This window comes from Prauserella cavernicola, assembly GCF_016595675.1.
Classification (GTDB): Bacteria; Actinomycetota; Actinomycetes; order Mycobacteriales; family Pseudonocardiaceae; genus Prauserella_A; species Prauserella_A cavernicola.
Window position 1 is genome coordinate 674,815 of the sequence record NZ_JAENJH010000001.1, and the last position, 108,852, is coordinate 783,666.

At 71.8% G+C, this 108,852-nt stretch carries 123 protein-coding genes and 1 riboswitch (1 of these 124 only partly in view); of the genes, 55 read left to right on the forward strand and 68 right to left on the reverse strand.

Annotated elements, in window-relative coordinates; genetic code table 11:
• Positions 1–105: 105 nt before the first annotated feature.
• Positions 106–585: a DinB family protein gene (locus JHE00_RS03240; RefSeq protein ID WP_200314553.1), complete on the reverse strand. Its 480-nt coding sequence runs from the start codon at positions 583–585 to the stop codon at positions 106–108.
• A gap of 62 nt (positions 586–647) precedes the next feature.
• Between JHE00_RS03240 and JHE00_RS03245 the strand changes: the two genes are divergently transcribed.
• Positions 648–869, forward strand: coding sequence for a hypothetical protein (locus JHE00_RS03245; RefSeq protein ID WP_200314554.1), 222 nt, complete (start codon positions 648–650; stop codon positions 867–869).
• Positions 870–916: 47 nt separating this feature from the next.
• A complete protein-coding gene (locus JHE00_RS03250) occupies positions 917–1,870 on the forward strand; it encodes a GlxA family transcriptional regulator (protein WP_200314555.1) in 954 nt (317 codons plus the stop codon).
• Positions 1,871–1,890: 20 nt separating this feature from the next.
• Here the strand turns inward: JHE00_RS03250 and JHE00_RS03255 are convergent, their stop codons facing one another.
• Both JHE00_RS03255 and JHE00_RS03260 read right to left on the reverse strand, forming a co-directional pair.
• Positions 1,891–2,664 carry an ABC transporter permease gene (locus JHE00_RS03255; protein WP_200314557.1) on the reverse strand — a complete coding sequence of 258 codons (774 nt, stop codon included), beginning with the start codon at positions 2,662–2,664 and terminating at the stop codon, positions 1,891–1,893.
• Positions 2,657–3,577, reverse strand: a complete 921-nt coding sequence (locus tag JHE00_RS03260) for an ABC transporter ATP-binding protein (RefSeq protein ID WP_200314559.1) — start codon at positions 3,575–3,577, stop codon at positions 2,657–2,659. Before JHE00_RS03260 ends, JHE00_RS03255 begins: the two co-directional genes overlap by 8 nt.
• Positions 3,578–3,716: 139 nt before the next feature.
• Between JHE00_RS03260 and JHE00_RS03265 the strand changes: the two genes are divergently transcribed.
• Both JHE00_RS03265 and JHE00_RS03270 read left to right on the forward strand, forming a co-directional pair.
• Positions 3,717–4,838: a sensor histidine kinase gene (locus JHE00_RS03265; RefSeq protein ID WP_200314561.1), complete on the forward strand. Its 1,122-nt coding sequence runs from the start codon at positions 3,717–3,719 to the stop codon at positions 4,836–4,838.
• Positions 4,835–5,500, forward strand: coding sequence for a response regulator (locus JHE00_RS03270; protein WP_200314563.1), 666 nt, complete (start codon positions 4,835–4,837; stop codon positions 5,498–5,500). Before JHE00_RS03265 ends, JHE00_RS03270 begins: the two co-directional genes overlap by 4 nt.
• On the opposite strand, the gene JHE00_RS03275 is transcribed toward JHE00_RS03270, so the two are convergent.
• Genes JHE00_RS03275 through JHE00_RS03285 form a run of 3 tightly spaced genes read right to left on the reverse strand, consistent with a single transcriptional unit; the run spans position 5,478 to position 8,560 of the window.
• A complete protein-coding gene (locus JHE00_RS03275; RefSeq protein WP_200314565.1) occupies positions 5,478–6,998 on the reverse strand; it encodes a tripartite tricarboxylate transporter permease in 1,521 nt (506 codons plus the stop codon). The genes JHE00_RS03270 and JHE00_RS03275 overlap by 23 nt on opposite strands.
• Entirely contained in the window at positions 6,999–7,511 is a 513-nt protein-coding gene (locus JHE00_RS03280) for a tripartite tricarboxylate transporter TctB family protein (protein ID WP_200314567.1), read from the reverse strand.
• A gap of 5 nt (positions 7,512–7,516) precedes the next feature.
• Positions 7,517–8,560, reverse strand: coding sequence for a Bug family tripartite tricarboxylate transporter substrate binding protein (locus JHE00_RS03285; protein WP_200314569.1), 1,044 nt, complete (start codon positions 8,558–8,560; stop codon positions 7,517–7,519).
• Between the two features lie 115 nt (positions 8,561–8,675).
• Here JHE00_RS03285 and tcuA point away from each other — a divergent pair, with 115 nt between their 5' ends.
• The gene (gene tcuA / locus JHE00_RS03290; protein ID WP_200314571.1) at positions 8,676–10,178 is read left to right on the forward strand and encodes an FAD-dependent tricarballylate dehydrogenase TcuA; all 1,503 of its coding nucleotides are present in this window, start codon (positions 8,676–8,678) and stop codon (positions 10,176–10,178) included.
• Between the two features lie 28 nt (positions 10,179–10,206).
• Entirely contained in the window at positions 10,207–10,872 is a 666-nt protein-coding gene (locus JHE00_RS03295) for a GntR family transcriptional regulator (protein ID WP_200314573.1), read from the forward strand.
• A 28-nt stretch (positions 10,873–10,900) separates the two neighbouring features.
• Here the strand turns inward: JHE00_RS03295 and JHE00_RS03300 are convergent, their stop codons facing one another.
• Both JHE00_RS03300 and JHE00_RS03305 read right to left on the reverse strand, forming a co-directional pair.
• Positions 10,901–12,055 carry a C45 family peptidase gene (locus JHE00_RS03300; RefSeq protein WP_200314575.1) on the reverse strand — a complete coding sequence of 385 codons (1,155 nt, stop codon included), beginning with the start codon at positions 12,053–12,055 and terminating at the stop codon, positions 10,901–10,903.
• A complete protein-coding gene (locus tag JHE00_RS03305) occupies positions 12,052–12,633 on the reverse strand; it encodes a GNAT family N-acetyltransferase (protein ID WP_200314577.1) in 582 nt (193 codons plus the stop codon). Before JHE00_RS03305 ends, JHE00_RS03300 begins: the two co-directional genes overlap by 4 nt.
• Before the next feature lie 92 nt (positions 12,634–12,725).
• On the opposite strand from JHE00_RS03305, the gene JHE00_RS03310 reads away from it, so the two are divergent.
• The 5 genes from JHE00_RS03310 (at position 12,726) to JHE00_RS03330 (ending at position 20,208) form a co-directional block, all read left to right on the forward strand.
• Complete coding sequence (locus JHE00_RS03310; protein ID WP_200314579.1) at positions 12,726–13,640, forward strand: TetR/AcrR family transcriptional regulator C-terminal domain-containing protein; 915 nt, start codon at positions 12,726–12,728, stop codon at positions 13,638–13,640.
• Between the two features lie 421 nt (positions 13,641–14,061).
• Positions 14,062–16,368 carry an ATP-binding protein gene (locus tag JHE00_RS03315; protein ID WP_200314581.1) on the forward strand — a complete coding sequence of 769 codons (2,307 nt, stop codon included), beginning with the start codon at positions 14,062–14,064 and terminating at the stop codon, positions 16,366–16,368.
• Between the two features lie 463 nt (positions 16,369–16,831).
• Positions 16,832–17,659: an ESX secretion-associated protein EspG gene (locus JHE00_RS03320; RefSeq protein ID WP_200314583.1), complete on the forward strand. Its 828-nt coding sequence runs from the start codon at positions 16,832–16,834 to the stop codon at positions 17,657–17,659.
• A gap of 12 nt (positions 17,660–17,671) precedes the next feature.
• Positions 17,672–18,133 (forward strand): hypothetical protein, encoded by a 462-nt coding sequence (locus tag JHE00_RS03325; RefSeq protein WP_307831795.1) that lies wholly within the window; start codon positions 17,672–17,674, stop codon positions 18,131–18,133.
• 50 nt (positions 18,134–18,183) lie between these two features.
• On the forward strand, positions 18,184–20,208 hold the full coding sequence (locus JHE00_RS03330) for a hypothetical protein (RefSeq protein WP_200314585.1): 2,025 nt from the start codon (positions 18,184–18,186) through the stop codon (positions 20,206–20,208).
• Positions 20,209–20,248: 40 nt separating this feature from the next.
• Here the strand turns inward: JHE00_RS03330 and JHE00_RS03335 are convergent, their stop codons facing one another.
• Positions 20,249–20,593, reverse strand: coding sequence for an MmcQ/YjbR family DNA-binding protein (locus tag JHE00_RS03335; RefSeq protein ID WP_200314587.1), 345 nt, complete (start codon positions 20,591–20,593; stop codon positions 20,249–20,251).
• A 198-nt stretch (positions 20,594–20,791) separates the two neighbouring features.
• Between JHE00_RS03335 and JHE00_RS03340 the strand changes: the two genes are divergently transcribed.
• The 6 genes from JHE00_RS03340 to JHE00_RS03365 all read left to right on the forward strand — a co-directional run bounded on the left by JHE00_RS03340 (position 20,792) and on the right by JHE00_RS03365 (position 26,793).
• Positions 20,792–21,319: a glyoxalase superfamily protein gene (locus tag JHE00_RS03340; protein WP_200314589.1), complete on the forward strand. Its 528-nt coding sequence runs from the start codon at positions 20,792–20,794 to the stop codon at positions 21,317–21,319.
• Positions 21,320–21,525: 206 nt separating this feature from the next.
• Positions 21,526–22,710 carry an ROK family transcriptional regulator gene (locus JHE00_RS03345; RefSeq protein WP_200314591.1) on the forward strand — a complete coding sequence of 395 codons (1,185 nt, stop codon included), beginning with the start codon at positions 21,526–21,528 and terminating at the stop codon, positions 22,708–22,710.
• A complete protein-coding gene (locus tag JHE00_RS03350; RefSeq protein WP_200314593.1) occupies positions 22,707–23,519 on the forward strand; it encodes an ABC transporter permease in 813 nt (270 codons plus the stop codon). Before JHE00_RS03345 ends, JHE00_RS03350 begins: the two co-directional genes overlap by 4 nt.
• Positions 23,516–24,292, forward strand: coding sequence for an ABC transporter ATP-binding protein (locus JHE00_RS03355; RefSeq protein ID WP_200314595.1), 777 nt, complete (start codon positions 23,516–23,518; stop codon positions 24,290–24,292). Before JHE00_RS03350 ends, JHE00_RS03355 begins: the two co-directional genes overlap by 4 nt.
• Positions 24,293–24,334: 42 nt before the next feature.
• Positions 24,335–25,312: an aliphatic sulfonate ABC transporter substrate-binding protein gene (locus JHE00_RS03360; RefSeq protein ID WP_200314611.1), complete on the forward strand. Its 978-nt coding sequence runs from the start codon at positions 24,335–24,337 to the stop codon at positions 25,310–25,312.
• Positions 25,309–26,793: a sulfatase family protein gene (locus JHE00_RS03365; RefSeq protein WP_307831796.1), complete on the forward strand. Its 1,485-nt coding sequence runs from the start codon at positions 25,309–25,311 to the stop codon at positions 26,791–26,793. The genes JHE00_RS03360 and JHE00_RS03365 overlap by 4 nt, the downstream gene beginning before the upstream one ends.
• A 175-nt stretch (positions 26,794–26,968) precedes the next feature.
• Here JHE00_RS03365 and JHE00_RS03370 read toward each other — a convergent pair whose 3' ends face one another.
• Positions 26,969–27,556 (reverse strand): YdeI/OmpD-associated family protein, encoded by a 588-nt coding sequence (locus JHE00_RS03370; protein ID WP_200314612.1) that lies wholly within the window; start codon positions 27,554–27,556, stop codon positions 26,969–26,971.
• 1 nt (position 27,557) lies between these two features.
• Positions 27,558–27,971, reverse strand: a complete 414-nt coding sequence (locus JHE00_RS03375) for a VOC family protein (protein WP_200314613.1) — start codon at positions 27,969–27,971, stop codon at positions 27,558–27,560.
• Positions 27,972–28,066: 95 nt separating this feature from the next.
• Between JHE00_RS03375 and JHE00_RS03380 the strand changes: the two genes are divergently transcribed.
• On the forward strand, positions 28,067–29,017 hold the full coding sequence (locus JHE00_RS03380) for a helix-turn-helix transcriptional regulator (RefSeq protein ID WP_200314614.1): 951 nt from the start codon (positions 28,067–28,069) through the stop codon (positions 29,015–29,017).
• A 64-nt stretch (positions 29,018–29,081) separates the two neighbouring features.
• A complete protein-coding gene (locus tag JHE00_RS03385; RefSeq protein WP_307831797.1) occupies positions 29,082–29,813 on the forward strand; it encodes a class I SAM-dependent methyltransferase in 732 nt (243 codons plus the stop codon).
• Here JHE00_RS03385 and JHE00_RS03390 read toward each other — a convergent pair.
• Both JHE00_RS03390 and JHE00_RS03395 read right to left on the reverse strand, forming a co-directional pair.
• Positions 29,800–30,354, reverse strand: coding sequence for a GNAT family N-acetyltransferase (locus JHE00_RS03390; RefSeq protein WP_200314615.1), 555 nt, complete (start codon positions 30,352–30,354; stop codon positions 29,800–29,802). The genes JHE00_RS03385 and JHE00_RS03390 overlap by 14 nt on opposite strands.
• Before the next feature lie 29 nt (positions 30,355–30,383).
• Positions 30,384–31,529 carry a serine hydrolase domain-containing protein gene (locus tag JHE00_RS03395; protein ID WP_200314617.1) on the reverse strand — a complete coding sequence of 382 codons (1,146 nt, stop codon included), beginning with the start codon at positions 31,527–31,529 and terminating at the stop codon, positions 30,384–30,386.
• Positions 31,530–31,695: 166 nt separating this feature from the next.
• Here JHE00_RS03395 and JHE00_RS03400 point away from each other — a divergent pair, with 166 nt between their 5' ends.
• Positions 31,696–32,361 (forward strand): GNAT family N-acetyltransferase, encoded by a 666-nt coding sequence (locus tag JHE00_RS03400; RefSeq protein WP_200314619.1) that lies wholly within the window; start codon positions 31,696–31,698, stop codon positions 32,359–32,361.
• Positions 32,362–32,368: 7 nt separating this feature from the next.
• On the opposite strand, the gene JHE00_RS03405 is transcribed toward JHE00_RS03400, so the two are convergent.
• Positions 32,369–33,145: an IclR family transcriptional regulator gene (locus tag JHE00_RS03405; RefSeq protein WP_307831798.1), complete on the reverse strand. Its 777-nt coding sequence runs from the start codon at positions 33,143–33,145 to the stop codon at positions 32,369–32,371.
• Positions 33,146–33,300: 155 nt separating this feature from the next.
• Between JHE00_RS03405 and JHE00_RS03410 the strand changes: the two genes are divergently transcribed.
• Complete coding sequence (locus tag JHE00_RS03410; RefSeq protein WP_200314621.1) at positions 33,301–34,011, forward strand: CoA transferase subunit A; 711 nt, start codon at positions 33,301–33,303, stop codon at positions 34,009–34,011.
• A gap of 8 nt (positions 34,012–34,019) precedes the next feature.
• A complete protein-coding gene (locus tag JHE00_RS03415) occupies positions 34,020–34,667 on the forward strand; it encodes a 3-oxoacid CoA-transferase subunit B (protein WP_200314623.1) in 648 nt (215 codons plus the stop codon).
• Between the two features lie 42 nt (positions 34,668–34,709).
• Here the strand turns inward: JHE00_RS03415 and JHE00_RS03420 are convergent, their stop codons facing one another.
• Positions 34,710–35,099: a DUF4383 domain-containing protein gene (locus JHE00_RS03420; RefSeq protein WP_200314625.1), complete on the reverse strand. Its 390-nt coding sequence runs from the start codon at positions 35,097–35,099 to the stop codon at positions 34,710–34,712.
• A gap of 196 nt (positions 35,100–35,295) precedes the next feature.
• Positions 35,296–35,967, reverse strand: a complete 672-nt coding sequence (locus tag JHE00_RS03425) for a GntR family transcriptional regulator (protein ID WP_200314627.1) — start codon at positions 35,965–35,967, stop codon at positions 35,296–35,298.
• Positions 35,968–36,053: 86 nt separating this feature from the next.
• On the opposite strand from JHE00_RS03425, the gene JHE00_RS03430 reads away from it, so the two are divergent.
• Together JHE00_RS03430 and JHE00_RS03435 are read left to right on the forward strand one after the other, a co-directional pair.
• Positions 36,054–37,241 carry a CaiB/BaiF CoA transferase family protein gene (locus JHE00_RS03430; protein ID WP_200314629.1) on the forward strand — a complete coding sequence of 396 codons (1,188 nt, stop codon included), beginning with the start codon at positions 36,054–36,056 and terminating at the stop codon, positions 37,239–37,241.
• Positions 37,238–38,074 carry an HpcH/HpaI aldolase/citrate lyase family protein gene (locus JHE00_RS03435; RefSeq protein ID WP_307831799.1) on the forward strand — a complete coding sequence of 279 codons (837 nt, stop codon included), beginning with the start codon at positions 37,238–37,240 and terminating at the stop codon, positions 38,072–38,074. The genes JHE00_RS03430 and JHE00_RS03435 overlap by 4 nt, the downstream gene beginning before the upstream one ends.
• Before the next feature lie 13 nt (positions 38,075–38,087).
• Here JHE00_RS03435 and JHE00_RS03440 read toward each other — a convergent pair whose 3' ends face one another.
• The gene (locus tag JHE00_RS03440; RefSeq protein ID WP_200314631.1) at positions 38,088–38,564 is read right to left on the reverse strand and encodes a BCCT family transporter; all 477 of its coding nucleotides are present in this window, start codon (positions 38,562–38,564) and stop codon (positions 38,088–38,090) included.
• Between JHE00_RS03440 and JHE00_RS03445 the strand changes: the two genes are divergently transcribed.
• The 3 genes from JHE00_RS03445 (at position 38,446) to JHE00_RS03455 (ending at position 41,303) form a co-directional block, all read left to right on the forward strand.
• The gene (locus JHE00_RS03445) at positions 38,446–39,135 is read left to right on the forward strand and encodes an aldehyde dehydrogenase family protein (RefSeq protein WP_200314633.1); all 690 of its coding nucleotides are present in this window, start codon (positions 38,446–38,448) and stop codon (positions 39,133–39,135) included. The genes JHE00_RS03440 and JHE00_RS03445 overlap by 119 nt on opposite strands.
• A gap of 73 nt (positions 39,136–39,208) precedes the next feature.
• Positions 39,209–40,120, forward strand: coding sequence for a LysR family transcriptional regulator (locus JHE00_RS03450; protein WP_200314635.1), 912 nt, complete (start codon positions 39,209–39,211; stop codon positions 40,118–40,120).
• Positions 40,121–40,223: 103 nt separating this feature from the next.
• On the forward strand, positions 40,224–41,303 hold the full coding sequence (locus JHE00_RS03455) for a tartrate dehydrogenase (RefSeq protein ID WP_200314637.1): 1,080 nt from the start codon (positions 40,224–40,226) through the stop codon (positions 41,301–41,303).
• A 7-nt stretch (positions 41,304–41,310) separates the two neighbouring features.
• Here JHE00_RS03455 and JHE00_RS03460 read toward each other — a convergent pair whose 3' ends face one another.
• Both JHE00_RS03460 and JHE00_RS03465 read right to left on the reverse strand, forming a co-directional pair.
• The gene (locus JHE00_RS03460) at positions 41,311–41,520 is read right to left on the reverse strand and encodes a helix-hairpin-helix domain-containing protein (RefSeq protein ID WP_200314639.1); all 210 of its coding nucleotides are present in this window, start codon (positions 41,518–41,520) and stop codon (positions 41,311–41,313) included.
• Between the two features lie 14 nt (positions 41,521–41,534).
• Positions 41,535–42,287: a nucleotidyltransferase domain-containing protein gene (locus tag JHE00_RS03465; RefSeq protein ID WP_200315808.1), complete on the reverse strand. Its 753-nt coding sequence runs from the start codon at positions 42,285–42,287 to the stop codon at positions 41,535–41,537.
• A gap of 38 nt (positions 42,288–42,325) precedes the next feature.
• Between JHE00_RS03465 and JHE00_RS03470 the strand changes: the two genes are divergently transcribed.
• Positions 42,326–42,994 (forward strand): formylglycine-generating enzyme family protein, encoded by a 669-nt coding sequence (locus JHE00_RS03470; RefSeq protein ID WP_200314641.1) that lies wholly within the window; start codon positions 42,326–42,328, stop codon positions 42,992–42,994.
• Positions 42,995–43,012: 18 nt separating this feature from the next.
• Here JHE00_RS03470 and JHE00_RS03475 read toward each other — a convergent pair whose 3' ends face one another.
• The 12 genes from JHE00_RS03475 to JHE00_RS03530 form a co-directional block, all read right to left on the reverse strand.
• Entirely contained in the window at positions 43,013–43,519 is a 507-nt protein-coding gene (locus JHE00_RS03475; RefSeq protein ID WP_200314643.1) for a pyridoxamine 5'-phosphate oxidase family protein, read from the reverse strand.
• A 193-nt stretch (positions 43,520–43,712) separates the two neighbouring features.
• Entirely contained in the window at positions 43,713–44,315 is a 603-nt protein-coding gene (locus JHE00_RS03480; RefSeq protein ID WP_200314645.1) for an Asp23/Gls24 family envelope stress response protein, read from the reverse strand.
• Positions 44,312–44,848 (reverse strand): DUF6286 domain-containing protein, encoded by a 537-nt coding sequence (locus tag JHE00_RS03485; RefSeq protein ID WP_200314647.1) that lies wholly within the window; start codon positions 44,846–44,848, stop codon positions 44,312–44,314. The genes JHE00_RS03480 and JHE00_RS03485 overlap by 4 nt, the downstream gene beginning before the upstream one ends.
• Before the next feature lie 14 nt (positions 44,849–44,862).
• Positions 44,863–45,216 carry an Asp23/Gls24 family envelope stress response protein gene (locus tag JHE00_RS03490; protein ID WP_200314649.1) on the reverse strand — a complete coding sequence of 118 codons (354 nt, stop codon included), beginning with the start codon at positions 45,214–45,216 and terminating at the stop codon, positions 44,863–44,865.
• The gene (locus JHE00_RS03495; protein WP_200314651.1) at positions 45,213–45,389 is read right to left on the reverse strand and encodes a hypothetical protein; all 177 of its coding nucleotides are present in this window, start codon (positions 45,387–45,389) and stop codon (positions 45,213–45,215) included. Before JHE00_RS03495 ends, JHE00_RS03490 begins: the two co-directional genes overlap by 4 nt.
• Before the next feature lie 286 nt (positions 45,390–45,675).
• Positions 45,676–46,002, reverse strand: coding sequence for a hypothetical protein (locus JHE00_RS03500; protein ID WP_200314653.1), 327 nt, complete (start codon positions 46,000–46,002; stop codon positions 45,676–45,678).
• Positions 46,003–46,006: 4 nt separating this feature from the next.
• Complete coding sequence (locus JHE00_RS03505; protein WP_200314655.1) at positions 46,007–46,471, reverse strand: Asp23/Gls24 family envelope stress response protein; 465 nt, start codon at positions 46,469–46,471, stop codon at positions 46,007–46,009.
• A 46-nt stretch (positions 46,472–46,517) separates the two neighbouring features.
• Positions 46,518–46,979, reverse strand: coding sequence for an Asp23/Gls24 family envelope stress response protein (locus tag JHE00_RS03510; protein WP_200314657.1), 462 nt, complete (start codon positions 46,977–46,979; stop codon positions 46,518–46,520).
• Between the two features lie 105 nt (positions 46,980–47,084).
• The gene (locus JHE00_RS03515; protein ID WP_200314659.1) at positions 47,085–47,738 is read right to left on the reverse strand and encodes an Asp23/Gls24 family envelope stress response protein; all 654 of its coding nucleotides are present in this window, start codon (positions 47,736–47,738) and stop codon (positions 47,085–47,087) included.
• A complete protein-coding gene (locus JHE00_RS03520; protein ID WP_200314661.1) occupies positions 47,729–48,292 on the reverse strand; it encodes an RNA polymerase sigma factor in 564 nt (187 codons plus the stop codon). The genes JHE00_RS03515 and JHE00_RS03520 overlap by 10 nt, the downstream gene beginning before the upstream one ends.
• 111 nt (positions 48,293–48,403) lie before the next feature.
• Complete coding sequence (locus tag JHE00_RS03525; RefSeq protein WP_200314663.1) at positions 48,404–49,378, reverse strand: phosphotransferase enzyme family protein; 975 nt, start codon at positions 49,376–49,378, stop codon at positions 48,404–48,406.
• Complete coding sequence (locus JHE00_RS03530) at positions 49,368–49,922, reverse strand: helix-turn-helix domain-containing protein (RefSeq protein ID WP_200314665.1); 555 nt, start codon at positions 49,920–49,922, stop codon at positions 49,368–49,370. Before JHE00_RS03530 ends, JHE00_RS03525 begins: the two co-directional genes overlap by 11 nt.
• 132 nt (positions 49,923–50,054) lie before the next feature.
• Here JHE00_RS03530 and JHE00_RS03535 point away from each other — a divergent pair, with 132 nt between their 5' ends.
• Together JHE00_RS03535 and JHE00_RS03540 are read left to right on the forward strand one after the other, a co-directional pair.
• Positions 50,055–50,771: an ABC transporter ATP-binding protein gene (locus JHE00_RS03535; RefSeq protein ID WP_307831800.1), complete on the forward strand. Its 717-nt coding sequence runs from the start codon at positions 50,055–50,057 to the stop codon at positions 50,769–50,771.
• On the forward strand, positions 50,768–51,562 hold the full coding sequence (locus tag JHE00_RS03540; RefSeq protein ID WP_200314669.1) for an ABC-2 transporter permease: 795 nt from the start codon (positions 50,768–50,770) through the stop codon (positions 51,560–51,562). Before JHE00_RS03535 ends, JHE00_RS03540 begins: the two co-directional genes overlap by 4 nt.
• A gap of 25 nt (positions 51,563–51,587) precedes the next feature.
• Here JHE00_RS03540 and JHE00_RS03545 read toward each other — a convergent pair whose 3' ends face one another.
• Complete coding sequence (locus tag JHE00_RS03545) at positions 51,588–52,208, reverse strand: phosphatase PAP2 family protein (RefSeq protein ID WP_372440346.1); 621 nt, start codon at positions 52,206–52,208, stop codon at positions 51,588–51,590.
• A gap of 116 nt (positions 52,209–52,324) precedes the next feature.
• On the opposite strand from JHE00_RS03545, the gene JHE00_RS03550 reads away from it, so the two are divergent.
• A complete protein-coding gene (locus JHE00_RS03550; RefSeq protein WP_200314671.1) occupies positions 52,325–53,167 on the forward strand; it encodes a siderophore-interacting protein in 843 nt (280 codons plus the stop codon).
• Between the two features lie 4 nt (positions 53,168–53,171).
• On the opposite strand, the gene JHE00_RS03555 is transcribed toward JHE00_RS03550, so the two are convergent.
• The 3 genes from JHE00_RS03555 to JHE00_RS03565 all read right to left on the reverse strand — a co-directional run bounded on the left by JHE00_RS03555 (position 53,172) and on the right by JHE00_RS03565 (position 55,862).
• Complete coding sequence (locus JHE00_RS03555; RefSeq protein ID WP_200314673.1) at positions 53,172–53,330, reverse strand: hypothetical protein; 159 nt, start codon at positions 53,328–53,330, stop codon at positions 53,172–53,174.
• 57 nt (positions 53,331–53,387) lie between these two features.
• Complete coding sequence (locus JHE00_RS03560) at positions 53,388–54,770, reverse strand: L-serine ammonia-lyase (protein WP_200314675.1); 1,383 nt, start codon at positions 54,768–54,770, stop codon at positions 53,388–53,390.
• Positions 54,771–54,914: 144 nt separating this feature from the next.
• Positions 54,915–55,004, reverse strand: a riboswitch (glycine riboswitch).
• A 36-nt stretch (positions 55,005–55,040) separates the two neighbouring features.
• The gene (locus tag JHE00_RS03565; protein ID WP_200314677.1) at positions 55,041–55,862 is read right to left on the reverse strand and encodes a three-helix bundle dimerization domain-containing protein; all 822 of its coding nucleotides are present in this window, start codon (positions 55,860–55,862) and stop codon (positions 55,041–55,043) included.
• A 165-nt stretch (positions 55,863–56,027) separates the two neighbouring features.
• Between JHE00_RS03565 and JHE00_RS03570 the strand changes: the two genes are divergently transcribed.
• Positions 56,028–56,912, forward strand: a complete 885-nt coding sequence (locus tag JHE00_RS03570; RefSeq protein WP_200314679.1) for a LysR family transcriptional regulator — start codon at positions 56,028–56,030, stop codon at positions 56,910–56,912.
• Here JHE00_RS03570 and JHE00_RS03575 read toward each other — a convergent pair.
• From JHE00_RS03575 to JHE00_RS03595, 5 genes are read right to left on the reverse strand one after another with little or no spacing between them, the layout of a single operon-like run.
• Positions 56,898–57,731 (reverse strand): carbohydrate ABC transporter permease, encoded by an 834-nt coding sequence (locus tag JHE00_RS03575; RefSeq protein WP_200314681.1) that lies wholly within the window; start codon positions 57,729–57,731, stop codon positions 56,898–56,900. The genes JHE00_RS03570 and JHE00_RS03575 overlap by 15 nt on opposite strands.
• A complete protein-coding gene (locus JHE00_RS03580) occupies positions 57,721–58,680 on the reverse strand; it encodes a carbohydrate ABC transporter permease (RefSeq protein WP_200314683.1) in 960 nt (319 codons plus the stop codon). The genes JHE00_RS03575 and JHE00_RS03580 overlap by 11 nt, the downstream gene beginning before the upstream one ends.
• A complete protein-coding gene (locus JHE00_RS03585; RefSeq protein WP_200314685.1) occupies positions 58,674–59,522 on the reverse strand; it encodes a metallophosphoesterase in 849 nt (282 codons plus the stop codon). Before JHE00_RS03585 ends, JHE00_RS03580 begins: the two co-directional genes overlap by 7 nt.
• The gene (locus JHE00_RS03590; protein WP_200314687.1) at positions 59,519–60,892 is read right to left on the reverse strand and encodes an ABC transporter substrate-binding protein; all 1,374 of its coding nucleotides are present in this window, start codon (positions 60,890–60,892) and stop codon (positions 59,519–59,521) included. Before JHE00_RS03590 ends, JHE00_RS03585 begins: the two co-directional genes overlap by 4 nt.
• Positions 60,893–60,924: 32 nt before the next feature.
• Positions 60,925–62,025 (reverse strand): ABC transporter ATP-binding protein, encoded by a 1,101-nt coding sequence (locus JHE00_RS03595; RefSeq protein ID WP_307831801.1) that lies wholly within the window; start codon positions 62,023–62,025, stop codon positions 60,925–60,927.
• Positions 62,026–62,309: 284 nt separating this feature from the next.
• Between JHE00_RS03595 and JHE00_RS03600 the strand changes: the two genes are divergently transcribed.
• The 6 genes from JHE00_RS03600 to JHE00_RS03625 all read left to right on the forward strand — a co-directional run bounded on the left by JHE00_RS03600 (position 62,310) and on the right by JHE00_RS03625 (position 67,619).
• A complete protein-coding gene (locus JHE00_RS03600) occupies positions 62,310–62,822 on the forward strand; it encodes an Arc family DNA-binding protein (RefSeq protein ID WP_200314691.1) in 513 nt (170 codons plus the stop codon).
• Positions 62,823–62,906: 84 nt separating this feature from the next.
• Complete coding sequence (locus JHE00_RS03605) at positions 62,907–63,755, forward strand: DUF4097 family beta strand repeat-containing protein (RefSeq protein ID WP_200314693.1); 849 nt, start codon at positions 62,907–62,909, stop codon at positions 63,753–63,755.
• Positions 63,756–63,776: 21 nt separating this feature from the next.
• Positions 63,777–64,742, forward strand: a complete 966-nt coding sequence (locus JHE00_RS03610) for an ATP-binding cassette domain-containing protein (protein WP_200314695.1) — start codon at positions 63,777–63,779, stop codon at positions 64,740–64,742.
• Positions 64,739–65,530, forward strand: a complete 792-nt coding sequence (locus JHE00_RS03615; protein WP_200314696.1) for an ABC transporter permease — start codon at positions 64,739–64,741, stop codon at positions 65,528–65,530. Before JHE00_RS03610 ends, JHE00_RS03615 begins: the two co-directional genes overlap by 4 nt.
• Before the next feature lie 16 nt (positions 65,531–65,546).
• Positions 65,547–66,035, forward strand: coding sequence for an ATP-binding protein (locus JHE00_RS03620; RefSeq protein WP_200314697.1), 489 nt, complete (start codon positions 65,547–65,549; stop codon positions 66,033–66,035).
• An 81-nt stretch (positions 66,036–66,116) separates the two neighbouring features.
• Entirely contained in the window at positions 66,117–67,619 is a 1,503-nt protein-coding gene (locus tag JHE00_RS03625; RefSeq protein WP_200314698.1) for a carboxylesterase/lipase family protein, read from the forward strand.
• A gap of 6 nt (positions 67,620–67,625) precedes the next feature.
• On the opposite strand, the gene JHE00_RS03630 is transcribed toward JHE00_RS03625, so the two are convergent.
• Positions 67,626–68,726, reverse strand: a complete 1,101-nt coding sequence (locus JHE00_RS03630) for a zinc-binding dehydrogenase (RefSeq protein WP_200314699.1) — start codon at positions 68,724–68,726, stop codon at positions 67,626–67,628.
• 78 nt (positions 68,727–68,804) lie between these two features.
• Positions 68,805–69,296: a hypothetical protein gene (locus JHE00_RS03635; RefSeq protein ID WP_200314700.1), complete on the reverse strand. Its 492-nt coding sequence runs from the start codon at positions 69,294–69,296 to the stop codon at positions 68,805–68,807.
• Positions 69,297–69,392: 96 nt separating this feature from the next.
• Between JHE00_RS03635 and JHE00_RS03640 the strand changes: the two genes are divergently transcribed.
• The 7 genes from JHE00_RS03640 to JHE00_RS03670 all read left to right on the forward strand — a co-directional run bounded on the left by JHE00_RS03640 (position 69,393) and on the right by JHE00_RS03670 (position 75,948).
• The gene (locus tag JHE00_RS03640) at positions 69,393–70,145 is read left to right on the forward strand and encodes a TetR family transcriptional regulator (protein WP_200314701.1); all 753 of its coding nucleotides are present in this window, start codon (positions 69,393–69,395) and stop codon (positions 70,143–70,145) included.
• An 89-nt stretch (positions 70,146–70,234) separates the two neighbouring features.
• Positions 70,235–70,897 carry a TetR/AcrR family transcriptional regulator gene (locus JHE00_RS03645; RefSeq protein WP_200314703.1) on the forward strand — a complete coding sequence of 221 codons (663 nt, stop codon included), beginning with the start codon at positions 70,235–70,237 and terminating at the stop codon, positions 70,895–70,897.
• Positions 70,898–71,006: 109 nt separating this feature from the next.
• Positions 71,007–72,542: a flavin-containing monooxygenase gene (locus tag JHE00_RS03650; RefSeq protein WP_200314705.1), complete on the forward strand. Its 1,536-nt coding sequence runs from the start codon at positions 71,007–71,009 to the stop codon at positions 72,540–72,542.
• The gene (locus JHE00_RS03655) at positions 72,542–73,459 is read left to right on the forward strand and encodes a metal-dependent hydrolase (RefSeq protein ID WP_200315810.1); all 918 of its coding nucleotides are present in this window, start codon (positions 72,542–72,544) and stop codon (positions 73,457–73,459) included. Before JHE00_RS03650 ends, JHE00_RS03655 begins: the two co-directional genes overlap by 1 nt.
• A 2-nt stretch (positions 73,460–73,461) precedes the next feature.
• The gene (locus JHE00_RS03660; protein ID WP_200314707.1) at positions 73,462–74,520 is read left to right on the forward strand and encodes a PDR/VanB family oxidoreductase; all 1,059 of its coding nucleotides are present in this window, start codon (positions 73,462–73,464) and stop codon (positions 74,518–74,520) included.
• Positions 74,521–74,545: 25 nt separating this feature from the next.
• Positions 74,546–75,055: an SRPBCC family protein gene (locus tag JHE00_RS03665; RefSeq protein WP_200314709.1), complete on the forward strand. Its 510-nt coding sequence runs from the start codon at positions 74,546–74,548 to the stop codon at positions 75,053–75,055.
• Entirely contained in the window at positions 75,052–75,948 is an 897-nt protein-coding gene (locus JHE00_RS03670; protein ID WP_307831802.1) for a short-chain dehydrogenase/reductase, read from the forward strand. Before JHE00_RS03665 ends, JHE00_RS03670 begins: the two co-directional genes overlap by 4 nt.
• A gap of 45 nt (positions 75,949–75,993) precedes the next feature.
• On the opposite strand, the gene JHE00_RS03675 is transcribed toward JHE00_RS03670, so the two are convergent.
• Together JHE00_RS03675 and JHE00_RS03680 are read right to left on the reverse strand one after the other, a co-directional pair.
• Positions 75,994–76,926: an AraC family transcriptional regulator gene (locus JHE00_RS03675; RefSeq protein WP_200314711.1), complete on the reverse strand. Its 933-nt coding sequence runs from the start codon at positions 76,924–76,926 to the stop codon at positions 75,994–75,996.
• Between the two features lie 95 nt (positions 76,927–77,021).
• Positions 77,022–77,240, reverse strand: a complete 219-nt coding sequence (locus JHE00_RS03680) for a hypothetical protein (protein ID WP_200314713.1) — start codon at positions 77,238–77,240, stop codon at positions 77,022–77,024.
• A 350-nt stretch (positions 77,241–77,590) separates the two neighbouring features.
• On the opposite strand from JHE00_RS03680, the gene JHE00_RS03685 reads away from it, so the two are divergent.
• The 3 genes from JHE00_RS03685 (at position 77,591) to JHE00_RS03695 (ending at position 79,616) form a co-directional block, all read left to right on the forward strand.
• Positions 77,591–78,340 carry a hypothetical protein gene (locus JHE00_RS03685; RefSeq protein WP_200314715.1) on the forward strand — a complete coding sequence of 250 codons (750 nt, stop codon included), beginning with the start codon at positions 77,591–77,593 and terminating at the stop codon, positions 78,338–78,340.
• A complete protein-coding gene (locus JHE00_RS03690; RefSeq protein WP_307831803.1) occupies positions 78,337–78,939 on the forward strand; it encodes a hypothetical protein in 603 nt (200 codons plus the stop codon). Before JHE00_RS03685 ends, JHE00_RS03690 begins: the two co-directional genes overlap by 4 nt.
• Positions 78,940–79,076: 137 nt before the next feature.
• Positions 79,077–79,616 carry a DinB family protein gene (locus tag JHE00_RS03695; protein ID WP_200314716.1) on the forward strand — a complete coding sequence of 180 codons (540 nt, stop codon included), beginning with the start codon at positions 79,077–79,079 and terminating at the stop codon, positions 79,614–79,616.
• A 4-nt stretch (positions 79,617–79,620) separates the two neighbouring features.
• Here the strand turns inward: JHE00_RS03695 and JHE00_RS03700 are convergent, their stop codons facing one another.
• Together JHE00_RS03700 and JHE00_RS03705 are read right to left on the reverse strand one after the other, a co-directional pair.
• A complete protein-coding gene (locus JHE00_RS03700) occupies positions 79,621–80,610 on the reverse strand; it encodes an LLM class flavin-dependent oxidoreductase (protein ID WP_200314717.1) in 990 nt (329 codons plus the stop codon).
• A 17-nt stretch (positions 80,611–80,627) separates the two neighbouring features.
• Positions 80,628–80,921 carry an ArsR/SmtB family transcription factor gene (locus JHE00_RS03705; protein WP_200314718.1) on the reverse strand — a complete coding sequence of 98 codons (294 nt, stop codon included), beginning with the start codon at positions 80,919–80,921 and terminating at the stop codon, positions 80,628–80,630.
• A gap of 135 nt (positions 80,922–81,056) precedes the next feature.
• Here JHE00_RS03705 and JHE00_RS03710 point away from each other — a divergent pair, with 135 nt between their 5' ends.
• Positions 81,057–81,326 (forward strand): hypothetical protein, encoded by a 270-nt coding sequence (locus JHE00_RS03710; RefSeq protein ID WP_230422789.1) that lies wholly within the window; start codon positions 81,057–81,059, stop codon positions 81,324–81,326.
• A 1-nt stretch (position 81,327) separates the two neighbouring features.
• Here JHE00_RS03710 and JHE00_RS03715 read toward each other — a convergent pair whose 3' ends face one another.
• On the reverse strand, positions 81,328–82,767 hold the full coding sequence (locus JHE00_RS03715; protein WP_200314719.1) for a hypothetical protein: 1,440 nt from the start codon (positions 82,765–82,767) through the stop codon (positions 81,328–81,330).
• A gap of 236 nt (positions 82,768–83,003) precedes the next feature.
• Between JHE00_RS03715 and JHE00_RS03720 the strand changes: the two genes are divergently transcribed.
• Positions 83,004–84,350, forward strand: coding sequence for an FAD-dependent oxidoreductase (locus JHE00_RS03720; RefSeq protein WP_200314720.1), 1,347 nt, complete (start codon positions 83,004–83,006; stop codon positions 84,348–84,350).
• Positions 84,351–84,424: 74 nt separating this feature from the next.
• Here JHE00_RS03720 and JHE00_RS34870 read toward each other — a convergent pair whose 3' ends face one another.
• The 4 genes from JHE00_RS34870 to JHE00_RS03740 all read right to left on the reverse strand — a co-directional run bounded on the left by JHE00_RS34870 (position 84,425) and on the right by JHE00_RS03740 (position 87,451).
• Positions 84,425–84,808, reverse strand: a complete 384-nt coding sequence (locus tag JHE00_RS34870) for a hypothetical protein (protein WP_307831804.1) — start codon at positions 84,806–84,808, stop codon at positions 84,425–84,427.
• A gap of 124 nt (positions 84,809–84,932) precedes the next feature.
• Positions 84,933–85,700 carry a glycoside hydrolase family protein gene (locus JHE00_RS03730; protein ID WP_200314721.1) on the reverse strand — a complete coding sequence of 256 codons (768 nt, stop codon included), beginning with the start codon at positions 85,698–85,700 and terminating at the stop codon, positions 84,933–84,935.
• A 96-nt stretch (positions 85,701–85,796) separates the two neighbouring features.
• Positions 85,797–86,207: an aconitase X swivel domain-containing protein gene (locus tag JHE00_RS03735; RefSeq protein ID WP_200314723.1), complete on the reverse strand. Its 411-nt coding sequence runs from the start codon at positions 86,205–86,207 to the stop codon at positions 85,797–85,799.
• Positions 86,204–87,451: an aconitase X gene (locus tag JHE00_RS03740; protein ID WP_200314725.1), complete on the reverse strand. Its 1,248-nt coding sequence runs from the start codon at positions 87,449–87,451 to the stop codon at positions 86,204–86,206. The genes JHE00_RS03735 and JHE00_RS03740 overlap by 4 nt, the downstream gene beginning before the upstream one ends.
• 110 nt (positions 87,452–87,561) lie before the next feature.
• Here JHE00_RS03740 and JHE00_RS03745 point away from each other — a divergent pair, with 110 nt between their 5' ends.
• The 3 genes from JHE00_RS03745 (at position 87,562) to JHE00_RS03755 (ending at position 90,592) form a co-directional block, all read left to right on the forward strand.
• Positions 87,562–88,314 carry a GntR family transcriptional regulator gene (locus tag JHE00_RS03745; protein ID WP_200314727.1) on the forward strand — a complete coding sequence of 251 codons (753 nt, stop codon included), beginning with the start codon at positions 87,562–87,564 and terminating at the stop codon, positions 88,312–88,314.
• A gap of 86 nt (positions 88,315–88,400) precedes the next feature.
• Complete coding sequence (locus JHE00_RS03750; RefSeq protein WP_200314729.1) at positions 88,401–89,330, forward strand: LysR family transcriptional regulator; 930 nt, start codon at positions 88,401–88,403, stop codon at positions 89,328–89,330.
• A gap of 101 nt (positions 89,331–89,431) precedes the next feature.
• Entirely contained in the window at positions 89,432–90,592 is a 1,161-nt protein-coding gene (locus JHE00_RS03755; RefSeq protein WP_200314731.1) for an NAD-dependent formate dehydrogenase, read from the forward strand.
• A gap of 16 nt (positions 90,593–90,608) precedes the next feature.
• Here the strand turns inward: JHE00_RS03755 and tsaA are convergent, their stop codons facing one another.
• From tsaA to JHE00_RS03830, 15 genes are all read right to left on the reverse strand, one after another.
• Positions 90,609–91,100, reverse strand: a complete 492-nt coding sequence (gene tsaA / locus JHE00_RS03760) for a tRNA (N6-threonylcarbamoyladenosine(37)-N6)-methyltransferase TrmO (RefSeq protein ID WP_200314733.1) — start codon at positions 91,098–91,100, stop codon at positions 90,609–90,611.
• Between the two features lie 19 nt (positions 91,101–91,119).
• Positions 91,120–92,313, reverse strand: a complete 1,194-nt coding sequence (locus JHE00_RS03765; RefSeq protein ID WP_200314735.1) for an MFS transporter — start codon at positions 92,311–92,313, stop codon at positions 91,120–91,122.
• Positions 92,306–92,980, reverse strand: coding sequence for a GntR family transcriptional regulator (locus JHE00_RS03770; RefSeq protein WP_200314737.1), 675 nt, complete (start codon positions 92,978–92,980; stop codon positions 92,306–92,308). Before JHE00_RS03770 ends, JHE00_RS03765 begins: the two co-directional genes overlap by 8 nt.
• Before the next feature lie 196 nt (positions 92,981–93,176).
• Positions 93,177–93,383, reverse strand: coding sequence for an antitoxin (locus JHE00_RS03775; RefSeq protein ID WP_200314739.1), 207 nt, complete (start codon positions 93,381–93,383; stop codon positions 93,177–93,179).
• A 135-nt stretch (positions 93,384–93,518) separates the two neighbouring features.
• Positions 93,519–94,271: an NPP1 family protein gene (locus tag JHE00_RS03780; protein ID WP_200315816.1), complete on the reverse strand. Its 753-nt coding sequence runs from the start codon at positions 94,269–94,271 to the stop codon at positions 93,519–93,521.
• 155 nt (positions 94,272–94,426) lie between these two features.
• Positions 94,427–94,591 (reverse strand): hypothetical protein, encoded by a 165-nt coding sequence (locus JHE00_RS03785; RefSeq protein ID WP_200314741.1) that lies wholly within the window; start codon positions 94,589–94,591, stop codon positions 94,427–94,429.
• 194 nt (positions 94,592–94,785) lie between these two features.
• Positions 94,786–95,403, reverse strand: coding sequence for an ATP-dependent Clp protease proteolytic subunit (locus tag JHE00_RS03790; RefSeq protein WP_200314743.1), 618 nt, complete (start codon positions 95,401–95,403; stop codon positions 94,786–94,788).
• A gap of 188 nt (positions 95,404–95,591) precedes the next feature.
• Entirely contained in the window at positions 95,592–96,644 is a 1,053-nt protein-coding gene (locus JHE00_RS03795; protein ID WP_200314745.1) for a protein kinase family protein, read from the reverse strand.
• Positions 96,645–96,678: 34 nt separating this feature from the next.
• A complete protein-coding gene (locus tag JHE00_RS03800) occupies positions 96,679–98,106 on the reverse strand; it encodes a xylulokinase (RefSeq protein ID WP_200314747.1) in 1,428 nt (475 codons plus the stop codon).
• Positions 98,103–98,819, reverse strand: coding sequence for a GntR family transcriptional regulator (locus JHE00_RS03805; protein WP_200314749.1), 717 nt, complete (start codon positions 98,817–98,819; stop codon positions 98,103–98,105). Before JHE00_RS03805 ends, JHE00_RS03800 begins: the two co-directional genes overlap by 4 nt.
• 2 nt (positions 98,820–98,821) lie before the next feature.
• On the reverse strand, positions 98,822–100,018 hold the full coding sequence (locus JHE00_RS03810; RefSeq protein ID WP_200314751.1) for a CaiB/BaiF CoA transferase family protein: 1,197 nt from the start codon (positions 100,016–100,018) through the stop codon (positions 98,822–98,824).
• 5 nt (positions 100,019–100,023) lie between these two features.
• A complete protein-coding gene (locus JHE00_RS03815) occupies positions 100,024–101,718 on the reverse strand; it encodes a thiamine pyrophosphate-binding protein (RefSeq protein ID WP_200314753.1) in 1,695 nt (564 codons plus the stop codon).
• Between the two features lie 38 nt (positions 101,719–101,756).
• Positions 101,757–102,758: a MaoC family dehydratase gene (locus JHE00_RS03820; protein ID WP_200314755.1), complete on the reverse strand. Its 1,002-nt coding sequence runs from the start codon at positions 102,756–102,758 to the stop codon at positions 101,757–101,759.
• Complete coding sequence (locus JHE00_RS03825; RefSeq protein WP_200314757.1) at positions 102,755–104,125, reverse strand: MFS transporter; 1,371 nt, start codon at positions 104,123–104,125, stop codon at positions 102,755–102,757. Before JHE00_RS03825 ends, JHE00_RS03820 begins: the two co-directional genes overlap by 4 nt.
• Positions 104,126–104,189: 64 nt before the next feature.
• A complete protein-coding gene (locus tag JHE00_RS03830) occupies positions 104,190–105,146 on the reverse strand; it encodes a MaoC/PaaZ C-terminal domain-containing protein (protein ID WP_200314759.1) in 957 nt (318 codons plus the stop codon).
• Between the two features lie 210 nt (positions 105,147–105,356).
• On the opposite strand from JHE00_RS03830, the gene JHE00_RS03835 reads away from it, so the two are divergent.
• Positions 105,357–106,232 (forward strand): glycoside hydrolase family 16 protein, encoded by an 876-nt coding sequence (locus JHE00_RS03835; protein ID WP_200314761.1) that lies wholly within the window; start codon positions 105,357–105,359, stop codon positions 106,230–106,232.
• Between the two features lie 15 nt (positions 106,233–106,247).
• The gene (locus JHE00_RS03840; protein WP_200314763.1) at positions 106,248–107,222 is read left to right on the forward strand and encodes a chitinase; all 975 of its coding nucleotides are present in this window, start codon (positions 106,248–106,250) and stop codon (positions 107,220–107,222) included.
• Positions 107,223–107,280: 58 nt separating this feature from the next.
• On the opposite strand, the gene aztD is transcribed toward JHE00_RS03840, so the two are convergent.
• Both aztD and aztC read right to left on the reverse strand, forming a co-directional pair.
• Positions 107,281–108,483, reverse strand: coding sequence for a zinc metallochaperone AztD (gene aztD, locus JHE00_RS03845; RefSeq protein ID WP_200314765.1), 1,203 nt, complete (start codon positions 108,481–108,483; stop codon positions 107,281–107,283).
• Positions 108,484–108,515: 32 nt separating this feature from the next.
• Positions 108,516–108,852 carry the end of a zinc ABC transporter substrate-binding protein AztC gene (gene aztC, locus JHE00_RS03850; RefSeq protein WP_200314767.1) on the reverse strand. It continues 572 nt past the right edge of the window, so the window shows 337 of its 909 coding nt (coding positions 573–909); its start codon lies off the right edge, out of view; it ends in the stop codon at positions 108,516–108,518.

A 108,852-nucleotide genomic window follows, 5' to 3' on the forward strand; every position in this document is an offset into this window, starting at 1 on the left:
AGGGTGGCACGGTGTTCCTCGTGCCGCTGGCGCTAGCGGCGCTGGCCGCCGTGCTGTGTGCCAGGGAGACCCCGCTGGGCACGAACTGAGACGCCGGCCCGGGACTCAGTCGGCGAGGACCTGTTCGCGCAGGATGTCGGCGTGTCCGCAGTGGTGGGCCAGCTCCCGCAGCACCTGCAGGTACACCCAGTGAAGCGTGCGCGGTCCGGTCCGGTGGCCGGTCACCACGGCATCCAGCGGAAGATCCGCGACCACCGCCCGGGCCGTCGCACAGGCCTCCCGGTGGGCCGCCGTGACCGAGGCGACGGTGTCGTCGCCAGAAAGCCGGAAGGATTCGTCAGGGTCGCCCACCAGGCCGAGTTCCGCGCGGGGCGTGCCCCCGACGCACTCTTCGAACCACACGCGCTGCATCCACGTCACGTGCTTGACGAGCCCGAGCAACGTCGTCGCCGACGGGACGAGCCCGCGGCGGGCCTGGTCCTCGGTGAGGCCGTCGAGAGTCGCCTCGATGGCACCGCGGTAGTCCTCGACGAACGCGTCGAGCTGAGTTCGTACGTCCTCCAGCGGCACGGCGAACGCACTCATCCGGTCTCCTATCCCACTGAGCGACACGGCAACCGCCCCAGTCAATCAGTTCACCGCCAGCGGTGAGCGCCGGGTACGGGCCACCGGACCCGCTCGACCGGCAACTCGATCGACGAGGCCAGCGCTGGACCGCGGTGCGCCGTGTACAGCGGTTCAGGGTTCTGCTCGAGGAGCTGCTGGCCCGCACCACGGACTTCTCCGTGAGCGGCGAGATCCTCATGGCGCGCTGGGCGGAGTGGGGCACCCGGGCGGTGCCGCTGTCGTTTCTCGCCCGGTCCGGCTGACGCCGCCCGGCCGTGGCGAGAAGCGGTCACGTACCTAGGATCCGGCCATGCACACGGTGGCCGTTCTCGCGCTCGACTCGGTGATCCCGTTCGACCTGTCGACCCCCGTCGAGGTGTTCGGCCGCGCCCGGCTGCCCGGCGGGGCACCCGCCTACCGCGTCGTGATCTGCGGGGCGCGGACCGAGGTCGACGCGGGCGTGTTCACGCTGCGCCCGCCGTGGGGACTCGACGCGCTCGCCGAGGCCGACACGATCGTGCTGCCCGGCTGCGCGGACCCCACCGCGCCGGTGCCCGGGGACGTGCTCGGCGCACTGCGGCGGGCCGCCGCGTCGGGCACCCGCATCGCCTCGATCTGCTCGGGCGCGTTCGTCCTCGCCGCGACGGGACTGCTCGACGGGCTCCGCGCGACCACCCACTGGGCGGCGGCCGCCACGCTCGCCGAGCGCCACCCCGAGGTCGAGGTCGACCCCGGCGTGCTCTACGTCGACAATGGACAGTTCCTGACATCGGCGGGAGCCGCGGCCGGGCTGGACCTGTGCCTGCACCTGGTGCGCCTCGACCACGGCTCCGCGGTGGCCGCCGACGCCGCCCGCCTGTCGGTGATGCCGCTGGAGCGCGAGGGCGGGCAGGCGCAGTTCATCGCGCACGACCCGCCACCCGCGCCCCGGGGCGCGACGTTCGAGTCCCTGCTGTCGTGGCTGCACGACAACACCGACCGCGTCCTCACGCTCGACGACATCGCCGCCGAGGCCGGGATGAGCACCCGCACGCTCAACCGCCGGTTCCGTGAGCAGACCGGCACCACGCCGCTGCAGTGGCTGCTGCGGGCGCGCATCCGCAGGGCGCAGCACCTGCTGGAGGCCACCACCGCGCCGGTCGACACCATCGCCGGCCAGGTCGGCTTCGGCTCCCCCACCGCGTTCCGGGAACGTTTCAAGCGGGTGGTGGGCACCAGCCCGCACTCCTACCGATCCACCTTCCAGCGGGCGAGCGGCGCCTAGGTATCCACTGTGGACTGAGATCAGGTCCAGCGGAAGAGCCGCGCCGACCCCGCTCCCGCCACGACCACGGTCGCCGCCAGCGCCAGCAGCTGCCCCGGCTCCGGTCCGACCCCCATCCACGAGAACCCGAGCGAGTCGAACGAGGCACCGAAGGGCAGGTACGCACCCACGTCGGCGAGCCAGCCCGGCAGGTTGTCCCTGCCGCCGAACCCGCCGCCCAGCGCGAAGAACGCGAAGAACACCACGAGCCCGATCGCGACGGCCGAGTTGACCGTCGGCGACACCGCGGCGATGAGCATCCCCACCGCGTACATCGCCGCGGCAGCCAGCAGGAACACCCCGACCGCCACGAGCGGCGACCGCGGCGCCTCGACGCCGAAGGCCAGCCGCGCCACCCCGAGGGCCAGCGCCACCCCGAGCAACGACTGCGCGAGGCTCACCAGCACCTGCGCCACGAGCACCATCGCCGGGCTGGCCGGCGTCACCGCGAGCCTGCGCAGCACCCCGAAGGTGCGGTAGGCCGACAGGAACGACGGCATGTTCACGATGCCGATCATCGACACCACCATCGCCAGCGTCATCGGCACCACCACCGCGTCGAGCGCGGGCAGGCCCTCGAGCTCGGGGACGCCGGTGCGGTCGGAGCCGATCCCGTTCATCACCATCAGCAGCATCGGCAATCCGAGCGGCACCACGATCCCGGCGGTGTCGCGCAGGACGAGCTTCGCCTCGGTCACGGTGAGGCGCACCCACGAGGCGAGCCCGGGCCGGGCGGCCGTGATCTGGTCAGTCATCGGAGTTCTCCTGCGTCGTGCGGCCCGTGAGGGCGAGAAAGGCGTCGTCGAGGGTGGCCTGTTCCAGGCGCAGTTCCGTCACGGTGACGCCCTGACGGACGAGCTCGGTGTTCACGGCGTGCATCAGGTTGCCGGTGCCCGCCACGACCGTCTCGCCGTCCTCGCCCGTGACGGCCGTGACCTCCGGCAGCGCGGCCAGCGCGTCGCGGTCGAGCGCTCCGGCCACCCGCAGCCGCACCCGCTGCCCGCCGCCCTCGGCGGCGACGAGCCCGTCCGGGGTATCGAGCGCGATGATCCTGCCCCGGTCGAGCACGGCGACCCGGTCGCACAACCGGTGCACCTCGTCGAGGAAGTGGCTCACCAGCAGGACCGTGACGCCGGTGTCGCGGATGCGCTCGACGAGCTCCCAGATCTGCCTGCGCCCCTGCGGGTCGAGCCCGGTGCTCAGCTCGTCGAGCACGGCGACCTTCGGCCTGCCCACGAGCGCGAGCGCGATCGACAGCCGCTGGGCCTGGCCACCGGAGAGATGCTCGAACGGGGCGTCCACCTTGTCGGCGAGCCCGAGATCGGCCAGCAGCCTGCCGGTGTCGGCGCCGTCGCGGTAGAAAGAACGGTAGAGCGCCACCGCCTCGCCGACGCGCAGCTTGTCCGGCAGCATTCCGTCCTGCAGCTGCACGCCGAGCACCTGGCGCAGCCTGGCCCGCTCCCGCGCCGGGTCGATCCCGTGCACGCGGATCCGTCCCTCGTCGGGTCTGCGCAGTCCCGCCACGCATTCCACGAGCGTGGTCTTGCCGGCGCCGTTGGGACCCAGCAGCCCGAAGATCTCTCCTTTCTCGACGGTGAGGCTCACGTCGTCGGCGGCCACCGTCGCGCCGTAGCGCTTGCTGACGCCCGCTATCTCGATCACGGTCATGCTCCGCATCTCCTCCGCTGTGCCGTAGGACCGCGACGCTAGGGAGCGAGAGGGCCGGACCGCAGGTGCCGGAGGTCATGATCGGCACCCATGACTTCCGGCACGGGTGCGGCGGCGCACGCGTGCGTAACCTGGGCCGATGAGCGAGTCACGCCTGGAGATCTGGACGGCGGCGACCCTGTTCGCGGTGTGCCTGCTGGTCGCCGTTCCTGCGGTGTCGGCCCAGCTCGGCGACGGAGCGGCGGCCGAGGGCCCGGCGTGGCTGTGGTGGGCGTGCTACCTCGGTTTCCTGGCCGTGGTCGTGCTGATCTTCGTCGACTGGAAGCCCGGTCTGCGCCGGCCCGAGTGGCTGCTCACCACGCTCGCACTCTGCGCGGCCGGTGCCGTACTGCTGGCTCCGCGCACCGGTTTCACGCCGGTGCTGCTCGTGTTCGTCACGGCGTTCGCCGCCACGCTCGCTGCCCGCTGGTTCACCGTCGCCATGCTGGTGGTCAACAGCGCGATCGTCGCGCTCGCCGCGATGCTGGTGAACGCGCCGGTCTCCGAGGTGACGCTCAGCGCGTTGATCTACGCGTCGTTGCAGGCCTGCGCGGTGTGGGCGGTGTGGACCCAGCGCCGCGCGGCCGAGACGGGCGAACGGCTCGCCGTGGCCAACACCGAACTGCGCGCGGCCACCGCGCTGCTCGCCGAGTCCAGCAGGGAGACCGAGCGGCTGCGCATCTCGCGTGAACTGCACGACGTCATCGGCCACCAGCTCACCGCTCTGGTGCTGGAGCTGGAGGTGGCCTCCCACCACGAGGGCGACGGGGCGAAAGAGCACGTGCTGCGGGCCCGCGGCCTCGCCAAGGAACTGCTCGGCGACGTGCGCACCGCCGTCGGCGAGCTGCGGTCGCGGCCTGCCCGGCTGTGCGAGACGATCACGGAGATGGTCACCGATCTACCTCGGCCACGGGTGCACGTCACCGTCGCCGAGGATCTCGAGCCCAGTGGCGAGTACACGATCGCGCTCATCCGCTGCGCGCAGGAGGCCGTGACCAACGCGATCCGGCACTCCGGGGCCGAGAACCTGTGGCTGCGGATCGAGCGCACTCCGGCCGGGGAGATCACGCTCAGCGCGGAGGACGACGGCCGCGGCGCGGAACTGCTGCGCGCGGGCAACGGGCTCACCGGCGTGCGGGAACGCATCGAACAGCTCGGCGGCAGGGTCAGCTTCGAGAGCAGGCCGGGATTCCGCATCGACGCGACGGTGCCCGCGCCGTGATCAGGGTGTGCGTCGTCGACGACCAGACCATCGTCCGCCACGGCATCCGCGGCCTGCTGGAGCTCTCCCCCGAGGTGACGGTGGTGGGCGAGGCCGCCGACGGCGACGAGGCGCTCGCCGTCATCGAGCGGACCCCGATCGACGTGCTGTTGCTGGATCTCCGGATGCCGGGCAGGGACGGCATCGCCACACTCACCGAGCTGCGCGCCAGGGGCAGCGCCCTGCCCACACTGGTGCTCACCACCTTCGACGACGACGAGCTCGTCCTGCGGGCGCTGCGCGCGGGCGCGCACGGGTACCTGCTCAAGGACGTCACCCTCGAGCAGCTCATCGGCGCCATCCGCACGCTCGCCGACGGCGGCACCCTGATCCAGCCCGCGCTCACCGAGCGTCTGCTGCGCGCCACGGCGATCCTGCCCGCGCAGGACGACATCGACGACCTGCCGCCGCCGCAGCCGCTGACCCCGCGTGAGCTGGACATCCTGCGGCTGCTGGCGGGCGGCTACGCCAACCGCGAGATCGCGGCCGCGCTGCACCTCGCGGAGGGCACGGTGAAGAACCACGTGTCGAGCCTGCTGATGAAGCTCGGCGTGCGCGATCGCACCCGTGCCGTCCTGCGAGCGTTGCAGCACGGCCTGCTCACCGGCCGGAACCCGGTGTGACGGTGGCCTTCGCACGGCGGCTCCGGCGCCACCACGCCCGGCCGAGCGGGGTCAGCACCGCCAGCACGACCACGGCCCACAGCACGATCGTGATCGACCCGGAGAGCAGGATCGACGGATCGCCCTCGGACAGCGTCAGCGCGCGCCGCAACTGTTCCTCGGCGATCGGGCCGAGGATGAGCCCCACGATCGCTGGCGCCACGGGGATGCCCGCCTCGCGCATGAGCAGACCGAGCAGCCCCAGCGCACACAGGATCAGCAGGTCCACCGTGGTCCCGCCCGCGGCGTAGGCACCGAGGGTCGCGAACACCAGCACGCCCGCATAGATGGCGTAGGACGGGATCGTCAGCAGCTTCGCCCACAGCCGCACCAGCGGCAGGTTGAGCACCAGCAGCATCACGTTGCCGATGTAGAGGCTCGCGATCAGCGTCCACACGAGCGGGCCGGACTCGCTGAACAGCTGCGGGCCCGGCTGCAGACCGTAGGACTGGAACGCCGTGAGGATCACGGCCGCGGTCGCCGACGTCGGCAGCCCGATCGTGAGCAGTGGCACCAGCACGCCCGCGGCGGCCGCGTTGTTGGCCGCTTCCGGGCCCGCGACACCTTCGATGGCGCCCTTGCCGAACTCCTCGGGATGTTTGGTGAGGCGCTTCTCGAGGCTGTAGCTCAGGAACGTCGGCACCTCGGCACCGCCGGCGGGAAGGCTGCCGATCGGGAAGCCCAGCGCCGTGCCCCGCAGCCACGACGGCCAGGAGCGCTTGAAGTCCTTTTTGGACAGGATCGCGCGTTCGCGCAGCGGCTCGATGGTGCTGTGCCCGGTTCCGGTGAGCAGGTGACCGAACGCCTCACTCAGCGCGAAGAGCGCGACCACGACGATCACCACGTCGATGCCGTCGAGCAGTGAGTCGATGCCGAACACCAGCCTCGGCTGGCCGGTCTGCGAGTCGATGCCGATGAGCCCGATGGTCAGGCCCACGAGCAGGCTCGCCCCGCCCTTGAGCAGGCTCGGTCCCAGCAGTGCGCTCACGGTCACGAACGCGACCGCCATGAGCGCGACGTACTCGGGAGGGCCGAAGCTCGTCGCGAAGTCCGACAGCACCGGGGCCACGAACGTCAGCGCGACGGTGCCGATGGTGCCCGCGACGAAGCTGCCGAGCGCGGCCGTCGCCAGTGCCGCGGCCGCCCGGCCCGCGCGGGCCATCTTGTTGCCCTCGAGCGCGGAGATCATCGAGGCGCTCTCGCCGGGAGTGTTCAGCAGGATCGACGTCGTCGAGCCGCCGTACATGCCGCCGTAGTAGATGCCGGCGAACAGGATCAGCGCGCTCGCGGGATCGAGCCGGAACGTGATCGGCAGCAGCAGGGCGACGGTGAGCGCGGGGCCGATGCCCGGCAGCACGCCGACGGCCGTGCCGATGGTGACGCCGACGAGCGCCCACAACAGGTGACCGGGCGTCAGCGCGCCCGCGAAGCCGTCGAGCAGGAGTCCGAACTGGTCCACTCAGAACCCCCAGGGTCCGGTCGGCAGCGTGAGGCCGATCAGCCGGTCGAAAGTCAGGAACACCAGCGCCGAGAGCGCCCAGCCGTAGGCGATCATCTGCGCGGGGCGCGGCGCGCCGAGCAGGATCGCGGTGACGGCGAACAGCGCCGCCGACGACACCACATAGCCGAGCACGGGCAGCAGCACCGCGAAGGCCACGAGCGTGGCGACCATCGCGGCCACCCGCAGCCCGCCATGAGCGGGCCGGGTCTCGCCGGGAGCCGCGTCGCGCAGCTGCAGCCGTGCCCGCACGACGAGTGTGGCGCCGACGGCACCCAGCAGCACGCCGATCGGCAGTGGCACGGCCGCGGGGCCGACGACGCCCGAGGTCTCGGGCAGGCGGACCGCGTCCACCACCACGCACACGGCGGCCACGAGCATGAGCCCGCCGAACGCCGCGGAGGCGAGCACCGTTCTGCGCTCGGGCCTCTCCGGCTCCGCTCCGGTCTGCTCCACCGGTTCCGTCGCGGTCATGTCGCTCACCCCAGTCCGATCTCGTCGAGCACCTGCGACACGCGTTCTTGTTCGGAGCGGACGAACTCCTCGAACTCGGGGCCGGCGAGGGTCGCGTCGCCCCAGCCCCTGCGCTCCAGCGCCTCGCGCCACTCCGGTGTCCTGGTCATGTCCACGAGCAGGCCCTCCAGCGCCTGTTCCTCCTCGTCGGTGATGCCCTTCGGCGCCGCGACCCCGCGCCAGTTCTCCAGCTCGACGTCGAGCCCGCCCTCGATGAGCGTGGGCACGTCGGGCACGGTGGGCAGCCGGTCGGGGCTGGACACCGCCAGCGCGCGCACGGTGCCCGCCTCGATCTGCGGCTGGATCTCGGAGACGCCGGAGATGCCGATGGCGGACCTGCCGGAGAGCAGTGTCGTGAGCGCCTCGCCGCCGCCGGAGTGCGCGACGTAGCTGACCTTCGCCGGGTCGGCGCCGACCGCCTTCGCGAGCAGTCCCGCGAGGATCTGCTCGACGCCACCTGCCGATCCGCCTGCGATGGACACGGCGGGCAGGTCGGCGCGCATCGCCTCGATCAGGTCGGCCGTGGACCGCAGCGGCGAGTCGGCGGGCACGACGATCGCCTGGTAGTCGGTGGTGAGCCGTACCAGCGGGGTGGTGTCGGCCAGCGACTGCTCCGAACCATTGGCCTTGACGGCGCCGACCATGATCAGGCCGGTGGTCATCAACTGGGTGGGATCGTCGCCGAAACGCACGAACTGGCTCAGCCCGATGGTGCCGCCCGCCCCGGCCACGTTGTAGACCTCGGAACGGCCGACCAGTTCCCGCAGCGCGCCCTGCATCTCGCGCGAGGTCTGGTCCCAGCCGCCGCCGGGAGCCGCGGGCGCCATGATGCGCAGCTGCTCGCCGCCGAGCACGTCCTGCGCCGTCGAGCCCGCTCCGGAGTTCGCGGCGGGCGCGGTCGCCACCACAGCGCCGGTGGTCAGCAGCGCCACCGCCCACGGCACCCAGCGCGTCCAGCGGCGTGAGCGCGCCGCTCCGGGTGCGGTGGCTGGCGAGCCTCGTTGCTCCATCGAACGTCCTCCGGTCGCGGATCCGGCCGGACCGGCGTCACACTCTCCGGCCTCGACTCCTCTGGACACGAATGTATACAGTGGTGTGCAGTTGTTGACAAGCCTTGGAGGTTCGATGACGCAGGCCGTACCCCCATCCGGAACCGACGCGCGCGCCGAGACCGTCGACGTCGTCGTGGTCGGCGGCGGCAACGCCGGCTTCAGCGCGGCACACGCGGCGGCCGAACGCGGACGCCGCGTCCTGTTGCTGGAGAAGGGTGCGCGAGGCCAGGAGGGAGGCAACAGCTACTACACGGCCGGCGCGGTCCGGATCGCGCACGACGGCCTCGCCTCCGTGGCCGACCTGCTCGACCCCGACGACCGGCACGCCGTCAGCGACCTGCCCCCGTACCCGGCCGAGCAGTTCCACGCCGACATGGCGAAGGTGACCGGCGGCCGCAACGACGCCGCGCTCACCGAGGTGCTGGTCTCCGAGAGCCAGGACACGCTGCGCTGGCTGCACTCCAAGGGACTGCGCTACCGGCTCATGTACGAGCGCCAGGCCTATCCCGACGCCCAGGGCAGGCAGGTGTTCTGGGGCGGGCTCGCGGTCGGCAACACCGGCGGCGGCAAGGGCCTGATCGCCGACCACACGGCGGCCGCCAAGCGGGCGGGCGTCGAGATCCGCTACGGCGTGCGCGTCCGCGACCTGGTCCGCGTGAACGGGCGCATCACCGGCGTCACGTGGACCGACGACGACGGCGGCAGCGGCACCGTGCGCGCCGAGTCCGTGGTGCTCGCGGCCGGCGGCTTCGAGGCGAACCCCGGCCTGCGGCGCGAACACCTCGGCGAGGGCTGGCAGCGCGCGAAGGTCCGCGGCACCCCGCTCAACACCGGCGACATGCTCACGGCCGCGATCGATGCGGGCGCCGGCACCTTCGGCGACTGGAGCACATGCCATAGCGTCGCGTGGGACGCGTGGTCCCCCGACAACGAGAGCAACCGCGAGCTCACCAACCAGCTCACCCGCGGCGGCTACCCGCTCGGCATCGTCGTGAACAAGCAGGGCCGGCGCTTCGTCGACGAGGGCGCGGACTTCCGCAACTACACCTACGCCGTGTACGGCGCCCGGATCCTCGCCCAGCCCGACGGGCTCGCGTTCCAAGTCTTCGACGCCACCACCCGGCCGACGCTGCGCACCGAGGAGTACGACATGCCCGGCGTCTCGGTGGTCACCGCCGACACGCTGGACGAGCTCGCGGCGGGCATGGGCGTGGACGCCGAGGCGCTCACGCGCACCGTGTCCGAGTTCAACAAGTCGGTCGAACGCGACGTGCCACTGGACATCGCGGTGAAGGACGGCAGGGCCGCCCACGTCGACCCGCCCAAGTCGAACTGGGCCATCCCGCTGGAGGCCGCGCCGTACTACGCCTTCCCGGTCACGTGCGGCATCACGTTCACCTTCGGCGGCCTGCGCGCCGACACCCACGGCCGTGTGCTCGACACCGGCGGCGAGCCCGTGCCGGGACTGTTCGTGTGCGGCGAGATGCTCGGAGGACTGTTCAGCGGCAACTACCCCGGCGGCACCGGCCTGACCTCGGGCGCCGTGTTCGGCCGCCGGGCTGGGACACTGGCCTGAGCACGACCAGAGAGGAACGGACCCGGCGATGACAGTGAGCGGCACCGGTGGGCGGACCGACGCGCAGACCGTGTACGCGCAGTTGCGCGCGGAGATCCTCTCCGGCGCCGTCTCGCCGGGCGACCCGTTGCGCGAGACGGCGCTCGCGAGCCGGTTCGGCGTCTCCCGCACCCCGGTGCGGGAGGCGCTGCGGCGCCTGGAACAGGACCGGCTGCTCGTCGCCGGGTCGCGGGGCATGGAGGTCCGCAGCATCGACCCCGAGGAGGTCGTGCAGATCTACGACATGCGCGTGCTGCTGGAGGCCGAGGCTGCGGGCCAGGCCGCCACGGCCCGCCGCACCACGGATCTGCTCACGCTGGAGGGCCTGCTGGCCCGCGACCGCGAGCTGGCCGAGCCCGACGACGCGACGCGCATGCGCACCAACCTCGAGTTCCACGCCGCGCTGTGGCGGGCCACGCACAACCCGGTGCTGATCGACCTGCTGGAGCGGCTCACCGGCCACCTCGTGCACGCGCCCCGCTCCACCCTCTCCGTCGGAGACCGGTGGGGCGAGGCGCTCGACGAGCACGAGGCGCTGGTCGACGCGGTGCGCGACCGGGACGAGCCCAAGGCCAGGACCATCGCCGCCGATCACATGAACACCGCGCGCGCCATCCGGCTGAGCCTGCTGCGGGAGGCGGCGGGCCGGTCGTGACCGTGCACGCCCCGCCCGCCGCGTGTCCTCACCGGGCGGCGAACACCCGCTCGTCGCTGTAGCGCGCCGACCCGTCCGCGTTGTCGCCCAGGTAGAAGTGCGTCGCCATGGTGCGGTCGCCGACGTCGAGCACCGAGCGCCACAGCGTCCGGATCGGGTAGGCACCGGCGCTACGCGCGTCGAACCCGATCTCCTCGAGCGCGGCGCGAATCGCCGGGCCGGACAGGTCCCCGTCGGCGGCGCGCTTGGCCAGCGAGCGGTACCGGGCGTAGGTCTCCATCGTCTCGTCGTTGTCTTCCGGCAGCGCCGTGCCATCGCGGTGGCGGTGCAGGAAGTGGTTGGTGACGCACAGTGCCGCCGAGTCCGCGTCGATGATGTGCTCGTCGCCGCCGGACCCGCGTTCCCAGACGAACGCGTCGCCCGAGCTGTCGGCGATCAGGTAGTGCAGCGGCACGCCCAGGTCGTAGTGCTTCGCACCGAGCAACGCCCGCCGCGCCTGCTCCGCGGTGGCGCACGTGTCGAGCACGAACCGCGGCAGCTGAGCGGCGCCAAGCCCGACCTGCGGACTCGCGGCCACCGGGGGGTTGGTGTTCTCGGCGTCGGCGATCAACAGAGCCACCGCCACGCCGTGCTCGTTGACGCCCTCCATGCAGGCGTCCAGCTCGTTCATCGTGAGCACGGTGGTGGCGGGACCGTCGTCGGGGACGCTGGTGAGCACGAAGGGCCGCGAGGCCATCGGCACGCCGTTGTCCTCGCCCGGCATCTGACCGCCGAGCATCGCGAACAACGCCTCGGGACTACTGAGGAAGAAGTCGTAGTTGCGGCCGACGAGCCCCCTGCGCTCGTCGGTCATCCACGGCGGCGCGAACGTCACCGAGCAGGCCGAGCCCTCGGGCACGCCGGTGAAGTGGTCCAGGTACACGGCGGCGTCCGGGTCGAGTCCCGCGGCCGAGGCCGCGCCGAGCAGCCGGCCGTGGTGCTGTGGCCAGTGCTCGGCGAACCAGTCGAGCCGGGCACGGGCCCGCCGCGGCTCGGCCGGCACCGGCCGCCAGCCGTAGGTGTCCCGCGCGGCCTCGGCCAGTCCCCTGCCGATGTCGGCCTGGGTGCCGGTGAGCCGCAGCCCGCGGACGGTCATGAAGTCGGACTCGCCGCCGCCTGCGACGATTTCGGTGGTCGTGGTCATCTCTGCTCTCCTTGGTCTGTAACGGGTTCACGCCACATCGGCCAGATTCGAGGGCCGTCGGGCAGGGTCACGGGCTCTCCGGTGCCGCGGAAGCCGTGTCGTTCGTACAGCGGACGACTGCGGGCCGAGCTGGCCTCGAGGTAGACGGGCAGGCCCTGCTCGTCGGCCAGCGCCAGGCGGTCGGCGAGCAATGCCGCGCCGAGCCCCCGGCCCTGCTCGCCCGGCGCGACGCCGAGGAACGGCAGGTACAGGTGCGCCCGCCCGTGCGGGTGCAGCGGGCCCACCAGCTCGGCGAAGTGCCGCAGCCGCGCCAGGTACGGCAGGAACTCGGGTGGCGGCTCGTCCCCGGTGTCCATTCCGGACTCCCCCGCCGCGTGCGGCAACCACACCGCCACCGCGGCGCCACCGCCGGCCACCGCCAGCTCCCCCACCTCTGCCGACCGCGCGACGAACGGCTCGAACAGCCGCGCCGTGGCGGCGGGCCTCGTCGCGTCGTCGGGGAACAGCCAGCGCGACAGCGGGTCGTCCTGGAACGCCGACACGAGCACCGCGACGGCGTCCTTTCGCTCGATCACCATGCGTACAACGTACCCACGGTCTCGCGAGAACAGCCAGCAAAACGGGTGAACATGGGGGTATCCCCTACTGGTGCACTAGTACACTAGCGCCCATGGACACCATGCCGCCGTACCTGCGCATCGCCGCCGCCATCTCGGACCGCATCGCCGACGGCGAGCTGGCGGCGGGCCAGCGCGTGCCCTCGGCCCGCCAGATCATGCGCGACTGGGGCGTCGCGATGGCCACGGCCACGAAGGTGCTGGCGGCCCTGCGACAGGAGGGGCTGGTCGAGGCCAGGACCGGCGTCGGCACCGTCGTGCGCGCCTCGGGCGCCCGGCCGCCGACCGCGCGCCGAAGCGCCGAGGGGACTCTGACCAGGGACCGGCTCGTCGCCACCGGCATCGCCATCGCCGACACCGACGGGCTCGACGCGCTGTCCATGCGGCGGCTCGCGACCGAGCTCGGCGCGGGCGTGATGTCGCTGTACCGGCACGTCTCGGGCAAGGACGAGCTCGTGACGCTGATGCTCAGGTCCGTGTTCGCGGCCAGCGAACTGCCCGCGCGGGGCCCCGAGGGCTGGCGCGCGAAGCTCGAGCTGGTGTGCCAAGCGCAGTGGACGCTCTACCAGCACCACCCGTGGACGGCCGCGGCCGTGTCCATGACCAGGCCGTTGCTGCTGCCAGAAGCCATGGCGCACACCGAGTGGACCCTCGCCGCGCTCGACGGCGTCGGTCTCGGCGACGAGGAACGGCTGCGCGAGGCCGTCTCCCTGCCCGCGTTCGTCCGGGGACTCGCGCTGTCGGTGGCGGCGGAGCGCGAGGCCGAGCGCAGGACCGGGCTCACCAACGACCAGTGGTGGGTGTCGTCGGTCCGGGAGGTGGAGTCCGTGCTGGCCACCGGCCGGTTCCCCCTGCTGGCGGCGACGAGCGCCGGCGTGGCCACGGACCTCGACGCGGTGTTCCGGCAGGGACTCGCGCGCCATCTCGACGGGCTGGCCGCGAGAGTCGCGGGGCGCGAATCTCCGTAGTCGCGTACGTAGCCTCCCCGATGCGATCCGGCCGGATCTGGCGCACTCTGAATCTCGACCGATTCCCGGTACGGAGAAGCTCATGCCCATCGACTCGCATCCGCAGCCCTGCCCCCAGTGCCAGCGCCCGACGGTGCTGATGTCCCATCGCTGGGGCCGCCAATGGGTCCACGTCGGCACGTGGCGCCCCCGGTGCGGCGCCCCGACGTGGGCAGGCCGCAGGCACAGCCGAGCCGGTAGCCGCGCGACCCCGAGCGCGGCCTGAGGGCGGCGGCCTCTCCAGCTTGGCCGCGCGTGCGGAAGTCCCCCGCCCGCACGACGCGGCCCGAGCGCGACGGGGCGCCGGCGAGTTTCCCCGCCTCCCGGTGCCCCGTCGCGCTCCGCCACCTCCCGGCCCCCGGATCGGACTACACTGCCGGGCGTGGCTGCGCCGATGTTGCTGCGCGGTTCCTCGGGCAACCTGCCCGCGGATCTCACGTCCTTCGTCGGCAGGCGACGGGACCGCGCCGACGTCAAACGACTGCTCTCCGGAAGCAGGCTCGTCACGCTCACCGGTCCCGGCGGTGTGGGCAAGACCCGGCTGAGCCTGCGCGCCGGCGCCGACGTGCGCCGCGCCTTCCCCGATGGCGTGTGGTTCGTCGAGCTGGCCTCGGTGACCAGTCCCGCGCTGCTCGCCCACACGGTCGCCACCACGCTCGGCCTGCGCACCCAGTCGCACTCGGCGATCGTCGCGACACTCGTCGAGCACCTCGCGGACCGCAGCGCCCTGCTCGTCTTCGACAACTGCGAACACGTGGTGAGCGCGTGCGCGACCCTGCTCGACGAGCTGCTGCGCGCGTGTCCGCACCTGCACGTGCTCGTGACCAGCAGGGAGCCGCTCGGCCTTTTCGGCGAGACGATCCGGCAGGTCGGGCCCCTGCCCGTACCCCCGGCCGCCGGGCCGGACCGCGCCAACCTCATCGGCTACGAGTCCGTCGCGCTGTTCGTCGACCGCGCCCGGTCCGTCGTTCCCGGGTTCCGGCTCACGAGCGGCAACCGCGACGCGGTGGCCGAGATCGTCCGCGGGCTCGACGGCATCCCGCTCGCACTCGAACTGGCCGCCGTGCGCCTGCGGGCACTCTCGCCCGCTCAGCTGCTCGACCGGCTCACCGACCGGTTCGCGCTGCTCAACTCCGGCAATCGCACGGCGCCCGACCGCCAGCGCACGTTGCGCGGTTGCGTCGAGTGGAGCTACGACCTGTGCACGCCGGGTGAGCAGGCGCTGTGGGCGGGCGCGTCGGTGTTCTCCGGGGGTTTCGAGCTCGACGCGATCGAGGCGGTGTGCCCAGGGACCGGCAGGCCGGGGCTGCTGCTGGACACGCTGCTCTCGCTCGTGGACAAGTCCATCCTCGTGTCCGAGGACATCGGCGGCGTGATGCGGTACCGGATGCTCGAGGCGATCGCGCAGTACGGCCTCGAGCGGCTGCGCGCCACGGGCGAGCTCCCCGCGGCCCGGGTGCGGCACCGCGACTTCTACGCGCGGCTCGCGGGCATGTCGGAGTCGGAGTGGACGGGCACGGCGCAGCGCGAGTGGATGGAGCGTCTGCGTCGCGACCACGCCAACTTCGAGGCCGCGCTCGAGTTCTGCGCCACCGAGCCCGGCGAGCAGGAGCCGGGCGTGCTCATCGCCGGCGGGCTGCGGGAGCACTGGATGCGCTCCGGCGCGCTCGACGAGGGCAGGCTCTGGCTCGACACGCTGCTGAGCCGCGGCGGGTACTCCGCCGAGACCACGGCACGGGGGCTCTACGCCGCGGCGTGGCTGGGGATCGTGCAGGCCGACCTCGCCTACGCGCGGCCACTCATCGACCGGGGCCGCGAGGTGTCGGTCGAGCTGGGCGACGTGGCGCGCGCGCAGTTCGACAACCTCACCGGGATGAGCCAGCTGCTCACGGGCGACGTTCGCTCGGCGATCAAGAACACCGCGCACGCCCTCGCGGTGTTCGAGGGTGCCCACGCCGTCAACCAGGAGATCAGCGCGTTGATCTCGCTGCAGATGGCCTACGGCGCGGCTGGCGACACCACCAGCGCGCTGCGCAGGCACGCCGACTGCGTGCGCCGCTGCGAGCAGATCGGCGATCACTGGTTCCGCTCCTACAGCCTCTGGCACGCGGGCGTGATGCACTGGCAGCGCGGCGACTCACAGCGCGCGATCACCACGCTGCGCGACGCGCTGCGGCTCAAACGGGAGCTCGCCGACCGGCTCGGAGCCGCCCTGTGCATCGAGGGGATCGCGTGGGCGACCACGAGCCGCGACCCCCGGCGCGGGGCGGTGCTGCTGGGTATCGCCGGGGTCCGGTTCGACGCACTGGGCACTGAGGCGAACACCTTGCCGTGGGTGACGCGGCCCCATGCCGAGTGCGAACAGGAGCTGCGCGGCACACTCGGTGAGCACCAGGTCCGGCGCGCCAAGGCCAGGGGCGCGCGGTTCGGCCTCGCCGACGGCGTCGAGTACGCGCTCGAGGAGCAATCCGGCACCGCGCGGCGCGACGGCGCGGTACCGAGCGGGCTGACCAGACGAGAGCGCGAGGTGGCCGGACTGGTCGCGCAGGGGCTGTCGAACAAGGCGATCGCGAGCACGCTCGTTATCTCGCAGCGCACGGCCGAGACCCATGTGGAGAACATCCTGACGAAGCTGGGTTTCACCTCGCGCACCCAGATCGCCGCGTGGCTCGCGCGTGAGCCCGGCTGAGCCGCACCGTCCACTGTGGCTGATTCGGGGCCCGCCGGACGCCTCCGGCCCGCCCGCCGACACGCCGGTGCTCGATCGTCCCTCAGATGCCGTCCGAACGGACACCGCCACCGCCGGCCAGGTCGCCGGCACCGTGGTGCGCCTCCCACCGAGCAGGCACTCCCCTCCGGCCGAGGTCCGGTGAGGCCGAGCCGGCGGCGAACGAATCCCCAGGTGAGAGACGTGTGTGAACAGCGGATCACGGCCGTGAAGACCGCTGGTGAACAGCCTCGCGACGTTGTCCACAGAGGATCTGAGGCCACCCCGGACCGGTCCAGACAACAGCCCCGCCGGGCCGGGGCTCGCTCAGATGAGCGCAATCCGTGGCTAGGTCGCTCGAATGTGCCCGGGTAGTTGATCGTTTGCTAAAGTCCGCCACAGAGAGGTTCGAGGCGACATCATCGGAAAGGCGGCCTCCAGCGACGTGTCGGAACGGTTCGAATTCGTGCTGGGCAGTGTGGAGGCGAGCGTCGTGGGGCAGGCGCTGGGCGTTGACGTGCGCCGTTTCCCGCTGCGGATCCGCAACACCACCACCGACCCCGTACGGCTCGTGAAGCTCGCGAAGATCGTCACCGGGGAGCTCGCCAAGCGCAGGCTCGTCGTCGGCAACACGCTTCACAGCCATCTGCACACCACGTTCGGGTTGCTCGGCGACCACCGCGTGTCGGTGGCGATCACCGGCATCGACGGGCTCGGGGCCGACATCGCCGTGCTGGCGGTCACCGACGGCTCGAGAGCGCTGGGAATCACCCAGCGCGATGACGAGTTGTTCTTCTCCGTGTTCTCCGACGACGAGCTCGTGGACGTCCTGGCGGGCGTCCTGCCGCCGGCGCAGCCCGCGCCCGGTGGCCCGGCCACCGTCCGCAGCAGCGTCACCGAGCACCGCTCGGCGCTGGCGGCACGCCGGGCGGCGGAGCGCGAGCACGACGAGGAGGAGACCGACGCGTTCGGCAACATCAGCATCGTCGGCATGGCCGAGCCTCCGCCCGAGCGCAACCGCCGTGGAACCGAGAGCGACGAGCGCAAGCTGCGCCGCGTGCTGGAGGGCGAGCGGCACGGCGGCGGGCAGATCTCCGTCACCGGCCGGGGCGATCGGGGCACCCCCCAGTCGCTGAGCTGGCTGGACGCCGAGCAAGGCAGATACCTGATCCACACCACCGACGGGGACGGCGAGTTCGTCGCCCGTTACGAACCCGCAGGCTACAACGATGTGGTTCGCGCCATTCGAGACGCGGTCTCCCGCGCCTACTGACCCGGAGCAAGCATGAGCGAAGACGACACCCAGCAGCTGCTGCAACAGAGGACGACGTTCACTTCGGCCTCGGCGGTGTCCGCCCAGGCCAAGGCGGTCAGTCGCTCGCTCAGCGGCATGGAGCTCAAGCAGCTCGCCCAACGCGGCGGCTTCGCGATCGACGAGAACACCGGCGACCGCATGATCAGCGCTCTCGAGGACATGCTCGACGCGCTCGAGGCGCGGTGGTCGGAGCTGGAGAAGCTGGGCAAGGCTCCTCCGCTCAGCACCACCTCGACGGCGCAGTGGGTCTCCCAGCACACGGTGCAGACCGCCTCCGACGACCGCGGACTGCTCACCCAGCTCCAGAACGCCCGCACCGAGCTGCCCCAGTACATCGACGCCATCCGCGAGGCCAAGCGTCGCTACTCGGACACCGAGTCGGGCACGCAGTCCACGCTCGACGGTTTCAAGCCCGGTCTGACCGACTCCTGATCACCAGCCTCTCCGCCCGCCGGGCGAGATCGGAATGAGGTACCACTTCCGTGTCCAAGTCAGCCGAGTCCGCCGCCGCGGTGTCCGACCCCGCCAGCGAGGACTACGACCCGAACAGCCCGCACTACGACGTCACCATCGACTCGTCGTCGCCGTTCTACGTCGGCGCGATCGACGAGGACGACGCGCGCTCGGGTGACGACATCCGCGCCGAGATCGTCCAGGAGGTCGAGGACGACCCGCTGGCGAATGCCCTCTCCGACAAGGAGAAGGACAAGGAGATCCAGAGCCGCTACGCCGATGCCATCGCCGACAACCAGCAGGGACTCGACGAGGGTCTCGAGCTGCGGCAGGCGGGCGAGCGGCCCTCGACGGTGTGGGACAACGCGACCCACGAGCAGATGGTCGAGGTGCTCAGCAGCGACGCCGACTCGTCCGCGATCGCCGAGACCTCCGAGGAGTGGGTGCAGCTCGGCAACGACCTCACCCTGCACCAGCGCGCCGTCGCCGAGGCGATCGACGACAGCATGGGCAACTGGACCGGTGAGGGCGGCAACGCCGCCAGGGAACACCTGGCCGGGGTGGCCAAGTGGCTCGGCTCGACGGCGCAGGGCGCCGTGCTCACCGGACGCCAGCAGCAGATCCACTCGCAGACGCTCAACGAGTCGCAGAAGCAGATGGCCGCGAACCCGCCGGTCGAGTTCTCGGTGCAGGAGGCCAACGCGTCCCTGATGCAGATGACCAACCCGGTGCAGTACGCGATGGCCGCCACGGTCGCGATGCGGACCATGCAGGAGCAGAAGGCCGCCCGCGAGCAGGCCGCGCGGATCATGACCCAGTTCGACGACACGGTGGGCACCGCGGTCGACATGCCCCTGTTCTCGCCGCCGCCGAAGCTGGCGTCGGCCACCGCCACGCCCCAGTTGCAGGGCACGCCCATGGGCGGCGGCGCCGGAGGCCAGGGCGACGTGCAGCAGCCGACCCCGTTCAATGTCGCGAGCAGGCCCGGCGCTGACGGCGCGACCGACCAGCTCGGTGGCCCCGACGGCATGGGCGGCCCCGGCGGGCTCGGCGAGGATGGCCAGTTCAACCAGTTCGGCGAAGGTGGCGAGTTCGGTGGTGGCGGCCCTGGCGGCCAGGGACTGCCGCCAGGCGTCGACGCCCAGGGCAACCCGCTGAACATGCCGGAGATGCCGGGAGCCGACGGCCAGGGCCTGCCGCCCGGAAGCATCCCCCCGGGCGGGATGCCACCCGGAGGAATGCCACCCGGAGGAATGCCTCCCGGCGGTATCCCCGGCGGAGGGCTGCCCGGCGGCGGCAACTTCACCGACCAGACCCACCAGTCGAGCACGCCGACGATGCCGACTCCGCCCCCGCTCAAGGTTCCGGACGGGCCGGGCGGCTACAACCCCGGCGGGTTCAACCCCGGCAACCCGGGAAACATCGGCAACAACCCGGGCAACATGCCGAACTTCCCCGGCAGCACCACCCCGACCGGCTACAAGCCGCCGGACCCGAGCAAGTTCGACCCCGGCAAGTTCGACCCGGGCAAGACTCCCGGGTACAACAAGCCGTCGACGATCGGCTGGAACGGCGGGGTCAACGGCGACGGCATCTCCAACAGGCTCGGCGGCCTCGACGGCGGTGGCGGCAAGGGCTCGGGTGCGCTGCCGAAGTTCGGTGGCGGCGGAGGCGTCGGCGCGGCCGGAGTCGGTGGACTGGGCGCGGGCCTCGGCGGCGGCGGTGCCGCGGGCGGCGGCGCCGGAGCAGGCGGTCCGCAGACTCCTGGTCAGGTGTCGGGCGCGGCCAAGGGCCTGGCCGGCGGCGGTGCCGCCGGTGCCGGCCCCGCGGGCGCGGGCGCCGGTGCGGCGGGCGCGGGAGCGCGCGGCATGGCCGGTGGCATGGGCATGGGCGGCATGGGCGGCGGTGGCGCCGGTCGCCAGAAGGAAGAGGACAAGGAGCACCGCGTGGCTGCTTACCTCGAGTCCGAGGAGAACATCTTCGCGGGCGAGAACGCCATTGCCCCGCCCGTCATCGGCGACTGGAAGGCCAACAAGGACAACAGCTGGCAGTGAGCCGATCCGGCGCCGCCCTTCCCGGGGCGGCGCCGGTTCGTCATCGTGGCAACGGGTGCTCGGCGGCCAGCTCGCCGGGCGCCGACAGCCGCCAGGCCTCGTACATCAGTTCCCCCAGCTCGTCGGCGTCGACCCCGTTCAGGTAGACGACCACCCAGCCGAAGCCACCCGCGGTGAACTGGACCTCGAACACGTCCGGCCGCTCGGAGACCAGCGCGATCTGCTCCGACAGCGTCTGCTTGAGCCCCACGGTCTTCGTGCGCGGCCAGTAGTAGCCGAACCGTTTGCCGCGAACGCTGAACGACGTGTAGTCCCTCGCCTTCGCCCGCTCCACCTCGGCGAGGCCGTCCACCATTCGCAAGAAGTCACCACTGGGCACACCCATGAGTGCCATTCTCGCGCACCCCACCGACAGTTCCGGCGGTCGCGTAGACTCGCGCCGGGTTCGATGCGACCCGCCGCCCGCGCCGGAATCCGGCATGGTGAACGCATCGGGACAGGTGCCACCCGTCGTCCGACACGGTGCCCTGCCGGCAACGCGGGCAGCTGGACGACACGGCACCGGGACCCACGGGTGTATCGCATGAACGTCACCATCACCGACGCCAAGCTGGCCGCGCGCGTGCTGCGCTCGGACCTCGCTCGCGACGGCGTCGCCATCTCCCACAGCGCCGCGCTCGAACTCGTGGCGCACCAGCTCGGGCACCGGGACTGGAACACGGCCTCGGCCGCGCTCGCGGACTCGCGCGGGCTGCGGGGCGCCGTGCCGGTGCTGCGCGTTCAGGACGAGCGGCTCGCGCGCGAGTTCTACGTCGACCACCTCGGCTTCAGGGTGGAGTGGGAGCACCGGTTCGAACCAGGGCTGCCTCTCTACACCAGGGTGTCGCGCGACGAGACGGTGCTCGACCTCTCCGAGCACCACGGCGACGGAACGCCCGGATCCGTGGTCTGGGTTCCGGTCGGCGACGTCCGCGCGCTGCACCGCGAGCTCACCGCGCGCCGGCATCCCCGGCTGCGCCCCGGAGTCGACCACGACGCTCCCGGCGGTCCGACCCTCGAGGTCATCGACCCGTTCGGCAACGTGCTCCGGTTCTGCGAGACGAGCGACTGAGCTCGCGTTCGGACCCGGAACGCGCATCTCACGGGCCCGAACGCAGAACTCGCGGTCCCGAGCGGGGGACTCGCGAGCAGGAGCGGGGGACTCGCGCGGGGTTGTCCTTTGTGGAGTTTTTTTCCGGGCTGGGGTCGGCTTAATTTCGGGCGTTTATTTTTTCGGAGTGTTGACATAAATCGGAGCCGGTCGGCATGCTGGCTCCCATGCAGCGACGCTCCGGTCCCCTCACGCAGCTGCGGCGCGGTCACGAGGAACTCGTGCTCGGCCTGTTGCGCAGGCACGGCCCGTTGAGCCGCAGCGCGCTGGGTACGCACTCCGGGCTCTCCCGCACCACGCTGCACGAGATCCTCACGGCGCTCACCGCGAACGGCGCCGTCACCACCGTCCGCCAGGAGTCGGCCCCGCGCGGGCGAGGCAGGCCCGCCGAGACGCTGACCCTGAACCCCGACGCGGGGCAGGCCATCGGCATCGACTTCGCGCGGCGAGCGGTGCACGTCGCGATCGTCAACGTCGCCCACGAGGTCGTCGGCTCCGCCAGCGAGGCGCACGAAGCCGACCTGCCGTGGGACGACCGGGCCGAGCTCGCCGAACGGCTGGTCGGCTCGCTGGTCGAGGGCTCGCTGCGGCTCGGCGCGCTGAGCGCCGTCGGCGTCGGCGTGGTCGGCCCGGTCGGCGACCCCGGAGAGGACGGCGCCCAGCGGCTCACCGACCTGCCCCGGTTGCTGCGCAAGCGGTTCGGCGTGCCCGTGCTGCTCGACAACAACACCCGGCTCGCGGCACTGGCCGAGTCGATCTGGGGTGCCGCGGCCGGTGGCCAGGACGTGCTCTACCTCCGCCTCTCCCACGGTGTCGGCGGCGGGCTCGTCGTCGGCGGAGCACTGCACCGCGGCGCCCACGGGCTCTCCGGCGAGTTCGGGCACATCACCGTGGAGCAGAACGGATCTCGCTGCGGCTGCGGCGGCGCTGGCTGCCTCGAAACCGTCGCGTCGATCCGCGCGGTTCTCCAGAACTACCGCGCCGAGGGCGGCCGGGCCAGGAAACTCTCCGGCCTGCTCGGCGCGCTCTCCGAGGACGATCCCGCCGCACGGCGCGCGGTGAACGCCGCGGGCGGCAAGGTCGGCGCGGTGCTCGCCGCACTGTGCAACGCCGTCGGGCCCAGCGTGATCGTGCTCGGCGGCGAGCTGACCGAGGCGGGCGACGCGTTGTTCGGACCGGTCGAGTCTGCGCTCGACGAGCACATCCTGCCGATGTCACGGCACAAGGTCAGCCTGCGCAGGGCCACCCTCGGCGACGTCGGCGGCGCGCTGGGCGGCATCGCGCTGGTGCTGCACGAGTCACCACTGCTGTCCCACTACCCCGCCGACCCGGACCAGGGGGAGGACTCATGAGCGTCGTCTCCGTTCCCGAACAGACCGCGGCCCAACCGGGCGCGGCCCGCCGCACCGGGCGCCGCCCGGTCCGCACGCTCGCGCTCAACATCGCGGCCGTCCTCATCGGACTCGCGGCGTGGTCGCTGCTGTCCGTGGTCGGTGTGCAGGGGCTGCCGGGCCCGCTGACCGTCGCCGAACGCGCGGGCGAGCTGATCGCCGACGGCACACTCGCGACCGACGTGCTGGCGAGCCTGCGGCGCGTGCTCCTCGGCTTCGTGCTCGGCACCGCGCTGGCCGTCCCGGTCGGATTCCTCATGGGCTGGTACACCACGGCGCGCGGGCTGCTCGAACCGTACGTGCAGTTCTTCCGCACCATCCCACCGCTGGCGATCATCCCGCTGGCCATCGTGCTGCTCGGCATCGGCGAGGTCCCGAAGGTCTTCGTGATCTTCCTGGCCGCGTTCCTCTCCAGCGTCGTGGCCGCGTTCCAGGGCGTGGTGGACGTCGACCGCACACTCATCAACGCGGCCAGGGTGCTCGGCGCCTCCGACCGCACGATCTTCGCGAAGGTCGTGGTGCCCGCCTCGCTGCCGTTCATCCTCGTGGGCATGCGCATCGGGCTCGGCTCCGCGTGGGGCACGCTCGTCGCCGCTGAGCTCATCGCCGCGCAGGAGGGCCTCGGCTTCCGGATGCAGCAGGCCCAGCTCTACTACGACCTGCCCACGATCTTCGTGGGACTCATCTCGATCGGCGTGCTGGGACTCGCGATGGACCGGCTCCTGCTGTTCGCGGGCCGCCGTCTCACCAGCTGGCAGGAGACCCGATGACACCGAAGATCTCGTTCCGGGACGTGGTGAAGTCCTTCCCGGTCAAGGGCGGCTCGTTCACCGCACTCAACGGCGCGTCGCTCGACATCGCCGACGAGGAGTTCGTCACCGTCGTCGGCCCGTCCGGCTGCGGCAAGAGCACGCTGCTGAGCATGGCGGCCGGGCTCGTCGAGCCGACGGCGGGCGAGGTGCTCGTCGACGGCGAGCACGTGCGCGGCCCCGGCCCCGATCGCGGCGTGATCTTCCAGCAGTACGCGCTGTTCCCGTGGCTGACCGTGCGCAAGAACGTCGAGTTCGGACTGCGCCTCGCCGACCTGCCGCCCGGGGAGCGAACCCGGCGGGCGGAGCACGCGATCGAGCTCGTCGGGCTCACCGAGTTCGCCGACGCGCTGCCGAAAACCCTGTCGGGCGGCATGAAACAGCGCTGCGCCATCGCCCGCGCCTACGCCGTGGACCCCGCGGTGCTGCTGATGGACGAACCGTTCGGCGCGCTCGACGCACTGACCCGCGTGCAGTTGCAGGACCAGCTGCTGCGCACCTGGAGCCAGGACCGGCGCACGGTCCTGTTCATCACCCACGATGTCGACGAGGCGGTGTACTTGGCGCGCCGCGTGGTCGTGATGGCCGCGCGGCCGGGCCGGATCCACACCGTCATCGACGTGGATCTGCCCTACCCGCGCACCGAGGAGATCCGCCTCTCCCCCGAGTTCGGCCGCATCCGCAACGAGGTCTGGCACTCCGTCTACCACCAGGCCGCACCACTGCCCACCTGACCGGCACTCCCCCGTCCCCGCACACACGTAAGGAATCCCGCCATGCGTGGAACTCGTCGCGCCGTCTTATCGGTGCTGTCCGTCATCGCACTCGGCCTGTCCCTCACCGCGTGCTCCGAGTCGGGTGACGACTCGGAGGTCCGCTTCGGCTACATCGGCGACTACAACGGCGCCAGCCTGCTCGCCATCGCCGAGGAACAGGGGCTGTGGGACGAGGCGGGCCTGTCCGCGGAGCCCCAGGTCTTCACCAACGGCCCGTTGCAGATCCAGGCACTCAACTCGGGTGATCTCGACTTCGGCTACATCGGACCCGGCGCGTTCTGGCTGCCCGCCTCGGGTCAGTCGAAGATCGTCGCCATCAACACGCTCACCTACGCCGACCGCGTGATCGCCCAGCCCGGCATCGACTCGGTGGCCGACCTGAAGGGCAAACGGGTCGGCGTACCGGAGGGCACCTCGGGCGACATGGTGCTGAACCTGGCGCTGCAGGAGGCCGGCCTGACCGTGGACGACGTCGAGAAGGTGCCGATGGACCCGTCCACGATCGTCTCGGCGTTCGTGTCGGGCCAGATCGACGCCGCCGGAATCTGGTACCCGCTGATCGGCACGTCCATCAAGCCGAAGGTGCCGGACCTGCGCGAGCTCGCGAGCACCCGGGACTTCGAGGGCAGCTCGTTCCCCACGGCCTTCGTCTCGGGCAGGGAGGTCGACGACGAGCTCACGGGCAAGGTGATCTCGGTGCTGCAGAAGGCCAACGACTGGCGCGCCGAGAACCCGGAGCAGGCCATCGACCTCTCCGCCGGACTGCTCAATGTGGATCGTGCCACCGTCGAGGCCGACGCCGCGAACGTGGAGACCATGACCACGCAGGACCTGGTGGCCAAGACCGAGGACGGCACCGTCGACGGCTGGCTCACCGGGCTGAGCGACTTCTTCGTCGGCACCGGGCAGTTGCAGCAGCAGGCCGACCCGGCCGACTACTACACCGGCGACCTCTACACGGGAGCGTTTCGCGAGTGAACCTGCTCTTCCTCATGACCGACCAGCACCGGGTGGACACCCTGGGCTGTTACGGCAACCCGCACGTCGCGACCCCCAACCTGGACCGGCTCGCGGCCACCGGCACCCGATTCGACCGGTGCTACACGCCCACGGCCATCTGCACGCCCGCGCGCGCGAGCCTGCTCACCGGGCAGGCCCCGTTCCGGCACCGGCTGCTCGCCAACTACGAGCGCAACGTCGGCTATCTGGAGGACCTGCGCGACGACGCGTTCACCTTCCCGGCCGCGCTGGCCGAGCGGGACTACGTGCTGGGCCTGATCGGCAAGTGGCACGGCGGGGTGCGCCGCACGGCGGCGTCCTACGGCTTCGAGGGTCCGGAGCTGCCGGGCTGGCACAACCCCGTCGACCACCCCGACTACCTGGCCTACCTGGAGGACAACGGGCTGCCGCCGTACCGGATCACCGAACCGGTCCGCGGCACCACACCCAACGGCAACGAGGGCAACCTGCTGGCCGCCCGGCTCGACCAGCCGGTGGAGGCCACCTTCGAGTACTACCTCGCGACGCGCACGATCGAGCACCTCGACCGCTACGCGAAGCGGTATCGCGACGAGGGCGCGCCGTTCTTCCTCGCCACCCACTTCTTCGGCCCGCACCTGCCGTATCTGCTGCCGGACCACTACTACGACCTCTACGACCCGGAGCTGGTGGAGCTGCCGCCCTCGATCGCGGAGACGTTCGAGGGAAAGCCGCCGGTGCAGCGCAACTACAGCGCGCACTGGACGTTCGACACGATGCCGCTGGAGGTGACGCGCAAGCTCATCGCCGTGTACTGGGGCTACGTGACGCTCGTCGACGAGCAGGTCGGGCGCATCCTGACCCGCCTCGACGAGCTCGGGCTCAGCGACGACACGTCGGTGCTGTTCACGGCCGACCACGGCGAGTTCACCGGCGCGCATCGCCTGCACGACAAGGGTCCCGCGATGTACGAGGACATCTACCGGATCCCCGGCATCGTGCGCGTGCCAGGACAGGAGCCCGCGGTGCGCGACGAGTTCGTGACGCTCACCGACTGCACCGCGACCATCCTCGAACTGGCGGGCTGCGATCCGGAGCCCGCGGTGGACAGCCGCAGCCTGCTACCGCTGGTGCGTGGCGAGCACCCGGAGTGGCGCAGCGAACTGGTCGCCGAGTTCCACGGGCACCACTTTCCCTATCCACAGCGGATGATCCGCGACGACCGCTACAAGCTCGTGGTGAACCCGGAGTCGGTCAACGAGCTCTACGACCTCGACACCGACCCGCACGAGCTGACCAACCGCTACGCCCACCCCGAGCTGCGCCCGGTGCGGGAGCGCCTGCTGCGCAGGCTTTACCACCTGCTGCGCGAGCGGGGCGACAATTTCTACCACTGGATGACGCCGATGTACGAGGTCGGCACGTCCGACCACGACCCCAGCCTCAGCGCGTTCGAACTCCAGAAGCCGCCCGCGGGCTAGGCGGCCTCACCGAGCTGGAAGTGCCACACGAGCAGCGCCGGGGTCCCGGCGCTGGCGGCGAGCGCGACCACGGCCACACGTCCCACGGTCCGGGCTCCGTCGTGGGCTCTGTCCCCGCGGGCGCCGCTGGTGGCCGTGGTTGCTCGCAACGCCCACGGCGGGCCAACGGTTTTCGCTAGCGAGCGCGAGCACCCGGGTGGGCCCGGACGCCCCGCGCGGCGAGCGTGGCCGTGCGCTCGATGCGGCGCGCCCGCGTCCGCGGCTTCTTGGCCCCCGCGACCCACTCCAGGATCAGCCGCCGCGACGACGGCGGGAACTGCGCGAAGTGCCGCGCCGCCTCGGGATCGGCGTCCAGGGCCCGCCGCAGGTCGTCGGGTACGGCCAGGTCCTCGTCGTCGGCGACGAGCTGCCAGGTGCCCCGCCGCTTCGCCAGTTCGATCGCCGCCAGACCGCGCTCGGTCATGAGGCCCTGCTCGATCATGCGCGCCGCCCGCTCGCGGTTCACCCGGCTCCACGTGCCCCTCGGGTTGCGCGGGGTGAAGCGCAGCAGGGTGCTCGTCGCGTCGCGCTTACGGGCCTGGCTGTCGATCCAGCCGAAGCACAACGCGTGCTCGATGGCCTCGTGGTAGCGCACGCTGGGTGTCGCGCTGGCCCGGTTCTCGATCACGAGCCACACTTCGCGCTCGGACCCCGAGTGGCGCTCCAGCCACGCGCGCCACTCGGCGGGCCCGCTCGCTCGCAGCGTCACGACGTCGGTCGCCATGTCAGCCACCCGAGGAGTCGGCGAGCACGTCGAGGTAATGCTGGTTGAACATCACGCCGAGGACGTTGCCGAACGGGTCGGTCACCGACGCGGTGACGAACCCCGGACCGTGCTCGAACGGTTCCCGGTGGGGCGAGGCACCCAGCGACAGCAGCCGCGCGTAGGCGGCGGACACGTCGTCGACGGCCCAGTAGGCGATTCCGGCTCCCCCTCCGTCGGGCGTGCCCGGAGCGAAGCGGCGGTCGATCAGGCCGAGCTCGTGGCTGTAGTCGCCGATGCGGTACTCGAGGTAGGCGGTCTGTCCATTCGCGCTGCGCTCGAAGTAGGGCTCGACGCCCAGCAGTTCGGTGTACCACCGGCGGGCGGCCGTGAGGTCGTCGGCGAAGAGGCTGACGGTGGTGAGTCCTCGCAACATCGGTCTGGTCCTTCCCTCGTGGGTGAGGTGACACCGCCGATGGTGCGCCGCGAAAGTGCTCACCCTTCGAGCACTTTGCCGGGGACACTGAAAACATGCGTGCAGACCGACTCGTCGCGGCCCTGCTGCTGTTGCAGGCACGGGGCCGGGTGACCGCGGCCGAACTGGCCTCCGAGCTCGAGGTGTCCGTCGCCACCGCCCGGCGCGACCTGGAGGCGTTGTCCACGGCTGGCATCCCCGTGTACCCGCAGACGGGCCGGGGAGGCGGGTGGTCACTGGTCGGTGGCGCCCGCACCGATCTCACCGGCCTGTCGGCTCCGGAGGCGCACGCGCTGTTCCTGCTCGCGGGCCCACTGGCATCCGGCTCGGGCGAGGCCAGGGCGGCGCTGCGCAAGCTGGTGCGCGCACTGCCCGCGACGTTGCGGGCCGACGCCGAGGCCGCCGCGGCCGCGACGGTGGTCGACCCCTCCGGGTGTGGTGAGCGCAACCGCGACCGGCCCGAGGTCCTGGGCCTGCTGCAGCAGGCCGTGGTCCGCGGGCACAAGGTCCGGCTGGCCTACTTCAGCGGGGCGCGGGAGCGCACCGAACGGCTCGTCGACCCGTGGGGCGTGGTCGACAAGGACGACGTCTTCTACCTGATCGCGGGCACCGAGCGCGGGCAACGGACGTTTCGCGTCGACCGCATCGAGCACGCCGAGAGCACCGGCCAACCCGCCGAGCGGCCCGACGACGTCGCGCTCGCCGAGGCCTGGAGCCAGGTGGTGAGTGAGGTCGAGCGACGGCGCTCGCGGACGTGGGCGACGATCCGCGTCGCCGAGCGCTTCGTCCCGGTGCTGCGCGATCAGTTCGGCAAGCACTGTCACGTCGACGGGGAACCGGTGCGGGGACAGGTCGTCGTGCGACTCGGCGCGCCGACTCCGCTGGACCTCGCGCGGCACCTCGCGGGCTGGGGCGCGCTGGTGGAGGTGGTCGACCCCGAGGCCGTACGCGCGGAACTGGGCCGCATCGGAGCCGAACTGGCCGCTCGCTACCCGGCGCGGACCTGACCGGGATTTGCGGTTTCGGCAACAAAACTTGCCAGCCCGGGACCGTCGTGGGCACCGTGGAATCGTGACCAGCCCGGATCCCTTCACCCATGCCACCGAGGCGGTGCTCTGCGAACGCACGCAGGGCGAGCACCGCCACGGCGTGAGCCCGGCCCCGGCCCTCCGAACAGAACAGGACGCCATGAACAACGCGCAGCAGTGGGACGAGCGCTATCGCTCCAGTGAGCAGCTCTTCAGCGGCAGACCGAACGGCGTGCTCGTCGCCGAGGTCTCCGGCCTGGCCCCGGGACAGGCTCTCGACGTCGGCTCCGGCGAGGGCGCCGACGCCCTCTGGCTGGCGGGCCAGGGCTGGCGCGTCACGGCCGTCGACGTCTCCCGCGTGGCGCTCGAACGAGCGGCCGCGAACGCGGGCGAGCTCGCCGACCGGGTGTCGTGGACGCACGTGGACCTCGCCGCGGGCACCATGCCCGCCGGGTCGTTCGACCTGGTGTCCGCGCACTACTTCCCGTTCGCCCGCGCGGCGGGCGAGTCCGCGCTCAGGGCGCTGCTGGACACCGTCGCACCCGGCGGGACGCTGCTCGTCGTGAGCCACGACCTCGCGGACCTGCCGCCCGGCGGGCACGCCGGCTTCGACCCCGGCGACTACTACCAGCCGCGCGACCTCGCGGCGTTGCTCGGGGACGACTGGACCGTCGAGGCCGACGAGACCAGGCCGAGGGTCGATCCGGCACCGGAGGGCACGGCGCACGCCCACGACGTCGTGCTGCGGGCGCGCCGCGACCTCAGTCCGGCCTGATCGCGGCGTAGAGCAGCATGTCGACGCGGCGGCCGCCGATCTCCTGGTGACTGCGCAGCAGCCCCTCGCGCTGGTAGCCCGCCGCGTCGGCCGTGCGGGCGGAGGCGGCGTTCCACGGCTCGATGTAGAGCTCGACCCGCCACAGCCCGGGCACGGTCCACGCGAAGCGCGTGAGCGCGGTGAGTGCTCGGCCCGCGACCCCTCGGCCCCGGCTGCGCGGCGCGACGCAGTAGCCCGCCGTGGCGCGGCCCAGCGGGAGCATGGACAGCCACAGCCCGGCCTGGCCCAGCGCCTCGTCGGTACCGGTGTCGGCGGCGCAGAACGAGTACCCGGCGCCCGAGACGAGCTTGTCGTGCTGCCGGCCCAGGTAGGCCAGCGCCTGCTCGCGGTCGGCCGCGGCGGGCAGGGTGCCGATCAGTGGCACGTACGGGTCGGTGGCCAGGTCCAGCACCATCGGCAGGTCCCGGTCCTCGAACTCGCGCAGCCGGACGCCGTCGAACTCGGGCGCGACGGGCGGCAGGGCCAGCGCGGGGGTGCTCATGCGCCGATCCTGCCAGGCCCGGCAGACCGTCACCACGCCGCCGCGAAGCCCCAGAAGTCCTCCAGCCAGCCGAACGGGACCGGGCTGTCGGCGGCGACCTGGGTCAGCAGGATCGAGACGGTGCCGGTGGAGGGCACGACGTAGGCGGTGGTACCGGTGCCGCCGGTCCAGCCGTAGCGCCCCGGCACGGACCACGGCGCCGACGCCGTGATGTCGACGGAGCCGCCGAAACCCCAGCCCTGTCCGTCGAGGAACAGGCTGCCGAACTCGCGCTGGGACGGAGTCGTGTGGTCCGTCGTCAGCAGGCGCAGCGACTCGGGCGTGAGCAGCGGGCGGCCGCCGGGACCGACTCCGCCGGCCAGCAGCATCCGGCCGAACGCGAGCAGGTCCCCCGCGGTGCCGACGAGGCCGCCGTTGCCGAGCGGGAACACCGGCGGCTCGCTCCACTGTCCGTCGGGCGCGTCGGCGAGCTCGAACACGCCGGGTGCGGACGCGCGGTAGTACGCCGTGAACCGCTCGCGCCGCGACGGCGGCACCCAGAACCCGGTGTCGGTCATGGCCAGTGGAGCGAACACGCGCTCGGCGAGGAACTCCGGTAGCGACACTCCCGCCGCCCTGCTGACCAGCACCCCCTGCAGCGTCGAGCACGTGTCGTAGAGCCACCCGCGGCCGGGCTGGTGCAGCAGCGGCACCCTGGCCAGCTCGGCCAGCCACACGTCGGGCTCGGGAAAGCTCCTGATCTGCCTGCCGTCACGCTGCACGGTCTGCAGCAGCCGCACCGCGGGCAACGTGAAGTCCGAGGCGAAGCCGTACCCGGCCTGGGAGCTGAGCACGTCGAACACCGTGATCGGACGGTCGGCGGGCACCACGTCGTCCACGGGGCTCGCCGGTGTGCGCACCACGCTGGGCCTCGCCAGCTCCGGCAGCCAGCGGGCCACCGGATCGCCGAGCGCGAGCACGCCGTCGTCGACCAGCAGCAGCACCGCCGCGGCCGTGATGGGCTTGGTGAGCGAGGCGAGGCGGAAGATCGAGTCCTCCGCCATCGGCGTCGCGCCCAGCACGGCCGAGCCCGCGACCGCCGACTCGATCCGGTCGCCGCGCGCGAGCAGCCCCACCGCCCCCGGGTACGCGCCGTCGCGGACGTTGGTCTCGAGCAGTTCCGCCAGGCCGGTCATCGCGTGCCCTTCTCTCCTGATCTTTCGCCGCCGCGCTCCGGGCGATCGAAGGATAGACCCGCTGCCAGCGCGGAACTCATCGGCTGACCCGGCACGATGCGGCGGCCCGGCGAAGGGGCCACACCCCTGTGAGTCCGTTGTGGCGCAAGCGGTATCGTCTGCGCCGATGATGACGCACCCGCCGCACGCAGCCGCGGCGGTCCGTCGTGACCATGCCCCGGGCTGGGCAGGTCGCAAGATCCGGTTGCGCCAGATCGACGCCACGGACCACCGCACGCTCATCGGCTTCGACCGCGACGCGGCCCGTGATCGGAAACCGCAGGTCGGCGGATACCGGCACTGGGCGGCACACCGTGCGGGCGCGGCAGGTCCGGGCGACAGTCATTTCGCGATCGAGACGCTGCGCAGCGGGATGGTCGTCGGGTCGCTGTGCATCACCCAGGACGACCCGCGCTCCGACCGGTTCAGCTACGGCATCGGCATCGGGGCCCAGCACCGCCGGTGCGGCTACGCCAGCGACGCGATCACCGCGCTGCTGTCGGGCATGTTCTTCCAGCGCCGCTTCGGCAAGTGCGAGGTCGGCATCTACGGCGGCAACCTCGCGTCGCTGTCGCTGCACGGCGCGCTGGGCTTTCGCGAGGAAGGCCGGCTGCGCGACACCGAACTGCAGCGTGGCGGGATCCGCTACCTGGTGCTGATGGCCGTCACGGCGCCGGAGTTCGCCGCACACCACCGCGACGCGGTGCTCGCCGGAGCCGAGGTCACCAGGCGGGGCAGGCACTCGCGGCCTCGCCACGGCAGGCACCGGTTCCCCCAGCCCCGCCAGCGCTGACGCGTCGTCAGAGCCGCGCGGCCGACCCGAGCACCCGGCCCAGCGCATGGGCCTCCCGCAGCAGCAGTGCACCGAGTTCCGGCCTGCGCTCGGGCCGGAACCGGGACTCCACACCCGTGAGCGTCAGCGCCCAGGCGGGCTGGCCCGCCCGGTCGAACACGGCCGCCGCCATGCCCCAGCTGCCCTCGACGATCAGTCCCGGGTTCACGGCGTAGCCGTCGGTGCGGGTCCGTGCGATCCGCTCGCGCACCGCCTCCGGTGCGTGCGACGCGCCGAACCTGCTCGTCAGCCCGGCGCGCTCGAGATAGGCGTCGATCTCGGCGTCGGCCAGGAACGACAGGACCACCAGCCCCGCCGACACGACCCCGAGGGGAAAGCGGGCGCCCTCGTACAGGACGAAGGAGCGGATCGGGAAGTCGCCGTCCTCGCGCACCAGGCACACCGTCTCGTCGCCGCGGCGCGCCGAGAAGAACGCGCTCTCCCCCGTCGCCGTCGCGAGCCGGTGCACGCTGTCCCTCGCGTGGTGCGTGACGTCGTATCGCACGCTGGCCGCCTCGCCGAGCAGGTACAGCTCGGGGCCGAGGAACCAGCGGCCGCTGCGCCGATCACGGTCGACGAATCCCTCGTCGGCCAGGGACCCGAGCAGCCGGTGCACGGTGGGCCTCGGCAGGCCGGCCGCCCTGGCGAGCTCCGCGGTGCCCGCGCCGCGCTCGTTCACGGTCGACAACGCGCGCAGCACAGCGCTCACCCTGCCCACCAGGTGCCCGGCCGGAGTCGCGTCCACGCCCGTCACCCTACGTCCACTCAGTGAACGCTGGTCGAGGACCACGATCACCCGCCGACCGGTTTTCCCGGTGGAACGCCTGGTTCCTTGCGCGCGAGGGGCGCTCGCACGTTGACTCGGGCCGCTCGACCAACGAACGACGAGAGGTGGACGACGTGTCCAAGCTCCGCACCGACGCGGACGCCGCCCTGGCGGACGCGCTGACCGACGGGATGACCATCGCCGTCGGCGGCTTCGGGCTGTGCGGCATCCCGAACGATCTGATCGAGGTGGTGCGCGACAGCGGCGTCACCGGCCTGACGATCGTGTCCAACAACATGGGCGTCGACGGCAAGGGACTCGGGTTGTTGCTCGAGAACCGCCAGGTGGCCAAGGTGATCGCGTCCTACGTCGGCGAGAACAAGCTCTTCGCCCAGCAGTACCTGGACAAGGTGCTCGAGGTGGAGTTCTCGCCCCAGGGCACGCTCGCGGAGCGACTGCGCGCGGGCGGGGCGGGCATCGCGGCGTTCTACACCCGCGCCGGGGTCGGCACGCCGATCGCCGAGGGCAAGCCGCTGGCCGAGTTCGACGGCTACACCCACGTCCAGGAGCGGGGCATCGTCGCCGACATCGCGCTCGTGCACGCCCACACCGCGGACCCCGCGGGAAACCTGACCTACCGGGCCACGGCGCGCAACTTCAACCCACTGGTCGCCACCTGCGGCCGGGTGACCGTCGTCGAGGCCGAGCACCTCGCGGACGACCACACCGACCCCGGCCTGGTGACCACGCCGGGCATCTACGTCGACCGGCTGGTCGCCGCGCGCGACCGGGTCAAGGACATCGAGAAGCGCACGGTCCGTCCCCGCGAGACCGCCGGAGCCTAGGAGAGATCATGCCCTGGAACCGTGACGAGATGGCGGCGCTGGCCGCCGCAGAACTCAGCGACGGCGACTACGTCAACCTCGGGATCGGCATCCCGACACTCGTGGCCAACCACATCCCCGAGGGCGTCGAGGTGACGCTGCAGAGCGAGAACGGCATCCTCGGCCTCGGCCCGTTTCCCGTCGAGGGCGACGAGGACGCCGACGTGATCAACGCGGGCAAGCAGACCGTCACCGTCAACCCCGGTGCCAGCTACTTCGACTCGGCGGTGTCCTTCGGCATGATCCGGGGCGGGCACATCGACCTGGCGATCCTCGGAGCGCTGCAGGTGACCGCCACGGGAGACCTGGCGAACTGGACCATCCCCGGCGCGCTCGTGAAGGGCATGGGCGGGGCGATGGACCTCGTGGTCGGCGCGCGCCGGATCGTGGTGCTCACCGACCACGTCGCCAAGGACGGCAGCCCGAAGATCGTCGAGGAGGCGACGCTGCCGCTCACCGGCGCCGGCGTGGTCAACCGGATCATCACCGACCTCGCCGTGATCGACGTGACGCCGGACGGCCTGCGCCTGGCCGGCATCGCCCCGGGTGTCACCGAGGACGAGGTGCGCGCGAAAACCGGTGCGCCGCTGGAACTTCCGGCACCGGCGCTCGGCTGACGAACGCCGCTCGCGGCCCCCGAGTCCCGGGGGCCGCGGGCGTCACTCCACCGACAGCTGGGACGGCGCACCCGTCGCCACCAGGAACACCAGGATGGCCACGCCGAGGTGCACGAGGTTGGCCACCGGATCGAGCCCCAGGAACTCCAGCGGGTTGCTACTGCCCGCGAACACGCCGACGAACCACAGCACCAGGCACACGATTCCGGCGCCGCGCAGGAACTGCTGCGCCCCGGCCACGGTGCGCGACACCTTCCAGCCCCAGGCGCCGAGCCCGGCGTACACCACGCTCTGCGCGATGCTGAGATGCGGCAGCGCGAACAGCGAGAGCAGTCCGGCGAATGCGGCGAACAGGAACAGGGCGGAGATCACGGCGGCCAGCGCGGGCAGCTGCCCGCCCCGCGACACCTCGGCCCTCACAGCGCGCGACAACGTCCCTCCTCGGGAATCCAGGGCGACGCCGAACCCCACGGACGGAAATCCGGGAGCGTCGCGAACGGGGTTCGGCCGGCGATCAGCGCGCGGCCGCAACTCCAGATATAGCACGGATTCCACCGGCCGGGGCAGGCGGCCGGGTGTGAGGTGATCCGGCGAGGCGTCTCGCCGTCTCAAGTGGACAGTACCCGGGCTACTCGTCCCCGATGCCGAGCCGGAAGCCCGCGCTGAGGCGCACGTGGTCGATCATGATGCGCTCGGCGGTGTCGCCGTCGCCCGCGGCGAGGGCGGCGAGCAGCTCCTCGTGCGCGCGCAGATGACCGCGCACGTGCTCGTCGTTGAGCCACAGCGACGCCGTTCTGGGTACCGGGAAACTCTCCCTGACCGACCGGGCGTGGGCGCCGAGATAGGCGGGCCCGCCGATGTCGGTGATCGCGAGATGCAGTTCCTGGCTCTGCTCCCCGAGCAGCTCGTTGCGGCCCGCGTCGGCGTTGCCGACCATCGAGGCGTGCAGCGCCCGGAGCCGGTCGAGCTCCTCGGCGGTGATCCGGGCGGCGGCGAGCTTGGCGCCGAGGCCTTCGAGCACCGCGCGCACGTGGTAGTACTCGACCAGCGCGGCGTCGCTCAGATCCACCACGGTGGCGCCGTGGTGTCGCTCGTAGTTGATGAGCCGGTCCTTCTCGAGCCTGCGCAGCGCCTCCCTGACCGGGGTGATCGAGACCCCGAGCCGTTCCGCCACCGCGGCCGCCCGCAGCGGCGATCCCCCGGGTATCCGGCTGCTGCGGATGTCGTCGAGTAGCACGCCGTACACGTAGTCGGCCTTGCTCTGCGGGGGTCGGCTGGTGGTCGGTGGCTGCGCGTCCATCGGAGCCAGTATCGCTGATCGCGGACAGCGGGCGGCACGGAGATCGCCCATTGACTTACGACTTACATCTTATAAGTTATCTCGTCATGGACAGTCTCTCCGGCGTGCGCGTCGTCGACGCCGCCACGCTCTTCGCGGGCCCGATGGCGGCGATGATGCTCGGCGACTTCGGCGCCGACGTCATCAAGGTGGAACACCCTCGCCGGGGCGATCCCGCGCGAGGACACGGGGCCTCCGTCGACGGCGTGGGCCTGTGGTGGAAGACCCTCTCGCGCAACAAGCGCGCCGCCGCCGTGAACCTGTCGGTGGCCGAGGGCCAGCAGATCCTGCGCTCGCTCGCCGCGCGCTCCGACGTGCTGGTCGAGAACTTCCGGCCGGGAACCCTGGAGCGCTGGCACCTCTCCCCCGCCGAACTGCACGAGATCAACCCGAGGCTGGTCATCGCCAGAATGACGGGATTCGGCCAGCTCGGTCCGATGAGCGGGCAGCCGGGCTTCGGCACCCTCGCCGAGGCGATGAGCGGCTTCGCCTCCAGCACCGGCGAGCCCGGCGGTCCCCCGGTGCTGCCACCGCTGGCGCTCGCCGACGGCATCGCCGGGCTGGCCATGGCCTACGCGGTGCTGGTCGCGCTCAAGGCCAGGGAGACCAGTGGCACGGGACAGGTCGTCGACATGGCCATCATCGAGCCGATCATGGCCCTGCTCGGACCGCAGATGACCGCGTACAAGGCCACCGGCGCCGTGCCGCGCCGCACCGGCAACCGCTCCGCCAGCAATGCCCCGCGCAACACCTACCGCTCCCGCGACGGCCGGTGGCTGGCGATCTCCACGAGCGCGCAGTCGATCGCCGAGCGCGTGGTGACCCTCGTCGGCAGGCCCGACCTGGTGCAGCAGCCGTGGTTCGCCACCGGACAGGGCCGCGTCGAGCACGTCGACGAGCTCGACGAGGCCGTCGGCTCCTGGATCGCCGAGCGCGACGCCGACGAGGTGATCGCCCGGTTCGAGCAGGCGCAGGCGGCGATCTCGCCGATCTACGACGTCTCCGACATCGCGAAGGACCCGCAGTACTCCGCGCTCGAGTCGTTCGTCGAGGTGCCCGACGAGGAACTGGGTCAGGTCACGATGCAGAACGTGCTGTTCCGGCTCGCCGACTCACCCGGCCGCGTGCGCTGGGCGGGACCACCGCTGGGCCGCCACACCGCCGAGGTGCTGGGCGAGCTGGGCTACGACGCCGAGCGCATCGGGCGGCTGCGCGAGCAGGGGGTGGTCGCGTGAGCGTGCCGATCACCTGGCTCTACGTTCCCGGCGACCGGCCCGAGCGCTTCGGCAAGGCGTGCGCGAGCGGTGCCGACGTGGTGATCCTCGACCTCGAGGACGCCGTGGACGCGGTCAACAAGGACCGCGCCCGCGACGCCGTGACCGAGTACCTCACCGACCGGCGCACCGGCCCCCGTCTGCACGTGCGCGTCAACGACGTCGCCACCGACCGCGGCTGCGCCGATCTGGCCGCGCTCGCGGACCTGCGCGGGCTCGATGCCGTGCGACTGCCCAAGATCGAGTCGCCCGGCGATCTCGCCGCCGTCGACGCCGCGTTCGGCGCACGTGACCTCGGCGCCTACGCCCTGCTGGAGTCGGCGCTCGGCGTGGCCAACCTCCACGCCGTCGCCGCCCACCCGCGCGTGTCCGGGATCGCGCTCGGCGAGCAGGATCTCGCGACCGCACTGTCCCTGAGCAGCGAGGCGGCCTTCGACCACCTCAGGCTGCAAGCCGTGCTCGCCGCCGCGGCCGCGGGACTCGGTCCGGTGGCCATGTCGGTCCACCCCCACGTCCGCGACGACGAGGGCCTGCGCGCCTCGTGCCTGCACGGCCGGGGACTCGGCATGCTCGGGCGCAGCGCGATCCATCCCCGCCAGATCCCGGTGATCCGCGCGGCGTTCCGCCCGTCCTCGCAGGAGGTGGAGCGGGCCGGCGAGATCGTGCGCACGGCCGAACGCTCGGAGCGGGACGGCCGCGGCGCGTGGGTGCTGCCCGATGGCAGCTTCGTGGACCTTCCGATCGTCGCCAGGGCACGCACGACCCTCGCGCTCGCCGAGCGACTCGCCGACTGAGCCCCACCCCGGCTCACTCGGCCCGGCTCGTGCCGAGTCCCGCGGGCTGCTGCGCGTCCCGGGGACGCGGCGGCTCCGCCACCTCGGCAGGCGCGGGCGGCGCAGCGGGCCCGACTCGCGCCAGGTCGTGGAGATCCTCGGCGCGCAGTTCCTTCCAGAACGACACCGCCAGCAGCACGAGCAGGATCACGAACGGCGCACTCGTGATGATCACCGTGGTCTCGAGCGCGTTCAGCCCGCCCGCCAGCAGCAGCACCACGGCCGTGACGCCGGTGAGCACGCCCCACACGATGAGCACCGGTCTGCGCGGGGTGGTGACCCCGTCGGAGGAGAGCATGCTCAGCGCGTAGGTGTTGGCGTCGGCGCCGGAGATGAAGAACAGCGCCACCAGCACGATCGCGACGAACGACGTCACCGAGGCCAGTGGGAACGCCCCGAGGGTCTCGAAGATCGCGTCACCGGCGGCCCGGGAGTCCTTTACGGACTCCACGGAGGCCGAGCCAGCCGCGTCGATCCGCATCGGCGACCCGCTGCTGCCGGAGACCGAACTGGGTCCCGTGGCGTTCGCGGAACAGCGCGACAAGATCGAGGACTACGTCAAGCTCGGCATCTCCGAGGGCGGCGGGGTGATCTGCGGCGGCAGCAGGCCAGACACCGGGCTCGGCGGGTTCTTCGGCAGCCCCACCGTGTTCGTCGACACCGACAACTCGATGCGGATCTGCCAGGAGGAGATCTTCGGCCCGGTGGTCACCGTCCTGCCGTTCGACACCGAGGCCGAGGTCGTGCGGCTCGCCAACGACACGACCTACGGCCTGGCGGCCGGGATCTGGACGCGGGACCTCGCCAGAGCGCACCGCTTCGCGGGCGCGCTGGACGCGGGCACGGTGTGGATCAACACCTACCGCGCGATGTCGCCGATGTCGCCGCGCTCCGGGTTCAAGAGCAGCGGCCTCGGCGTGGAGCACGGCACCGAGGTACTGCGCGAGTACACGCGGCTGAAGAGCGTCTGGGTCAACACCAGCGAGGAACCCGCGGGCGACCCGTTCGTGCTGCGCTCCTGAGCCCCGACCCCGCCACGTCCCCGGCGCCTCTCTAGCCTCCGATAGGCAGCACCTATCGGATCAGGGAGGCGCCGTGGACGCACGCCAGCTCGGATACTTCCTCGCCGTCGTGGACCACCACGGCTTCGGCCGCGCGGCCGAGCACGTGCACATCGCGCAACCGTCGCTGTCCCAGGCGATCGCCACCCTGGAGCGCGAGCTCGGGGTGTCACTGTTCCACCGGGTCGGCCGCGGCGTGGTGCTCAGCGACGCGGGACGGCAGCTCGTCGAGCCTGCCCGCCAGGTGCTGCGCGACCTCGACGCCGCCAAGGCCGTGGCGCAGTCGGTCAAGGGCGTGCGCCGCGGCAGGGTGGACCTGGTGTCGATGCCCTCGCCTGGCATCGAACCGCTGACCACGCTGCTGGGCCGCGTCGCCGAGCTGTATCCCGGCGTGACCTTCACCGTGGACGGGGCGTTCACCCCCGACGACGTCGTGGACGCGGTGCGCTCGGGAGTCGCCGAGGTGGGCCTGCTCGGCTCCGCGGGCGACCCGCACGCGGGCGAGCTGGACGTGCTGCCGCTGGAGGAACAGCCGTTGGTGCTGATCTCGCCGCCCGGCCACGACCTGCCGGACGGCGACACCGTGCGCCCCGCCGACCTCGCGGGCCGCAGGCTCGTGGTGTCCCAGCGCGGCAGTCTCATGCGCCAGCTCGTCGACGACATCCTCGCCAGCGGGGTCGAGGTGCGCATCGTGGCCGAGATCGCGCACCGCACGTCGATCCTGCCACTGGTGCTGGCCGGTTTCGGCCACGCCGTCATGCCGTCGTCGTGGACCCCGCTCGCGGTGCGGGCCGGTGCGGCGGTGCACCGCATCGAGCCCGCGTCGTACCTGCGGGTCGCGCTGGTCAGCAGAACCTCCGGCCTCACGCCCGCCGCCCGCGCGTTCCTCGACGTCGCGGCCGCCTACGCACAGGAGTCTGCGCGGGAGCCTGCGCAGAAATCATAGGTCAGGCCTATCGGCGCCATCGGCAGGCCGTGTTGGACACCGGCGGCCGATAAGGGGTCCACTCGAGGGACGACACCCGTGCCCGCCAGGACCAGGAGCCGCCATGACCGCGCCGCAGAAGTTCCGCATCGCCGCCATCCCCGCCGACGGCGTGGGCACCGAGGTCGTCGCCGCGGGACGGGCCGTGCTGGACGCCATCGAGGCGCGCTCCGATGGGCGCGTCGCGTTCGAGTGGCAGGAGTTCGACTGGGGCTCGGCCTACTACGCCGAGCACGGCATGCTGATGCCCGAGGACGGGCTGGACGCGCTGCGCGAGCACGACGCGATCTACTTCGGCGCCGTCGGCTGGCCCACGGTGCCCGACCACGTCAGTCTCTGGGGACTGCGCCTCAAGATCTGCCAGGGCTTCGACCAGTGGGCCAACATCCGGCCAGTAACGTTCCTGCCCGGCATCACGAGCCCGCTGCGCAAGGCCGACGACACCGAACTGGACTGGGTCGTGGTCAGGGAGAACTCCGAGGGCGAGTACGCGGGCTTCGGGGGCCGCAACTTCGGCGCACGAGGTGACAAGGGCGAGGTCGCCGTGCAGTCGTCGGTGTTCACCGAGGTGGGCTGCGAGCGCATCATCCGCTTCGCCTTCGACCTCGCCCGCACGCGCGCGCACAAGAAGGTCTCCAGCGTCACCAAGAGCAACGCGCAGCAGTACGGCATGGTGCTCTGGGACGACACGTTCCGCCGCGTCGCGGCCGACTACCCCGACGTCGAGACCGAGAGCGTGCTCGTGGACGCGATGTCGGCGAAGTTCGTGCTGCACCCCGAGGACCTGTCGGTGGTGGTCGCGTCCAACCTCAACGCCGACATCCTGTCCGACCTCGGCAGCGCGCTGGCGGGCAGCCTCGGCCTCGCCGCGAGCGCCAACCTGAACCCGCAGCGCCACTACCCCAGCATGTTCGAGCCCGTGCACGGCTCCGCGCCGGACATCGCGGGCCAGGGAGTGTGCAACCCGATCGGCGCCATCGGCAGTGCCGCGCTGATGCTGGAGCACCTCGGCCTGCCCGACGAGGCCAAGCTGGTCCAGGCCGCGATCGAGGCCACCACCGCGCAGGGCGTGCGCACCCGCGACGTGGGCGGCACGGCGAACACCGAGGCCGTCACCCAGGCCATCATCGCGAACCTCGGCTGAGCGCGGCTCACGCGTCGGCGAAGGACAGCCCCCTGGCGGCCAGTTCCTCCTCGAGGATCCGGATCGCCTTGGGCCCGACGCCGTGGATCCGCAGCAGCTCGCCCGGCGTGACGCGGGTGAGCTGCTCGTAGCGCGTGTAGCCGTGCGCGGCCAGTTCACGCGGCGCGACCTTGCCCAGGCTGCGCGGGAACTCGGTGGGCTCCACGGACTCCGGCATCTCGCTCCCGTCGTTCAGGACACCGCTGCGCGGAACAACTCGTCGGCCTCGGCGATCGCGTCGGCCAGTGCCTCCGGATCGGGCCGGAGCCCCCCGATGAGGTCGTCGACCGCGCGCAGCCCGGCGCGCCGCAGCAGGCGCTTCTCGTTGGTGACCCACTCGCCCCTGGCGGCGAGCGCCGCGTGCGCGGTCTGCGTGGCCGCGGTGGCGAGCGCGCCGGCGACCTCGGTGACGTGGCCGCGGGGCGCGTGGGAACCACGGGCGTAGGTGAGCGTCAGCGCGGCGCGCTCCCGCCACATCGGCGGCGCCGCCGCGCGCAATGCCTCGGGGAAGCCGGGCCGGGGCAGATCCCCGTGCAGCACCCGCGCCGAGGCCAGCTCCGCCACCACCAGGTAGCTGGGAATGCCCGCGAGGTGGAACATCAGCGGCTCCCAGTGGAACCGGCCCCGTTCGGCCTCGGCGAGCTCACGCTCCACCACCGCGAGGTCTCGGTAGTGCACATCCACGCGGCGGCCGTCGATCCTCAGCCATGCGCCGCCGTTGAACACACCGCCGCCCCAGTCGCCGACCTCGGAGACCTCGCCCTCCCAGCCGAACGCGCGCAGGTCCTCCGGATCGAACGCACCGCGGTAATACACCGCGAAGTCCCAGTCGGCCTCCGGCGAGTGCGTCTCGTCGGCGCGGGAACCGCCGAGCGTCACCGCTTCCACGGCGGGCAGCGTGGCCAGGCGCTGCGCCACGTGGTCCGCGAACACGTCGTCGTCCATCATCACTCCCCTCCCGCCCGACTCTAGGATCTACGACCATGAACGCCAACGCGGGAACCACACTGCTCGAGGTTCCGCCGGGACGAGTGACCCTCGCCGACCGCCGCACCCAGCGCGCTTGGGACGTGGAGGTCGCGGCGTTCCGGCTCTCCCCGTTCCCGGTCACCCAGGCCTGCTACGCCGCCGTGACAGGTCTCTCGCCCAGCACGGCCCGCGGTGGCCTGCGGCCCGTCGAGGGTGTCTCGTGGCCGGACGCGGTGCGGTTCTGTAACGCACTCTCCGAGCGAGAGGGGCTCACCCTGGCCTACCGGATCGGTGCCGATGTCGAGTGGGACCGAACCGCCGACGGCTACCGCCTGCCCACCGAGGCCGAATGGGAGTACGCCTGCCGGGCGGGTACCACCGGAGCCCGGTACGGTCCGCTCGACGAGATCGCCTGGTACCGCGGCAACTCCGGCGAGCGCAGCCACGACGTCGGTGGCAAGCGCGCCAACGACTGGGGCCTGCACGACCTGCTCGGCAACGTGTGGGAATGGTGCTGGGACGCCTTCGCCGCGGCGGACCATCCCGGCTACCGGGTGCTGCGCGGTGGTGGCTGGTCGGACGAGCACTGGAGCTGCCGCGCCTCGGTGCGCAGGCGCAGCCATCCGGACTTCCGCATCGACGACGTGGGGTTCCGGATCGCCCGCACGATGCCGAGCGGGTGACTCCACAGTGGACCCGGGCTACGGCTCCCCGACCGCGGTGCTTCCACCGAGCGGCAGGGCGGGCAATCCGAGCTTGCGGTGGTCCCACGACCGGGTGCGGGCCGGGTCGAGGCGCACGACCACGCGTTTGTGCATCATCGCCTCCACGACCGGCCGCGCCGACTCGTCGTAGGGCGCGGTGTAGCGCTCGTACACGTCGATGGCCGCCTGCCAGTACTCGTCGGCGCCCGGATCGTCGATGACGGTGGCCTTGGCCTCGATGGACACCCCGCGCAGCTGGTCGTAGGTCTGGCCTGCCTCGACGAGCACCACGGCCGTCGGTGTGCGCCGCAGGTTCACCGCCTTCTGCGACTTCGTCTTGGTCTCGAGGTAGAGGGCGCCGTCGCGGTAGCCGTACCACATGGCGACCAGGTGCGGGACGCCTCCGGGACCGACGGTGGCGAGCGTCGCCGTGCGGCTGCGGCGCAAGAAGTCGTCGACCTCCTCGGCGGTCATGGTCACCTGGGCGCGCTGGTTGGTTCCCACGCGGCTGCTCCTCACTGTTGCCGGCACTGTCACCCGTGGTTGCCCGATCGGGGTTCGAGGATCATGACCGGGATCAAGCGCCGGGTCCAGCGCGGGGCCGGGACCGGTGCGCGGACCTCCACGAGAACTAGAACACGTTATCGTTTTGGTCAGAGTGGCAGTTCCGATCCCGCTTTTCAACCCGCGGTGGTGCTCACCGGACCCGCTTGCGCTCGCTCGAGCCCAGCTCGATCTGCATCGCGACGGGCAGCTTCTCCACGCCCAGCGCCGTGCGAGCCCGCGCCAGAACGTGGGTGTCGAGGTCCTGCCACACGCGGCGCAGGTCGGTGCCCTCGCGCAGCCACACGTGCAGCCGCAGCGCGGGATCCTCGTCGTCGCCGACGGAGCGGACCCGCGCCCTCGTGACGCCGTCCACGGCTTCGGCGTCCGACTGCACCGCACCAGCCAGCGCGGCCGCGGTCACGGTGAGCCCGTGCCCCTGGGTGCGGTCGAGGGCCATGTCCGGCTTGTGCTCGGGGCGCAGCGAGCGCACGGCCAACCACAACCCGAACACCAGCAGCACCAGTCCCAGCACGATCGCGGCCACCCGCAGCATCACCGGCTGCTGGGCGTGGATCCAGTCCACCACCTCGGGATCGAGCACCGGCCGCTGTGCGCGGAACGTGCCGAGCCAGCCGAAGCCGAGCACGAGCACGGCGGCACCGGCGAGCAGCGCGACGAGCCCGGTGACGAAGGTCAGCGAGCGTTCGGCGCCGTACGAACGGGCGATCGCCTTGACGGATGCGGTCTTGCTCATCGGCGGTCCCTCGGTGAATCGACCACGACCGACACCTTGGGGCGGCGTACGAGCGGCAGGTCCCCGACGAGACCCGACACGCTCTCGGCCAGCCGCGGCCGCAGTTCCTGCTCGGATTCGAGCGTGCTCGTGGCGCGCACGCGGATCTTGCGCGCGCTGGCGGTGACCGACGCGGAAGTGACGTTCTCCTGCGCCCGCACATGCTGGCCGACGACGCGGGCCAGAGAGCGGGGCGAGGTGGTGACGGTGACCCCGGGTGCGGGGTCGGTGAGCCGGACGTCCCTGCGCCGTGCGGCGGACGCGGTGAACAGCAGCACGAGACCGGCCACGGCCACGATGATCGCCACCACGCGCACGGTCGTGGAGTCCCAGCCGGTGCCTTCGAGCGCGTCGCGCCAGCTCGGCCACGGAACAAGGAGCGGCGCGTCCTGGGGACGCCACCACTGCCACGCGACCTCCAGCGCCAGCAGCACTCCCGCCGCGGCGAGGGCCAGGCCCAGCAATGTCGACAGTAGACGGACGAAAACGCGCACGATGTATCGCCGCCTCAGCTGACCCGCGCGGGGGTGTCGCCCAGCAGTGCCGACACCGTGACGTTCAGGCCCCGCACGCGGTAGGACGTCATGTGCTGGACGTCCTCGGTCACCGCCGTGCGCACCTGGTCCACCACGTCGCGGACCGCCGCCGGATACTGCACGGCGACGTCCAGCAGCAGGTCGATGTCGGAGCCGTGCCCCGACACCTTCACGCTGGCGCCGCGCAGCCCCGCGCCGACACCGGCGATCTTGCGCTCGATGCGCACCGTGCCGGACACGTTGTCGGCCGCGCGCTCAGCGACCTTGCGGACCACGACGTGCGCGATCTCCAGCGTGCCGCGTTCCTCGACCTCGGTGTCGCTCACTTGTCCCTGCCCCTGCCGAACATGTCGGACAGGTCCAGCTCGCCGTCGAGCACCCTGCCCACGACGAGCCCGATCACGCCCACTGCGAGCGTGATGAGGAACGTGGTGAAGCTCTGGGCGGCGGCAAGGCCCAGCACGAGACCGCCGAGCAGACCGGTCTGGGTTGCGTTCATGGTGTGGCTCCTCGATTTCTTTCGCATCAACGGACGCGCGGAGGACGGCGCCTGCGGCGCCACCACCGTGCCAACCGCCCAGCGACCCCTCCGCGCTGGGTGGTGAACACGACCGGTCCGTCGAACCGGTCGGTCTCAGGTGGAGCCGGTGTCCCGGCCCCACTCTCACGGAACCGGGCCAGGCCGGCGACGAACACGTCCGGGTCTCCCCCGGCATCGGGATGATGGCGCCGGACGAACGCGCGGTACTCCGCGCGCCGTCGTTCGTCGCGGCCCGGCTTCGTCGTCACCGTGCGTCTTCCCGGGGGGACGTGGCGTCCTCACGGAGATGCACGATGTCGGTGACCTCGACGTTGATGGGCACGTCGCCCACGATGTCGCGGACCCGTGCGCGCAGGTCGTCGAGCACACCGGGCAGTGCGCCGTCCAGCCGCAGCACCACGCCGAGGTCCACCGGTTCGCCTTCGCCCGTCACGCGCACGCCCACGACCTTGCGGCCGGGAAGGTGCGTGGCCAGCGATCCGCGAACGCCGCCGTCGAGGCGCACCACCGAGGGGTGCGCGGTGACGGTCTCGGCGATCGCGTCCGCGAGTCGTTCGGGTGTGGTGTTCATCGGCTCACTCGACCCTGGACGTCTGCTCCTCGACCTCGTCTTCCTCGGGCAGGTGGATGTCGTTGACGGCGATGTTGACCTCGATGACCTCGAGCCCGGTGATCTGCTCGACCGTCGAGATCACGTTGCGCCGCACTGCCCTGGCGACGTCGACGATGCGCGCTCCGTACTCCACCACCACGTCGAGGTCCACGGCGGCCTGCTTCTCGCCCACCTCGACCGAGACGCCCGCGGTGGTCGTGGTGCCCGAACCCGGGATGCGGTCGCGGATCGCGCCGAACGCGCGGGAGACACCGCCGCCGAGCGCGTACACGCCCGACACCTCACGGGCCGCGATGCCGGCGACCTTCTGCACGACCGACGAGGCGATCGTGGTCTTGCCCGCGCTGCCCTCGTCGTTGAGCGTGGCGGACGAACCGGAACGCGCGACCGGCGCGCCCTCGGACTTGGTGCTGGTGTTCTGCGCCATGGATCTGCTCCTTCTCGGTTTTCTGGGTTGTCCGTCGCCGCAGCGCTCAGTGCACGCGGGTCGGCGTCGGCTCGGCCTGCTCGCCAGGCACGTGCACGTCTTCCACGGCGATGTTGACCTCGATGACCTCGAGTCCGGTCATGTCCTCGACGGCCGCGATGGTGTCGGCCCGCACGGTGCGGGCCAGCGCGGGGATGGAGGCGCCGTAGTCGACGACGACCCGCAGGTCGATCGCCGCCTGCTTCTCCCCGACCTCGACCGTGACGCCCTGTCCCGCACTCGCGTGCGCACCGGGGACGCGCTCGCGGAGCGCACCGAGCGCCCGCGCGGCACCGCCGCCCAGCGCGTGGACACCCGGCACGTCCCGCGCCGCCCTGCCCGCGATCTGCCTGACCACGGTGCTCGCGATCGTGGTGGTGCCCTGACTGGTCACCAGAACGCTGGCGCCGGGCTCCGCGGCCTGGCCGGCTTTTCTGTCCACAGTGGTCGTCGATGGGGTGCTCGTCATTGCGCTGACTCCTCGTACTGATATCCACCGGGGCCACTGCCCCGCCACCAAGACGACACCGGATATCCCCAAACGTCACGGGTGCTCACACCGATGTCGCGACGATCACCCGATCGAGCGTCCCGGTTCGCCGGTCCGGGCACCGTCGTCGAGGCCGCCCACCTCGATGTCGAGCCGCGCGAGCAGGACACCGACTCTGGCCGTGCACGCGTCGACGGCCTGCCGCCGGACGCGCTCCAGCACGCCGGCGAACTCGACGCCGTACGCCACCGAGACCGTGAGCCGTCCCTCGACCATCGCCGTGCCGTCCTCGGTGGTGCCCGCCGCGTGCAGTTCGCACCGGCCGGCACGCACACCGTCCACGCCCTCCGCGGCGAACCGCACGATGGCGGCGACGGCCCGCTCGCTGATGTCGGTGCGCCCACGTTCCTGCGCGTCCAGAGCGAACATCGCGCCGAGGCCCCTCGGCTCCGCGCGCACGGCCGCCATGATCCGCGCGGTGAGGTCCCGCGCGGGCCGGACCCGCTCCTCTTTCAACGAGGTCGTGGCCGTGCGAAGTTCCCCCAGCCCGCTCAGCGCCGCGGAGCAGTGCGGGCACGACCGCACGTGGTCGTCGGTCACGTCGGTGCCGTCCGTGCCGTCCGTCGAGCGCCCGGCCCCCCCGGGTCCGCCTGCTCCGTCGTCCAGTCGCTCCCAGAGCCGCTCGAGCGAGCGGCCGCAGGGCAGCGCGTTGTCCTCGGGTGGCCCGTTCAGCGCCATGGCCGCATCACCTCCGCGAGTTGTGCACGAGCCCTCGCGATCCGTCCCCGCACCGCAGTCGTCGAACTGTCCACCACGTGTGCGATCTCGTCGTACGAACGCCCGTGGACCTCTCTGAGCAGCCAGCACGCCCGTTGTTCGGGGGTCAGCTGCCCCAGCGCCGCGAGCAGTGCCGCGACCTGGTCGTTGAGTTCGGCGGCGTGCTCCGGCTGCGCGTCGACCCGCCGCGTCGCGGTGGTGTCCGGGTCCACGTCGGCCATCGGGCGCCGCGCGCGCAGCACGTTCAGGCACCGGTTGGTGGTGGACCGGTAGAGCCACCCCACGAACGCGGAGTCGTCGTGCAGCTGGTCCAGCCGTCGCCATGCCGTCAGGAACACCTCCTGCACCACGTCCTCCGCGTCGCTGGAACTCGAGAGCATGCGCACCGCGAGCCGGTACATCGGTTCCTGATAGCGGCGCACCAGTGATTCGTAGGCCCGGACATCGCCGTTCCTGGCGCGCGCCACGAGCGCCGTCTCCTCGGTGCCGGGCACCGCCGTACCGGGTCTCACCACCGAGCCGGCCTCCGCCCCGACCTCATCACACCTCCCACGCACGCTTTCGCCGTCACCGACCACGACACGGCGACGGCCGAATCGTCACGGCCGAGCCTAGGGTGGTGTGCGTCACCTCGCCGAATGGCGACACGCCTGTGCGAGCAGGCCCGTCGGCGACACGACCTCGGCGACGTAACCGAGACAGGTCTCGCGGTCCCGTTGCCCGGTGGCGGGGTCGAGCACGAACGACACGGGCTCGGCGACGTCCTCGAGCACGCGCACGCCCCGGTAGTACGCCAGCAGCGCCGGGTCGGGCTCGCATGGGCCGTAGCCCTCGGCGAACCACTCTTGCTGACCCGTCGTGACGGGCGCGGTGGCGAGCACGCCGCCGCCGAGCACGAACATCAGGTCGCGTTCGCGCGGCGCGAGCACGGCGTCGTCGAAGTCGATGAGCACCGCCTCGCCGGGTCCTGGCAGCACGACGTTGCCGAGGTGCGGGTCGGCGTGGCAGGGCACGAACGCGGGCAGGTCGTCGCGACGGCTGAGCACGGCGGCGAGGCCGACGGTCCGCTCCCGCACGGCGCGCAGGTCGTCGCGGTGGGCGAGCCAGAGTGCGGCGAGCCGCCGCGCGCTCTCGCTCCGGGCCGTGTCGAGCGCGGCGTCGACCTCGTCGAACAACGTCACCCAGCGACCAGGATCGAAGGTCTCCTCGGCGACCCCGGCGCGCAGCGCCGCGTCCACGGGCAGCGCGTGCAGGCGGGCCAGCAGCGCACCGAAGGACACCCACTCGTCGCGGTCCATCGTGGACTCCAGAGCTCCCGCACCGTCGATCCATTCCACAACGGACAGTCGCGCTCCGTCGACGTCGGCCCACAGCTCGCCCGTGCGCGTCCGCACCGGAGCCGGCCTGCCCAGTGCGGCGGGCACCAGCACACCGGCGGGCGAGCCGCCCGAGGTCCACTTGACCGCGTAGCTCAGGCCCGCCTCGTCGGTGGCGCGACAGAGCAGCGCCGCGGGGTCCGCTCCCCCGTCGACGGGTTCCAGCGTGCGGAGAGGCAGGTCGTACTGGCTCGCCAGGAGTTCGCGGAGGCGCTCAGCGCTCACCCGGGTCGCCCTCCGGCAGCAGGATCGTGGTGAGCATCAGGCGCCGGTGCTCCCGCTCGTCCTCGGGCTCGGGAGCGGTGAGGTACGGGCCGAGCAATTCGGCGAAGGCCTCCTGGAGCCGCGGCAGGTCGTCGTCGGTGACGTAGAGGGCCGCCTGCGTGTAGTTGACGAGATCGCTCACGACGTCGATCTCGTCGCGCGCGAGGTAGGCGTCGAAGTCGGCGCCGAGCCGGGCGAGCATGAGGTTGAAGGCGCCCCGGTGCTCGTCGCGGCTCATCGCGGCCGCGCCCTCGTCGTCCACGCTGCGCCGGGTCTCGTCGAGGCGGTAGGTCCGCTCGACGGCTCCCCGCACCTGGCGCTCCGAGACCACCACGAGCACGCCCGCGTCCGCGAGCACGCCGACGTGCCGGTACAGCGTGGTGACGGGGACGTCGTCGATCAGCTCGCGCAGCTGCGTGGTGGTGAGCTCACGACCGAAGAACGCGCGCACGATCCGCCAGCGCACCGGGTGCAGCAGCACCTCACTCAGCCGACGCTCGGCCATCACACCTCCGTCACGATCCGGATCACGGCCACGGTGCCGAGGCTAGCAACGGTCCGTGACCGCCGCCCTCGCCCATTGTTTCCATAGTTGGTAATGTTACTGTCACTGGAACTACTGGGGAGGTGGCGGCGCGTGCGCATCGACGTCGACAGAGTGGGAAAGCGGTACGGCGGCGTCCGCGCGGTGGACGAGCTGTCCTTCGCCGCGCGGCCCGGCGCGATCACGGGATTCCTGGGCCCCAACGGTTCCGGGAAGTCCACGACGATGCGGATCATCCTCGGGCTCGCCTCCCCCGACACGGGCTCAGCCACGCTCGACGGGCGCCGCTACGCCGAGCTCGACCACCCGACGCGCGACGTGGGCGCTGTGCTCGACACGATGCGCGCGCATCCCGCCATGACCTGCCGGGACCACCTGCGGCTGCACGCCCGGCTCGGCGGTCACGCGCCCCACCGGGTCGACGAGGCGGCCGAGCAGTCCGGCGTCACCGCCTTCGCGCAGCGGCGGGTGCGGACGCTGTCGACGGGCATGCGGCAGCGCCTCGCGCTGGCCACGGCCCTGCTCGGGGATCCCGGCGTGCTGGTGCTCGACGAGCCCGCGAACGGACTCGATCCCCACGGGCTGGCCTGGCTGCGCGACCTGCTCACCCGGCTCGCGGCCGAGGGACGCACGCTGCTGGTGTCGAGTCACGTGCTCGCCGAACTCGAAGTCCTCGCCGACGACGTGGTGATCATCGCCGACGGCAGGCTCGTCGCCGAAGGCCCGCTGCGCGAGGTGCTCGCCGCCGCGGGCGAACCGCGGTCGCTCGAACAGGTCTTTCTGAGCCTCACCGAGGGGGCGGCTCGATGACGCGACTCGTCGGCGCCGAGCTGTTCCGGGTCCGCGCCAGCGGACTCTGGCTGTGGTCACTGCTCGCGGCGCTCGTCCTCGGCTGCGGGTTCACGACGCTGTTCACGGCGATCGGGCCCGAGAACTTCGACCCGCCGCTGCCGGGTCTCGGCACGAGCGAGGGCGTGCGGGCCGTGCTCGGGCTCGCCACCACGACGCTGTTCGTGCCCGCCCTGATCGGCGCCATCGCCGTGACGGGCGACTACCGCCACCAGACGCTCGGTCAGACGGTCCTCGCCGAGCCGCGGCGTGGCCGGGTGCTGGCCGCGAAACTCGTCGCGCTCGCGGTCGTCGGCGCGGGCTATGCGCTGGTCGTCGTCGCAGGCACGGTCGCGGCGCTCTACGGCACCACCGCACTGACGGGCACCCGGCTCGGGGCACCGCCGGGCGAGGTGTTCGCGATCCTGCTCGGCACTGCGGCCGCGATCGTGGCGTACACGCTGATCGGGGGCGGCATCGGCGCGCTCGTGCGCCATCAGCTCGCCGCCGTGGGCGTGGTGCTCGGCTACTTCGCGGTCGCCGAGATCGTGGTACTGGTGATCCCCGGAGTGAACCACGCCTACCCGTATCTGCCCGGCGGGGCCAGTGCCGCGCTCACCGGCTTCGGCTACCTCACCGACGCCGTCGCCGCCGACACCGGCGCGGTCACCACGTTGCTGTCGCCGTGGGCGGGATTCACCGTGCTCCTCGGCTACGCCGTGGCCGCGGCAGTGCTCGCCACCATGAGCTCGCTGCGCCGCGACATCGCCTGACGCGACCGTTGTCCACTGTGGATCGTCAGACCAGAAGTGCGAACGCCCCGCCACCGATCACCGCACCCGCGACGGTGCCCGCGAGCACCTGGGCGAGAGTGTGGTCGCCGAGCCGCACGCGCGACCAGCCGACCGCCGCGACCGCGACGGCACCCGCCCACGCGGCCGGACCGTAGGCCACGGCGAGGATCACCACCGCCCCCGCGGCGACGGCCGCGTGCATGGACACCTTCCACCGCACCGTGATGGCACCCGTCACGAGCAGGCAGGCCAGCATGGCGACGTCGAGGGCGACGAGCATCCGGGGCGCGCCGAACACCAGCAGCAGCGCGAGCCCGACGCCGCTGAGCACGATCAGCGTGAGGAACGGGACGAGCCTGCCCTCGCGGTTGCGCACGTGGTGGCTGTCCCAGCGCCCGGTGCGCGCGCCCCAGACGATCACGCCCATGGGCAGGATGCTGCTGGTGAGCGCGATCAGCAGACCCCAGCCGATCGTGGGCAGCACGGCTTCGGTGGCACGCCAGGCCACCGCACCGGACAGCGCCAGCACGAGCACCCACGGCGCGAGCGCCTCCGAGAGCACCGTCGCCGCCACCGGGACTCGGGGCGACGCGGCGGAATCGGTCTGCTCGCTGGTTGCGGTCACGGACTCCCCCTACGTCGGTGCGCACGGAAACCGTATCGCCACGGGGCCACCATCGGGCCCCGTGCCCCACACCGCCGACGCGCGCTAAGCTGAGCCTAACCTAACCAGGAGGCGTGATGGCGCGTTCGAACTTCTCGGCCACCAGGGTCAAGCCCGAGACATCGCGGCTGCTGACGCCGCACGTGCTGCGCCGCGAGCGGATCTCCGAGCACTTCGCCAGGGTCACGCTCGGCGGCACCGACCTCGTCGACTTCACGCACATGGGCTTCGACCAGTGGTTCCGGCTGTTCATCCCCATCGCGCAGGACTCGCTGTCGCGCCTGCCGAACAAGCTCGACACGCTCGCCTACGCCAGGTACCTCGCGATCTCCAAGACCAGCAGGCCCGTCCTGCGCAACTACACCGTGCGCGCCTTCCGCCAGGACGGCACCGACGGCACCGGGGGGCCCGAGCTCGACGTCGACTTCGTGCTGCACGGCAATCCGGAGGGCGAGCTGCCCGGACCCGCCGCGACGTGGGCGCAGTCGTGCTCGCCGGGCGACCCGGTCGCGATCCTCGACGAGGGCATCGGCTTCACCCCGCGCCCCGGGCTCGACCGCGTGCGCCTCGTCGCCGACGAGAGCGGACTGCCCGCCGTCGCCGGCATCCTCGCGTCGCTGCCCGAGGACACGCTCGGCGAGGCGATCATCGAGGTGCCCGCCGACGACGACCGCCAGGAACTCCGGAAGCCCCCCGGCGTCGACGTGACCTGGGTGGTCCGCACCGACCCCTCGGCCACGCCGGGGCAGGCCGCGCTCGCGGCGGCCGTCGAGCACGACGAGCCCGGCGAACCGTGCTACCGCTGGGTCGTCGGCGAGCAGTCGCTGCCCACGAGCCTGCGCAGGCACTGGGTCCGCGCGGGCGTGCCGAAGGAGGACATCATGTTCTGCGGCTACTGGAGAGCGGGCCGCGGGCACTGAGAGCTCAGCCGCGGCGGGGGCGGCGCCTGCCGGTGCCCAGCGCGCCGATGAGGTCGATGGCCAGGCACACGAACAACGCGATGCCCCAGTTGTTCCACGGGCCCCACGACGCGACGTCGGGCGTGCCGTTGACCAGCCACACGATGAGCCAGATGACCGTCACGCGCTCAATCGTCGCGAGCGGTGCCCCGCGCGCACAGAGGCCGAAGACCCTCCGGGCTCAGCACTCCACGACATTGACCGGCAGCAACGTCAGCGCGAGGCCGCCGGTGGAGGTCTCCTTGTAGCGATCGCTCATGTCCCTGCCGGTGTCACGCATCGTGGTGATCACCTGGTCCAGCGAGACGCGATGGGTGCCGTCGCCGCGCAGCGCCATGCGCGCGGCGTTGATCGCCTTGCCCGCGGCGATCGCGTTGCGTTCGATGCACGGGATCTGCACCAGCCCGCCCACCGGGTCGCACGTCATGCCGAGGCTGTGCTCCATCGCGATCTCGGCGGCGTTCTGCACCTGGCCCGGCGTGCCGCCGAGCACCTCGGCGAGCCCGGCCGCCGCCATCGACGACGCGGATCCCACCTCACCCTGGCAGCCGACCTCGGCGCCCGAGATCGACGCCTGTTCCTTGCACAGTGAGCCGATCGCGCCCGCGGTGAGCAGGAAGTCGACCGTGGTCGCGTCGGCGTCGGCCCGGCCGCGCGGGGTGTAGTGGGTCGCGTAGTGCAGCACGGCGGGGACGATGCCCGCCGCGCCGTTGGTCGGCGCGGTCACCACGCGCCCGCCCGCCGCGTTCTCCTCGTTGACGGCGAGCGCGACGAGGTTCACCCAGTCCTCGGCCAGCGCCGGGTCGCGGCCGGGGTCCTCGCGCCGCAGCTGCTCGTACCAGGAGCTCGCCCTGCGCCGCACCGCGAGCCCGCCCGGCAGCTCGCCCGCCGTGGTGATGCCGCGGTCGACGCACTCCCACATCACGTCCCGGATGTGCAGCAGTCGCGCCACCACGTCGGCGCGGGAGCGCGTGCGGCACTCGAAGTCCAGCATCACCGCGCTGATCGGCGCGTTCTGGCACAGCGTGGCCAGCTCCGCCGCGGTCCCGAACGGGCCGGTCCCGCCGCGCTGTCGCGTGGCACCCGCCTCCAGCTCGGCGGCCGTGACGACGAAACCGCCGCCGACGGAGAAGTACGTCTGCTCGTAGAGCGCTGTCCCGCTCGCGTCGCGCGCCGTCAGCCGCAGGCCGTTGGGATGTTCGGGCAGCACAGTGGTGGCGAGCAGTTGCAGCTCGTCCTCCCGCAGCGGCACGGCGGGGCCGCCGGTGAGCCGGACGTGCCCGCTCCCACGGATCGTGGCCAAACGCTGCTCCAGCTCGTCGCCGGTGACCTCCTCCGGCAGACAGCCGTCGAGACCGAGCAGCACGGCCGACAGCGTGCCGTGGCCGCGGCCGGTGGCGGCCAGCGAACCGTAGAGCCGCACGTCGATCCGGGCGGCGCTCGCCACGACGTCGAGGGCGGCGAGATCGCGCGTGAACCGGCCCGCGGCCCGCATCGGGCCGACCGTGTGGGAACTGGACGGGCCCACGCCGACCGAGAAGAGATCGAACACGCTCACCGTCATCGCGAGGCCTCCAGACAGCCGTGGGGATCGGCGGCGCCGGCGGCACCGCGTGCGTCTCCCCGCTCTGTCGTCGGACCTGAGAGTTTGGCGGGAGGACCCGCTTGCCCCTTCGGTGCGCCCGCCCCGGGCGCTTTCCAGAGTCGCCTCGACACAGCGGTACTGGGGCCTGAGAGATTCCCGGGGAGGGTTGCTCCTACGGCTCCGGCGCGAGGCCGGATCTCCCGCCGTGCTTCGAGCGGCGTATGCGGTTGTGGCGCCGACTGTGCCACATCAGCAGCCGCCGCGGCACCCCCGCTCGCCGGGCACCCGCTGTGCGCTGAGCAGCTCCCGGGTGCGCCGCACGGCGGCCTCCCGCTCGGGGCCGTTGACGGCCAGTGCCCGCACGACGGGGTCGTCCGGACCACGGCGCGAGCGCACCTCGGCGAGCCGGTCCTCGAACCCGACGCGCCCGCCGTCCGGGGTCGTCGTCATGTCGCAGTACCAGAGCGCGTCCCGCGCAGCGGTGCGCTCGTCGGCGAACTCGGCCAGCTCGGTGGCGAGTCCCACGAGGTCGGCGACGGCGGCCGCGCCCGCGTGGTGGGCCACGAGCGCGCACACCCGCTCGGGCGCTCCGTGCTCGGCGAGGAACCGGGCGCCGTCGAGCTGGTGGAACCCCACCACGTTCAGTGCGCTCACGTAGCCGATGTCGTGCAGCCACGCCGAGGCTACGAGGATCTCCGCCTCCTCGTGCGGCAGCGCGCGGGCGACCTCCTCGGCCCTGCCCGCGACACCCTGGGTGTGCGCCCAGCGCCGGGGCAGCTCGGCGGCCAGCACGTCGCGCGCGGTGTGGCGCGCCCAGGTGCTCAGCGCCGCCCCCGAGGTGGCTCGGGGCGGCACGGCTCTGAGCTCGGCCCGGACGGCCCGCTCCACGAGAATCGGCACGAACGTGTGCACCCGCGCCTGCGCGAACCGGGCCAGCGCCCGCTCCACCCAGGTGTGCACCACTCCGGCCGGCACGCGGTCCTGCTCGCGTACGAGACGCGCTTCGAGGTCCCGGACCTGCTGATCGACGTGCGGTTCCAGCGAACGGCCCGCAGTCGCAACCTGCGCCATGACTCTCGCCCCGTTCCCTCTCGAGCCGGCTCGGCGAAATCCGAGTGTCGGCCCCTTGACGGCTCGTGGCAAGTGCCGGAGGGCCCGCGAGAAAGAAGTCACAGGTCCTCCGGGCCGACGCCCGCCGTTCACCGCCCGCTCGCCCACCGCGGCTACCGTGCGCGCGTGGAGCTGCGGCATCTGATCTCGTTCCTCGCCATCGCCGAGGAGCTGCACTTCGGCCGTGCCGCGGCACGGCTGCACCTGGCCCAGCCCTCACTGAGCCAGCACCTGCGGCGGCTGGAACGCTCCGTCGGGGTCGAGCTCGTCGCGCGCAACTCCCACAGCGTGCGCCTGACCCCCGCGGGCGAGGCTTTCCTGGACCTGGCTCGCGAGATCGTGGCCAAGGTCGACCAGGCGGGCCAGGTCGCGCGCGCCGCCGCCGACGGCCGCACGGGCACGCTGCGCATCGGCTACAACTTCCCCGCGGGTCAGCGCATCCTGCCGGCGACGCTGGCCGCGCTCGACCACCGCCACCCCGGCGTCGACGTCGAGATGCACGAGCTGCGCACCGGGCCCCAGCTCAGCGCGCTCGCCGACGGCAAGCTGGACGTCGCACTCGTCTACGGCAAGCCGCCGGGCACGCTGCACAGCCGCCGCCTGCTGCGCCTGCCGCTGGTCGCCGTCGTCGGCCACCGCCACCCGTGGGCGGGCCGCGAGCGCGTGCCGTTCAGCGACCTCGCCGGCGAGTCGTGCGTGCTGTTCCGCCGCGCCCAGTCGGCGGCCATGTACGACACGATCCTGTCGGCCGCCCGCACCAGTGGCATCCAGCTCACCATCGCCGACGAGGTCGACGACCCCGGCGCCACGGCGATCCTCGCGGCCGTCAAGCCCGTCGTCGGGTTCGCCTCCGCGGCGCGCGGGGTCTCCGGGCCGGGCCGCACCACCTCGGTGGCCCTCTACGACCCGGTGCCCGTGCTCGACCTCTACGCGGCGTGGTCCGCGGCGCAGAACCCGCTCGTCACCGCCTTCCTCGACTGTCTGCCAGCCCCTGGCTCACTTCAGCCCTGAGCGCACGAAGGCGTTGACGATGTGGCGCTGTAGCACCAGGTAGAGCACGAACACCGGCAGGCACGCGAGCCCGGCCATGGCCATCAGCGGGCCCCAGTCGTTGCCCTCGGTGCCGAGGAAGCTCCGCAACCCCAGCTGCACCACGGCGTTGCTGCGCTGTAGCACCATCGCGGGCCAGAAGTACTCGTTCCACGCGGTGATCGCCAGCAGGATGCCCAGTGCCGCCAGTGCGGGGCGCAGCGCGGGCACCACGACCGTCCACAACGTACTCCAGGACGAGCGGCCGTCCATCCTGGCCGCGTCGAGCAGCTCCTTGGGAAAACCGTTGAGGTGCTCGCGCAGCAGGAGCACTCCGAGCGCGGAACACAGCGTCGGGATGATCACGCCCGCGAGCGTCTCGAGCAGCCCGAGCCGCGACAACAGCACGTAGTTGGGCAGCATCGTCGCCTGGAACGGCACCAGCCACGTGCCGACGAACAGCAGGTACAGCAGGCGCCGGAACGGAAACCGCCACGCCGCGAACGCGTAGGCGGCGAGCAGCGCGATGAGCAGCTGACCGAGTGCGCTGAGCACCGCGACGACGCCGGTGTTGAGCAGCATCCCGAGCACGTCGCTCGTCGCGAACGCCTCCGCGTAGCTGGCCGTGGACAGCGGCCACGGCAGCACCGACAGCGAGTACACGTCCTCCGGCGCCCGCAGTGACGTCGCGTAGAGCCAGTAGACGGGGAACGCGCACAGCAGGCTCAGCACGCCGAGCACCAGGTGCCCGCCGAGGCGCCGCGCCCGCGAGCCCTCCCCCACCGCCTCGTCAGTCGTCATGGTGGCTCAGCCTTTCCGCAAGCCGCGTCAGCACCGCGGCCACCACGATGAAGCCCGCGAAGAACAGCACACCCGCGGCCGCGGCGAGTCCCGCGTCGTGGCTGCGGAAGCCGTACTCCCAGAGCAGGTAGTAGAGGTTGGTGGTGGAGCCGACCGGCCCGCCCTGCGTCAGCGTGTCGATGAGCGGGAACGTCCACTGCGCCGACAGCAGCACCGTCATCAGCACGAGGAACGCCAGCGTCGGCGACAGCAGCGGCAGCGTGACCCAGCGCGTCACCTGGCCCCGGGACGCGCCGTCGACCTTCGCGGCGGCGGCGTAGTCGGGGTTGATCCCGGCCAGGCCCGCGGTCACCACGAGCACCGCGAACCCGGCCACGTGCCAGCCCGTGATCACGATGATCGCCAGCTGGGCCGTGCCGGTGGTGTTGAGCCAGTTGACGTCGGTGCCGAGGATCCGGTTCACCGCGCCCGCCGACGGGTCGAGCAGCCACTGCCACACCGCCGCGCCCGCCACCGGGGCCACGAGCATGGGCGCGAACACCAGCGCCCGGTACACGCCCTGTGCCCGGCCCCGCACCCGCCGGGTCAGCAGCGCCACCGCCACCGGGATCAGCACCGTGAACGGCAGCATCCCGAGGATCACCACGACCGTGCGCCACACCGACCGGCCGAGCTCGGGCGTACTGAGCAGCTGCTCGTAGTTGGCGAGACCGACCGGCTCCATCGGAGTACTCGGCACCAGGTTCCACGAGTGCAGCGACAGCACGAACGTCTGTGCCAGCGGCTGGTAGGTCCACACGACGAGCAGCACCACGGCCGGCAGCAGGTAGAGGTAGGGCGGCGCGAGCCTGCGCGCCCGGCTCCGCCCGGTCTCCCGGGAGGCGGGCCGGACGCCCGCCTCCCCGGCCAGCGCGAGCGGCGGCGCCTCGACGAAGGTCCCGCTCACCATGTGCCGACGACCTCGCGCACCATCCGGAGCCGCTGCTCGGCAGCCACGTCGTAGACACGCTCGGCACGCGAGAGCGGCACCGCGGTGGCCACCACCTGGTCGCCGAACACGTCGATGCGGCTGAACGCGGCGTCGGCGGCGGCCCGCAGTCTGCCCCTCGGCGGCACCGTCGCCACCCCGTAGGCGAGCGCGGGCCCCACCCACACCGGGATGCCCGCCAGCGACCCGCACCCCGTGTGGTGGGCATGGCCGGTGACCACCAGCCGCACGTCGGTGCCCGCGAGCACTTCGGCGAGCCGGTCGGCGTCGCGCAGGCGCAGCAGGTGCACGGTCGGCACCGGCGATGGCACCGGCGGGTGGTGGATCACCAGCACCGTTCCCCTCGGCGCCGGAACCGAGAGCACCCCGGCGAGGCGGTCGAGCTGACGCTGCGAGAGGTGCCCGTCGTGCCGTCCCGGTTCGCTGCTGTCGAGCGACACCACCCGCAGGCCGCCGATCGTCGTCACGGTGTCGTGCTCGCCAGTGGACGGCTCCTCGCCGAGCACCTGCTCCCGGAACGCGCCGCGCTCGTCGTGGTTGCCGAGCGCGTACACGATCTCGGCACCGAGCCGCCGCGCCGAGGGCTCCACCAGTTCGCGCAGCCGCCGGTACGCGGCGGGCGCTCCGTTGTCGGCGAGGTCGCCGGTGAGCAGCAGCGCCGACACGGGCACGCTCGACGCCTCGAGCAGCTCCAGCGCCGCGGTCAGGTTCGCCGCCGTGTCCACGACGTCGTGCATGAGCTCGCCGGGCGCCCGCAGGTGCGTGTCGGTGAGCTGGATCAGGGTGAGGTCCGGCTCGCTCACTTGTCGCCTCCCGGCACGAGCGCCGTCGCGTCGCGCTGTGCCGACCGCAGCGACTCGGCGGGATCGGCGCCCTGGAACACGGCGTTCTCGACCGCCTGCATCAAGCCGTCGCGGATGCGCAGGTAGCTGGGGCCGGGCATCGACACCCACGGCTCCAGGTGCTCGAGCTGCTCCAGGTTCGGCTCGAGGTAGGGGTTGCGCGCGGCCCAGTCCGCGAGACCCTCGGGGTCCTCGACCAGCCCGGTGCGCAGCGGCAGATAACCGATCTTCGTGGCGATCGTGGTGTAGGCCCGCTCGCTGGTGAGGAAGCGGATCAGCTCCCACGCCGCGCGCTGCTTGGCCTGGTCCTGGGAGAACACGAACAGCGCCGCACCCGAGTTGGTGGGCACCGGCGTCGCGTCGCCGAAGCCCGGCATCGGGGCCGCGCCCAGCTCCCAGTCCTGCCCCGCGCCCTTCAGGAACGTGCCCTGGATGGCACTGGACTCCAGGATCATGCCGAGGTCGCCGCGGGCGAAGGCGTCCACGGCCTGCATCTGCGTGCGGTTGGGCATCACGCCCTCGCGCACCATCTCCTGCATGGAGCGCACCACCTCCACCGCGGGCTGCTCGGCGAACGTCAGCCGCGAGCGGTCCTCGGAGAGCACCGTGCCGCCCTGGGAGCGCACCAGCGCCTGGAAGCACCAGTCCTTGGCGGCCTTCGTCAGACAGTCCACATAGGCCCCGTCTTTGCCGGTGCGTTGCTGGATCGCGCGTGCGGCGTCGCGGACCTCCTCCCACGTCCGCGGCGGGCGCCGCGCGTCGAGACCGGCGTCGGCGAAGAGCTTCGTGTTGAGGTAGAGCATCGGCGTGGAGAACACGAACGGGACGCCGTAGGTCTTGCCCTCCCAGTCGCCGAGCGTGCGCGCCGGCGGGGCGTAGGCGTGCCGCTCGCCGTCGAAGTTGGCCTGCACGGTGTCCTTGCCGACGAGATCGTCGAGCGGCAGCGCCCCGAGCTCGTTGACGGTGAAGTCCAGATCGGAGAAACCGAGCTGCGCCACATCGGGCGGGCTGCCCGCGCTGAGCTGGCTCTGCAGGCTGGAGATGGTGTCGGTGGCCGGGTTCGCGCTGTTGCCCTGCGGCTTCTGCGCGGTGACGGAGATGTTCGGGTGCTCTTGTTCGAACGCCGCGATCAGCTCCGTGAACGTGTCGGTCCACGCTCCGGCCTGGCCGAAGTTGTAGCTCTCGAACACGATCGACACCTGCTGGCCGGGGTCGAGCTCGGGCGCGCGGCTCACGGCGCCGCCGCCGTCGCCGGTGCTGCCGAGCCCGCAGGCCGAGGTGGCCAGCGTCAGCGCGACCGCGGAGGCGAGCGCGGGCAGGGACCTTCTCATCGGGTGCTCCTTCGTGTCGTGGTGGGGAGGGCTCAGACGGCGGCCGGCACGGCGCCGGGCTGCCAGGTGAGCCTGCGGCCGCTGCCGACGTCGAACAGGTGCAGGTGCTCGGGCCGGGCGGTGAGCGTGAGGGCCTCGCCCGTGCGCACCCCGAGCGGGCGGGTGCCGCGCACGGCGACCCGTGCCGTGCCCGAGCGGCACTGGGCGACCTCCTCGCTGCCGAGGTTCTCGACGCCCGTCACCACGGCGCGGATGCCAGGCTCGCCAGGCGGCGCGATGGTCAGGTGCTCGGGCCGCACGCCGAGCCGCACGGGCCGGTCGGGCATCGTCGCGTCGATGCCGAGCGGGAGGTCGATGTCCTCGGCGCGGGCGGAGAGGGTGCCGTCGACGGTGAGCACGGTGGCGTCGAGGACGTTCATCGCGGGTGAGCCGAGAAACGTCGCGGCGAACACGGACGCGGGCCGGTCGTAGACCTCGGCCGGGGTGCCGAGCTGTTCGAGCCTGCCCTGGTCGAGCAGGGCGATGCGGGTGGCCATGGTCATGGCCTCGACCTGGTCGTGGGTGACGTAGACCATCGTGGCGCCGAGCCTGCGGTGCAGTTCCGCGATCTCGGCACGCGTGCCCGCGCGCAGCTTGGCGTCCAGGTTGGACAGTGGCTCGTCCATGAGGAACGCACCGGGGTCGCGCACCAGCGCCCTGCCGAGCGCGACGCGCTGCCGCTGGCCGCCGGAGAGCTCGCGCGGCTTGCGGTCGAGCAGCGCGGTGAGGTCCAGGGTCTCGGCGACGGCGGCGACCTTGGCCCGGATCTGAGCCCTCGGCAGTTTCCTGGCGCGCAACGGGAAGCCGATGTTGCGGGCCACCGACAGATGCGGGTAGAGCGCGTAGCTCTGGAACACCATCGCGAGGTCGCGCCGCTGCGGCGGCTGGTGCGTGATGTCGGTGTCGCCCAGGTGCAGCGTGCCCTCGGTCGGCGGCAGCAGCCCGGCGATCATCCGCAGCAGCGTGGACTTGCCGCAGCCACTGGGCCCCAGCAGCACCAGGAACTCGCCGTCGGCGATGTCCAGCCACACGTCATCGACGGCCGTGACGGCGCCGAAGCGCCGGGTCAGCCCCCGCAGTTGAATCCGGCTCACGAGCGTCACCGCACCCTTTCCTCGACCGGCGGTTCTCCACCGGACGGCGCTCAGTGCAGCAGCGGTTCGTGTCCGGTGGATGAACAACGGCGCGGCGATCGGGAATCGCGATCGGCCGAGTGCGATGCCCTCTGACCGGCGAGCCCAGCAGCTCACCCGGCACCAGGCGACACCACTGTGGCACCATCCAGTGCCACGACCGTGACCAGCGTGGACACAGCATTCGGGAGTCAGGCCGACACCGTGGCATTGCGATGGCACCATCGGTGTGCCATAGTGGCACCATGGATTTGAGGTCGTACGTCAGCACCGTTCGCCACGAGCTCGCCGTCGCCGCCGAGGCGGGCGGACCCGAGGCCAGGGCTCTCGCCGAGCGGCTGAGCGCGCCGCTGGAATCGGCGATCCGGCTCACGCTGCTCGACGCGCTCTCGGCCGCGGCCGACGAGATCACCCGTGACCTCGCGCCCGGCTCCGTGGAGGTGCGACTGCGCGGCGGAGACCCGAGCTTCGCCGTCACGCCCCCGCCCGCCGACGGCCCGGAACAGCGTGCTGCGGCCCCCGAGCCCGCCGCCGCGCCGCTGCCGGACACCGACGACGGCGCGGTCTCCCGGATCAACGTGCGAATGCCCGAACAGCTCAAGGCCCGCATCGAGGAGGCCGCCGCCCAGCAGGGCCGCTCGGTGAACGCCTGGCTGGTGCAGGCCGCCACGGCCGCACTGCGCGAACCACACTCCACAACGGACACCACCGCGCGCGGGGTCCGCTCCGCACAGCACGTCACCGGCTGGGTCAGCTAGCCGGCCGCTCCGCTCACGTCACCTCACCCACGACACCGCTCCGACCTGGGGCGACACACCACACCCACAGCTGGAGGCTTCGCCATGCCCACATTCGAGACCCCGGAACCGATCTCCGCCACCATCGAGCTGGTGGTCGGGCACCTGCGGATCAGCGCGAGCGACCGCGCCGACACCGTCGTGGAGGTCCGGCCGAGCAACGAGTCCGACGAGTCCGACGTCCACGCCGCCGAGCAGACACGCGTCGAGTACTCCGGCGGTCAGCTGCTGGTCCGGGCGCCCAAGTCGCGGCCACTGGACTTCTCCAACAAGAGCCGCTCGGTCGACGTGACCATCGAGCTGCCCTCCGGTTCTGCCGTCACCGGTGACGCCGCACTGGCCGACATCGGGGGCACCGGACGGCTCGGCGACTGCCGGGTCAAGCTCGCCACCGGTCACGTCCAGTTCGACCACACCGGATCGCTGGACCTGCACACCTCGGCGGGCAACGTCTCGGTCGGCCGGATCGACGGCCACGCCGAGGTCTCCACCGGCTCCGGCAAGCTCGGCATCGGCGAGCTGCGCGGCAGCGGCGTCGTCAAGAACTCCAACGGCACCTGCGAGCTCGGCACGGTGACCGGCAAGCTCCGGCTGCGCACGGCCAACGGCGACCTCTCCGTCGGCTCCTCCGCTGACGGACTGGAAGCCAAGACCGCCAATGGCAACATCCGCGTCGGCGAGGCCACGGGCGGCCCGCTCGCGCTGGAGACCGGCATGGGCAGCGTCGAGGTCGGCATCCCGGCCGGCACGGCGGCCTGGCTCGACGCGAAGACCGGCTACGGCCGCGTCGACAGCGATCTCGGCGGAGGGTCCGGCGAGCCGGGGCCCACCGACGAGTCGATCGAGGTCCGCGCCCGCACGGCCATGGGCGACATCGTCATCCGCCGCAGTTGAGTCCGGAAAGGACACCCATCCATGCGCACCTCTACCCAGCCCGCCATCGCCGTCACCGGACTTCGCAAGTCCTTCGGTGACACGGTGGTGCTCGACGGCGTCGACCTGACCGTCGAGCCCGGCACGATCTTCTCCCTGCTCGGCCCCAACGGCGCGGGCAAGACCACCACCGTCAACATCCTCTCGACCCTGATCGAGGCCGACGCGGGCACCGCCAGGGTCGCGGGGCACGACCTCTCCCGCGACGCGGACGCCGTCCGCCGCTCCATCGGCGTCACCGGCCAGTTCTCCGCCATCGACAACCTGCTGACCGGCAGGGAGAACCTGCTGCTGATGGCCGACCTGCACCACCTGCCCGGCGCCGAGGGCCGCCGCCGCGCGGACGCGCTGCTCGAGCGGTTCGACCTGGCCTCGGTGGCCGCCACGACGCCGGCCACCTACTCCGGCGGCATGCGACGCAAGCTCGACCTCGCGATGACGCTGGTCGGCGACCCGTCGGTGATCTTCCTCGACGAGCCGACCACCGGCCTCGACCCGCGCAGCCGCCGCACGATGTGGGACATCATCCGCGACCTGCTCGCCGAGGGCGTCACGCTGCTGCTCACCACCCAGTACCTCGAGGAGGCCGACCAGCTCGCCGACCGGATCGCCGTGCTGGACCACGGAAAACTCGTCGCCGAGGGCACCGCCGACGAGCTCAAGCGCCTGGTGCCGGGCGGGCACCTGCGGCTGAGCTTCGCGGACCCGGCGACTCTCGGACGCGCGGCCACCGCGCTCGGCGAGCCCGCGGGCGACGAGGAGTCGCTGACCCTGCAGGTGCCCACCGACGGCAGCGCAGGCTCCCTGCGCGCGGTGCTGAACCGCCTCGACGACGCCGCCGTCGACGTCGCCTCGCTCTCCGTGCACACCCCGGATCTCGACGACGTCTTCCTCACCCTCACCGGCCACGCGGCCGCACCCGAACCGGCCAAGGAGCCAGCCCCATGACCACGCTCGCCTATCCGGCCCGTGACTCCCTCACCATGCTGCGCCGCAACGTGCGGCACATGCTGCGGTATCCGTCGTTGACGCTGATGCTGCTGGGTCAGCCGATCGTCTTTTTGTTGCTGTTCGTCTACGTCTTCGGCGGCACGCTGGGCGCCGGGCTCGGCCCCGACGGCGGGCGCGGCGAGTACCTCGCGTTCGTGACGCCCGGGATCCTGGTGATCACCGTCGCCAGCGTGTCACTGGGCACGGCCATCTCGGTGGCGATGGACGCCACCGAGGGCATCATGGCGCGCTTCCGGACCATGGCCATCAGCCGCGCGTCGGTGCTCACCGGGCACGTGCTGGGCACGCTGATCCAGGCCGTTCTGGGGCTGGCAGTGATCCTCGCCGTCGCGATGGCGGCAGGGTTCCGGCCCTCGGCCGGTGGCGGCGGCTGGCTCGCGGCCGCCGGGTTGCTGGTGCTGTTCACGGTGGCGCTCACGTGGCTCTCGCTCGCGCTGGGCCTGGTGTCGAAGAGCGTGGAGACCGCGAGCAACCTGCCGATGGTGCTGACGCTGCTGCCGTTTCTCGGCAGCGGGTTCGTGCCCACGGACTCGATGCCGGCGTGGTTGCGGGTGTTCGCCGACTACCAGCCCTTCACCCCCGTGATCGACACGCTGCGTTCCCTACTGCTCGGCACCCCGGTGGACGGTGGCGGCGCGGCGCTGGCCGTCGGCTGGTCGGTCGTGATCGCGCTGGTCGGCTACGTCTGGGCGAAGTGGCTGTTCCCGCGCCGGGCCGGCCGCTGACGGCTAGGCTCACCGGATGACGGTGGTGCTGGTGACGGGGATGTCGGGAGCGGGCAAGTCCACGGCGCTGGGGCTGCTGGCCCAACGCGGGTTTCGCGTGGTGGACACGTCTCATGGTGACTGGATCGAGCTCGAACAGTTGCCTGACGGCGGGACGGAACCGCGCTGGCGCGAGGACCTCATCGCGGCACTGCTCACCGAGCACGAGCGGTCCGGACTGCCGCTGTTCCTCGCGGGCACGGTGTACAACCAGGGCGTGTTCTATCCCCGCTTCGACGAGGTGGTGCTGCTCACCGCGCCCGTGTCGGTGATGCTGGAGCGGGTCGCCTGCCGCGACAACCCGTTCGGCAGGACGGCCGAGCAGCGCACGAAGATCGCCGCCGACACCGCCGAGGTCGAGCCGCTGCTGCGGGGGTCGGCGACCCTCGAGATCGACACGAGGGCACCACGGGACGAGGTGGCGGACCGGCTGGCCGCGCTCGTGGAGTCATCCACAGTGGACTGAATTTCCGAGTGGCCTCGGGCCCGCCGAATCCGGTTCGCGCGTGGGTACGGTGACGGCAGTGCACGTCCGAGGGAGGCGCACGTGAGCAGGCAGCCAGTCGTGCGACTAGGCCGTGACACCGTCACGGGCGTCCACCAGGACGGGGTGGCCGTCTTCAGAGGGATTCCCTACGCCGCGGCCCCCGTCGGACCGGACCGGTTCACCGCGCCACGGCCCGCCACGTGGAGCGGGCCGTTCGACGCCACCAGGTTCGGCCCCACCGCACCGCAGGCCCGGCCACGAGTGCCCGGGGCGCCCGACGTGTCGGCGTTCATCGGTCCCGGTTGGATACGCGGCGACGACTACCTCAACCTCAACGTCTGGACCCCCGACCCGGCGGCAGGGGGCCTGCCCGTGCTGGTGTTCGTACACGGCGGCGCGTTCGTCAACGGAGCGGGACTGACCGCGGGCAACGACGGCACCCGCTTCGCCCGCGGCGGCGTGGTGGTGGTGACCATCAACTACCGGCTGGGTGTGCCGGGGTTCCTGCGACTGCCGGGCGCACCGGACAACCGGGGACTGCTGGACCAAGTCGCCGCGCTGCGGTGGGTGGCCGAGCACATCGCCGCGTTCGGCGGCGACCCCGGCACCGTCACGGTGTCCGGGCAGTCGGCGGGCGCGATGAGCGTCGCCGCGTTGCTGGCCGCCGCACCACCGGGCCTGTTCCGGCGCGCGATCAGCGAGAGCGGCGGAGCGTCGCACGCACTGACGCCGGAGCAGGCCGACCTGGTGACCTCGGCGGTCGCGGCGAACCTCGGTGTGCCCGCGACCCCGGCCGCGCTGGCGAAGGTCGACGCCGACGCCATCGCCGAGACACCCCTGCGGCTCGCCGCGGTGCCGCCGGATCTGGCCGCCACCGGGGTCCGCGATCCGCAGCTGGGCCTCACGAAGTTCGCGCCCGTCGTTGACGGGGAACTGCTCACCGGGCAACCGCTGGAGGCGATCGCGGCGGGCTCGGCGGCCGGCGTCGAGGTGCTGGCGGGCACCAACGCCGACGAGATGAACCTCTACCGCATCGCCATGCCCGCGCCGCCCGTGTCGGAAGAGTCGTTGCGCACCACGGTCGCCGGGCTGCACCCCGACCCGGACGCGCTGATCGAGAGCTATCGCCGGCACGGCAGGGGCAGCACACCGGTCGAGGTCCTGTCGGCCATCGGTACCGACTATCTTTTCGCCGTGCCCACCGCCCGGTTCACCGACGCGCACGCGGCGGCCCGCGGCCGGACCTGGCGCTACGAGTTCACCTGGCGCTCCCCCGCCCACGACGGCAGGCTCGGCGCGTGCCACGGCTCGGAGCTGCCGTTCGTGTTCGGCACCCTGGGCCGCGCGAACTTCGACCTGCTCGGGCTCGAACACCCCGGCGAGGCCGAGCACGCGTTGTCGGAGGCCACGCACGCGGCATGGGTGTCCTTCATCCGCGACGGAGATCCCGGCTGGCCCAGGCACACGCCCGACGAACCGGCGGTCCAGCGAATCGGTCCCGAGTGGACGGTGACGACCCACGCGGACGGGCCGGAACGGGAGCTCTGGAAGGGCGTGCGCTGAGCACCCTCAGTGCCGCGGGACGATCAGCGCCTTCACCACGCGCTGCGCGAGGACGTCCTCGAGCGCCTGCTGCGCCTCGGGCAGCCCGTACTCCCTGCTGATCAGCTCGGTCCACGGGAACTGGCGCGCGTAGCGGTCGAGGACCTGGACCGAGCGGTGCAGGTGCCCGACGTCGCTGCCCCAGCAGCCGCGGATCTCGAGGTGCTTCTGGTTGAGGTCCAGGTGCGGGTTGAACGTCGCGTCCCCGACGTTGGTGTACTGGCCCACCACCACGTAGCGCCCGGCGTCCCTGGTCAGCCGCATGCCCTCGGGCACGGCGACGGGCGCCCCGCTCGCCTCGATCGTCACGTCGGCGCCCCGGCCGCCCGTGAGCTCCCTGACGGCCTCCAGCCGGTCGGCCTCGGTGGTGTCGGCGATGTCGAACACGTCGTCGGCGCCGAACGCGGTGGCCGTGGCGAGCCGGTTCGCCGGGCCGCCCACCACCACGACCCGCCCCGCGCCGCGCAGCTGCGCGAGGACCGCGGCGCACAGCCCGACCGGGCCGCTGCCCTGCACCACCACGGTGTCGCCGAACTGGATCTCCGCCATCGTCACGGCGTGCAGCGCCGTCGGCATCCCGCAGCCGGTGGCGAGGAACGCGCGCCAGTCGAGGGAGTCCGGCAGCGGGATCAGGTGCGCGCCCGGCCCAAGATGGATGTGCTCGGACCAGCCGCCGAGCAGGCCGTCGTCGGCCGAGAGCGTGACGCCGTAGACGCGCCGCTGCGGACAGCGCGTGGTGGCGTGGCCGACGGTGCAGAACCAGCACCGGCCGCACGTGCCGACGACGTCGAGAAACGTCACGACCTGCCCGGGTTCCACGGAGCGTCCGGAGACGTCGCGGGCCTCGGCGCCAGCACCGACCTCGGCGACCACACCGACACTGACGTGACCGGGGATGATCGGGTAGGGCACTCCGGCGAGCTGGCCCTTCCACAGGTGCGTGTCGGTACCGCAGACCTCACTGCCCAGCGTGCGCAACAGCACCGCACCCGGTTCGAGCTCGGGGCGCGGGAAGTCGCGCACCTCCAGGGGCTGCTGGGGAGCGCCCATCACAACGGCGGAAACCACGACACGTCCTCCTCGCACTGTCTCGGCCGGCCGGACTCCATCATGCCGGTGGCAGGCGACGAGGCGGCGGGCGGCGAACTACAGCGTGGCGAGACGCGCGGGCGCGGTGGTGCTCAGCGGCCGGAACAGCGCGTGCGGGCTGGACGCGCGGACGGTAGCCAGCACGGCACTGAGCGCCGGCAGCCAGCGGCGCTGCGGGTCGGGCTCCACGATCCACCTGGCGAGGATGTCGGGCCGCCGCCGGTCCGGCAGCGGCACCGCGGAACCGGCGTCGAGGACCTTCACCGACGGGGGCGGAGGAGCCTCTCCCCAGGCGGGCAGCTCGGCCTCGACCAGCAGGATCGTCATCATCTCGCGCTTGGTGGGGACGGCCAGCGCGGGACCGAGGCAATCCTGCCGCTCCAGTCCAGCCAGCACGGCGTCGCTCTGCGCCTTGGGCATGGCGACGGCACCGATTCCCGACCCCACCACGAGGTGCAGCCCGTTCGCCTGCCATCGCACCGGCCAGCCGAAGACGCCCCGGTAGTCCGGCAGCGCGGGCTCGACGACCGCGTCTCGGTTCAGCTGCATGGCGCTCCTCGCCTTCGACCGCACCGTCAGTTCGGGCACGGTGACGATGCTAACGGCACGCAGTGCCGTTAGCAATGGTGCTGCTATGTTCGATCCGTGTCGGTGGAATCCCAGCCAGCTGGCCGTCGCAGGGTCGGCCGCACCACAGAGGGACGCAGGCAACTGCGCCGCGGCCTGACGGTGGCGGCCATCGACCTGTTCCTCGAGAGCGGCTACGAGAACACGACGGTGGACGACATCGCGGCGGCCGCGGGCGTGGGCAGGCGCACGTTCTTCCGGTACTTCCGGTCCAAGGAAGATGCCATCTTCCCCAGCCACGACGAGGTCCTGCGCGACATCGAGCGGCTCTTCGACGAGGCCGACGACTCACAGCACCCGGTCGAGGTCGCGTGCGCGGGCGTCACGCTGGTGCTCGACTCGTACCTGTCCGACCCCGACGTCTCCGTCAAGCGCTACACCCTCACCCGCACCGTCGCGCCGTTGCGGGACAAGGAGGTCGCCAGCGTCGACCGCTACCAGCGCGTGCTGGCGCGGTACCTGCGCGGGCGGTTCGAGACCGACGGCGAGCCGCTGCCCGACCTGCGCGCGTCCGTCGCCGCCGCCGCGGTGGCCGCCGCGAACAACCACGTGCTGCGCCGCTGGCTGCGCAACGGCGGCACCGAGGACGCTCACGCGCTGGCGGACAAGGCTTTCCGGCTCGTCGTCGACGCGTTCTCGGCCACGTCGCGCGGCAGCACAGGGGCCACCGACGACACCGTCATCGCCGTGCTGCGCAGTTCCGCCCCGCTGGCCGAGGTCGTCCAGCGGATCAGCTCCTCACTCGCGACAGGCGAGCGCGACACTCCCTAACGGCACGTCGTGCCATTAGAGAGGGTCGTCCACAACGGACCCACCGCCACCTCGCGGGTATGCGCCGCCGAAGGTGACAGGATGGCTCCATGTCGGTACGCGCGGATTCGTCCTCCGGTTCGAGCCGTCCCTGGCGGGGCGTGGGCGCCGACGAGCGCCAGGCGCGCCGACGCGAGCAGCTGATCGAGGCCGGCTTCGCACTGATGGGCACCGACGGCGCCGCCTCGGTCACGATGCGCGGTGTCTGCCGCCAGGCCAAGCTCACCGAGCGCTACTTCTACGAGAGCTTCCGCAACCGCGAACAGCTTCTCGTCGCGGTGCTCGAGCAGGTGGCCAGGCAGGGACAGGCCGTGCTCGTGACCGCGCTGGAGGAGCCGCGCGGCGACGCGACCGACCTCACGCGGCGCGCGGTCGCCGCGTTCACCGAGTTCGTCACCGCCGACCCGCGCCGCGGCCGCGTGCTCTTCGTCGAGTCGCTCGCGGCGCCGGAACTCACCAGCCGCGGCGCGGAGCTCGTCGAGGAGTTCACCGCGACCATCGCTCTGGCCCTGCGCACGCCGACCCTGGCCGGTGCGGGGGCCGACGAACAGGACGTCGACCTCAACGCGCAGGCCGTGTTCGGCGCGCTGGCCTACCTGTTCCAGGCGTGGCTCGGCGGCCGGGTGCGAATCGACCGCGCCCGGTTCGTCGAGCACGTGGTCCAGGTGATCGAGCAGCTCGCCAGGGCCAGCTCCCACTCCGCGGCGGGCTGACCAGCGCCGACATCGCCTCATGGAACTGACATCACCTGATGTTGACATCACATGATGTCATCTCTAGCTTGATCCTCACGGAGCACGACGACGTGAGGAGGCGCCGACAATGTCGGACCACACCACAGCGCGGGAGTCGCCCGTGCGCCGCGTCCGGATCGCGATCGTGGGAGCGGGCTTCGGCGGGCTCGGCGCGGCCATCTCCCTCAAGCGGGCGGGTTTCGAGGACTTCGTGGTGCTGGAACGTGCCGGCGATGTGGGCGGCACGTGGCAGGCCAACACCTACCCCGGCGCCCAGTGCGACATACCGTCCATTTTGTACTCGTTCTCGTTCGCGCCGAACCCGGCGTGGAGCAGGCTCTACCCGCTGCAGCGGGAGATCCACGAGTACCTGCGCCGCTGCGCGCGCGACTTCGGGGTGCTGCCACACCTCCGGCTGCGGCACGAGCTGCTCGACGCGCGCTGGGACGAGTCCGCCCGGATGTGGCGGCTGCGTACCGATCGCGGCAGGTGGGACGCCGAGATCCTCGTGGGCGCGCTGGGCCCGTTCAGCGAGCCTGCCGTGCCGGATCTGCCCGGCCTGGAACGCTTTCAGGGCACCGTGTTCCACTCCGCCCGCTGGGACCACGAGCACGACCTGACCGGCGAGCGCGTCGGCGTGCTCGGCACCGGGGCCTCGGCGGTCCAGATCGTGCCGCGCGTCCAGCCGAGAGCGGGCACGCTGACGGTGTTCCAGCGCACGCCGACCTGGATCATGCCGCACCCGGACCGGCCGATGGACGGCTGGCCCCGCCGCGTCTTCGAGCGCGTGCCCGCGGTGCAGTCACTCGCCCGGACCGGACTCGACTTGATGCAGGAGGCGCTGGTTCCCGGGCTGGTGCACCGCCCTCGGCTGCTCAAGGGCCTCGAATGGCTCGGCCGTGCGCACCTGCGCCGTCAGGTCCGCGATGCCGGGCTGCGGGCGAAGCTCACGCCCACCCATGACTTCGGCTGCAAGCGGCCGACGTTCTCCAACGCCTACTACCCCGCGCTGGCCGCGCCGAACGCCGAGGTGGTGACCGAGCCGATCGCCGAGGTGGTCCCCACCGGTGTCGTCACCGCCGACGGCCGCACCCACGAGCTCGACACGCTCGTGCTCGGCACGGGGTTCCGCATGACCGACCATCCCGCGTACACGCTCCTGCGCGGGCGCGACGGCCGCAGCCTCGCCGAGGTGTGGGACGGCAGCCCGCGCGCCTACCTCGGCACGACGGTCGCGGGCTTTCCCAACTTCTTCCTGCTGCTGGGCCCCAACTCGGTGGTCTACACCTCCCAGGTGGTGACGATCGAGGCGCAGGTCGCCTACGTGCTCAGCTGCCTGCGCGAGATGGAGCGGCAGCGGCTGGCGGTGCTGGAGGTCCGCGAGGACGCGCAGCGGCGCTTCGTGCGGGAGGTCGACCGCGGCCTGGCCGGGTCGGTGTGGAACACCGGCGGCTGCACCAGCTACTACCGCGACCACACCGGACGCAACGTCACGTTCTATCCCGGGTTCAACCGCCGGTTCCGGGCCCGCACCCGGCGGGTCGACCTGACCGACTACCGGGCCGAGCCCGCGGACGAAGCGGACCAAGCACCGCGTCACCGACACCCAGTGAGGACGGCATGATGTTTCGACTGCCCCGGTTCGGGCGCGAGCCCGTCGTCGACCCCCGCGGCGCGAGGCGCTACACCGACCAGGCGCACGCGATCGAACCGCGCGACGTCCAGTTCGCGTGGGACGGCGTGCCGATGCACTACATCCCCGGCGAGCCCATGGCGACCCACGTGATCAACGTGATGCACCTGGTGCTGCCCGAGGGCGAACGCGCGATGTCGAAGGCGCTCGCCGAAGCGCTGCCGCTGATCACCGACCCCCGGCTGCACGAGGAGGTCGTCGGCTTCATCGGCCAGGAGGCCACCCACGCCTCATCCCACGAGGGGGCGCGCGAGCACCTGGCCACGCTCGGACTCGCCGTCGAGCCGGTGGCCCGTGCGATGGACTGGCTCGTCGACACGGTGCTCGGCGAGCACGGGCTCGGCGGCAGGGCCAGGCACGCGTGGCTGTGCGAGCGCCTCGGGCTCTTCGCCGCGATGGAGCACTACACCGCCGTGGTCGGGGACTGGCTGCTGCACGCCGACCAACTCGAACGCCAGGGCATGCACCCGACGATGCTGGACCTGATCCGCTGGCACGGCGCGGAGGAGGTGGAGCACCGCAACGTCGCCTTCGACGCGTTCATGCACGTCGACGGCAGCTACGCCCGCCGCGTGCGCACGTCGTTGCTCGCGAGCCTCACCTTGGCGACGTTGTTCCTCTCCACCGCGCGCCACCTCTACCGCACCGACCCCACTCCGGGGCCGCGGCCCTGGTGGCTGCGCGAGCTCGCCGGCGCGACGAGGCGCGGCATGATCCCCAGTGCCGGCATCTTCCTCACCGAGATCCCCAAGTACCTGCGGCCGGGCTTTCACCCGTCCCAGCTGGGTCCGATGGACACGGCGCTGCGCTACCTGGCACGCTCCCCCGCGGCGAACCGGGCCGGGTGAGCATGACCACCGCCTACCGCCCCTCCCCCGCCCTGCGACTCGCCGGTGCCGCGAGCGGCGCGTACCGCAGCGTGTTCGCGGGCAGCCGCCTGGCCCCGCTGCTCTCGCGCCCCAAGCCGGTGCGCCGCACGGGTTTCGAGCTGGATCTCTCCATTCGCGACATCCGGGCCGAGGCCGAGGACGTGGTGAGCGTGACGCTCGCCGATCCGCACGGGCGACGGCTGCCGGCGTGGGTGCCCGGCGCGCACCTGGACGTGGTGCTGCCCTCGGGCCGCCAGCGGCAGTACTCGCTGTGCGGCGACGTGACCGACCGCGCGGTGTACCGGATCGCGGTGCGCCGCATCCGGGACGGCCACGGTGGCTCGGCGGAGGTGCACGACGGGCTGCGCGTCGGCGACGCACTGCGCGTGCGGGGGCCTCGCAACGCGTTCCCGCTCATCGACGCGGCGTCGTATCTGTTCATCGCGGGAGGCATCGGCATCACCCCGATCCTGCCGATGGTGCGGGAGTGCCACCGGCGCGGCAGGCCGTGGCGGCTGGTCTATCTCGGCCGCACGCGCGCGAGCATGCCGTTCCTGGCCGAGCTCGGCGAGTTCGGCGGGGCCGTGGACCTCCGTCCCGACACCGAGACCGGGCCACCCCGCATCGCGGAGCTGCTGTCGCTGGCAGACCCCGGCGCGGCCGTGTATCTGTGCGGACCGCCGCCACTCGCCGACGGAGCACGGGGGCTGCTGACCGAGGCCGACCCGTCGGCGTCGCTGCACACCGAGCGGTTCAGTCCGCTACCGGTGGCGGGCGGTGAGCCGTTCCGGCTGCGGCTCGCACGCAGCGGGCTCACCGTGGACGTCGCGGCCGACGAGACCGCCCTGGCGGCCGTGCGCCGGGCACTGCCCGGCGTCGCCTACTCGTGCCGGCAAGGATTCTGCGGCACGTGCAGGACCCGCGTGCTCAGCGGCGAGGTCGAGCACCGCGACCGCACTCTCACCGAGTCCGAGCGTGAGGACTCGGTGTTGCTGTGCGTGTCGCGTGCCGCGTCGCCCACGCTCACCCTGGACCTCTGAGCAACCCGACCGAGAGGTGGAGACCATGCCGCGCCGCTATCCGCTCGCCGAGGCCGACGACGACTTCCTCGACACCGCCCCGCTACGGTTCCGCCACGTCGTCGCACTCGACGCCCCGGCGACGCGGGTGTGGCGCGCGCTGAGCGCCGACGACGCCCTGGTGTCGTGGTCGCGGCTGATCACCGGCGCGCGGTGGACCTCGCCGCGCCCGTTCGGGCCGGGCAGCACCCGGGCGGTCACCCTCGGCGGCGTGCTGACGCTCACCGAGCGGTTCTTCCGCTGGGACACCGGGAACCGGATGACGTTCACGGTCGACGAGGCGAACCGGCCGGGGCTGCGCCGGTTCGCCGAGGACCTCGTGCTGGAGCCGTGTTCCGGTGGCACGAGGCTGGTGTGGACCTTCGCCGTGGAACCTGCGCGCTGGCTCACGCCGGTGGCGGTGCCCACGCTGCCGCTGGTGCGGCGCGCCACGGCCGGACTGCACCGTGGGCTGGCCCTGCGCGTCCGCGAGCTGCCCGCCGAGGACGCCGGGTGAGCGCCGCGCGGACGGTGCTGGGCACGCTGCGCGATCTCGGCGTGCCACTGCCCGGTGGCCGGGTGCTCGACGTGACGGACCGGGCGGTGCTGATCACCGGCGCCGCGAGCGGCATCGGCCACGCGCTGGCGCGCACACTGCACCGGCGCGGAGCGGTGCTCGGTCTCGTCGACCGCGACGAGACGGCACTGGCGGCCGTGGCGGAGGAACTCGGCGACCGGGTCCACACCGCGGTCGCCGACGTCGCGGACCGCGACGGTGTGGCCGCGGCGGTCACGGACCTGGCGCGGCTCACGGGAGGCTGGGACGTGGTGGTCGCGGGCGCGGGGATCACGCCACCGCCGGCGACCCTGCGCGCCCTCGTTCCGGAGGAGTTCGACCGCGTGGTGGCGGTGAACCTCACCGGGGTGTTCAACACCGTGCGGCCCGCGCTGGAGAACGTCGTGGCCCGGCGCGGCTACGTGCTCGTGGTGTCGTCGGCCGCCGCGTTCGCGCCGGGGCCGGGCGGGTCGCCGTACATGATCACCAAAGCCGGTGTGGAGCAACTGGGCCGGGCACTGCGGCTGGAGCTCGCCCCGCACGGAACCGATGTCGGCGTGGCCTACTTCGGTTTCGTGGACACCCCGCTGGCGAGAACGACCCTCGACGACGATCCACTCGGCCGAGCTCTCGCGGCCCGGCTGCCGTCCCCGCTGCGCACGCGGCTCACCGCCGACCAGGCCGCACGCGTGCTCGCCGACGCCGTCGCCCGCCGTGCGGGCCGGGTGCTCGCTCCCGCGGCGTGGCAGCCGTGGGCGCTGCTGCGCGGAGCCGTGAACGTGGTCGCAGACCGGTACCTGGCCGGCGATCCGGCGTGCCATGCGCTCATCCGGGACCTGGAGTCCCGGGCCTGACGCACCACTGCCCGGAGCCCGCACGGTGGTCCGGACCATTTGGCACTAGCCGCGCAGCGTCGCCGACGGCGGCTCGCCGAAGCGCGACCGGTAGTCGGCCGAGAACCGGCCCAGGTGCGCGAATCCCCAGCGGTGCGCGCTGTGCGTCACGGTCGTCTCGTCGGCGCCGGCGGCCAGCAGTTCGGCTCGCACGTGATCCATCCGCACCGTCCGCAGGTAGGCCATGGGCGTGGTGCCGGTGAACTCGCGGAAGCCCGCGCACAGCGTGCCCGCGCTCACCGACACCTCGGCGCAGAGGCTGCCGAGCGTCCACGGGTGCTCCGGGCGCGCCCGGAGTAGCTCCACCGCCCTGCGCACGGCGCGCCGCCCGGCCGTCAGGCGCTCGTCGAGCAGCTGTTCCGAGTAGTTGTGCCACGGGCTGGTGAGCAGCCCGTCGATCACGATCTGTTCCAGCCTGCGCGTGGTGAGCTCGTGCCGGAGCAGCCCGGCGGCGTACTCGGTCTGGCTCCGCGCGAGCCGGACGGCGGCCAGCCACGCATGTCCACTCGGCGTGTTCAGATCCATCCACTCCGTGAACACGAGCCGCTCGCGCAAGGGTTCGCCCAGCAAGGACTCCAGCTCCCGCTCGACGTCGGCCGTCCGGAACATCAGGCACACCTGGTCGGTACCGGCCTCCCAGTGGGCCTCGATCGGCTCGCCCGGCATCAGCGCCGTCGCCCCGCCTGGCGAGCACAACACCTCCTCGGCCCGGCCCGCGCGCGAGCGGTATCTGCCGGCGAGCGGGAAGTTGACGTGGACGTTCACCGGAGGCTCCGTGCGCACGGCGACGTCCTCCCCGAACCGGATGGAGCCCAGGGTGACCGACCCGAACAGCGTCGCATCGAGCCCGATGTCGACCAGGGACGCCGACGCACGGGGAAAGAGCCGCAACGGCAGATAGGCGTCGGCGAGTGTCTGCTCGGCCTCGTCGACGGACATCCTGCCACCGAGGGCATTGGTCCGAAGCACTCCAACCTCCGTCCGATACCGGGCGCTCCATCATGCCGCAGCGCGGCGCCCGGTGATCGGTGAGGTCAGGCGTCCGACAGCACCGTGAGGATGTTGGCCTCACGCACCCAGTCGGGTTCGGTGTCGTCGGGCGTGCCGTCGGGCAGGACCGCCACCCACCACGTCGAGGCGTAGCGGTCGAACACCGGCGGCGCCACGACATGGCCACGGCGGGCAGAGCGGTCCCGCGCCTGTCGATAGGACACCGCGGCGCCGACGAGTACCGGGAGATCACGGGACGTCATCAGCTCAGCCCCCTCCAGGCCTCGCGAAGTCGTTGCCGACGAGACTAGTACGGAAAGCTGCCACGAAGAACCGGTGAACGGGCACGAATTCACGGAGATCACGAGGTGGAATGAATCGATGTGCCCCACCGTAACGATCGGATTGCCGAGCGCGAGCGAGTGCGTTTCGACCACTGGACCAGACATCGCAGCAACCGGTCCAGCGGCGGCCGGCCGTCCAGTTCGGACCGGACGACGTGGGCCGATCAGCCGACAGCGTGCCGCCCGCGACGATGCTACGGTCGCCCCGGAACCCGGCTGAACAGGAGGACGACGAACGCGATGACCGCAGTGCCGCCCGGGGTTCGCCCGTGAGCACGTTCATGCACAGGCCGCTCGGTCCCGGAGCCCACGCCCGCGCTCTCGTCTGCAGTCCCGGCGAATCCCTGCTGTGGGCCGTGTTCGCCCGCAGTCACCACTACGACATCGACGGGCTCGACCAGCTCGGCGCACCTGTCGACGGCGGTCGCGCACGCGGACTCGGCCGGATGCGCGGATCCGCCACGGACGACCTCATCGGCGACGACAACGACGACAGCGACGACGCCGTGGGTTCCGACCCGCTCCCACCGCCCGACGTGATCGTGTGCGGGCCCGAAGCCGGCTGCCTGGCCCACGAACATCTCGCCAAGGTGCGGCCCGTCAGCCGCACGCGCCTGCGGCTGTGGGTGCTGACCTCGCGGCGGCTCGCGATTCTCGAGCAGCGCGTGCGCGCCGAGGTCCCCGCCGATGCCGCGCCCGTGAGGAGCTCACCGCTGGCCAGGATGAGCCGGTTGGGCCGAGGGCTCACAAGGTTGGGCAGAACCGTCACCGACACGTCCCCCGGAACCCGCGCGACGTTCGGCGACAACGTCGAGGGCGAACCGGTGGCGCCCAAGGAGTTCCGGCCCGCGGTGGAGATCCCGCACGACGCCATCGCCGGCGGGCGCGTCGCCACCCGGCGCACCACACCGTGCGTACGTCTGTCGCTCGTGGACGGTTCCGGCTTCGACTTCCTGGTGCTCGGCGACGACGGCGCCGCGTGCGCCCGCATGGCCGCGATGACGAACGGGGCACCGTGAGCAGCAGCTGGGAGATCCCGACCGCCGAGTCCGAGCTCAAGCTCGTCACCAAGGAGCTGAGCCAGCTCTGGCTGCGGCCCGGTGAGCGGCTGCTGCTCGCGTGCGTGCCGATCAGCGGCTACGTGGGCCTGCTGCTCGACGGCGAGCTGCGCCTGCCGCACGAGCCGCTCTCCCCCATGCCGGAGGTCACGCTCGGCACACCACGATGGCCGTTGCCCGCCGCGTTCACCATCGAGAGCCGGGGCGCGGACTGGGCCGACGACCCGACGGTGGCGTTCTGGGCGAGCGCGCGCGATCCCGCGCAGCACGCGGTTCGGTTCGCCGACCACTTCGCCCACAGCCAGGGCGAGGCCGGGCTGACGCTGACGTCCCAGCGCGTGGCCGTGGTGTATCCGGCGAGGATCCTGGCCGACGCCGCGAGCAGGCACGCGTTCGTCACGGTCTGCGAACTGGCTCCGCAGAGCGTGCGTTCGGTCAGCGGTGCCCACGTCGGCAGGAGCATCCCGAACCCACTCGTGATCCGGGTCGACTTCGCCGACGGCTCGACGCTGTTCGTGCGCGACCCGCTGGCCGCGCGCAGGCTCACACCGGGAACCTGAGGCCGCCTCGCGTCACCGGCCCGGCATGGCAGGACGAGACTCGCCTTGATCACGTCGGGTGCGGGCAGGGTCTCGTCGCGGCGGACGTTGCCGTCGGCGAGCAGCAACCGCTCCGACAGCGGGTAGGTTCGGTGCCCGTGACCGATCTCGACGAGCACGGACGACCCGAACCTCCGCTGGCCGGCACGGAGGCCGCCACACTCCTCGCCTTCCTGGACTACCAGCGCGCCACGCTGGCCTGGAAGTGCGGCGGCCTCGGCACCGCGGGACTCACGGCGACGATCGGCGGATCGGCCGTGACACTCGGCGGGCTGCTCAAGCACCTCGCCTACGTCGAGAGCCACTGGTGCTCGTGGCGGTTGCACGGGCAGCGGCCCCGCCCGCCGTGGGACACCGTGGACTGGACCGCCGATCCCGACTGGGACTGGCACTCAGCCGCCGACGACAGCCCCGAAGAGCTGGTCGCGCTGTGGTACGACACCGTCGAGCGGTCCAGGACGCTGGTCGCCGACGCGCTGGCCGACGGCGGCCTCGACCGGCTCGGCCACGCCTTCGGCCAGGACACCCGGACGCCGAGTCTGCGCTGGATCCTGGTGCACCTGATCGAGGAGTACGCCCGGCACAACGGGCACGCGGACCTGCTCCGCGAGTCGATCGACGGGCAGACCGGCGAATGACGCCTCAGACCCGGGCCATCGCTCCGGCTGTCAGCTCCACCGACCGCACGCGGTCGTCGATCGCGGCGGCGTGGTGGGCGAGGATCAGCTCGTCGGCCTGTGCCGTGGCCGCGAAGTCGTCGAGGTAGGCGCGAACCTCCTCCGGCGTGCCCGCGGCCGTGTACTGCGTCATCGACGCCAGTGAGCGGCCGTTCGGCGAGGCGAGGAAGGCGTCGATCTCGGCGTCGGTGAAGTTGGCGCCGGGCCTGCCCATCGAGAGCATCGCCTTGGTCCTGGCCCGGTAGGCGCGGGTCATCTGGTCCACCGCGTCGTCGTGCTCGGTCGCGGCGAACACGTTGACGCCCGCGATGACGTAGGGCTCGGCGAGCTGCTCCGAGGGCGTGAACGTCTCGCGGTAGACGGCGACCGCCTGGTGCAGCGCGTCCGGTGCGAAGTGCGACGCGAACGAGTACGGCAGGCCCAGCTGCGCGGCGAGGCGCGCTCCGAACAGCGACGAACCGAGGATGTAGAGCGGTACCGCGGCCTCGGCGCGCGGCACCGCACGCACGCCGCGCACGGCCTTGCCGCTGAGGTAGGTCTGCAGTTCCAGCACGTCCTGCGGGAACGAGTCGGCCGCGGCCGGCGAGCGGCGCAGTGCCAGCATCGTGTTCTGGTCGCTGCCCGGCGCCCGGCCAAGGCCGAGGTCGATCCGGCCGGGGTGCAGCGACTCCAGGGTGCCGAACTGCTCGGCGATCACCAGCGGCGAGTGGTTGGGCAGCATGATGCCGCCGGCGCCGAGCCGGATGGTGTCGGTGTGGGCAGCGACATGGCCGATGAGCACGCTCGTGGCGCTCGACGCGATCGAGGCCATGTTGTGGTGCTCGGCGTACCAGACGCGGCGGTGGCCGGAACGCTCCGCGGCGCGGGCGAGCGCGACGCTCGCGTCGAAGCTCTCGCGAGCGGTCTGCCCGCTCGCGATGGGGGCGAGGTCCAGAATGGACAGTTCGGTGGGCATGGCGGTCACCTTCCGGGTCACAGGTCGCGGTGCAGTCGCTCGGCGAAGGCGCGGATGCGGTCGTCGTCGCGGCGGTAGTAGGTCCACTGCCCCCGCCGCGTAGCGAGGAGGAACCCAGCCCGCTGCAGCACCGCGAGGTGCGCCGACATCGTGGAGGCCGACGTGCCCGCCTTCTGCTGGATGAGCCCGACGCACACGCCCAGCTCGGCGGCCTCGCCCGCGCTCTCCGGGAAGTGGCGCTCGGGATCCTTGAGCCACTCCAGGACGCGCAGGCGGGTCTCGTTCGCCAGCGCCTTGCACTCGCCGAGCACGCGGCCCCTCCTTCGCCATTTCGCTAATTAACGAAATTACTCCTGCCACCGACGGGCACGCACCATGACACCGCTCACCCCGCCGCGTACCGTGGGCGGCGCAGACCCGTGCGCCGAGTACGAACGGAGCAGGCCGTGAGTTCCGACCCGACCGACCCGCACACCCAGGGCAGCCCCGAGCCGCCTCCGCCCGTCGTACCGGAGGGCGACTACACCACCGGTGGGGTGCCGACGTTCGACTTCGTGCGCGACCGTATCGAGGGCAGGGTCGCCACCGCGATGGGATCCCAGGAGCTCGCCGAGGGCACCCCCGAAGCGGCGTCCCTCGACGAGCAGCTGGCCGAGCGGGCGAAGGCGGGCAAGGAGCGGCTGGAGGAGATCCGCCGCTCGATGCGCAAGGAGTGACTCAGGGCGCGATGCCCACGCCGGGCATCCGGCTCAGTGCGCGCTCCCTGCCCGCGCTGATCGCGGGCCAGTGCCTGCCACCGGGACGCGGGTAGACCTTCGACGCGTAGTCACCAGGCTGGAAACCAGGGTCGAAGAAGCAGCCGGTGCCGTAGCGCTCGTCGAACGCCGCGCAGGAGCCGGCCACCCCGGCCGGATCGGGCTTCTCCCCGGTGCGGGTCCACGTCGCCAGAGCCGACATCACCGTGGCGTACTCGGCATCACTCAGCGAACTGTGCTCGGCCTCCGTGGTGAACGTCTGCACGAGCCGGTCGGACGTGCGGGCGCCCGTCAGGGTCGCGCGGTAGGCGGACTCGTGCTCGACGAACGCCGTCGGGTCGTCGATGGCGTGCATCGTGAGCACCGGGATCGTCACCGCGCCGGTCAGGTCGCTGTCGTAGGAGAGGTCGCGCACCGCCGACGGATCGGCCGAGAACCGTCGCACACCCGCGTTGAGGGCCGCGTCGTCGTGGGAGCCGCGGTAGCGCACGGTCCGGTTTCCGAACGGGTTCCGGCTGTCGAGTCGTTCGTGCACGATGTCACTGAAGGTCCGCGTCGCGAACCGCAGGTGCGACTCCAGCGTGCGCTCCGGGATCCCGGTGACACCGAGGATGTCGTCGAGGTTGCGCTGCTGCGTGGCACTGCGATGCTCCGGCGGTGAGTCGATGCCGGTGCATTCCTGCAGCCGGGCGTTCAGGTCGCTCGACGTCATCGTGGTGCCCTTCGGCAACCCCATCCACAGTGGATAGTCCGGTTCGGTGGGCCTCGGGTGGTTGCCGCAGTAGTACTGGTAGACCACGCGCAGGTCCACGCGGTAGTCGTAGCCGCGCGAGCCGCCGGCGAGCACGCCGTTGGTCAGCAGCGCGCCATCGTAGGGGCGATCCGGGCCCGCGCCGTAGCTCTCGGCGACCTTGGCCGCGACGTTGCCGCCCCACGACTGGCCGTGCACGAAGGTCTGTTCCGGCTTTCCGAACTCGGACACGAACAGCCTGCGCAGGTTCTCGGTGTCCTCGGCCGCCATCCGCGTGCCGTAGCCGCCGCGGCGGTACGACGATCCCGCCCACGCGTAGCCTTCTCGCACCATCACCGACCAGCGGGCGAGGTCCTCGGGGCTGCGCTCGGGGTCGGAACTCTCGGTCAGGTCCGGGCCGCCGTGGGCGTGCATCACGAGGGAGCCGTTCCAGTTCTGCGGGATCGCGATGGCGTAGTAGGCGCCGTTGTCGTCCTTGCCCGTGAAGCAGCGCGCCTGACCGGCGAGATCCTCCGGGCACGCGCTCTCCGCCGGTCCCCCGCTCGCGGCGGCGGGAAGCCCGGGAGCGAGCGTGACGGCCAGGAACCCGGCCAGCACCACGGTGCCTGCTCGGCGGGCCCGGCGTGCGCCCGATGACTGACTGGTGTCCACGACGACCTCCTGTCACCTCGCGGGCGCACCGTCGCGCCGCGCTGCGCAGGGATGTTAGGCACCTCCGCGCTCCCGTGCCCGGTTTCGTTCATAACGGTCCCCAGTCCGGTGATCTGTGCGGTGAGGACGTCGGGCACCATGACCACCAGGTGGGACGTAGCGCGAATCACAGTGTTTGTTAGGCTAGCCTTCCCTTAGCTTGGAGTGGCCGTCACAAGCTAGGGAAAGGGATCTTCGTGAGTCGTTGCCTGCGGGTCGCCATCGTCGGGTCAGGCCCCGCCGGAATCTACGCCGCCGACTTCCTGCGCAAGTCCGACGCGGACGTCGAGGTGGACATCTTCGAGCGGATGCCCGCGCCGTTCGGGCTCATCCGCTACGGCGTCGCGCCCGACCACCCGCGCATCAAAGGCATCGTCGACGCACTGCACCGCGTGCTCGACAAGCCGGGAGTGCGACTGTTCGGCAACGTCACCTACGGCACCGACCTCAAACTCGACGAGCTCCGCCAGTTCTACGACGCCGTGATCTTCGCGACCGGCGCGGCGAAGGACCGGCCGCTCGACATCCCCGGCATCGGCCTCGAGGGCAGCTACGGCGCGGCCGACTTCGTGTCCTGGTACGACGGGCACCCTGACGCCCCTCGCGCCTGGCCGTTGCACGCGACGAGCGTGGCCGTGCTCGGTGTCGGCAACGTCGCGCTCGACCTCTCCCGGGTGCTGGCGAAGTCCGCCGACGAACTGCTGTCCACGGAGATCCCGGGCAACGTCCACACCGGACTGGACGCCAGCGCGGTCACCGACGTGCACGTGTTCGGCAGGCGCGGACCCGCCCAGGCGAAGTTCACCCCGCTGGAGCTGCGCGAGCTCGACCACTCGACGAACTTCGAGGTGGTGGTCGACCCCGAGGACATCGACTTCGACGAGGGCTCCATGGCCTCGATCCGCGGCTCCAAGCAGGTCGACATGATCGTGAAGACCCTGCAGGACTGGGCGATCCGCGACCGCAGGCAGCACCGCAGGAGGCTGCACCTGCACTTCTTCCACTCGCCGGTCGAGGTCCTCGGAGACAACGGCGTGGTGAGCGGCCTGCGCACCGAGCGGACCGCGCTCACCGGCGACGGCTCCGTGCGCGGCACCGGCACCTACCACGACTGGGACGTGCAGGCCGTCTACCGTGCGGTCGGCTACCTCTCGTCGCACCTCGCCGACGTGCCGTTCGACCACGATTCGGCAACGGTGCCGCACGAGTCGGGCCGGGTGCTCGACATCGACGAGAATCAGCTGGAGGGCGTGTACGTCACCGGGTGGATCAAGCGCGGCCCCGTCGGCCTGATCGGGCACACCAAGGGCGACGCCACCGAGACCGTCACGAGCCTGCTCACCGACGCGCCGAACCTGCCCGCCGCGCCGCAGCGCGACCCGCGCGCCATCGAGGAGTTCCTCGCCGACCGCGGCATCGGGTACACGACGTGGGAGGGCTGGCTCCGCCTCGACGCGCACGAGCGCGCACTGGGCGAGCAGCAGGGCCGGGCCCGCGTCAAGGTGGTGGAGCGCGACGAGATGGTGCGCGTCTCCGGCGGCTGACGCCTCCCCCAGTGGCGCCCCGCGACGTTAAGGGCTGTGCGACTGCGTTTCATCCCCATGCCCAGTCGCACAGCTCATCCCGCGGATGAACCCCGACCCTCATCCGCAGGGGACGCGAAACGTGCCTGTCCCGACGGCACCGCTGTGTTCCGCGCGATGTCGAGTCTCCGGGTGGCGGGCGGGTGGCGACTAGAGTCGTTCGCCCCTGCTGTCGTCGCGAGCCCGGTGAGCCGGCGCACAGTGGTGAGCCGGCATTCCCGATGAGAGAAGGGAATCAGGCCGGGGCGGGCACGATCGTGAGCGTGGCTCCGGAGTCGCGGATGCGGCTCGGCCGCCGGCAGTCCGTCGTCGGCCAGCACGAGGTCGAAGCCGGTCAGCGGAGCGAGCGCGTCGAGACCCTGGCGCGCGAACTTCGTGTGGTCGACGAGCAGCACCCGCCGTGAGGCCGACTCCATCATCGCGCGCTTGATCTCCGATCGTGGCCTGCGACTGGTGGTAGCAGCGGCCGTGCGAGATCGCCGTGGTGGACAGGAGGGGCGAGCCGGTCGCCAACGCGGTCACGCCCTGAACCGCGCGGTCCCGCTACTGCGTGGCGAACTCGCGGTAGTCCACGTCGTCGGGGCTGCCGAGCCGGAAGCCGCACACGTCGAGCGCGACGCCGCCGGTGGCCTCGGCCAGCGCGAGCGCCAGCTCGCCCGCCCTGCGCAGCCGGGTCTGGTGCAGCGTCGTGGTGTCGTCGGTCAGGTGGACCGAGCACCGGTACACGGTCTCGCCGAGGTGGCGCACCGCCGGGAACTGGCCGTTGGTGGAGCGGCGCCGCCGGGGCTTCGCGGACACGGTCGCGTCGAACGCCAGCAGCAGCGGCTCGTCGTCGTCGGCGGCGGTGAAACCGTAGAACTTCCGGTCCTTCCCGGTGATCCGCGCGCCGGGTAGCCGAGCGGACACGAGGTCACCCACCGTCGCCGGGTCGATCGCCTTCGCCGTGTAGACGGCCGTCACCGGGTCGTCGGGATGTCCGAAGTTCACCGGATCGGCGAGGTGCGGCGAGCCGTCGAGCGCCCTCGCGAGCCCGGTCACGATCGGGTCGGGACCCTTCGTCCCGCCCTCGGCGAGGAGTGCGAAGTACCAGCCTGCCGGGATCCGGGCGCCGGTCGACTGCTCGGGCGCCAGCTCGACGGGGCCGCGCAGCAACCTGCCGGTGCTGAGCCGGATGCCGTCGTCCACGGGCTCGGCGCCCGGGTCGTAGCGCCGCGACGCCTCCAGCAGCTCCCTCGGGTCCGGTTCCGAACGGAACAGCACCGACGGGGTCTTGCGCAGCCGCCGGATCTGGCGCCGTAGTCCTCCGAACACGCGCGAAGTGTACGGGCTGACGGGGGCCGCGTGGGGGTCGCGACGCGAGCACCTTGATCACACTGTGCCCTCCCGCGGCCACCCGCGCGTGGCAGGTCAGCTCACGACCGCCACCTCGCGCCGCGCCGGGTCGATCCGCACGACGTCGCCGGTGCTCACCGCGTCGAAGAACGCGTCGTCGACGCCCGCGACGATGGGCAGGCCCGCCGTGACCGCGCCCTGCACCATCACGGGGTTGGTCGCCCCGAACACGAGCCCGCACGGCCCCACTCCGAGGTCGCGCATCGACAGGAACGCCCAGCCCGCCGCGACACCACCCTGCACACCGCGCGCGATGAGGATCCGGTCGCGCACCGACGTGCCCAGCAGCGGATGGTCGCCGCGTGAGATCACCCCGGTGGTGCGGTCGAGGTCGTAGCGAGCGCTGAACGGCACCGGGCTCACCACGGCCTCGGCCTCCACCGTGGGCCCCGTCGCCTGCCGGACCGCGAACGTCGTGCTGGTCATCGGCTGCTCACCCTTCCCGTGACGGCGGCCTCGACGCACTCGGCGGTGGTGCGCAACGCGGGCCGGTAGCCGTGGGCGCGGATGATGTTGACCAGCTTCGCCGAGTTGGTGACGAGGTTGCGCCAGCCGAACGTGTCGCGCTGCGCGGCCGGATCCATGACATACCAGCACGTTCCGCGCAGTACGACGCCGCCCGCGTCGGTGATCGCGGCCAGGTGACCGTGCTCGCTCAGCGCCTCGAACGTCATGGAGTTGGTGGTGGCGATCAGCCGCACCGAGTCGGCGACCTTCCTGCCGCGCAGGCCGTCGGCGAGCTGCTTGGCCTCGAAGAACGACAGCTGCGGTGCCGTGAACACCACGAGGTCCACCTCGCCGCCGCCGGGGAACTCCCTGGCGAGCGCGGCCTCGATGTCGGCGTCGGTGACCTCGAACTCGTCGAGCACCTCGCGTCCCCGGTTCGCCGCCTCGAACGTCGGAGCCTCGGGCGTGATGCCCACGACGTGGTACATCGCCATCGAGCCGAAGCTGGCGAGGCTCGCGCCGAAGTGCTTGAGCTGGTCGGACACCGGACCCCGCGCCTGGGCGAGCTCGATCGCAGGCACGTTCCAGTAGCCCCGGCAGCGCTCCCCCACGATCGTGCCGAGCGCGCCCCACTCGGCGACGTCGGTGAGCGCCGCGCTGACCCGGACCCGGACGTTGGCCCTGCGATGGGTGTCGAGGTGGTAACCGTACTCGGGTGTGCGGCCGGTGAGCGCCGCCGCGAGCCCCGCGGCACCGGACTCGTAGTTGGTGCGCGCGCCGAGCACCGAGTTGGCGTAGGCGACCGTGCCGGTGTCTCCCCACGCGACGTGCTCACCGAAGCGTGGCTGGTAGACGGTCTGGTAGCCGATGCACGTGTTCACGGCCGACACCCCGAGGTCGCGCAGCAGCACCCGCGTGCGTTGCTCGCCCTCGATCAGGTCGGCGGACTGCGCGAACAGCTGCGCGTGCTCGAGGTCGACAGACTGCGCGTTGCGCGTGGTCGGCACGCGGGCGGTGAGCCCGGCGTCCACGAGCCGCGTCAGGTAGTCCAGTCCCGCCTGGCCGAAGACCTCGCGGTCTCCCATGAAGTGCGCGTTGGAGATCTCGACGAGCCGGTCGGCCCCGAAGAACTCCCCGACACTGACCTGTTCGCGCAGTACGCCGGCGAGCGCGTCGCCGTGGGAGCCGTCCAGTACCTCGCGTTCGAACGCGGTGAGTCGCATCCACCCTCCGTTCCACTGGTACCGTCGAACGTAACACGTTCGAGGACAAATGGGCGGCGATCGATGTGACAACTGAAGACAAATCTGCTCTCGTCCGCGGCAGCGCGAGCATGAGCGCGCAGCTTGCCGACGCGTTGCGCGCGCAGATCGCCACCATGGAACCGGACAGCCAGCTGCCCACCGAGGCCGACCTCGTCGCGCGCTACGGCGTCAGCAGGACCACCGTGCGCCGGGCGCTGGGCGACCTCGTCGACGAGGGACTGCTCGTGCGCAGGCAGGGCGCGGGCACGTTCGTCGCGCACCGCCGCATCGTCCACCCGCTCGACCGCCTCCGGCCGTTCGTCTCGATCTTCGCCGGGTCCGGCGAGCAGCCGGAGGGCCGCCTGCTGCGCTACGAGTGGGTTGACGAGCCGGTACTGCCCTCGGCACAGTCGCCGGTCTCCGGGGCGTTGCTCGTGCGCAGGCTCTACATGATCGACGACGAGCCGCAGGTGGTCGCCGACATCGCCGTGCCGGACCCGTTCGGCCAGCGCGTCTCGCGGGCCGAGATCGAGCAGCACCCCGTGTACCAGGTGCTGCGCGAGCAGCTCGGGCTCACGCCCGCCTACGGCCGCATCACCCTGTCCAGCCAGGCCGCGAGCGACGACCTCGCCCCCGCGCTCGGCCTGCCCGAGGGCCATCCCCTGCTGGTGCTGCGGCGCACGACGCTGGACTCCGGCGACCGGCTGCTCGAGCACGCGACGTACTACCTGCGGCCCGACCGCTTCGAGCTCCAGCTCACCGTGGACGCCGCCGGGATGGAGAAGGTGGCCTACGACTTCGGCGAGCCCGGCGCGGCGCTGGTACTGGTTCCCCCGGCCTGACCGTCCACTGCGGACACTTGCCAGGCGCCGTCGCCCCGCGAGATCATGTTCCGGGGGCCGGAACCGGCGGGCAGAGGTGCTGAGTCGTGTTGTTGCGTCAGTTGGAGTACCTGGCGGCGCTGGCCAGGGAGCGGCATTTCGCGAGGGCGGCCGACGCCTGCCACGTGTCCCAGCCGTCGCTGTCGGCGGCCATTCGCAAGCTCGAACGCGAACTCGGCGTGCCGATCGTGCGCCGTGGCCGACGCTTCGACGGGCTCACGCCCGAGGGCGAGCGCGTGCTGCTGTGGGCCCACCGCATCCTCGCCGAGCGCGACGCACTGCGGCACGACCTCTCGACGATGCGCCAGAGCCTGTCCGGGGTGCTGCGCATCGGCGCGATCCCGACCGCGCTCACGGCGGCACCCCTGCTGACCACGCCGTTCTGCGATCGGCACCCGCACACGAGGGTATCGCTGGAATCGTTGTCGTCACGGGAGATCACCCGCGGGCTCGCCGAGTTCGAACTGGACATCGCCATGACCTATGTGGACGATGACGAGCTCGGCGCCGTGCGGGTCACCCCGCTCTACGAGGAGCGCTACCTGCTGCTGACACCGAACGACGGGGCCCTCTCCGGGCGGGGTGTGGTCCGCTGGGCGGAGGTCGCGGCGCTGCCGCTGTGCCTGCTGACCCAGCGGATGCGCAACCGCCGCATCCTCGACGGCTTCTTCGCCGCAGCCGGCGTGGCGCCGGTGCCCGCGATCGAGACCGACACCGTGTCGGCGTTGTACGCGCACGTCGCCACCCACCGGTGGTCCAGCGTGATCTCGCACGCGTGGCTGCACATGTTCGGCATCCCCGAGGGCATGCGGGTGGTGCGACTGGAGGACCCGTCGCAGCTCCCGCAGATCGGGATGGTGATCGCCGACCGGGAACCGGAGCCGATCCTCGCGCGAGCACTGCTGGAGCTCACGCGCGACCTCGACGTGCGCAGCACGCTCGACGGTGTGTTGCACGGGCACCTCGGATCGCGATAGCTCGCGGCTATCCCGCCATAGCCACTTTCGCTTTGACCGGGGCGCTCGTCCACGAGGAAGGTCGAATGCACCTGCTGGCAACGACTTTCGAGGAGAAGGCCATGGCAAAGGTGCTGTGCGTGCTCTACGACGACCCGGTGGACGGACACCCCGCGACCTACGCGCGAGACGACCTGCCGCGCCTCGACGGCTACCCCGGGGGCCAGACGCTGCCGTCGCCCTCGGCCCTCGACTTCACGCCGGGAGCGCTGCTCGGCAGCGTGTCCGGCGAGCTCGGCCTCCGGCGGTTCCTGGAGGCGGCCGGGCACACGCTGGTGGTGACCTCCGACAAGGACGGCCCCGACTCGGAGTTCGAACGCGAACTGCCCGACGCCGACGTGGTGATCTCCCAGCCGTTCTGGCCCGCCTACCTCACCGCGGAACGGATCGCCAAGGCGCCCAAGCTGAAGCTGGCCGTCACCGCCGGAATCGGTTCCGACCACGTCGACCTCGACGCCGCGATCGAGCACGGCGTCACCGTGGCCGAGGTGACCTACTCCAACAGCATCAGCGTCGCCGAGCACGTGGTGATGATGATCCTGTCGCTCGTGCGCAACTACCTGCCCTCGCACCAGTGGGTGCTCGACGGCGGCTGGAACATCGCCGACTGCGTGTCCCGCTCCTACGACGTCGAGGGCATGCACATCGGCACCGTCGCCGCGGGCCGCATCGGGCTGGCCGTGCTGCGCAGGCTCGCGCCGTTCGACGTGCACCTGCACTACACCGACCGGCAGCGGCTGCCGGAAGCGACCGAGCGGGAGCTGAACCTGACGTTCCACCCGAGTGCCGCCGACCTGGCGACGGTGTGCGACGTGGTGACGATCAACGCGCCCCTGCACCCGGAGACGGAGGGCCTGTTCGGGCGTGACCTGCTCGGTTCGATGAAGCGGGGCGCCTACCTGATCAACACGGCGCGGGCACGGATCGCCGACCGGGACGCCGTGGTGACGGCACTCGAGAGCGGACAGCTGGCCGGCTACGCCGGGGACGTGTGGTTCCCGCAGCCCGCTCCGGCCGACCACCCGTGGCGGACGATGCCCCACCACGGCATGACGCCGCACATCTCGGGCAGCTCGCTCTCGGCGCAGACCCGCTACGCCGCGGGCACGCGCGAGATCCTGGAGTCGTGGTTCGCGGGCACACCCATCCGCGACGAGTACCTGATCGTCGACGGCGGCAAGCTGGCGGGCACCGGGGCGCAGTCGTACTCGGTCACCCGCTGAGTCCGATCGCGCGGGATCACTCCGGTCTGCCGAGCTCGGCCGGAGTGACCCCCTCGGCCACCTCGGTGCCGTCGAACCAGCCGCACCGGGGCTCGCCGGGCGGCCGGTCGAAGCGCGCCACATAGGGCTTGAGGTCCACCACCGGCGTGCCGTCGAGCAGGTCCACGCCGGAGAACCGCACCGTGCGCTCGCCGACCTCCAGCACCCGCACCAGACTCAGGCCGAGCGGCGTCGGCCTGCGCGGTCCCCTGGTCGCGAAGATGCCCATCCGCCTGCCCTGTCGCCGCAGCAGGAAAGGCACGTGCGTCAGCGACATCGGCCCGTCCGGCCGGTCGAGCCAGCTGAGCAGCCAGGCGTAGTCGAACCCGGCGAGCCCGGCCAGGCCCTCGGCGAAGCGCTCGTCGAGTTCGAGCGTGCCCTCCTCGGCCCGGTTGGCCGCGGCCTGTACGGGGGTGGACTCCAGTTCCGTTCGCGCGGTGCGCACCACGCCGATGACGGTCGGCCTCATCAGCGCAGCATCACACACCTCACCCCTCGGGCGGACTGTCCACGCGGAGTTTCCGGGCGGCGAAGCCGGTCCAGGCCAGCCCCGCCGCCGTCACCCAGAGCACTCCCGCGGCGCCGAGCCCCGCGGCGACCAGGCCGACGGTGCCGGGCACGAGCACCTGGCCCGCGCGGTTGCCGGTGAGCCGCAACGACATCGCGCGACCGCGCATACCGGGCGGCGCCGACTCGGCGAGCCACGACATCGTCAGCGGCTGGCCCACGCCGAGTCCGAGCCCGGCGACGATGACGGCCGCCGCGAGCACCCAGATCGGCAGCGGCGCCGCCGCCACCGCGAGCCCGGCCGCCGACGCGGCGATGCTGATGAGCAGCACCCGTTTGCGGCCCAGCCAGCGCGTGAGCCTGCCGAGGAAGAGCCGCGACGCCATCGACGACACCGCCCTCAGCGTCAGCAACGTGCCCACGACACCGGAGGCGATGCCGCGCTCCGCGCCGAGCGCCGGCAGGTACACCAGCGAGATGTCGACGGCGGCGAGCACGACGCAGCTGGTGAGCAGCGCGCGCGGCAGGCCGGGCAGCCGCAACAGGCCGCCGACGCCCGCGGTGGCCGCAGGGGCGCGCTCGCGGGTCCGGGACCCGTCGACGATCGCGAACGACACCGCGAACACCACGACGGCGAGCAGCGCCGCACCCTGGAACACGGGCGTGGTGTCGGGAATCGCCTGCGACCCTCCGAAGAGGACGATCAGCAACGGGCCCGCGGCCTGTCCCGCCGACGCGGCGAAGGTGTAGTAGCCGAACGCGGCGTCGAGCTTGCCGGAGGTGGTGGTGTTGGCCACGAGCGCCTGCTGGCCCACCACCGCGCACAGGTGCGCCGTGCCGAGCACGATGCTCGCCGCCACGAGCCCCGGGATGGTCGAGCCGAAGACCAGGAACGTGCCGCCCGCGACGGTGAGCAGGAATCCGCCGGTGATCATCACGCGGCGTTCGCCGACCCGGTCGACGATGGTGCCGGCCGGCAGCGCCAGCACGAGCGGCGCGAGCGCGAACGTGCCGGACAGCACGCCGAGCCACGCGGGCGAGAGATCCAGTTCCAGCGCGCGGTAGGCCGTCGCGGGACGGAGCACGAACGTCACGGCCTGCGCCAGCGCCGCGTGCATGAGCAGGGCCCACGCGCGCCCGCCCTCGGCGGTGCGCGTCCCGGGCCCGTCAGTCATGCGGCTTCATGAGCCGCCAGGCGGCCTTCGCGCCGAGGCTGGTGTCGATGTGCTCGCGCATCATCGACTCGGCCGTGTCGCTGTCCCCCACGATCACGCTCTCGGCCAGCAGCCGGTGCTCCCGGTCCTTCTTCGCTCGCTCCTCGGGTCCGCGCTCGACCTCGAGCGCGAGCCTGCGGTACCGGTCGGCCTTGTCCCACAGGCCTTCGAGCGTCTCGATAAGCAGGTCGTTGTGGGCGGCGTGGTAGATCGCAGCGTGGAACCGGCGGTGGTGCAACAGTTCGGTGTAGTCGGGGTCGCTCGGCAGCGCCTCGAGCCCGTGGACGGCGTCGCGGATCGCGGCGATGTCGGCCTTGGTCCTGCGCTGCGCGGCCAGCCCGGCGGCCAGTGGGTCCAGCGAGCGGCGCATCTCGAACAGGTCGCGCGCCTCCTCGGCCTTGAGCTCGGCGACGCGCGCGTCGCGATGGGCGTCGAGCTCCACCAGGCCCTCGGCCTTGAGCCGCCGCAGCGCCTCCCGCAGCGGCGTGGTGCTGATGCCGATCGTGCGCGCGAGCGTCGCCTGGTTGATCACCGAACCGGGTTGGAACTCCCCGGTGAGGATCTTCTCCCGGACGCTGTCGTAGGCCAGCTCGCTCTTGGTCACCAGTGAGGCCGCAGGCTCGCTCATCCCAACTCCTCTCCAACGGCTATAGCGTACCTGGCCACTGGATGAGCACTAAAAGTGCGGCCCAAGCCGGCGTCGGAGCTGTGGGCATCAGCGAGCTTATAACCTGGATCACACCTGAAGCCCTCTGCGACCCCCGGACACGGCGCGAGGCCGGGCCCCGGGTTTCCCGGGATCCGGCCTCGCGTGCGCGGGGAGGCTAGCGCTGGTGCTGGTCGCCGCCGCCGTTGTTGTTGCCGTTGTCGCCGCCACCCAGGAAGTCCTTGGCCTTGTCGGCGCCCTGGTCGATCTTGTCGGCGTGGTCGCCGAACTTCGACTTCGCCGCGTCCGCGGCCTTGTCGATGCCCTGCTCCGCCTTCTCCGGGTTCTTGTTCAGGGCGTCCTTGGCCTTGTCGAACAAGCTCACGTCAACCTCCTCAGGGTCCGGGCCGCTCATCGGCCTGGTGCGCGGAGGGTGGTCGGCGCGGGCGCGCGGCAAACGGGTTCGGGCCGGAACCCATGCCATCGCGTGACCCCGGAAGGTGTGAGCGGGCTCCTCGGCTCAGGCGTGCGGATCGAACGGGATGTCCGAGGGCTTGGCCTTCTCCAGGTTGCTCTCGAACGCGCCGTCCTTGATCGCCAGGCTGGCCTTGCCGTAGTCGGCCGAGGTCAGTGCGTCCCGGATTCCCGCAGGGAAGTTGTCCCAGCTGACCAGGTCCGGGTACTGCCAGGTGCCGTAGTGGTTCTCGGGCGGCTCGTCGCCGGTCGAGGCGATCCGGAAGGCGTGGGTGCTGCCACCGTCCTTGTGGTACACGACCTTGGGGTGCGTGCCCTCCCACTGCACGTCCGAGGCCGCATACGTCGAGTAGTCGCCGTGTGCCGAGACCGAGACGTAGCGCGCCTCGTCCTCGTTGACCCACACCACGACGTGCTCGATGTCGTGGCGGTGCCCGAACGCGTCGACGCCCGCCACCACCTGGTCCTTTTCGAAGTACAGGTCGTAGAGGTAGGCACACCAGCCCGAATCGTCACACTTCGCGCGGGAGTACGAGTTCGTGTTGTCCAGATCGGACTGGTCCCGGCAGTTGCCGTCCAGCGCACCCGAGTTGTTCAACCCCTCGGCGATCGCACCGTCGGCGCCGATGGCGGGCGTCGGGTAACAGCCGTCCTTGTCGTAGTCGAACGCGGGCTGCCATGTGCCGTCGGCCTCGGCGTGGCTCGCGGGCAGGGCGCCGGGCGGCTCGGCGAAGGCCTGGCCCGCGAGGGGCACCACCAGCAGCAACGCGGTGGCACCGAGCGCGCGCAGGGTGAACATGACTGTCCCGCGCCCCCGGCGCCGGGTGGTCTGGACGTTGGTCAACGGAGATCCTCTCGATCACTGCCGGCACGGCCGTAACAGAGCCAAGCAGGATCGGGCGCCAACGATCAACCAACGAAAGTCGAATAGTGCCGGTCGTTCACACTGCGGGGTCACGGACCCCTGACGTGGTCGTGCCGGTGCGCGCGCAGCTCGTCGGCGAGGTCGGCGGCGAGCCGGGTGTCGAGGTGCGGGTGCGGGACGGCGTTGAGCTCACGCCGCCACGCTCGCAAGGCCCGGCGAAGCCGGCAGCGGGCCCTCAGGCGAGGGAACAACATGCTGGGAAGTCGGACAACACCCCCTCGGCGTTACCGCGCAGTAGTGGAATTGGTGCGATCGGCCGATCGGCCGGGCGGCGACGCCCGCGTCGGGTCACCGGTGGGCAACGCACGAACCGCGAGTCCCGTCGGCACCTCGCCATCCGGGCCGTGGAGCCCGACCCTCGTACCTGGTCTAAAAGATCCACTGTGGACTAAGCTACCGCCCTCCGTGCGGGCAGCACCTCGTCCACGATCCCGCGCTCCCTCGCCTGGTCCGCGGTGAGGACCGTGGTCCGTTCCAGATCGGCCGAGACGGCGTCGGGCTCCCTGCCGGTGTGCCAGGCCAGGATGGACTCCAGCTGCGCCCGCCTGCGGCCGATCTCCGCCGCCTGAATCTCCAGATCGGACACCTGCCCGCGCACGCCCTCGACGCTCGGCTGCGTCAGCACCACCCGCGCCCCCGGCAGTGCCAGCCGCTTGCCCGGCGCACCCGCGGCCAGCAGCACCGCGGCGGCGTCGGCCGCCTGTCCGAGACAGACCGTAGCGACGTCGGCGTGGATGTAGCGCATCGTGTCGTAGATGGCCATCAGCGAGGTGATCGAGCCACCCGGCGAGTTGAGGTAGAGCAGGATGTCGCGCTCGGGGTTCTCGTACTCCAGGTGCAGCAGCTGCACCATGACGTCGTTGGCCGAGACGTCGTCGATCGGGGCGCCCAGCATGATCTGCCGGTCCTCGAAGAGCTTCTGGTACGGAGTGGACTGCATGAGTCCGTACCCGGTTCGTTCGACGAACGACGGGATGTGGCGGGAGTGTCCGTCCGGCGCGGTCACGTTGGTTTCCCCTTTCCGTTGCGGTGTGGGGGAAACGTATCCGCGCCACACCCGCCGCGTCCCGCTCGTTCACTCAGCGCGTACGGCTTGCCGCTGTGGAGGGGCGAATGTTCGCTACCGGCGATCGGCGGCGACCCGGTGCCCGCGGTTCGGGCTGCGGTTCCTCGTGGCCTGCTGTTCTACCCGGCCTACGGGCGCCGCGAGTCGGTGCTCGCGCGCCAGGGCGTGTCCGACGAACGCGCCCGCTGATACTCGGCGTGGACGTCGCCGCCGAACAGCCTCCAGTAGAAGCCGTTCATACGGGCGGCGGCGGGTGCGTGCCGGGCCAGGATCGCGGCTACGACCGGTGGCACGTCCGCCGGGATGTCCCCCGCCGCGCACCGCAGCACGTACTCGTTGCGGGCGACCGGCCCGCCCCCGGCGGGCATCGGCACGCCGCACACGTCGGTCACCAGCCAGTTGACCACCCGCATGGCGGCGTAGTCCGCGTCGTGTTCCTCGTGGCGCGCGACGAAACCGGCCTCGGCGGCCGACAGGTCGAAGCGCGCCGAGGTGGCCAGGCCGAAGTCGGTGAGGTAGATCCGCTCGCCGTCGGTGCGCAGGTTGCCGAAGTGCCCGTCCAGGTGCAGCAGCTCACGCTCGCGCAGGAACGCCACGATCTCGGCCAGCTGCCGCTCCACGAGCTCGGCCTTGCTCGCCGGGTCCTGCCGGAGCCAGCCGCCCACCGGATGCGGGAGGTACTCGGAGAACAGCACGAGGCTGTGCGACGCGGCGGCCAGCTCCTCCAGCCGGGCGCGGGCGGCGGGATGGCCGTCCAGAGCGTCGACCGCCGCGTCGAGGTCGGCGTGCTCGGCCGCGACCGGTGGGCGACCGGGCAGGACCCGCCAGTGGTGCAGCAGCGGGAACAGCTCCGTCTCGCCGGAGAGCACCCCGTCGGTCACCACCTGGTTCGCCGCCAGCTCGCGCCACGCGGTGAACCCCGGGCTGCCGATGCCGTAGTGACAGAACAGCGGCAGCCCGAACAGGTTCGCCGTGGACCGTGGCCGCGCGAGTTCGCGGTCGGTCAGCGGGACACGCTTGACGAACACCGGCGCCCCGTCGACGTCGAGCATCGCCGAACCGCCACCGACGCCGACGCCGACGGCCGAGGCCGTGTCCACGAGCGCCGACAGCGCCGCGTCGTCGCGGGACGCGAGCGCGCCGGAGACCGTGTCGTGGCGGGCCCGTCTGGCAGCTGACATCGGCCCATCATGCCAAGCGGTGGCAACGCGAGGGTCAGACTGTCGCTGTCCCGAGACTGTCGACGCTGTCGCGCGCGCGGAGCCAGTCGGCGTAGACCTCCGCGTAGGCGCGCGCCCGCGCCGGATCGGGCTCCACCTCGCGCAGCGCGCCGACCAGGCGGGTGCGCAGGACGTCGGGATCGGTCACCGCGCCGGAACCCAGCAACGCCAGCGCCGCCGCACCCAGCAACGTCACGTCCGGCTCCGGCGAGACCAGCAGCGGCCGGTCGAGCGCGTCGGCGCGCAACCGCGCCACCTGCGCGCTGCGCGCCGAGCCACCCGCGAACGCGACGGGAAGCTCGACCGTCGGGTCGAGCAGGTCCAGTCCTTCCCTGACCGTGAACGTCGCCGCCTCCTGCGCCGCGCGCAGCAGATGCGCCGCGTCGTGCTCGGGCCGCTGCCCGAGCACCGCGCCGCGCGCGCCCGGCAGCCAGCGCGGGAACCGCGCACCGGTCATGGTGGGCAGCACCGTGAGGCCGTCCGCGCCGGGAGCCAACGCCGTGAGGCGGTCCTCCTCGACGGAACCGACGAGACCGCGCCAGCGGGCCACGGCGCCACCGGTGAGCCCGGTTGCTCCACCGGCGACGAACCGGTCCGGCAGCACCGACGGGTTCAGCATCGCGCCGCCGGGCACGGCGACCCCGGACGGCAGCAACCTGCCGACGACATCGGTGGTGCCCGCGACGTCGGCGATCACGTCCTCGCGCGTGCCCAGCAACAGTCCGATCCCGACCGAACCGTCGGGCCCGCCCGCGACCACGGGCAGTCCGGCCGGCAGGCGCGTCTCGGCGGCCGCGTCGCCGGTGAGCTCACCGACGACCGAGGCCGGTTCGGCCTGTACGGGAAAGAGCGCCGGGTCGAGCCCGAGCCGGGTGAGCGCACTCGTGTTCCACGCGCGGGCGCGCACGTCGGAGGCCAGCGTGTACGCGGCGTCCACGGTGTCGGTGACGACCCGGCCGGTCAGCCGCGCGACGAGGTAGTCCTTGGGCGAGAGCACGGCAGTCACGCGGGCGGCGAGCCGTGGATCGAGCCCGAGCAGGTAGGCCAGCGCTCCCCCGGTGGGCGCCGGACGGCCCGACGCCAGCAGGAGCTCGCGCGTGGTGTCCGCGTCGAGCGCGGCCAGTTCCGCGGTACCGCGCGGGTCGGCCCAGCCGCCGCCGGGCTCGACCGGCTCGAGCGCCTCGTCCACCGCGATCGTGCCGATGTGCGCGGCGATCGCGAGCGCCGACGGCGCCGGTCCGCCGTCGAGCCCGGCGAGCGCGGCCACGACGTCGGAGTGGAGCGCGTGCGCGTCGAAGGTCTCGCCGCCGAGCCCGGACGCGCGCCGGACGTGCGCCGACGAGACCACCTGTCCGTCGGCGTTCACCAGTGCCGCGCGCACCGCCGAGGTGCCCACGTCCACCGCGATGACGTGAGCGCTCATTCGGCGTCGATCCGCAGCAGCACCGGAAACGCGGGCAATGTCCAGCTTGTGGTGAACTCCACGACCTCGGCGGCCGCGCCGTAGGTCGTGCGGCGGGCCTCGAGCACCGCGCCGCCCGGCTCGGTGCCGAGCAGCTCGGCCTGCTCCCCCGCGAGCAGCGCGCCGGTCATGGACTGGTCGGCGTAGCGCAGCTGCACGCCGAAGCGCTCGGTGAGCGTGCGATACAGCGAGCCGCCGAGCAACGGCTCCCGGCACAGCGAGGGCGCCACGGCGTAGGGCACCCACGCGTCCTGCAACGCGGCGGGAGCGCCGCCGATCAGCCGCACGCGGGTGACGCGGTTGACCATGTCGCCCTCGTCGATGCCGAAGACACCGGCCACCTCCGCGGTGGCCGGCGCCGTCTCGGCCCGCACGATGCGGCTCTGGACCTCACCCGCGGTACCCGCGATCTCGTCGGCGAACGAGCGGAGCCGGTTGAGCCTGCGCCCGCGCTTCGCGGTCTCGCTGACGAAGGTGCCACTGCCCTGCCTGCGCACGACGAAGTTGTCGGAGTCGAGCAGGTCCAGTGCCTGGCGGACCGTCATCCGGCTGACGCCGTACTGCTTGGCGAGATCGTTCTCGCCGGGCAGCTGTGCCGACGGAGCCAGCAGTCCATCCTGGATCTGCGAGACGATGTCGTCGTAGATCACGCGGTACCTGGGTGCGCGCGCCATGATCAGATCGCTCCCGCCTGGTGCAGCCGGTCCACGTCCTCGCCCGACATGCCCAGGATCGTCCGGTAGACGTACTCGTTGTCCTCGCCCACCTGGGGAGGCGCCTTGCGGACCGTGGCCGGGGTCTTCTCCAGCTTCACCGGGTTGCCGGGCATCCGGATCGTGCCGAGCTCGGGGTGCTCGGACTCGACGATCATGTCACGCGCGGCGATCTGCGGTGACTGAGCCACCTCGGCCACCGAGGCGACCTTGGCGTAGGGCACCCCGGCCTCGTCGAGCACGCGCGCGATCTCGTCGGTGGTCAGCGTCGCCGCCCACGCGCCGATCTCGCCCTCCAGGTACTCCTGGTGCGTCATCCTGCCCTCGACCGTGGCGAAGCGGGGGTCCTCGGCCAGTTCCGGCCGCTTCATCACTTCGCACAGCTTCGGGAACAGCGACGCCGTGCCCGCCTGGATGTAGATCGGCGCGTCCGCGGCCTCGTACACGTTGACCGGAGCCGTGAGCAGGTCGCGCGACCCGCTGCGCGGCATGTCCTCGCCGAGCATCAGCTCCGACATCAGCCGGATTCCCAGCGCGGAGAACATCGTGTCGAACGACGCGATGTCCACCAGCTGTCCCTCACCCGTGCGCTCGCGGTGCAGGATCGCCATGAGCGCACCGATCGCGCCCTGGTAGCCGGTGGTGTAGTCGGCGATGTAGGTGCCCGACAACGTCGGCTTGCCACCGGGCTCACCGGTCATGTCCATCAGCCCCGACGACGCCTGCGAGATCGCGTCGAACAGCGCCCTGCGCGAGTCCGGTCCGGTCTGGCCGAACCCGGAGATCGAGACGAGGATGATGTCGGGGTTGAGCTCCTTCATCCGCTCGTAGCCGATCCCCATCTTCTCGATCGTGCCCGGGCGGTAGTTCTCCACCACGACGTCGGCCCACTCGATGAGGCGCTCCAGGATGCCGAGTGCCTCGGGGTGGCGGGTGTCGAGGCTCGCGTCGTACTTGTTCCGGTGGTACAGGAACATGTAGATGCTCTCGTCGTGGAAGTACGGCCCGTGATGGCGCGAGTCCTCCCCCGCCGGCCGCTCGACCTTCACGACCTCGGCCCCGAAGTCGGCCAGGATCTGCGCGCAGAGCGGCCCCGCGATGAACCGCGAGAGGTCGAGCACCTTGGTCCCGGCGAGCGGCCCCGTTGCAGCGTTCGCCATTCTCGTCATCCCTTCTTCGGCGCCACGAACGACGGGAACGTCCACGCGTTGACGTCGCGGTCGATCGGCACGTCCAGCACCACGGGCTCGCCAGCGGCGAAGGCGTCGGCCACGCGCTGGCGCAGCTTCGACAGGCTGGTCACCACCTCGCCGCCGACTCCCATCGCCCTGGCAGCCATGCCGTAGTCGACCGCTCCGAAGTCGACACCGATCGTGCGCCCGTTGAAGTGCAGTTCCTGTTCCTGGCGGATGTTGCCATAGCTCGAGTCGTTGAGGACCACGATGCACACGTTGCCGCCGACGCGCGCCAGCGTCTCCAGCTCACCCATGCTCATGCCGAGCGACCCGTCGCCGATCAGCGCGAGCACGGGCCGCCTCGGGTCGATCAGCGAGGCCGCGATCGCCGAGGGCAGCGCGAAACCCATGTTGCCGAAGCCGACGGGCTTGATGTAGGTGTTCGGCCGCGTGATCTCCCAGAGGAACGACCACACGCCGGGGTTGCCGGCGTCGGGGATCAGCAGCGTGTCGTCGGGCGAGACCTCGCGCAGGGTCCGCACGATGTCGGCGGGCGAGAGCTCACCCTCGGCGTCGCTGTCGCTGACCTCGGATCCCTGCCACCACGCCGACCGCTTGGCCTCCAGCGATGCGAGCCACTCGGCGCGGCCCTGCTTCGCCGCCCCGGCGCGCTCGCCGACCGCGGTGACGAGGTCGCGGGAGAACGAACCGAGGTCGCTCACCACGCCCTGCGTGATCTCGGAGTAGTACCGCCCGATCATCGTCGGGTCGACGTCGACCTGGACCACCTCGGGCAGCGCGCGCTTCCAGCGGCCGGTGGAGACGGCGTTGAGGCTGTTGCCGAGCGCGAGCACGAGGTCGGCCTCGCCGAGCACGTCGCCGGACAGCACGGTGCCCATGCGGCTGACGGCGCCGTAGACGAGCGGGTGCGTGGTGGGCACCGAGCCGATGCCGTTGAACGTGGTGACCACGGGGATGCCCAGCGCGTCGGCCAGCGCCAGCACCTCCTGGTCGGCCCGCGCGCGGTTGCCGCCGTTGCCGAGCCAGATCACCGGGCGCTTGGCCGAGAGCACGCGCTCGGCCACCCTGGCGAGCGCGACCGGGTTGGCGGAGGGTCGCTCGGCTACCCAGTCGCGGCTCGGGTGCACCTCGGGAACCGACGGCGGATTGGCGACCTGGTTCTCGATGGTGTCGCGGGCGAAGTCGAGGTGCACCGGGCCGGGGTTGCCGGTCAGCGCGTTGACGTAGGCCTCCTCCATCGCCTGCTTGATCGACGACGCGTGCGCGACCAGGCGGGAGTACTTGACCAGCGGCTTGATGAGCTCCACGTGGTCGGCGTTCTGCGCGTCGTCCTTGTGGATGTTCTCGCCGTTGTTGTTGCAGGTGAGGACGAATCCGGGGCTGGAGTCGCGGTAGGCGCCGCCGACACCCGTGATCAGGTTCGTCGCGCCGGGTCCGGTGGTCGAGATGCACGCGGCCGGTGTGCCGGTGAGCCTGCCGTAGGCGTCCATCATCACGGCGGCGGCGTTCTCGTGCCGCGTGTGGACGACCTCGATGCCGGGGGTGTCGATGATCGCGTCGGTGATCGCCAGCGTCTGGCCGCCGACGACGCCGAAGACGTACTCGACGCCGAAGGAACGCAGCATGTCGACGACCAGCTGGCCACCGGTCTTGGAAGTGCTCATGGAGGTGATCCGCTTTCTTTCGTGTCGGTGCGGTCGGGTCAGGACGCGGGCACGGTGACGCCGGCCCAGCCGGCCGTCAGCAGCCGGCCGTCGGAGTCGCGGCGCACCCAGATCTCGAGGTCGACGCGGAGCCCGTCGTCGACAGGGGTGACCGCCGTGACGACTCCGGTCGAGGTGAACGGGTCGAAGACGTCGAGCGGGGCGAGGAACTTGACCCGCAACCAGCCGGAGGTGAGAAAGGACGGTCCACACCGGAGTGTGAGCAGCTGGGCGAGCACGCCGAACTGCTGCTGTCCCTGCACGATCGGCGTCGGCAGGCCACCGGAGCGCGCCACGTCGATGTCGTTGTGGATGTTGCGCACGTACTCGCCGATGCGGCTGAACACGGCGGCCTGCTCGGCGGTGATCGTCTTCGGCAGCGGCGCCAGCACGTCGCCGGCCCGCACCCCGGCGTCGACGGTGTCGACCTCCCTGGCGTCGGCGGGCACCTCGCCGGTGACGCGCTTCTCGGGCTTCGCCGAGCCGCGGCCCGCGATCTTGCCGGGATTGGTCTTGAGGATCTCGACGCCGCGGTGACGCACGACGCTGCGCCCGTCCTCGCCGGTGGCGCGCGCCTCCATCACGACGTAGCCCTCACCCCGGCGCTCGTAGGCCTCGGTGTAGGTGCCGCTCAGGGTCACCACCTCGTCGAGCTTCGCCGGGCTGTCGAACCACATCTGTTCCTCGGTGTGGTAGCCGACCACCTTGCTGCCCGCGTAGACGAGCGTGAACAGCTGGACGAGGTCGTTGCCCAGCAACGCCGCCTGGCCCACGCGCCCGCCGAAGGGGCTGTCGGACAGCGCCCACGGCGAGTGGTCGTCGTGGGTGAAGGCGTAGCGCTTGATCTTGTGGTCGTCGACCACGACCTGGACGGTGCCGAGGTCCTCCGGGATGTCGAGGTTCTCGAACTCCGGCTCCTTGAGCCCGGCCTCCAGGTCGGTGACCTCGGCGGCGCGCCGGGGATCGGTCAGGTCCCGCCAGGGCCGCTGCGCGTCGGTCATCGGGCCTCCTCGTGCTCGTCCTCGCCGATGCGGTTCATGTCGGCCTTGTTCGTCTCGGGTGCCAGGTAGGCGCACACCAGCCCGATGACCACGCAGACCGCGGTGATCAGCGCGATGGGCCACGGGTCACCGCCGGTGGCGGCGAACAGCGCGGTGGAGGCCAGCGGCCACAGTCCGATGAGAATGCTCGGCACCTGCGCGGCCAGCGACAGTCCCGTGTAGCGGACCTTGGTGCCGAACAGCTCGGAGAAGAACGCGGGCTCCACGCCGTAGAGGGCGCCGACACCGATCGCGTAGCCCACGGCGTAGATCACGTACATGAGCACGACCGCGTCGCCGTCGAGGATCCAGAAGAACGGGAACGACACCACCAGCGCCACGACGGAGCCGATGATGAACACCGCGCGCCTGCCGATGCGGTCGGACAGCTTGCCGAAGAAGTAGTACGTGTAGATCGCCAGCGCGGCCGCGACGGTGCTCGCGATGAGCACGTCCGTGCGCGGGATGTCGGTGTAGTTCTCCGCGAAGGTCAGGCCGATGGTGAGGATGATGTAGCCGAACACGGCCTCGCCCAGCCGCATGCCCATCGCCAGCAGCAGCGGCCGCTTGAACTTCGTGAACAGCTCGGCGATCGGCATCTTCTCCTTGACCTGGTCGCCTGCCGCCTGCGCCTCGAGCTTCTCCTGCGCCGCCTGGAACGTCGGCGTCTCGGTGAGCTTGAACCGGATGAACAGGCCGACCGCGATCAGTACGGCGCTGAGCAGGAACGGGACGCGCCAGCCCCAGGAGAACAGCGCCTCGTCGGGCAGTGACGCGACGACCGCGAAGATGCTCGTGGACATCACCAGGCCGACGGCGTTGCCGATCTGCGGGAAACTGCCGTAGGCGCCACGTTTGCCGGCCGGCGCGTACTCCACGGCGACGAGCGAGGCGCCGCCCCACTCCCCGCCGACACCGAAGCCCTGGATCAGCCGGAGCAGCACCAGCAGTACCGGAGCCCAGATGCCGATCTCGTTGGTGGTGGGCAGCAGTCCGATGAGGAACGTCGAGACGCCCATCATCATGAGCGTGGTCACGAGCGCGGCCTTGCGACCGAACTTGTCGCCGAAGTGGCCGAAGACGATGCCGCCGACGGGCCGGGCGAAGAACCCGACGCCGAACACCGCGAACGCCGCGAGCGTGCCGATGATCGGGTCGTCCTCGTTGGGGAAGAACAGGTGGCCGAAGACCAGGGCCGAGGCGGTGCCGAAGATGAAGTAGTCGTACCACTCGACGGCGGTGCCGACGAGGCTGGCGACGGCGGCGCGCTTGGCGAGCCTGGTGCGTTCGGCCTCGGTGGAGGGAGGAGCTGTGGCGGGCTCAGCCATGATGACTCCTTTGTCGATCTGGGGGGACGGGGAGGAGAGGGCGGGGAGGCAGCGGTGCGCCGGGTCAGAGCAGCGGGGCGGGGCGAGCGGGGTCGTCGCTCACGTCCGCGGTGGCCCAGCCGAGCGCGGTGCGCGTGCCGTCGGCCTTGTCGACCCAGACCTCCAGTTCGAGCCTGCCGTCGTCGGTGACGCCGGAGACCGCGCCGCCGGTGGTCAGCTCGTCGCCGACGAACACCGGGGACACGAACCGCAGGTCGAGCTCGCCCGAGGTGAAGAAGCTCGCGCCGAAGAAGTCCACGACGTTGGCGACGATGAACCCGGTCTGCTGCTGGGCCTGCACGATCGTGCGGTCGAGCCCCGCCGCGGCGGCCTTGTCCCGGTGGGTGTGCACGTTGGCGTAGCCGCGGCCCGCCCACGAGAACGCCGACATCTGGTCCTGCGTGAACGCCGTGCTCCGCGACGGGATGGCGGCGTGCGCGGGCGCGTCGAGGCTCGCGCGGGTCACGGCGGGCAGGCTCGCGTCGACGGTGCCGCGCACCGAGCGCGGCCGGGCGTCGCCCGCGGCCCTGCTCTTGCCGACCACGTCGCCCGCGACGGTTCGCATGATCTCCTTGCCGACGTGGCGCACCAGCAGCCTGCCGTCGGCGCCGCGCGCCTCCGCCTCGAGGGTCACGTAGCCCTGGCCGCGGCGCTCGTACTTGTCCACGTAGCCGCCCTGCACCGTCACGGTCTCGCCGACGGGGATGGGCGCGTGGAAGGTCAGGTGCTCATGGGTGTGCAGGCCCTGGGCGGTGTTGCCGTCGTAGTTCTCGTAGAACAGGAACAGCAGGTCGTTGGCCAGGACGAGCGGGTGGCCGACGGGGCCACCGAACGGCGACTCACCGAAGTACCAGGAGCCGAAGTCGTCCTCGCAGTAGGCGTAGTCGAGCACCTTGCGCCGGTCGACGGTCACGGAGACCGGGCCCATCGGCTCAGGCACCTCGACCAGCTCGTAGCGAGCTTCTTTCAGCTGCGACGCCATTGTCACCTCCACCAGGGGACGTTCTGTTTGACTAGATGTATAGACGACTAGGCAGCAACGTAGGCCCGCGTTCGTGAGTTGTCAACCGATGACGTCCACTTGGCGAGGATTGACTGGCGTGCGACGAAAGTCGGTTGCCGCGTTGCAAACTGGTCTGAACCATGTCCGTTTGTTCATGCTGGCAACAAACCGACGGTTGGCGGTGACGAGATGTCCGGACGGCACTCCCCTAGGCGCCCACGACGACTTCGGCTCGGCATAGCACTAGCGGCGCTGACGGCGACCGCGCTCACTCCCCTGGTCGCCCACGCGAGCCAGGCCGCGCCGGAGAGACCCCGCGCGGCGGCGACCACCTTCGAGGACAACTTCGACGGACCGGCCGGCCAGGCGGTCGACGGCTCGAAGTGGAACATGGAGACCGGCGACGGCGTCAACAACTTCGAACGGCAGTACTACACCGACTCCACGGCCAACGCGGCACTCGACGGCCAGGGCAACCTGGTGATCACCGCTCGCCGCGAGAACCCGGCCAACTACCAGTGCTGGTACGGCACGTGCGAGTACACCTCGGCCCGGCTCAACACCTCGGGCAAGTTCAGCCAGACGCACGGCCACTTCGAGGCGCGCATCAAGATGTCCGAGGGCCAGGGCATGTGGCCCGCGTTCTGGATGCTCGGTGACGACTTCGGCGACGTCGGCTGGCCGCAGAGCGGCGAGATCGACATCATGGAGAACGTCGGCTACGAGCCCAACACGGTGCACGGCACCATCCACGGCCCCGGCTACTCGGCGGGTGAGAGCATCGGCACCGGGCACTCGATCGACGGCAAGTTCGCCGACGAGTTCCACACCTTCGCGGTGGACTGGTCGCCCGAGCGCATCGTCTGGTCGGTCGACGGCACCGTGTTCCAGACCCTCACACCGGCCGACGTCAACGGCAACGAGTGGGTCTTCGAGAAGCCGTTCTTCATGATCCTCAACCTCGCGGTCGGCGGCCAGTGGCCCGGTGATCCCGACGGGAACACGCGGTTCCCGAACACGCTGACGATCGACTACGTCCGCGTCACCGACACGCCGCAGCGCTGAGCCGAGGGAGTGATCATGGGACGCAGGACGACCGGCGCGCTGGCCACGGCCGCGCTTCTGGCCGGCGGGCTGTCACTGCCCGCGGCCGCCGCCGAGACCACGGCGGCGGAAACACAACAGGCATCGATGGCGGTGGCGCCGTACCTCTACAACGGCTGGGGCTCGCCGCCGGACCCGGTTCCGGTGATGGAACAGACCGGGGTCCAGTGGTTCACGCTCGCGTTCGTGCTCAGCGAGGGCACCTGCACGCCACGCTGGGACGGCACCAGAGCGCTCAACGGTGGCCCCGACCAGGCCACGATCGAGGCCGTGCGCGCGGCGGGCGGTGACGTGGTCCCGTCGTTCGGCGGGTGGAGCGGCAACAAGCTCGAGGAGACCTGTGGCACCGCGGGCGAGCTCGCGGGCGCCTACCAGGAGGTGATCGACGCCTACGATCTGAAGGCGATCGACATCGACCTCGAGGCCTCGGCCTACGAGAACCCCGAGGTGCAGCAGCGCGTGATCGACGCGCTGAACACCGTGAAGGCCGACAACCCCGGCATCACGGTCTACGTCACGATCGGCACCGGGCAGGACGGTCCCGACGGCGGCATGATCGAGCGGGCGGCGACCTCCGGGCTCACCGTCGACGCCTGGACGATCATGCCGTTCAACTTCGGCGGCAACGGCCAGAACATGGGCGAGCTGTCGGTCCGGGCCGCCGAGGGCCTCAAGAACACGGTGCGCGATGCCTACGGCTACAGCGACGCCGAGGCCTACTCCCACATCGGGATCTCGTCGATGAACGGCAACACCGACGTGGGCGAGGTCGTGACGCAGGAGGACTTCCGCACCATGCTGGCCTACGCGCAGGAGCACCAGCTGGCGAGGCTCACGTTCTGGTCGCTCAACCGCGACCGGCCGTGCGACGGCGGCGCCGTCGACAGCTGCGGCGGCATCGACCAGTCGCCGTGGGAGTTCACGAGCATCCTGGCGCAGTACACCGGCTGATCCGGGCGCGGGAAGGAGAGCGGGGGTGCGCCGGTTCGGCGCACCCCCGCTCTTCGCGTCAGTGGGCCGCCGCGACGACCCCGCTCAGCTCGTTGGGCGACTGATCCAGCGACGCCGTCGCCGTCTTCTCGCCGGTGGCGAGGTCGACGGCGTGCAGCTCGTTCTGGCCGGGGTCGGACACGTAGGCCACGCCGTCACGCACGAAGATCGCCGGTCGCGGCTCCTGCCACTCCAGCGGCTCCTCCCACTCGCCGATCACCGGGATGGTGCGGGTGACCTTCGCGCTCGCCGGGTCGATCTCGTGGATCGCGCCGTCGGTGCCGAGCACCAGCGCCTCGCCCTCCGGTCCCCTGGCCAGCGACCGGAACGTGTAGCTCGTGCCCAGCTCGACCAGGCGCAAGCTGTTCTGCTCGGTGTCGATGAGCGACACCTGAGTCGGCCGCTCCAGCTCGGCGTCCTCGTCCTTCTTGTAGTCGCCGAGCACGACGGCCGAGGAGTCGGAGCCTGCCTGGTTGCCGATGCGGCCGTACTCGTCGGGGCTGTCGACCTTGGTGATCGCGCCGTCGCGGTAGACGAGCACACCGTTCTCGCAGCCGACCACCACGGTCTCGTTCTTCGCGGTCGCCTCGCCGTGCACGCCGGGGCACTGCTCGTTGCGCACGATCTCGTTGCGGTCGGCGTCGAGCACCATGAGCCCGGTGCGCTCCTCCTCGTTGCCAAGGGTGACCACGAGCTCACCGTTCTCCAGCTCCACGGCGACACCGTGGTGCGGCTCGGCCGTGGTGTAGGAGCTGGTCTCGGGTGTTCCCTCGGACAGCCCGTGCGGGTCGAAGCTCACGACCTCGCCCGTGCCGTCGGAGAACAGCACAGTGCGGCCCGCGTGCCGCACCACGTGGCCGGGCTCGGCGCCGGGGAACTCCACGTCGGTCAGCTCGGCGCCCGCGGCGTCGAGCACCTGGAAACCATCCGATGTGGACACCATGACGTGCTGCTCGTCGCCGGCCGGGTTGATCCGGTTGAAGCCCTCGAGCTGCAGGTCGGCCTTGACCTCGAGGGTGTTGCCGTCGAGCACGTACATGCCGCCGTCGTAGGTCGCCACCACTGGGTCGGCGACCGAGGTCCGGCTCTGGCCCTGCTCCGCGCCGCCGCCCTCCTGCCCGCCCTGCGACGACTCCTCGGTGCCACACGCGCCGAGCGCGAGCACTGCGGCCGCCACTGTGGACAGTCCGGCGACACGCCGGGTTCGCAGCGTGTTTCTCATTCTCACTCCGTATCTCTTGGTGGGGCTGGATTTCAGGTCCGGCCGAGGCCGGTGACGATCGTGTCGGTGTTGGCGCGCATCATGTCCAGGTAGGTCGGCGCCCCTCCCCCTGCTTCACTCAGCGACTCGGAGAACAGCGCCAGTACGTCGACGTCCACGCCCGCCTGATCGGCGAGCACGCGGGCGAGCCGGTCGGGCTGTGACGAATCGGCGAAGATGGCCCCGACTCCCGCCTCGCGGATGGTGCCCGCGAGGTCGCTGAGGTCGGACGGGCTCGGCGAGGCGAGCGTGGTGCCGCTCGGCACGACCGCGCCCACCACCTCGAACCCGTAGCGCTGCGCGAGATAGCCGAACACGTGGTGGTTGGTG

Coding starts and splice junctions, on each gene's coding strand:
- JHE00_RS03240 (WP_200314553.1), bottom strand. CDS start 585: ATGAGTGCGTTCGCCGTGCCGCTGGAGGACGTACGAACTCAGCTCGAC.
- JHE00_RS03250 (WP_200314555.1), top strand. CDS start 917: ATGCACACGGTGGCCGTTCTCGCGCTCGACTCGGTGATCCCGTTCGAC.
- JHE00_RS03255 (WP_200314557.1), bottom strand. CDS start 2,664: ATGACTGACCAGATCACGGCCGCCCGGCCCGGGCTCGCCTCGTGGGTG.
- JHE00_RS03260 (WP_200314559.1), bottom strand. CDS start 3,577: ATGACCGTGATCGAGATAGCGGGCGTCAGCAAGCGCTACGGCGCGACG.
- JHE00_RS03265 (WP_200314561.1), top strand. CDS start 3,717: ATGAGCGAGTCACGCCTGGAGATCTGGACGGCGGCGACCCTGTTCGCG.
- JHE00_RS03280 (WP_200314567.1), bottom strand. CDS start 7,511: ATGACCGCGACGGAACCGGTGGAGCAGACCGGAGCGGAGCCGGAGAGG.
- JHE00_RS03285 (WP_200314569.1), bottom strand. CDS start 8,560: ATGGAGCAACGAGGCTCGCCAGCCACCGCACCCGGAGCGGCGCGCTCA.
- tcuA (WP_200314571.1), top strand. CDS start 8,676: ATGACGCAGGCCGTACCCCCATCCGGAACCGACGCGCGCGCCGAGACC.
- JHE00_RS03295 (WP_200314573.1), top strand. CDS start 10,207: ATGACAGTGAGCGGCACCGGTGGGCGGACCGACGCGCAGACCGTGTAC.
- JHE00_RS03300 (WP_200314575.1), bottom strand. CDS start 12,055: ATGACCACGACCACCGAAATCGTCGCAGGCGGCGGCGAGTCCGACTTC.
- JHE00_RS03305 (WP_200314577.1), bottom strand. CDS start 12,633: ATGGTGATCGAGCGAAAGGACGCCGTCGCGGTGCTCGTGTCGGCGTTC.
- JHE00_RS03310 (WP_200314579.1), top strand. CDS start 12,726: ATGGACACCATGCCGCCGTACCTGCGCATCGCCGCCGCCATCTCGGAC.
- JHE00_RS03325 (WP_307831795.1), top strand. CDS start 17,672: ATGAGCGAAGACGACACCCAGCAGCTGCTGCAACAGAGGACGACGTTC.
- JHE00_RS03335 (WP_200314587.1), bottom strand. CDS start 20,593: ATGGGTGTGCCCAGTGGTGACTTCTTGCGAATGGTGGACGGCCTCGCC.
- JHE00_RS03340 (WP_200314589.1), top strand. CDS start 20,792: ATGAACGTCACCATCACCGACGCCAAGCTGGCCGCGCGCGTGCTGCGC.
- JHE00_RS03345 (WP_200314591.1), top strand. CDS start 21,526: ATGCAGCGACGCTCCGGTCCCCTCACGCAGCTGCGGCGCGGTCACGAG.
- JHE00_RS03350 (WP_200314593.1), top strand. CDS start 22,707: ATGAGCGTCGTCTCCGTTCCCGAACAGACCGCGGCCCAACCGGGCGCG.
- JHE00_RS03355 (WP_200314595.1), top strand. CDS start 23,516: ATGACACCGAAGATCTCGTTCCGGGACGTGGTGAAGTCCTTCCCGGTC.
- JHE00_RS03360 (WP_200314611.1), top strand. CDS start 24,335: ATGCGTGGAACTCGTCGCGCCGTCTTATCGGTGCTGTCCGTCATCGCA.
- JHE00_RS03370 (WP_200314612.1), bottom strand. CDS start 27,556: ATGGCGACCGACGTCGTGACGCTGCGAGCGAGCGGGCCCGCCGAGTGG.
- JHE00_RS03375 (WP_200314613.1), bottom strand. CDS start 27,971: ATGTTGCGAGGACTCACCACCGTCAGCCTCTTCGCCGACGACCTCACG.
- JHE00_RS03380 (WP_200314614.1), top strand. CDS start 28,067: ATGCGTGCAGACCGACTCGTCGCGGCCCTGCTGCTGTTGCAGGCACGG.
- JHE00_RS03390 (WP_200314615.1), bottom strand. CDS start 30,354: ATGAGCACCCCCGCGCTGGCCCTGCCGCCCGTCGCGCCCGAGTTCGAC.
- JHE00_RS03395 (WP_200314617.1), bottom strand. CDS start 31,529: ATGACCGGCCTGGCGGAACTGCTCGAGACCAACGTCCGCGACGGCGCG.
- JHE00_RS03400 (WP_200314619.1), top strand. CDS start 31,696: ATGATGACGCACCCGCCGCACGCAGCCGCGGCGGTCCGTCGTGACCAT.
- JHE00_RS03415 (WP_200314623.1), top strand. CDS start 34,020: ATGCCCTGGAACCGTGACGAGATGGCGGCGCTGGCCGCCGCAGAACTC.
- JHE00_RS03425 (WP_200314627.1), bottom strand. CDS start 35,967: ATGGACGCGCAGCCACCGACCACCAGCCGACCCCCGCAGAGCAAGGCC.
- JHE00_RS03430 (WP_200314629.1), top strand. CDS start 36,054: ATGGACAGTCTCTCCGGCGTGCGCGTCGTCGACGCCGCCACGCTCTTC.
- JHE00_RS03445 (WP_200314633.1), top strand. CDS start 38,446: ATGAAGAACAGCGCCACCAGCACGATCGCGACGAACGACGTCACCGAG.
- JHE00_RS03455 (WP_200314637.1), top strand. CDS start 40,224: ATGACCGCGCCGCAGAAGTTCCGCATCGCCGCCATCCCCGCCGACGGC.
- JHE00_RS03460 (WP_200314639.1), bottom strand. CDS start 41,520: ATGCCGGAGTCCGTGGAGCCCACCGAGTTCCCGCGCAGCCTGGGCAAG.
- JHE00_RS03465 (WP_200315808.1), bottom strand. CDS start 42,287: ATGGACGACGACGTGTTCGCGGACCACGTGGCGCAGCGCCTGGCCACG.
- JHE00_RS03470 (WP_200314641.1), top strand. CDS start 42,326: ATGAACGCCAACGCGGGAACCACACTGCTCGAGGTTCCGCCGGGACGA.
- JHE00_RS03480 (WP_200314645.1), bottom strand. CDS start 44,315: ATGAGCAAGACCGCATCCGTCAAGGCGATCGCCCGTTCGTACGGCGCC.
- JHE00_RS03495 (WP_200314651.1), bottom strand. CDS start 45,389: ATGAACGCAACCCAGACCGGTCTGCTCGGCGGTCTCGTGCTGGGCCTT.
- JHE00_RS03500 (WP_200314653.1), bottom strand. CDS start 46,002: ATGAACACCACACCCGAACGACTCGCGGACGCGATCGCCGAGACCGTC.
- JHE00_RS03505 (WP_200314655.1), bottom strand. CDS start 46,471: ATGGCGCAGAACACCAGCACCAAGTCCGAGGGCGCGCCGGTCGCGCGT.
- JHE00_RS03510 (WP_200314657.1), bottom strand. CDS start 46,979: ATGACGAGCACCCCATCGACGACCACTGTGGACAGAAAAGCCGGCCAG.
- JHE00_RS03515 (WP_200314659.1), bottom strand. CDS start 47,738: ATGGCGCTGAACGGGCCACCCGAGGACAACGCGCTGCCCTGCGGCCGC.
- JHE00_RS03530 (WP_200314665.1), bottom strand. CDS start 49,922: ATGGCCGAGCGTCGGCTGAGTGAGGTGCTGCTGCACCCGGTGCGCTGG.
- JHE00_RS03540 (WP_200314669.1), top strand. CDS start 50,768: ATGACGCGACTCGTCGGCGCCGAGCTGTTCCGGGTCCGCGCCAGCGGA.
- JHE00_RS03550 (WP_200314671.1), top strand. CDS start 52,325: ATGGCGCGTTCGAACTTCTCGGCCACCAGGGTCAAGCCCGAGACATCG.
- JHE00_RS03560 (WP_200314675.1), bottom strand. CDS start 54,770: ATGACGGTGAGCGTGTTCGATCTCTTCTCGGTCGGCGTGGGCCCGTCC.
- JHE00_RS03565 (WP_200314677.1), bottom strand. CDS start 55,862: ATGGCGCAGGTTGCGACTGCGGGCCGTTCGCTGGAACCGCACGTCGAT.
- JHE00_RS03575 (WP_200314681.1), bottom strand. CDS start 57,731: ATGACGACTGACGAGGCGGTGGGGGAGGGCTCGCGGGCGCGGCGCCTC.
- JHE00_RS03580 (WP_200314683.1), bottom strand. CDS start 58,680: ATGGTGAGCGGGACCTTCGTCGAGGCGCCGCCGCTCGCGCTGGCCGGG.
- JHE00_RS03590 (WP_200314687.1), bottom strand. CDS start 60,892: ATGAGAAGGTCCCTGCCCGCGCTCGCCTCCGCGGTCGCGCTGACGCTG.
- JHE00_RS03600 (WP_200314691.1), top strand. CDS start 62,310: ATGGATTTGAGGTCGTACGTCAGCACCGTTCGCCACGAGCTCGCCGTC.
- JHE00_RS03605 (WP_200314693.1), top strand. CDS start 62,907: ATGCCCACATTCGAGACCCCGGAACCGATCTCCGCCACCATCGAGCTG.
- JHE00_RS03610 (WP_200314695.1), top strand. CDS start 63,777: ATGCGCACCTCTACCCAGCCCGCCATCGCCGTCACCGGACTTCGCAAG.
- JHE00_RS03615 (WP_200314696.1), top strand. CDS start 64,739: ATGACCACGCTCGCCTATCCGGCCCGTGACTCCCTCACCATGCTGCGC.
- JHE00_RS03620 (WP_200314697.1), top strand. CDS start 65,547: ATGACGGTGGTGCTGGTGACGGGGATGTCGGGAGCGGGCAAGTCCACG.
- JHE00_RS03635 (WP_200314700.1), bottom strand. CDS start 69,296: ATGCAGCTGAACCGAGACGCGGTCGTCGAGCCCGCGCTGCCGGACTAC.
- JHE00_RS03645 (WP_200314703.1), top strand. CDS start 70,235: ATGTCGGTACGCGCGGATTCGTCCTCCGGTTCGAGCCGTCCCTGGCGG.
- JHE00_RS03650 (WP_200314705.1), top strand. CDS start 71,007: ATGTCGGACCACACCACAGCGCGGGAGTCGCCCGTGCGCCGCGTCCGG.
- JHE00_RS03655 (WP_200315810.1), top strand. CDS start 72,542: ATGTTTCGACTGCCCCGGTTCGGGCGCGAGCCCGTCGTCGACCCCCGC.
- JHE00_RS03660 (WP_200314707.1), top strand. CDS start 73,462: ATGACCACCGCCTACCGCCCCTCCCCCGCCCTGCGACTCGCCGGTGCC.
- JHE00_RS03665 (WP_200314709.1), top strand. CDS start 74,546: ATGCCGCGCCGCTATCCGCTCGCCGAGGCCGACGACGACTTCCTCGAC.
- JHE00_RS03675 (WP_200314711.1), bottom strand. CDS start 76,926: ATGTCCGTCGACGAGGCCGAGCAGACACTCGCCGACGCCTATCTGCCG.
- JHE00_RS03680 (WP_200314713.1), bottom strand. CDS start 77,240: ATGACGTCCCGTGATCTCCCGGTACTCGTCGGCGCCGCGGTGTCCTAT.
- JHE00_RS03700 (WP_200314717.1), bottom strand. CDS start 80,610: ATGCCCACCGAACTGTCCATTCTGGACCTCGCCCCCATCGCGAGCGGG.
- JHE00_RS34870 (WP_307831804.1), bottom strand. CDS start 84,808: ATGATGGAGTCGGCCTCACGGCGGGTGCTGCTCGTCGACCACACGAAG.
- JHE00_RS03735 (WP_200314723.1), bottom strand. CDS start 86,207: ATGACCAGCACGACGTTCGCGGTCCGGCAGGCGACGGGGCCCACGGTG.
- JHE00_RS03740 (WP_200314725.1), bottom strand. CDS start 87,451: ATGCGACTCACCGCGTTCGAACGCGAGGTACTGGACGGCTCCCACGGC.
- JHE00_RS03745 (WP_200314727.1), top strand. CDS start 87,562: ATGAGCGCGCAGCTTGCCGACGCGTTGCGCGCGCAGATCGCCACCATG.
- JHE00_RS03755 (WP_200314731.1), top strand. CDS start 89,432: ATGGCAAAGGTGCTGTGCGTGCTCTACGACGACCCGGTGGACGGACAC.
- tsaA (WP_200314733.1), bottom strand. CDS start 91,100: ATGAGGCCGACCGTCATCGGCGTGGTGCGCACCGCGCGAACGGAACTG.
- JHE00_RS03765 (WP_200314735.1), bottom strand. CDS start 92,313: ATGACTGACGGGCCCGGGACGCGCACCGCCGAGGGCGGGCGCGCGTGG.
- JHE00_RS03770 (WP_200314737.1), bottom strand. CDS start 92,980: ATGAGCGAGCCTGCGGCCTCACTGGTGACCAAGAGCGAGCTGGCCTAC.
- JHE00_RS03780 (WP_200315816.1), bottom strand. CDS start 94,271: ATGTTCACCCTGCGCGCGCTCGGTGCCACCGCGTTGCTGCTGGTGGTG.
- JHE00_RS03785 (WP_200314741.1), bottom strand. CDS start 94,591: ATGTTGTTCCCTCGCCTGAGGGCCCGCTGCCGGCTTCGCCGGGCCTTG.
- JHE00_RS03795 (WP_200314745.1), bottom strand. CDS start 96,644: ATGTCAGCTGCCAGACGGGCCCGCCACGACACGGTCTCCGGCGCGCTC.
- JHE00_RS03800 (WP_200314747.1), bottom strand. CDS start 98,106: ATGAGCGCTCACGTCATCGCGGTGGACGTGGGCACCTCGGCGGTGCGC.
- JHE00_RS03805 (WP_200314749.1), bottom strand. CDS start 98,819: ATGGCGCGCGCACCCAGGTACCGCGTGATCTACGACGACATCGTCTCG.
- JHE00_RS03810 (WP_200314751.1), bottom strand. CDS start 100,018: ATGGCGAACGCTGCAACGGGGCCGCTCGCCGGGACCAAGGTGCTCGAC.
- JHE00_RS03815 (WP_200314753.1), bottom strand. CDS start 101,718: ATGAGCACTTCCAAGACCGGTGGCCAGCTGGTCGTCGACATGCTGCGT.
- JHE00_RS03820 (WP_200314755.1), bottom strand. CDS start 102,758: ATGACCGACGCGCAGCGGCCCTGGCGGGACCTGACCGATCCCCGGCGC.
- JHE00_RS03825 (WP_200314757.1), bottom strand. CDS start 104,125: ATGGCTGAGCCCGCCACAGCTCCTCCCTCCACCGAGGCCGAACGCACC.
- JHE00_RS03830 (WP_200314759.1), bottom strand. CDS start 105,146: ATGGCGTCGCAGCTGAAAGAAGCTCGCTACGAGCTGGTCGAGGTGCCT.
- JHE00_RS03835 (WP_200314761.1), top strand. CDS start 105,357: ATGTCCGGACGGCACTCCCCTAGGCGCCCACGACGACTTCGGCTCGGC.
- JHE00_RS03840 (WP_200314763.1), top strand. CDS start 106,248: ATGGGACGCAGGACGACCGGCGCGCTGGCCACGGCCGCGCTTCTGGCC.
- aztD (WP_200314765.1), bottom strand. CDS start 108,483: ATGAGAAACACGCTGCGAACCCGGCGTGTCGCCGGACTGTCCACAGTG.